The sequence below is a fragment of the Staphylococcus sp. FW104-15G4D genome (assembly GCF_058790135.1).
The window spans coordinates 773935-889277 of sequence record NZ_JBYTCH010000001.1; the positions used below are offsets into that span (position 1 = coordinate 773935).

At 32.1% G+C, this 115343-nt stretch carries 104 protein-coding genes, 4 pseudogenes and 1 riboswitch (2 of these 109 only partly in view); of the genes and pseudogenes, 51 read left to right on the top strand and 57 right to left on the bottom strand.

Going from position 1 to position 115343, the window contains the following annotated elements; genetic code table 11:
* Positions 1 to 59, bottom strand: partial view of a hypothetical protein gene (locus tag AC3WQX_RS03900; RefSeq protein WP_002433981.1) — the beginning only. It extends 256 nt beyond the left edge of the window; only the first 59 of its 315 coding nucleotides appear in the window; it begins with the start codon at positions 57 to 59; the stop codon falls past the left edge of the window.
* Positions 60 to 232: 173 nt separating this feature from the next.
* Positions 233 to 1681: an amino acid permease gene (locus AC3WQX_RS03905; protein WP_023350335.1), complete on the bottom strand. Its 1449-nt coding sequence runs from the start codon at positions 1679 to 1681 to the stop codon at positions 233 to 235.
* Between the two features lie 218 nt (positions 1682 to 1899).
* Between AC3WQX_RS03905 and AC3WQX_RS03910 the strand changes: the two genes are divergently transcribed.
* The 5 genes from AC3WQX_RS03910 (at position 1900) to AC3WQX_RS03930 (ending at position 6293) form a co-directional block, all read left to right on the top strand.
* Positions 1900 to 3411 (top strand): catalase, encoded by a 1512-nt coding sequence (locus AC3WQX_RS03910; protein ID WP_023350334.1) that lies wholly within the window; start codon positions 1900 to 1902, stop codon positions 3409 to 3411.
* Positions 3412 to 3508: 97 nt separating this feature from the next.
* Positions 3509 to 3658, top strand: coding sequence for a 50S ribosomal protein L33 (rpmG, locus tag AC3WQX_RS03915; RefSeq protein WP_001831295.1), 150 nt, complete (start codon positions 3509 to 3511; stop codon positions 3656 to 3658).
* 187 nt (positions 3659 to 3845) lie between these two features.
* Positions 3846 to 4115, top strand: a complete 270-nt coding sequence (gene rpsN / locus AC3WQX_RS03920) for a 30S ribosomal protein S14 (RefSeq protein ID WP_002433763.1) — start codon at positions 3846 to 3848, stop codon at positions 4113 to 4115.
* A 161-nt stretch (positions 4116 to 4276) separates the two neighbouring features.
* Positions 4277 to 5254 carry a GMP reductase gene (guaC, locus tag AC3WQX_RS03925; RefSeq protein WP_023350332.1) on the top strand — a complete coding sequence of 326 codons (978 nt, stop codon included), beginning with the start codon at positions 4277 to 4279 and terminating at the stop codon, positions 5252 to 5254.
* Between the two features lie 22 nt (positions 5255 to 5276).
* Positions 5277 to 6293, top strand: a complete 1017-nt coding sequence (locus AC3WQX_RS03930; RefSeq protein ID WP_171817091.1) for a CAP domain-containing protein — start codon at positions 5277 to 5279, stop codon at positions 6291 to 6293.
* 232 nt (positions 6294 to 6525) lie between these two features.
* On the opposite strand, the gene lexA is transcribed toward AC3WQX_RS03930, so the two are convergent.
* Entirely contained in the window at positions 6526 to 7146 is a 621-nt protein-coding gene (gene lexA / locus AC3WQX_RS03935; protein WP_002433936.1) for a transcriptional repressor LexA, read from the bottom strand.
* A 142-nt stretch (positions 7147 to 7288) separates the two neighbouring features.
* On the opposite strand from lexA, the gene sosA reads away from it, so the two are divergent.
* From sosA to sbcC, 7 genes are all read left to right on the top strand, one after another.
* Entirely contained in the window at positions 7289 to 7522 is a 234-nt protein-coding gene (sosA, locus tag AC3WQX_RS03940; RefSeq protein WP_023350330.1) for a DNA damage-induced cell division inhibitor SosA, read from the top strand.
* Between the two features lie 163 nt (positions 7523 to 7685).
* Positions 7686 to 7922, top strand: a complete 237-nt coding sequence (locus tag AC3WQX_RS03945) for a DUF896 domain-containing protein (protein WP_002433819.1) — start codon at positions 7686 to 7688, stop codon at positions 7920 to 7922.
* Positions 7923 to 8053: 131 nt separating this feature from the next.
* Positions 8054 to 10042, top strand: a complete 1989-nt coding sequence (tkt, locus tag AC3WQX_RS03950) for a transketolase (RefSeq protein ID WP_023350328.1) — start codon at positions 8054 to 8056, stop codon at positions 10040 to 10042.
* Positions 10043 to 10252: 210 nt separating this feature from the next.
* Positions 10253 to 10489 carry a YneF family protein gene (locus AC3WQX_RS03955; protein ID WP_016898133.1) on the top strand — a complete coding sequence of 79 codons (237 nt, stop codon included), beginning with the start codon at positions 10253 to 10255 and terminating at the stop codon, positions 10487 to 10489.
* A 570-nt stretch (positions 10490 to 11059) separates the two neighbouring features.
* Complete coding sequence (locus AC3WQX_RS03960; protein ID WP_002433613.1) at positions 11060 to 11527, top strand: CcdC family protein; 468 nt, start codon at positions 11060 to 11062, stop codon at positions 11525 to 11527.
* Positions 11528 to 11638: 111 nt separating this feature from the next.
* Entirely contained in the window at positions 11639 to 12763 is a 1125-nt protein-coding gene (sbcD, locus tag AC3WQX_RS03965; RefSeq protein ID WP_023350327.1) for an exonuclease subunit SbcD, read from the top strand.
* 3 nt (positions 12764 to 12766) lie between these two features.
* Positions 12767 to 15796: an exonuclease subunit SbcC gene (sbcC, locus tag AC3WQX_RS03970; RefSeq protein WP_037548949.1), complete on the top strand. Its 3030-nt coding sequence runs from the start codon at positions 12767 to 12769 to the stop codon at positions 15794 to 15796.
* 55 nt (positions 15797 to 15851) lie between these two features.
* Here sbcC and mscL read toward each other — a convergent pair whose 3' ends face one another.
* Positions 15852 to 16208 (bottom strand): large conductance mechanosensitive channel protein MscL, encoded by a 357-nt coding sequence (gene mscL, locus AC3WQX_RS03975; RefSeq protein ID WP_002433596.1) that lies wholly within the window; start codon positions 16206 to 16208, stop codon positions 15852 to 15854.
* 213 nt (positions 16209 to 16421) lie between these two features.
* Here mscL and AC3WQX_RS03980 point away from each other — a divergent pair, with 213 nt between their 5' ends.
* The 3 genes from AC3WQX_RS03980 to menI all read left to right on the top strand — a co-directional run bounded on the left by AC3WQX_RS03980 (position 16422) and on the right by menI (position 21648).
* Positions 16422 to 18062: a BCCT family transporter gene (locus AC3WQX_RS03980; protein WP_002433960.1), complete on the top strand. Its 1641-nt coding sequence runs from the start codon at positions 16422 to 16424 to the stop codon at positions 18060 to 18062.
* Between the two features lie 277 nt (positions 18063 to 18339).
* Positions 18340 to 21045, top strand: coding sequence for an aconitate hydratase AcnA (acnA, locus tag AC3WQX_RS03985; RefSeq protein ID WP_023350325.1), 2706 nt, complete (start codon positions 18340 to 18342; stop codon positions 21043 to 21045).
* Positions 21046 to 21180: 135 nt separating this feature from the next.
* Positions 21181 to 21648 carry a 1,4-dihydroxy-2-naphthoyl-CoA hydrolase MenI gene (gene menI / locus AC3WQX_RS03990; protein ID WP_023350324.1) on the top strand — a complete coding sequence of 156 codons (468 nt, stop codon included), beginning with the start codon at positions 21181 to 21183 and terminating at the stop codon, positions 21646 to 21648.
* A 46-nt stretch (positions 21649 to 21694) separates the two neighbouring features.
* On the opposite strand, the gene AC3WQX_RS03995 is transcribed toward menI, so the two are convergent.
* Together AC3WQX_RS03995 and plsY are read right to left on the bottom strand one after the other, a co-directional pair.
* A complete protein-coding gene (locus AC3WQX_RS03995; protein ID WP_002433639.1) occupies positions 21695 to 21991 on the bottom strand; it encodes a HesB/YadR/YfhF family protein in 297 nt (98 codons plus the stop codon).
* A gap of 179 nt (positions 21992 to 22170) precedes the next feature.
* Positions 22171 to 22779 (bottom strand): glycerol-3-phosphate 1-O-acyltransferase PlsY, encoded by a 609-nt coding sequence (gene plsY, locus AC3WQX_RS04000; protein WP_002433567.1) that lies wholly within the window; start codon positions 22777 to 22779, stop codon positions 22171 to 22173.
* A 209-nt stretch (positions 22780 to 22988) separates the two neighbouring features.
* On the opposite strand from plsY, the gene parE reads away from it, so the two are divergent.
* The 6 genes from parE (at position 22989) to mprF (ending at position 34233) form a co-directional block, all read left to right on the top strand.
* Positions 22989 to 24983, top strand: coding sequence for a DNA topoisomerase IV subunit B (gene parE / locus AC3WQX_RS04005; RefSeq protein ID WP_161799207.1), 1995 nt, complete (start codon positions 22989 to 22991; stop codon positions 24981 to 24983).
* Positions 24980 to 27382 carry a DNA topoisomerase IV subunit A gene (parC, locus tag AC3WQX_RS04010; RefSeq protein WP_023350322.1) on the top strand — a complete coding sequence of 801 codons (2403 nt, stop codon included), beginning with the start codon at positions 24980 to 24982 and terminating at the stop codon, positions 27380 to 27382. Before parE ends, parC begins: the two co-directional genes overlap by 4 nt.
* 214 nt (positions 27383 to 27596) lie before the next feature.
* Positions 27597 to 29060 carry a glutamine transporter AlsT gene (gene alsT / locus AC3WQX_RS04015; RefSeq protein ID WP_023350321.1) on the top strand — a complete coding sequence of 488 codons (1464 nt, stop codon included), beginning with the start codon at positions 27597 to 27599 and terminating at the stop codon, positions 29058 to 29060.
* Positions 29061 to 29231: 171 nt separating this feature from the next.
* Positions 29232 to 30080, top strand: coding sequence for a glucose PTS transporter transcription antiterminator GlcT (gene glcT / locus AC3WQX_RS04020; protein WP_002433564.1), 849 nt, complete (start codon positions 29232 to 29234; stop codon positions 30078 to 30080).
* A gap of 161 nt (positions 30081 to 30241) precedes the next feature.
* Positions 30242 to 31456: an AI-2E family transporter gene (locus tag AC3WQX_RS04025; RefSeq protein ID WP_002433701.1), complete on the top strand. Its 1215-nt coding sequence runs from the start codon at positions 30242 to 30244 to the stop codon at positions 31454 to 31456.
* Positions 31457 to 31710: 254 nt separating this feature from the next.
* Complete coding sequence (mprF, locus tag AC3WQX_RS04030; RefSeq protein WP_492739835.1) at positions 31711 to 34233, top strand: bifunctional lysylphosphatidylglycerol flippase/synthetase MprF; 2523 nt, start codon at positions 31711 to 31713, stop codon at positions 34231 to 34233.
* A 57-nt stretch (positions 34234 to 34290) separates the two neighbouring features.
* Here the strand turns inward: mprF and msrA (AC3WQX_RS04035) are convergent, their stop codons facing one another.
* Positions 34291 to 34794: a peptide-methionine (S)-S-oxide reductase MsrA gene (msrA, locus tag AC3WQX_RS04035; protein ID WP_023350318.1), complete on the bottom strand. Its 504-nt coding sequence runs from the start codon at positions 34792 to 34794 to the stop codon at positions 34291 to 34293.
* Positions 34795 to 34930: 136 nt separating this feature from the next.
* Here msrA (AC3WQX_RS04035) and AC3WQX_RS04040 point away from each other — a divergent pair, with 136 nt between their 5' ends.
* Positions 34931 to 35917: an LCP family protein gene (locus tag AC3WQX_RS04040; protein WP_023350317.1), complete on the top strand. Its 987-nt coding sequence runs from the start codon at positions 34931 to 34933 to the stop codon at positions 35915 to 35917.
* Positions 35918 to 36013: 96 nt separating this feature from the next.
* Here AC3WQX_RS04040 and thmT read toward each other — a convergent pair whose 3' ends face one another.
* The gene (gene thmT / locus AC3WQX_RS04045) at positions 36014 to 36199 is read right to left on the bottom strand and encodes a 2-hydroxymuconate tautomerase (RefSeq protein ID WP_023350316.1); all 186 of its coding nucleotides are present in this window, start codon (positions 36197 to 36199) and stop codon (positions 36014 to 36016) included.
* A gap of 153 nt (positions 36200 to 36352) precedes the next feature.
* Between thmT and AC3WQX_RS04050 the strand changes: the two genes are divergently transcribed.
* Positions 36353 to 37615: a Y-family DNA polymerase gene (locus AC3WQX_RS04050; RefSeq protein WP_023350315.1), complete on the top strand. Its 1263-nt coding sequence runs from the start codon at positions 36353 to 36355 to the stop codon at positions 37613 to 37615.
* Between the two features lie 80 nt (positions 37616 to 37695).
* Here the strand turns inward: AC3WQX_RS04050 and AC3WQX_RS04055 are convergent, their stop codons facing one another.
* Positions 37696 to 38787 (bottom strand): prephenate dehydrogenase, encoded by a 1092-nt coding sequence (locus tag AC3WQX_RS04055; protein WP_492739837.1) that lies wholly within the window; start codon positions 38785 to 38787, stop codon positions 37696 to 37698.
* Between the two features lie 154 nt (positions 38788 to 38941).
* On the opposite strand from AC3WQX_RS04055, the gene AC3WQX_RS04060 reads away from it, so the two are divergent.
* The 12 genes and pseudogenes from AC3WQX_RS04060 to AC3WQX_RS04115 all read left to right on the top strand — a co-directional run bounded on the left by AC3WQX_RS04060 (position 38942) and on the right by AC3WQX_RS04115 (position 52268).
* Positions 38942 to 39976, top strand: a complete 1035-nt coding sequence (locus AC3WQX_RS04060; protein ID WP_492739838.1) for a M42 family metallopeptidase — start codon at positions 38942 to 38944, stop codon at positions 39974 to 39976.
* 486 nt (positions 39977 to 40462) lie between these two features.
* A complete protein-coding gene (locus tag AC3WQX_RS04065; RefSeq protein ID WP_023350312.1) occupies positions 40463 to 41869 on the top strand; it encodes an anthranilate synthase component I in 1407 nt (468 codons plus the stop codon).
* Positions 41866 to 42432 (top strand): anthranilate synthase component II, encoded by a 567-nt coding sequence (locus AC3WQX_RS04070; protein WP_030062722.1) that lies wholly within the window; start codon positions 41866 to 41868, stop codon positions 42430 to 42432. The genes AC3WQX_RS04065 and AC3WQX_RS04070 overlap by 4 nt, the downstream gene beginning before the upstream one ends.
* Before the next feature lie 3 nt (positions 42433 to 42435).
* The gene (gene trpD / locus AC3WQX_RS04075) at positions 42436 to 43431 is read left to right on the top strand and encodes an anthranilate phosphoribosyltransferase (RefSeq protein WP_492739840.1); all 996 of its coding nucleotides are present in this window, start codon (positions 42436 to 42438) and stop codon (positions 43429 to 43431) included.
* A gap of 2 nt (positions 43432 to 43433) precedes the next feature.
* Complete coding sequence (gene trpC, locus AC3WQX_RS04080) at positions 43434 to 44216, top strand: indole-3-glycerol phosphate synthase TrpC (protein WP_492739841.1); 783 nt, start codon at positions 43434 to 43436, stop codon at positions 44214 to 44216.
* On the top strand, positions 44213 to 44860 hold the full coding sequence (locus AC3WQX_RS04085; RefSeq protein ID WP_023350308.1) for a phosphoribosylanthranilate isomerase: 648 nt from the start codon (positions 44213 to 44215) through the stop codon (positions 44858 to 44860). Before trpC ends, AC3WQX_RS04085 begins: the two co-directional genes overlap by 4 nt.
* A pseudogene (trpB, locus tag AC3WQX_RS04090) lies at positions 44838 to 46042 on the top strand (tryptophan synthase subunit beta). Before AC3WQX_RS04085 ends, trpB begins: the two are co-directional and overlap by 23 nt.
* Complete coding sequence (gene trpA, locus AC3WQX_RS04095) at positions 46035 to 46766, top strand: tryptophan synthase subunit alpha (protein WP_023350307.1); 732 nt, start codon at positions 46035 to 46037, stop codon at positions 46764 to 46766. The pseudogene trpB and the gene trpA overlap by 8 nt, the downstream one beginning before the upstream one ends.
* Positions 46767 to 46909: 143 nt before the next feature.
* Entirely contained in the window at positions 46910 to 47569 is a 660-nt protein-coding gene (locus AC3WQX_RS04100) for a type 1 glutamine amidotransferase domain-containing protein (RefSeq protein ID WP_002433580.1), read from the top strand.
* A 273-nt stretch (positions 47570 to 47842) separates the two neighbouring features.
* Positions 47843 to 49096, top strand: coding sequence for an aminoacyltransferase (locus tag AC3WQX_RS04105; RefSeq protein WP_023350306.1), 1254 nt, complete (start codon positions 47843 to 47845; stop codon positions 49094 to 49096).
* Positions 49097 to 49123: 27 nt separating this feature from the next.
* A complete protein-coding gene (locus AC3WQX_RS04110; protein ID WP_023350305.1) occupies positions 49124 to 50377 on the top strand; it encodes an aminoacyltransferase in 1254 nt (417 codons plus the stop codon).
* A gap of 1126 nt (positions 50378 to 51503) precedes the next feature.
* Positions 51504 to 52268, top strand: a complete 765-nt coding sequence (locus AC3WQX_RS04115) for an HAD-IIB family hydrolase (RefSeq protein WP_023350304.1) — start codon at positions 51504 to 51506, stop codon at positions 52266 to 52268.
* Positions 52269 to 52348: 80 nt separating this feature from the next.
* Here the strand turns inward: AC3WQX_RS04115 and AC3WQX_RS04120 are convergent, their stop codons facing one another.
* The 5 genes from AC3WQX_RS04120 to AC3WQX_RS04140 form a co-directional block, all read right to left on the bottom strand.
* Positions 52349 to 53044: an ATP-binding cassette domain-containing protein gene (locus AC3WQX_RS04120; RefSeq protein ID WP_002433571.1), complete on the bottom strand. Its 696-nt coding sequence runs from the start codon at positions 53042 to 53044 to the stop codon at positions 52349 to 52351.
* Positions 53044 to 53823 carry an ATP-binding cassette domain-containing protein gene (locus AC3WQX_RS04125; RefSeq protein WP_030062719.1) on the bottom strand — a complete coding sequence of 260 codons (780 nt, stop codon included), beginning with the start codon at positions 53821 to 53823 and terminating at the stop codon, positions 53044 to 53046. Before AC3WQX_RS04125 ends, AC3WQX_RS04120 begins: the two co-directional genes overlap by 1 nt.
* Positions 53804 to 54640 (bottom strand): nickel transporter permease, encoded by an 837-nt coding sequence (nikC, locus tag AC3WQX_RS04130; RefSeq protein ID WP_002433971.1) that lies wholly within the window; start codon positions 54638 to 54640, stop codon positions 53804 to 53806. Before nikC ends, AC3WQX_RS04125 begins: the two co-directional genes overlap by 20 nt.
* Positions 54630 to 55634 carry a nickel ABC transporter permease gene (gene nikB, locus AC3WQX_RS04135; protein WP_030062718.1) on the bottom strand — a complete coding sequence of 335 codons (1005 nt, stop codon included), beginning with the start codon at positions 55632 to 55634 and terminating at the stop codon, positions 54630 to 54632. The genes nikC and nikB overlap by 11 nt, the downstream gene beginning before the upstream one ends.
* Before the next feature lie 184 nt (positions 55635 to 55818).
* The gene (locus AC3WQX_RS04140; RefSeq protein WP_002433873.1) at positions 55819 to 56169 is read right to left on the bottom strand and encodes a membrane protein; all 351 of its coding nucleotides are present in this window, start codon (positions 56167 to 56169) and stop codon (positions 55819 to 55821) included.
* 249 nt (positions 56170 to 56418) lie between these two features.
* On the opposite strand from AC3WQX_RS04140, the gene pepF reads away from it, so the two are divergent.
* On the top strand, positions 56419 to 58227 hold the full coding sequence (pepF, locus tag AC3WQX_RS04145) for an oligoendopeptidase F (protein ID WP_023350301.1): 1809 nt from the start codon (positions 56419 to 56421) through the stop codon (positions 58225 to 58227).
* A gap of 66 nt (positions 58228 to 58293) precedes the next feature.
* Here the strand turns inward: pepF and phoU are convergent, their stop codons facing one another.
* The 6 genes from phoU to cvfB all read right to left on the bottom strand — a co-directional run bounded on the left by phoU (position 58294) and on the right by cvfB (position 64311).
* The gene (gene phoU, locus AC3WQX_RS04150; protein ID WP_002453208.1) at positions 58294 to 58941 is read right to left on the bottom strand and encodes a phosphate signaling complex protein PhoU; all 648 of its coding nucleotides are present in this window, start codon (positions 58939 to 58941) and stop codon (positions 58294 to 58296) included.
* Positions 58942 to 58947: 6 nt separating this feature from the next.
* Positions 58948 to 59826 (bottom strand): phosphate ABC transporter ATP-binding protein PstB, encoded by an 879-nt coding sequence (gene pstB / locus AC3WQX_RS04155; RefSeq protein ID WP_002433584.1) that lies wholly within the window; start codon positions 59824 to 59826, stop codon positions 58948 to 58950.
* An 84-nt stretch (positions 59827 to 59910) separates the two neighbouring features.
* Positions 59911 to 60816 carry a phosphate ABC transporter permease PstA gene (pstA, locus tag AC3WQX_RS04160; RefSeq protein ID WP_002433680.1) on the bottom strand — a complete coding sequence of 302 codons (906 nt, stop codon included), beginning with the start codon at positions 60814 to 60816 and terminating at the stop codon, positions 59911 to 59913.
* Position 60817: 1 nt separating this feature from the next.
* The gene (gene pstC / locus AC3WQX_RS04165) at positions 60818 to 61744 is read right to left on the bottom strand and encodes a phosphate ABC transporter permease subunit PstC (RefSeq protein ID WP_002433906.1); all 927 of its coding nucleotides are present in this window, start codon (positions 61742 to 61744) and stop codon (positions 60818 to 60820) included.
* Between the two features lie 204 nt (positions 61745 to 61948).
* The gene (locus AC3WQX_RS04170; protein ID WP_002470038.1) at positions 61949 to 62941 is read right to left on the bottom strand and encodes a PstS family phosphate ABC transporter substrate-binding protein; all 993 of its coding nucleotides are present in this window, start codon (positions 62939 to 62941) and stop codon (positions 61949 to 61951) included.
* A gap of 473 nt (positions 62942 to 63414) precedes the next feature.
* A complete protein-coding gene (gene cvfB, locus AC3WQX_RS04175; RefSeq protein ID WP_002433676.1) occupies positions 63415 to 64311 on the bottom strand; it encodes an RNA-binding virulence regulatory protein CvfB in 897 nt (298 codons plus the stop codon).
* Between the two features lie 218 nt (positions 64312 to 64529).
* On the opposite strand from cvfB, the gene AC3WQX_RS04180 reads away from it, so the two are divergent.
* The 9 genes from AC3WQX_RS04180 to lysA all read left to right on the top strand — a co-directional run bounded on the left by AC3WQX_RS04180 (position 64530) and on the right by lysA (position 74908).
* Positions 64530 to 66137 carry an ABC-F family ATP-binding cassette domain-containing protein gene (locus AC3WQX_RS04180; RefSeq protein ID WP_023350300.1) on the top strand — a complete coding sequence of 536 codons (1608 nt, stop codon included), beginning with the start codon at positions 64530 to 64532 and terminating at the stop codon, positions 66135 to 66137.
* Between the two features lie 212 nt (positions 66138 to 66349).
* Positions 66350 to 66526: riboswitch (Lysine riboswitch) on the top strand.
* A gap of 85 nt (positions 66527 to 66611) precedes the next feature.
* The gene (locus AC3WQX_RS04185) at positions 66612 to 67814 is read left to right on the top strand and encodes an aspartate kinase (RefSeq protein ID WP_030062717.1); all 1203 of its coding nucleotides are present in this window, start codon (positions 66612 to 66614) and stop codon (positions 67812 to 67814) included.
* Positions 67815 to 67882: 68 nt separating this feature from the next.
* The gene (locus AC3WQX_RS04190) at positions 67883 to 68872 is read left to right on the top strand and encodes an aspartate-semialdehyde dehydrogenase (RefSeq protein WP_023350298.1); all 990 of its coding nucleotides are present in this window, start codon (positions 67883 to 67885) and stop codon (positions 68870 to 68872) included.
* A 1-nt stretch (position 68873) separates the two neighbouring features.
* On the top strand, positions 68874 to 69758 hold the full coding sequence (gene dapA, locus AC3WQX_RS04195) for a 4-hydroxy-tetrahydrodipicolinate synthase (RefSeq protein ID WP_023350297.1): 885 nt from the start codon (positions 68874 to 68876) through the stop codon (positions 69756 to 69758).
* Positions 69758 to 70483, top strand: coding sequence for a 4-hydroxy-tetrahydrodipicolinate reductase (gene dapB, locus AC3WQX_RS04200; RefSeq protein ID WP_023350296.1), 726 nt, complete (start codon positions 69758 to 69760; stop codon positions 70481 to 70483). Before dapA ends, dapB begins: the two co-directional genes overlap by 1 nt.
* A 26-nt stretch (positions 70484 to 70509) precedes the next feature.
* Positions 70510 to 71229 (top strand): 2,3,4,5-tetrahydropyridine-2,6-dicarboxylate N-acetyltransferase, encoded by a 720-nt coding sequence (dapD, locus tag AC3WQX_RS04205; protein ID WP_023350295.1) that lies wholly within the window; start codon positions 70510 to 70512, stop codon positions 71227 to 71229.
* Positions 71230 to 71408: 179 nt separating this feature from the next.
* Positions 71409 to 72560, top strand: a complete 1152-nt coding sequence (locus AC3WQX_RS04210) for an amidohydrolase (RefSeq protein WP_023350294.1) — start codon at positions 71409 to 71411, stop codon at positions 72558 to 72560.
* Between the two features lie 5 nt (positions 72561 to 72565).
* Positions 72566 to 73642 carry an alanine racemase gene (locus tag AC3WQX_RS04215; RefSeq protein ID WP_023350293.1) on the top strand — a complete coding sequence of 359 codons (1077 nt, stop codon included), beginning with the start codon at positions 72566 to 72568 and terminating at the stop codon, positions 73640 to 73642.
* Complete coding sequence (gene lysA, locus AC3WQX_RS04220; protein WP_023350292.1) at positions 73643 to 74908, top strand: diaminopimelate decarboxylase; 1266 nt, start codon at positions 73643 to 73645, stop codon at positions 74906 to 74908.
* A 583-nt stretch (positions 74909 to 75491) separates the two neighbouring features.
* Here lysA and cspA read toward each other — a convergent pair.
* Together cspA and msaA are read right to left on the bottom strand one after the other, a co-directional pair.
* Positions 75492 to 75692 (bottom strand): annotated as a pseudogene (gene cspA / locus AC3WQX_RS04225) (cold shock protein CspA).
* Positions 75693 to 75874: 182 nt separating this feature from the next.
* Positions 75875 to 76183 carry a regulatory protein MsaA gene (msaA, locus tag AC3WQX_RS04230; RefSeq protein WP_023350291.1) on the bottom strand — a complete coding sequence of 103 codons (309 nt, stop codon included), beginning with the start codon at positions 76181 to 76183 and terminating at the stop codon, positions 75875 to 75877.
* A 159-nt stretch (positions 76184 to 76342) separates the two neighbouring features.
* Between msaA and AC3WQX_RS04235 the strand changes: the two genes are divergently transcribed.
* Genes AC3WQX_RS04235 through AC3WQX_RS04245 form a run of 3 tightly spaced genes read left to right on the top strand, consistent with a single transcriptional unit; the run spans position 76343 to position 78420 of the window.
* Positions 76343 to 76612 carry an acylphosphatase gene (locus AC3WQX_RS04235; RefSeq protein ID WP_002433775.1) on the top strand — a complete coding sequence of 90 codons (270 nt, stop codon included), beginning with the start codon at positions 76343 to 76345 and terminating at the stop codon, positions 76610 to 76612.
* A 25-nt stretch (positions 76613 to 76637) separates the two neighbouring features.
* A complete protein-coding gene (locus tag AC3WQX_RS04240) occupies positions 76638 to 77264 on the top strand; it encodes a 5-bromo-4-chloroindolyl phosphate hydrolysis family protein (RefSeq protein ID WP_023350290.1) in 627 nt (208 codons plus the stop codon).
* Positions 77265 to 77286: 22 nt separating this feature from the next.
* A complete protein-coding gene (locus AC3WQX_RS04245) occupies positions 77287 to 78420 on the top strand; it encodes a toxic anion resistance protein (RefSeq protein WP_030062716.1) in 1134 nt (377 codons plus the stop codon).
* Between the two features lie 79 nt (positions 78421 to 78499).
* Here the strand turns inward: AC3WQX_RS04245 and brnQ3 are convergent, their stop codons facing one another.
* From brnQ3 to AC3WQX_RS04270, 5 genes are all read right to left on the bottom strand, one after another.
* The gene (gene brnQ3, locus AC3WQX_RS04250) at positions 78500 to 79855 is read right to left on the bottom strand and encodes a branched-chain amino acid-like transporter carrier protein BrnQ3 (protein ID WP_023350288.1); all 1356 of its coding nucleotides are present in this window, start codon (positions 79853 to 79855) and stop codon (positions 78500 to 78502) included.
* Positions 79856 to 80049: 194 nt separating this feature from the next.
* The gene (locus AC3WQX_RS04255; RefSeq protein ID WP_023350287.1) at positions 80050 to 81939 is read right to left on the bottom strand and encodes a vWA domain-containing protein; all 1890 of its coding nucleotides are present in this window, start codon (positions 81937 to 81939) and stop codon (positions 80050 to 80052) included.
* Positions 81940 to 81951: 12 nt separating this feature from the next.
* Positions 81952 to 82743, bottom strand: coding sequence for an ATP-binding protein (locus AC3WQX_RS04260; RefSeq protein ID WP_023350286.1), 792 nt, complete (start codon positions 82741 to 82743; stop codon positions 81952 to 81954).
* 111 nt (positions 82744 to 82854) lie between these two features.
* Positions 82855 to 83058, bottom strand: coding sequence for a DUF6501 family protein (locus tag AC3WQX_RS04265; protein ID WP_002453229.1), 204 nt, complete (start codon positions 83056 to 83058; stop codon positions 82855 to 82857).
* A gap of 28 nt (positions 83059 to 83086) precedes the next feature.
* Positions 83087 to 83896 (bottom strand): VOC family protein, encoded by an 810-nt coding sequence (locus AC3WQX_RS04270; RefSeq protein WP_023350285.1) that lies wholly within the window; start codon positions 83894 to 83896, stop codon positions 83087 to 83089.
* A 199-nt stretch (positions 83897 to 84095) separates the two neighbouring features.
* Here AC3WQX_RS04270 and AC3WQX_RS04275 point away from each other — a divergent pair, with 199 nt between their 5' ends.
* Positions 84096 to 84269: a hypothetical protein gene (locus AC3WQX_RS04275; RefSeq protein WP_002433919.1), complete on the top strand. Its 174-nt coding sequence runs from the start codon at positions 84096 to 84098 to the stop codon at positions 84267 to 84269.
* A gap of 734 nt (positions 84270 to 85003) precedes the next feature.
* On the opposite strand, the gene AC3WQX_RS04280 is transcribed toward AC3WQX_RS04275, so the two are convergent.
* From AC3WQX_RS04280 to AC3WQX_RS04420, 29 genes and pseudogenes are all read right to left on the bottom strand, one after another.
* Positions 85004 to 85834, bottom strand: coding sequence for an ATP-binding cassette domain-containing protein (locus tag AC3WQX_RS04280; RefSeq protein ID WP_492739845.1), 831 nt, complete (start codon positions 85832 to 85834; stop codon positions 85004 to 85006).
* A gap of 435 nt (positions 85835 to 86269) precedes the next feature.
* On the bottom strand, positions 86270 to 86650 hold the full coding sequence (locus AC3WQX_RS04285) for a hypothetical protein (RefSeq protein WP_023350281.1): 381 nt from the start codon (positions 86648 to 86650) through the stop codon (positions 86270 to 86272).
* 195 nt (positions 86651 to 86845) lie between these two features.
* Complete coding sequence (sucB, locus tag AC3WQX_RS04290) at positions 86846 to 88120, bottom strand: dihydrolipoyllysine-residue succinyltransferase (protein ID WP_002433629.1); 1275 nt, start codon at positions 88118 to 88120, stop codon at positions 86846 to 86848.
* Positions 88121 to 88137: 17 nt separating this feature from the next.
* Positions 88138 to 90942, bottom strand: coding sequence for a 2-oxoglutarate dehydrogenase E1 component (locus AC3WQX_RS04295; RefSeq protein WP_023350280.1), 2805 nt, complete (start codon positions 90940 to 90942; stop codon positions 88138 to 88140).
* 234 nt (positions 90943 to 91176) lie between these two features.
* Positions 91177 to 92541, bottom strand: coding sequence for a HAMP domain-containing sensor histidine kinase (locus tag AC3WQX_RS04300; RefSeq protein WP_002433583.1), 1365 nt, complete (start codon positions 92539 to 92541; stop codon positions 91177 to 91179).
* A complete protein-coding gene (locus tag AC3WQX_RS04305) occupies positions 92538 to 93197 on the bottom strand; it encodes a response regulator transcription factor (protein WP_002433827.1) in 660 nt (219 codons plus the stop codon). Before AC3WQX_RS04305 ends, AC3WQX_RS04300 begins: the two co-directional genes overlap by 4 nt.
* A gap of 232 nt (positions 93198 to 93429) precedes the next feature.
* Positions 93430 to 93539, bottom strand: a pseudogene (locus AC3WQX_RS04310) (hypothetical protein); the annotation flags it as partial.
* A gap of 338 nt (positions 93540 to 93877) precedes the next feature.
* Complete coding sequence (locus AC3WQX_RS04315) at positions 93878 to 94645, bottom strand: DeoR/GlpR family DNA-binding transcription regulator (RefSeq protein ID WP_002433585.1); 768 nt, start codon at positions 94643 to 94645, stop codon at positions 93878 to 93880.
* Positions 94646 to 94651: 6 nt separating this feature from the next.
* Positions 94652 to 95977, bottom strand: coding sequence for an MATE family efflux transporter (locus AC3WQX_RS04320; protein ID WP_023350278.1), 1326 nt, complete (start codon positions 95975 to 95977; stop codon positions 94652 to 94654).
* A complete protein-coding gene (locus tag AC3WQX_RS04325) occupies positions 95964 to 96818 on the bottom strand; it encodes a metallophosphoesterase family protein (RefSeq protein WP_023350277.1) in 855 nt (284 codons plus the stop codon). Before AC3WQX_RS04325 ends, AC3WQX_RS04320 begins: the two co-directional genes overlap by 14 nt.
* 14 nt (positions 96819 to 96832) lie before the next feature.
* A complete protein-coding gene (locus tag AC3WQX_RS04330) occupies positions 96833 to 97729 on the bottom strand; it encodes a carbohydrate ABC transporter permease (RefSeq protein WP_002433538.1) in 897 nt (298 codons plus the stop codon).
* A 15-nt stretch (positions 97730 to 97744) separates the two neighbouring features.
* A complete protein-coding gene (locus AC3WQX_RS04335) occupies positions 97745 to 99433 on the bottom strand; it encodes an extracellular solute-binding protein (RefSeq protein WP_492739849.1) in 1689 nt (562 codons plus the stop codon).
* A gap of 11 nt (positions 99434 to 99444) precedes the next feature.
* The gene (locus AC3WQX_RS04340) at positions 99445 to 100341 is read right to left on the bottom strand and encodes an ABC transporter permease (RefSeq protein ID WP_211181649.1); all 897 of its coding nucleotides are present in this window, start codon (positions 100339 to 100341) and stop codon (positions 99445 to 99447) included.
* Between the two features lie 56 nt (positions 100342 to 100397).
* Complete coding sequence (locus AC3WQX_RS04345; RefSeq protein WP_023350274.1) at positions 100398 to 101489, bottom strand: ABC transporter ATP-binding protein; 1092 nt, start codon at positions 101487 to 101489, stop codon at positions 100398 to 100400.
* A gap of 327 nt (positions 101490 to 101816) precedes the next feature.
* Positions 101817 to 102431 carry a phosphatase PAP2 family protein gene (locus tag AC3WQX_RS04350; protein ID WP_002433679.1) on the bottom strand — a complete coding sequence of 205 codons (615 nt, stop codon included), beginning with the start codon at positions 102429 to 102431 and terminating at the stop codon, positions 101817 to 101819.
* Between the two features lie 12 nt (positions 102432 to 102443).
* Complete coding sequence (gene murG / locus AC3WQX_RS04355) at positions 102444 to 103517, bottom strand: undecaprenyldiphospho-muramoylpentapeptide beta-N-acetylglucosaminyltransferase (RefSeq protein ID WP_002433989.1); 1074 nt, start codon at positions 103515 to 103517, stop codon at positions 102444 to 102446.
* A gap of 17 nt (positions 103518 to 103534) precedes the next feature.
* A complete protein-coding gene (locus AC3WQX_RS04360; protein ID WP_023350273.1) occupies positions 103535 to 104038 on the bottom strand; it encodes a GNAT family N-acetyltransferase in 504 nt (167 codons plus the stop codon).
* A gap of 217 nt (positions 104039 to 104255) precedes the next feature.
* Entirely contained in the window at positions 104256 to 105734 is a 1479-nt protein-coding gene (locus tag AC3WQX_RS04365) for a S41 family peptidase (RefSeq protein ID WP_023350272.1), read from the bottom strand.
* 358 nt (positions 105735 to 106092) lie between these two features.
* Positions 106093 to 106317 carry a YozE family protein gene (locus AC3WQX_RS04370; RefSeq protein WP_002433965.1) on the bottom strand — a complete coding sequence of 75 codons (225 nt, stop codon included), beginning with the start codon at positions 106315 to 106317 and terminating at the stop codon, positions 106093 to 106095.
* Entirely contained in the window at positions 106317 to 106817 is a 501-nt protein-coding gene (locus AC3WQX_RS04375) for a PTS sugar transporter subunit IIA (protein ID WP_492739851.1), read from the bottom strand. Before AC3WQX_RS04375 ends, AC3WQX_RS04370 begins: the two co-directional genes overlap by 1 nt.
* Positions 106818 to 106829: 12 nt before the next feature.
* Positions 106830 to 107258 carry a peptide-methionine (R)-S-oxide reductase MsrB gene (gene msrB, locus AC3WQX_RS04380; protein ID WP_002433862.1) on the bottom strand — a complete coding sequence of 143 codons (429 nt, stop codon included), beginning with the start codon at positions 107256 to 107258 and terminating at the stop codon, positions 106830 to 106832.
* Positions 107251 to 107778 (bottom strand): peptide-methionine (S)-S-oxide reductase MsrA, encoded by a 528-nt coding sequence (gene msrA / locus AC3WQX_RS04385; protein ID WP_023350271.1) that lies wholly within the window; start codon positions 107776 to 107778, stop codon positions 107251 to 107253. Before msrA (AC3WQX_RS04385) ends, msrB begins: the two co-directional genes overlap by 8 nt.
* Before the next feature lie 105 nt (positions 107779 to 107883).
* Positions 107884 to 108723 carry a fatty acid kinase binding subunit FakB2 gene (gene fakB2 / locus AC3WQX_RS04390; protein ID WP_023350270.1) on the bottom strand — a complete coding sequence of 280 codons (840 nt, stop codon included), beginning with the start codon at positions 108721 to 108723 and terminating at the stop codon, positions 107884 to 107886.
* A gap of 10 nt (positions 108724 to 108733) precedes the next feature.
* Entirely contained in the window at positions 108734 to 109219 is a 486-nt protein-coding gene (locus tag AC3WQX_RS04395; protein WP_023350269.1) for a dihydrofolate reductase, read from the bottom strand.
* 67 nt (positions 109220 to 109286) lie between these two features.
* Positions 109287 to 110243 (bottom strand): thymidylate synthase, encoded by a 957-nt coding sequence (locus AC3WQX_RS04400; protein ID WP_002433615.1) that lies wholly within the window; start codon positions 110241 to 110243, stop codon positions 109287 to 109289.
* Positions 110244 to 110431: 188 nt separating this feature from the next.
* Positions 110432 to 110869 carry a bacilliredoxin BrxA gene (brxA, locus tag AC3WQX_RS04405; protein WP_023350268.1) on the bottom strand — a complete coding sequence of 146 codons (438 nt, stop codon included), beginning with the start codon at positions 110867 to 110869 and terminating at the stop codon, positions 110432 to 110434.
* Positions 110870 to 110921: 52 nt separating this feature from the next.
* Positions 110922 to 112034 carry a conserved virulence factor C family protein gene (locus AC3WQX_RS04410; protein ID WP_023350267.1) on the bottom strand — a complete coding sequence of 371 codons (1113 nt, stop codon included), beginning with the start codon at positions 112032 to 112034 and terminating at the stop codon, positions 110922 to 110924.
* 32 nt (positions 112035 to 112066) lie between these two features.
* Complete coding sequence (locus AC3WQX_RS04415; RefSeq protein WP_002433917.1) at positions 112067 to 112321, bottom strand: NifU N-terminal domain-containing protein; 255 nt, start codon at positions 112319 to 112321, stop codon at positions 112067 to 112069.
* A gap of 12 nt (positions 112322 to 112333) precedes the next feature.
* A complete protein-coding gene (locus tag AC3WQX_RS04420) occupies positions 112334 to 112528 on the bottom strand; it encodes a zinc-finger domain-containing protein (protein ID WP_023350266.1) in 195 nt (64 codons plus the stop codon).
* Between the two features lie 273 nt (positions 112529 to 112801).
* On the opposite strand from AC3WQX_RS04420, the gene AC3WQX_RS04425 reads away from it, so the two are divergent.
* The gene (locus AC3WQX_RS04425; protein ID WP_002433951.1) at positions 112802 to 113506 is read left to right on the top strand and encodes a queuosine precursor transporter; all 705 of its coding nucleotides are present in this window, start codon (positions 112802 to 112804) and stop codon (positions 113504 to 113506) included.
* Between the two features lie 236 nt (positions 113507 to 113742).
* Positions 113743 to 114135 (top strand): ribonuclease HI family protein, encoded by a 393-nt coding sequence (locus AC3WQX_RS04430; RefSeq protein ID WP_023350264.1) that lies wholly within the window; start codon positions 113743 to 113745, stop codon positions 114133 to 114135.
* Between the two features lie 63 nt (positions 114136 to 114198).
* On the opposite strand, the pseudogene ebh reads toward AC3WQX_RS04430, so the two are convergent.
* A pseudogene (gene ebh, locus AC3WQX_RS04435) lies at positions 114199 to 115343 on the bottom strand (hyperosmolarity resistance protein Ebh) (it continues 28193 nt past the right edge of the window).

A 115343-nucleotide genomic window follows, 5' to 3' on the forward strand; every position in this document is an offset into this window, starting at 1 on the left:
ATGACAAAACGTTCATCTTGTTTTATAACATCATCGAATAAGTTAGTTTGTCCAACCATGTTATCCACCTCTAAACCTTTTTATTACTTATATTATACATGATTACTTTTCAACATAAAATATTCAAAGCTGTCGTAAAAGAAGTTTATTTTTAAAAAAAGAATAAAGTAAATTAATGAAAGTAATAAAATAAAAAGACGACAATTCTTATTAGGAATCATCGTCTTTGTAATTAATTTTTATAATTATGTGGAGTTAAATCCATTTCTTCTAATTTAACAAAATGAGTGCGTTTAATTAATTTATGCACGAAATAAATAATTGAAAGGATAATGATAGGTGCAAAGTTTCTTAAAACGCTTAATAAATCTCCAGTAATAATACTACTGTAAGAATTACCTAATAATAAAAACAATAACGTAATAATTACAATTATTGGACCTACTGGATAAAATGGTGCTTTATAAGGGAGTAATTCATCAGGATTTTTACCTTGTCTTTTAATTGCCCTACGCAATCTAATCTGAGACCATATACTAGATCCCCATACTACAATAACCATTGAACCAATGATGTTTAATAGATTAAACACAGCATTTGCATTGAAATTTGCATATATTATAACAAGTGTAATAAGGATGTAAGTTGTAACTAAAGCACGCATAGGTAATTTAGTTTGTTTGTTTAATTTGCCGAAAAATTTAGGAGCCTGACCATCGGCACTTAGAGAAAATAGCATTCTACTCGTTGTATAAATACCTGAATTTGCTGCTGATAACAATGAAGTCAAAATAACTGCATTAATAACTGATGCAGCAAATGCGATTCCAATTCTATCGAATACAATAGTAAATGGACTTTGTGAGACCGATTTATGCTCATTTAATAATAATGGATCAGTATAAGGTATAATTGCAGCTATAACTGCGATAGATAACACATAGAATAATAAAATTCTCCAGAATACTTGTTTTATAGCTTTTGGCATTGATTTTTGAGGATTATTTGATTCACCTGCAGTAACAGCGACGACTTCAGTACCGCCTACAGAGAAACCAGCTACAAGTAATACGCTTAATAATCCTGATATACCCCCAACAAATGGTGCTTGACCTTTAGTATAATTATCAAAGCCGTAAGAATGACCACCTAATATACCAAATATCATTAATATGCCAACAATGATGAAAACAATGATTGTTATTACCTTGATGAGTGATAACCAAAATTCAGTTTCTCCAAAAGCTTTTACTGAAAATATATTAATCAAGAAAATAAAAGTTAAAAATATTAAACTCCATGCTAGGGGACTAAGTACTTTAAATATATCCCAAAATTGGAGGACATTCGATGCCACAATAATGTCTACACTTGTTACAAGTGACCACATTCCCCAATATAACCATCCCATCGTGAAACCTAGAGATGGATCTACAAAGCGAGTTGAATAAGAACTGAATGATCCTGATACTGGGTAAAAAGTTGCTAGTTCTCCAATAGATGACATTAAAAAGTAAAGCATAATTCCTATTAGAATATAAGCTAATATAGCGCCACCGGGACCTGCTTGCGAAATCACACTAGCAGTTGCAACGAATAAACCTGTTCCGATAGCGCCACCAATTGCAATCATGGATATGTGTCTCGATTTGAGTCCACGTTTCATATTGTTATCTTCCATAAGGTGTCTCCCATCTATTTAAATATATCCACCATTTTAATCTTTTTAGGTATAGTATTCAATAACTTTTTAGCACTTTAAAGCGGAAATATTTAAAAATTTTCTGAAATTTAAATTTAATTAGGAATTGGGTTTAATTACTACTTAAAACGGGTTTATTTAAAATATATATTAGATTATAATTATTACAAATTAGAATTTGTGAGGGGGAGCTAGCCATGTCTAAACAAGATGGTAGATTAACTGGTCTATTTGGTGCACCAGTATCAGATAGAGAAAATAGTATGACAGCAGGGCCACGAGGTCCATTATTAATGCAAGATGTTTATTATTTAGAACAAATGTCACATTTTGACAGAGAAGTAATTCCAGAGCGACGTATGCACGCTAAAGGTTCTGGCGCATTTGGTACTTTTACTGTCACAAATGACATTACTCAATACACAAATGCTAAAATTTTCTCTGAAGTTGGTAAACAAACAGAAATGTTTGCACGTTTCTCAACAGTTTCAGGTGAACGTGGTGCGGCTGACTTAGAAAGAGATATACGTGGATTTGCGTTGAAATTTTATACTGAGGACGGTAACTGGGATTTAGTTGGTAATAATACACCAGTGTTCTTCTTCAGAGATCCTAAATTATTTATTAGTTTAAATCGCGCTGTTAAAAGAGATCCACGTACTAACATGAGAAGTCCTCAAAACAACTGGGATTTTTGGACTGGCATTCCAGAATCTTTACATCAAGTAACAATTTTAATGTCAGATCGTGGTATGCCTAAAGGTTTCCGTAATATGCACGGTTTCGGCTCACATACTTATTCAATGTATAATGACGCAGGTGAACGTGTATGGGTGAAATATCATTTTAGAACGCAACAAGGTATCGAAAATTATACTGATGAAGAAGCTGCTGAAATCGTAGGTGGAGATAGAGATTCATCTCAAAGGGATTTATACAATGCCATCGAACGAGGGGATTATCCTAAATGGAAAATGTATATCCAAGTGATGACAGAAGAACAAGCAAAAAATCATCCACATAATCCATTTGATTTAACTAAAGTATGGTATAAAGATGATTATCCATTAATTGAAGTAGGCGAATTTGAATTAAATCGCAATCCTGAAAACTATTTCTTAGATGTAGAACAGGCTGCATTTGCACCAACTAATATAGTACCAGGGTTAGATTTTTCTCCGGATAAAGTGCTACAAGGGAGATTATTCTCTTATGGAGATGCTCAGAGATATCGTTTAGGTGTCAATCATTGGCAAATCCCTGTCAATCAACCTAAAGGTGTTGGCGTTGAAAACTTATGTCCATTTAGTCGCGATGGGCAAATGCGTTTCTTAGATAACAACCAAGGTGGCGGTCCGCACTATTATCCAAATAACCAAGGTGTATATGATTCACAACCTGAGTTTAAAAAACCATCATTCCCTGTAGATGGTGATGGATATGAATATAACTTCCGTCAAGATGATGATAATTACTTCGAACAACCTGGTAAGTTATTCAGACTACAATCAGATGATGCTAAAGAACGTATCTTTACTAACACAGCTAATGCAATGGACGGGGTGACTGAAGACGTCAAAGTACGCCACATTCGTCATTGTTATAAAGCTGATCCTGATTATGGTAAAGGAGTAGCAAAAGCTTTAGGTATCGATATTAATCAAATTGATTTAGAAACTGAAGAAGATGAAACATACGAAAACTTTTAATAATATAAGTGTAAAAGATGAGATTGCACGTTGACATCAATTATGATAAAATTTTAAATCGTAAGAATTCCTAACAACATTAGAAAGGGTGTTTAACGTGCGCGTAAATATTACTTTAGCTTGCACAGAATGTGGCGATCGTAACTATATTACAACTAAAAATAAACGTAACAATCCAGAACGTATTGAAATGAAAAAATATTGTCCTAGATTAAACAAATATACGTTACATCGTGAAACTAAATAATTTCTTATCTTTCAAATACGACAATTTGAAATTTATAGTCTCTCCTATAATGAAATAGGAGAGACTTTTTTTATTGAAAAGATATAAATCAGGTTTAGTAGCTTTAAAATTTTTCCTTGTATAAATTAAAATTTATGTTATTCTATAAAACGTAATAATTACGATTTATGAAAAGAGGTTAAATTAAATGGCAAAAAAATCTAAAGTAGTTAAAGAACAAAAAAGAGAAGAACTTGTAAATAAATATTATGAATTACGTAAAGAACTAAAAGCAAAAGGTGATTATGAAGCGCTTAGAAAACTCCCTAGAGATTCTTCACCTACGAGATTAACTAGAAGATGTAAAGTAACAGGACGTCCAAGAGGCGTTTTACGTAAATTTGAAATGTCTCGAATTGCTTTCCGAGAACATGCACATAAAGGTCAAATTCCTGGTGTGAAAAAATCAAGTTGGTAAAAATGAATTTATGTCTTTTGTCCATTTACATTAGTAAAAAAACAATGTACAGTTAATAAGGATAAAGAATAACTGAATAATATGTGTAAATTTAATATAATTATTCGGTTTTAAAGCGTTATCCGATTAAAATTTTTAATTGTAAGGGGCAAATTACAAAAATGAAGATTTTTGACTATGAAGATATACAATTAATACCTAATAAATGCATTGTTAACAGCCGTTCTGAATGTGATACTTCAATTAAATTTGGACCACGCACATTCAAATTACCAGTAGTTCCGGCTAACATGCAGACAGTAATGAATGAAGAGCTTGCACAATGGTTCGCACAAAATGATTATTTTTATATTATGCATCGCTTTGATGAAGAAGCTAGAATTCCATTTATTAAAAAGATGCAAGATGAGGGGCTATTCGCTTCTATTTCTGTTGGAGTAAAAGAAAATGAATTTAAATTCATTGAAGAACTTGCTTCAAAATCTTTAGTTCCAGAATATATCACAATTGATATTGCGCATGGCCATTCAGACTCAGTCATCAATATGATTAAACATATTAAAAACCACATACCTAAAAGTTTTGTTATTGCAGGAAATGTTGGAACACCTGAAGGCGTTAGAGAGCTTGAAAATGCTGGTGCTGATGCAACAAAAGTTGGTATTGGTCCAGGTCGTGTATGTATAACTAAAATTAAAACAGGATTTGGTACTGGAGGTTGGCAATTAGCTGCACTTAACATTTGTAGTAAAGCAGCTCGAAAACCTATTATTGCTGATGGTGGTTTAAGAACTCATGGTGATATAGCTAAATCAATTCGTTTTGGTGCATCAATGGTAATGATTGGTTCGTTATTCGCTGCACATGAAGAGTCACCAGGAGAAACTGTTGAACTTGAAGGTAAAAAATATAAAGAATATTTTGGAAGTGCCTCAGAATTTCAAAAAGGTGAACATAAAAATGTTGAGGGTAAAAAAATGTTTGTTGAACATAAAGGTTCACTGAAAGATACTTTAATTGAAATGCAACAAGATTTACAAAGTTCAATATCTTATGCCGGTGGAAAAGATCTAAAATCACTAAGAACTGTAGACTATGTTATCGTGAGAAACTCAATTTTCAATGGTGATAGAGACTAAGTTTAAATAGTAGGTGTAAAAAATTAAAAGATTTCTATTATTCTTTGTAGTTTTATTATGTATCATTATTTTCACACCCATTAAAGAAGCTAAGCCATTAGTAGATTTTCAAAAAGAAGTTCGACAACAAGTTGATACATGGATTAACCACGATTCAAATGTAAACGATAAATCATTATCTGTTCCTAAAAAACAAGAATTTGCACTTAGTAATATCCAAATGAATATGTCTAAGCAAGCTGTTGAAAGTAAATTAGGTCATCCGAAACGTATGACTTCTAATGAATATGGAACTAAGTGGTACACATATTATAATAAATATTATGATAACTTTATTATGATTAGTTATATTAAAAACCACGTCAATGCCATGTACTCAAATCAAAATATTATATCTTCAAAATCTAAAATTAAGTACGCTACTCCTAAACATACTGTAAGAGAACGGTTAGGTAATCCTATAGAATATATTAGTAAAGGGCGATATCGTTTTGAGGTAAAAAATAATGAATATGATGTTTTCCATAAAGATCACATTTATACAACAGTTTTTTACGATAAACATGAAAAAAATGGAGTGACTGCATTATTACAAGTAAGTGAAAATATGGAAAATCGCTTGCGTCAACAATATGGCGTGCCATCTAGAGAATTAGAAAAAAGCTTTGAATTACAAAATTATGATTTAGTTAACTCGGAAAGAAAGCAACATGGCTTAAATACACTAAATTATTCAAGTAAAATTTCTAATACTGCTAGAAAGCATAGTAAAAATATGTCTGAAAATAACTTTTTCGATCATACAGATAATAAAGGGGATTCTCCTTTTGATAGATTGAAAAAAGATCGTATTGATTTCAATGCGGCAGGAGAAAATCTTGCTTATGGTCAAATCAATAGTATTTATGCTCATGAAGGATTAATGAATTCACTAGGTCATAGGAAGAACATACTAAATACGCATTATCGAAATTTAGGCGTAGGTGTAGATTTTAATAAAGAGAAGCAACCATTTTGGACTGAGAATTATACAGAATAAGAGTTTATCTTAAGTAGATAAGGGTAAATTAAATTCGTAAGGATGTAGATAAACATGAAAACGAATAAAGATAAACAACCCGATATACTTGATAAAATAAAAGATGTATTAAACAAAGATTCTAAACAGAAGACAAGGTAGTTCAATAAGAACTACCTTGTCTTTTAGTATTTATATGAGATTTTTATAGAGGTCTTGATATAGGAGGGCTTAAATAGAGAGAAATTGATAGTTACATTTCTCTGTATAACCCTATGACTTTACCAACAACAATAACATTATCTAAATAAATAGGATCCATAGTACTATTTTCAGGTTGTAATCGGTAACGGTTTTTCTCCTTATAGAAGCGTTTAACAGTAGCTTCTTCGTCTTCAGTCATTGCTACTATAATGTCGCCGTTTTCAGCTATCGTTTGGCTTCTAACAATCACTTTGTCACCGTCTAGAATACCAGCTTCAATCATACTTTCTCCTACTACATTTAATATGAAAATGTCACTATTATGTGTTGAAGTTAAATGTTCAGGTAGTGGGAAATACTCTTCAATGTTCTCAACAGCTGTAATAGGAACACCGGCAGTAACTTTACCTATTACTGGTACGTGAATCGTTTCTTCAACATTAACTTCCTCTAGTTGTTCACTAACAATTTCAATAGCTCTAGGTTTAGTAGGGTCTCTTCGAATATAACCTTTTTCTTCTAATCTTGATAAATGTCCATGTACGGTTGAACTAGATGCTAAGCCCACTGCTTCGCCAATTTCTCTAACACTAGGTGGATAACCCTTAGTTTGTACAATGTGTTTAATGTAATCATAAATCTCACTTTGACGTTTAGTTAATTCTCTCATATATAGGCACTCCCTAATTTTATTTAAGTACATTATAGCATTAATTATCTTCGAAAACAAACGTTTGTTCGTTTTAGTGTTGACACAGAACATTCGTTCTGATAAATTAAATATACAAACAAACGTTCTAGGAGTGAGATTAATGTTAATTAAGACAAAACAAAAGTTTTTAATATATATAGCTGTAGTACTCATCTCTTGCATGGTTTTCCTAACATTCTTTTTAAGTGTAAATCAAAGTGCGCATTCAGAACAAACGTACGAAATGACAGATCATGAAATTCATCAACAGGATAATAATAAATCAAACTATAAAGTTGAAGACAAACAAAATAGCGAACAAAATGACACTTCAGTGTTCGCTTTAGTTAATTAGTAATTTATTAAAAATATGATGAGTAAGTATTGTTAATGAGCGTAACTATTTGGTTACGTTCATTTTTTTGATATATTCTACACAAGAATTTAAAGTAGGAAATCATATATATTTTAAGAGTCTTACACATTTTGTTTTAAAATTAACAAGGAGCGTGACGATAATGTCTAAGGAAGATTTAAATATAGATAGAATCAATGAGCTAGCTAAAAAGAAAAAAGAAAAAGGTTTAACAGAAGAGGAAGCTAAGGAACAATCTAAATTAAGAAAGCAATATTTAGATTCATTTAGAAAAGGGTTCAAGCAACAGCTTGAAAATACTAAAGTAATAGATCCTGAAGGAAATGATGTTACACCTGAAAAGCTTAAAAAAATTCAATCTGAGAAAAACAATAAATAATGGAAGTAGGTTGTTCAAGGTAGTTCTTGAACAATTTGTATGAGCTGATTTATCAGATTTTTCTTTATCATTTTAATTTAAAATAAGTTATAATTATATTTAGATATTATTTAAGAAGGGAAGACACAACGATGTTTAACGAAAAAGACCAATTGGCTATCGATACAATACGTGCACTAAGTATTGATGCTATCGAAAAAGCAAATTCTGGACACCCTGGTTTACCAATGGGAGCTGCCCCTATGGCGTATACATTATGGACACGTCATCTTAATTTTAACCCCCAATCTAAAGATTATTTTAATAGAGATAGATTCATTCTTTCAGCAGGACATGGCTCTGCTTTACTATATAGTTTATTACATGTATCAGGTAGTTTAGAATTAGAAGAACTAAAACAATTTAGACAGTGGGGTTCTAAAACTCCAGGTCATCCAGAGTTTAGACATACAGATGGAGTAGAAGTAACAACTGGGCCACTAGGTCAAGGATTCGCAATGTCAGTGGGAATGGCACTTGCTGAAGATCACTTAGCTGGTAAATTTAATAAAGATAATTTTAATATGGTTGATCATTACACATACGTTTTAGCTTCAGATGGAGATTTAATGGAAGGTATTTCACATGAAGCTGCTTCATTTGCGGGCCATAATCAATTAGATAAGTTAATCGTTTTATACGACTCTAATGATATTTCACTTGACGGTGATTTAAATAAATCATTCTCAGAAAATACACAATCTAGATTTGAAGCATATGGTTGGAATTATATTTTAGTTAAAGATGGCAATGATTTAGAAGAAATTGATAATGCTATTAATAAAGCTAAATCACAACAAGGCCCAACTATTATTGAAGTTAAAACTGTTATCGGTTTTGGTTCTCCAAATAAAGCTGGTTCAAATGGAGTACATGGCGCTCCGCTAGGTGAAGATGAAAGAAAACTTACTTTTGAAGCTTATGGACTTGATCCTGAACAACGATTCAATGTACCTGAAGAGGTTTATGAAATCTTCCAAACTTCTATGTTAAAACGTGCTAACGAAAATGAAGATGCTTGGAAAGCTAAATTAGAAGATTATAGCAAAGAATATCCTGAATTAGCAGAAGAATTTAAGTTAGCAATTAGTGGTAAATTACCTCAAAACTATGAAAAAGAGTTACCTAAATATGATTTAGATCATAAAGGAGCATCTAGAGCAGATTCTGGAGAAATTATTCAAAAACTTAGTCAAACAGTACCATCATTCTTTGGGGGTTCTGCTGATTTAGCAGGGTCTAATAAATCTAATGTCAAAGAAGCTAAAGATTATGATAAAGAAACACCAGAAGGTAAAAATGTATGGTTTGGTGTACGTGAATTTGCGATGGGTGCAGCAGTGAACGGAATGGCTGCTCATGGTGGATTACATCCTTATGCAGCGACATTCTTCGTATTTAGTGATTACTTAAAACCTGCATTACGTTTATCAGCTATCATGGGTCTTAACTCAACATTTATCTTTACACATGATTCAATAGCTGTAGGTGAAGATGGTCCAACACACGAACCAATAGAACAATTAGCGGGCTTACGTGCTATTCCGAATATGAATGTTATTCGACCTGCAGATGGTAATGAAACACGTGTAGCATGGGAAGTAGCATTAGAATCAGAACAAACACCAACTTCTCTAGTTTTAACACGTCAAAACTTACCAACATTAGATATTGCTGAAGAAACTGTAGAAGCGGGAGTTCGTAAAGGAGCTTACGTAGTATTTGAATCAGAGAAAAATCCTGAATACTTATTATTAGCATCTGGTTCAGAAGTTAGTTTAGCAGTAGAAGCTGCCAAAGATTTAGACAAACAAGGTAAAGGTGTTAGAGTTGTATCAATGCCAAACTGGTTTGCATTTGATAAACAATCAGATGATTATAAAGAATCAGTATTACCATCCTCAATTACAAAGCGTGTAGCAATTGAAATGGCATCTCCATTAGGTTGGCATAAATATGTTGGAACAGAAGGCAAAGTTATTGGTATTGATGGCTTTGGCGCAAGCGCACCTGGTGATTTAGTAGTTGAAAAATATGGATTTACTAAAGAAAATATATTAAATCAAATTCGCACATTCTAATAAATTTAATAATTAGAGAAGGGTTACTAGCTCAAGTTTATTAGCTAGTAGCCTTTTATTTTTACATAAATTTAATTGTCAATTTGTTAAGAAAAACAAATATTTGTTATCATTGCTAATGGTAGGTATCAGTTATCACTTTAAAGTGCCTCTTGAAATAACAAAGTGAATTTAGTAAAATTCAGTAGGATAAAGAAAGTGGGTGAAACAATGGCAACTTGGTTAGCAATAATTTTAATCATTTTAGCACTTATCGTAGGATTAATCGGTGGTTTCTTTTTAGCAAGAAAATATATGATGGATTACCTCAAAAAAAACCCACCTATCAATGAAGAAATGCTACGTATGATGATGATGCAAATGGGCCAAAAACCATCTCAAAAGAAAATCAATCAAATGATGACAATGATGAACAAAAATATGGACCAAAACATGAAAGGCAAATAAAGCCTATAAGTTCAGGCGTCTCAGTGTTTACAATAACCACTGTGACGCTTTTTTATTACTTATTAAGATATGATGATTAATTTTATTTATGAATTAGTAATTTTTAAAGGCAAGTTTTTTAATGATTGATTAAAATATATTGTAAATCGTAACTTAAAAACAAAAGAGTATTAAAAAAGTTAAAATTATTAAGTTACACAGCAATAAGTTTGGTTTACTATTTAATTGGGGGCGATAAATAATGACAAGTCGTAATAAGGAATTACTCAAATTAGGTTTTAATATAGTAAACTTAACTATCTATATCGTTTTAATCTATTTATTAATTAAATTATAGACGGGTTACTTATATATTAGTGATCAAACCTTCAATAACACATGCCTTAGCAAAAAATAATTTGCTAAGGTATTTTTAAAACTGTATGGGAACTTAAATTAGTTATTGATAAAACTGGTTTTTAAATCTTTAGAATTTTAGAAAGTTTAAAGTAGTCATTGATATAAGGATAGTGATATACTATCATATGATGAATTAAGAGTATTAAGTTTATGTCATAAGAAGGTGTCAAATTGGCTTATTTAATTTTTTCTATTGTCGTTGCTTTTTTAATGGGCGCAGTAGTAATTGTAATAAGAATGAAAGCACAAAAGTTTCCAGTTAATGAGAAAAAAATCATTTTACCTCCATTCTTTATGGCTACTGGGGCTTTAATGTATATTATTCCATATTTCAGATTAACAGGTATGGAAATGTTAGAATCACTAATTTTAGGTGTACTATTCTCAACTGTTTTAATTTTCACATCAAGATTTGAAGTCAAAGGCAGTGAAATTTACATGAAGCGTTCTAAGGCATTTCCAGTAATTTTAATTTCGTTATTAGTTATTAGAACTATTATTAAAATCTTTATTAGCAATGAAATTAACCCAGGTGAAATAGCTGGTATGTTTTTCTTACTAGCGTTTTGTATGATTGTACCTTGGAGATTAGCAATGTTTTATAAATATAAAAAGTTAAAAAAATCACTAGTTAAGTAGTGTATTGGCCACTTGTCATATTATTTGATGAGTGGCATTTTTTACTTGAAAGTTGATATTAAGAATATTAAAATATAAATACGAACAAATGTTCTTCTTAGGAGGATGATTATGAAAATTATACATACTGCTGATTGGCATCTTGGTAGAATCTTGAATGGTAAACAGTTATTAGATGATCAAAAATATGTATTAACTAAATTTATTAATCATATGGAAAAAGAAAAACCTGATGTCATAGTTATAGCAGGTGACTTATATGACACCTCTTATCCGAGTAAAGAAACTATGAGTTTACTTGAAAATACAATTGCAGAGTTAAATATAAGACTTCAAATACCTGTAATTATGATTAGTGGGAATCATGATGGAAAAGAAAGATTGAATTATGGGTCATCATGGTTTGAACATAATCATTTGTTTATAAGAACCAAACTTAAGGATATACATAAACCTATAGAAATAAACGGGGTGCAATTTTTTGCTTTACCTTTTGCGACAATAAGTGAAGTACAACACTTTTTCGAAGATAAAGAAATCAACACTCATCAACAGGCTTTAAATCGCTGCATAGAATATATGTCTCAAAATATAGATGAAAATAAAGTGAGTATTTTAATTGGTCATTTAACTATTAAAGGTGGTAAAACATCTGATTCAGAGCGACCTTTAACTATAGGAACTGTAGAGTCAGTTGAAAGACAGTCATTTGATCAATTTGAGTATGTTATGTTAGGGCATCTACATCATCCTTTTAGTGTAAATGAAAAAAACATTAAATATAGCGGCTCATTACTACAATATTCATTCTCTGAAGTGAATCAAGCAAAAGGTTATCGCATAGTTAATATCGATGAAGTTAATCATGTAGAAGATACATTTAAATCTATTGAACCTTTAAGAGAATTAGAGGTTATAGATGGGGATTATGATGATGTTATTGAAGAACGAGTTTCTGTGAAAAATAAAGATAATTATTTTCATTTTAAACTCACTAATATGTCACATATTAATGATCCAATGATGAAACTTAAACAAATTTATCCTAATACATTAGCATTAACTAATCATACATTCGAACATATTGAAGAGTTTAATAATGTAGAGATAAAGAAACAAGATGATCAATCTATAATTAAGTCGTTTTATGAATCAATGACTAAAGAGGAAATTAGCGAAACTCAATCTAATAAGATAGCTGAAATTTTAAATAATATTATGAGAAAGGAAGTCTAATAAATGAAACCATTAAATTTGAAGTTAAACAATTTTGGACCCTTTCTTAATGAGACAATAAATTTTAGTCAAATTGAAAATAATGAACTCTTTCTAATAAGTGGTAAAACCGGGTCTGGTAAGACAATGATTTTTGATGCTATTGTGTATTCATTATTTGGAGAAGCTTCAACTAAAAATAGAAAAGAGGGTGACTTAAGAAGTCATTTTGCTAGTGGTAAAGAACCTATGAGTGTGACATATGAATTTAAACTAAATAATCAAATATTTAAAATTCACAGGGAAGCTCCTTTTATTAAAGAAGGTAATACTACTAAAACTCAAGCAAAACTTGATATTTATGAGTTAATTGATGATGTTTATGAACTAAGAGAAAGTAGAGTCAATGCAGGTAACCAATTTATCACTCAAATTATGGGCGTGAACGCTGAACAATTTAGACAATTATTCATTTTGCCTCAAGGTGAATTTAAAAAGTTCCTACAATCAAATAGTAAAGAAAAACAATCTATTTTAAGAACGTTATTTAATAGTGAAAGATTTGAAGAAATACAAAAGTATTTAGTAGAAAGCGTTAAAAATGAAAAATTACAAATAGAAAATAGATATAATGAAATAGATTACTTATGGAATGAACTTGCTACGTTTGAAGATGATTATTTACTTAAAATAAAAAATATAGAGAGCTCGCAAACCGAGAAAATTTTAGAACGTTTACCAAAATTTATAAATCACGGTAAAAAAATATTATCTAACTATAAAAAGCGAAAAGATATGTTGGACCACGAAGTTGAAAAAGTTACAAATGAATATACATTTAGTAAAGAGTTGAACCAAAATATAAACTCTCTAGAAGAGAAAAAGAAATCATTCGAACTCCTCAAACAAAATCAAGATAGTATTGATCATCTTAAGGTTGAACTAAAGAAAATAAGAGAATCTAATGTTTTGATTAATTATTTCAAAAGGCAAAAAGTTGTTAATAAAGAGATTGAGGAATTAGAGACTGAAATCACTAAATCAAAATCTAAAGAAGAAGAATACGAAACTCAAATTAATAATGTAGAAAAGACTCTTAAATCTTTAGAATCAGAAGCACCAGAAGTTAACAAAGCTAACAAATATCTTGAACAAACTTATAATTTTTACAATAATCTTGATGATTATATTAAAGTCTTTGAGCAAAAGCCTATTTATCATGAGGAATTAAATAAGTTAGAAAAAAAGTATTCCGATTCAAAAGAGCAAAAAGAAAATCTTCTGAATCAAGCTAAAGGAAAATCAAGAAATTATGAAATAGTTGATCAATATATAGATGAGATAAATAAAATCAAAACTTTAATCGATGATACTGAAAGGTATTTGAAAAGTGAAGAACAAGTTCGGAAAATTAAACAAGAACAATCTGAAAATGTAAGACAAATTAAAGATTTAAAAGACAAATATGCAAACTTAGAGCATATCATTTCACAGGTTGATGCAACTAATATTGATTTAAACAATAAGGAGACATTTGTTAAAGAAATTCAAACGGCTCTTTCAATTGGAGATACATGTCCAGTTTGTGGTAACGAGATTCATTCACTTGGAGAACATATTAATTTTGATTTGATTGCTCAAAATAAAAAGCATTTAAAAGAGCTTGAGGATAGTAAAATCTCCATCAATGAGAATATCATTAGGTTAGAAAGTAAAAATGAAGAATTGACTAAACGAAAAGAGGACATCAATTTTAAAGATCAAGAAATTCAAGATTTAGATGAACTTAAATCGAAGTTAGAAGAGATAGAGAATGCTAAAAGGCTTCAACAAAAAGAAAATAAATTTTTAGAGTCAATTAATGAAGAAGAGAAGAATTTAAATCAAAATCTTCATACATTTGAGCTAGACCTAAATAATAAAAAAGCGCAACTTGAACAATTAGATATTAAATTAAATGATTTTAAGAGAAATACACAGTTTGAATCGTGTACATCATTTAAGCAGTACTACGAGAATAAAAAGCAAGAGACTCAAACTTTTAATGAGCGTAAAGAAACTATAAAAGACCAACTAAATGAACTTAAGAATAACTTAAATATAGAGTCAACTAATGTTAGGCATTACAATCAAAATTTAGAAGCTAGAGTTGAAGAAGAAAATCAGCTTACTATTAACATTAAAGATGAGATGAATCGAAATGGTTTCGAAACTTATGAAGAAATTGAAGAAGCAATAAGTTTAAGTGAAAATAAAAGTAATATTGAAGAAAAAATTAATGACTATAACAAACAGTATCAAACCTATGAGATTGAGATTAGCCAATTGGAAAAACTTGTTGACGGTAGAGAACTTACTAATTTAGAAGATATTGAAACGCATCTAAAAACAAAAAAACAAGCATTAGAGCAAATTAATTCAGAAGTTGCAACAATAGCATATAAGCAAGAAGCAAATATAAAAAATATTGATAAAATTGAAGACTTAATCAATACATTAAATGAAGAATTAAAAGAGCAAAAAGAGATATTTTTACTAACGGAAATTCTCTCAGGCAAAAATAGTCATAAACTAACACTAGAAAATTATGTGCTCATTTATTACTTAGAAAAAATTATCTTTCAAGCTAATCAACGTCTATTAACAATGAGTGGAAATAGGTATCAATTGATAAGAAGAGAAGCTATTTCTCAGGGCTTCAGTGGTCTTGAAATAGATGTATTTGATTTTCATTCTAATAAGTCTAGACATATTAGTTCTCTTTCTGGAGGGGAAACATTCCAAGCTTCTCTTGCATTAGCATTAGGTTTAAGTGAGATTGTTCAACAAGAATCTGGTGGCATTAATTTAGAATCAATGTTTGTTGATGAGGGATTTGGTACTTTGGATCAAGAAACATTAGAAACTGCCCTTGATACTCTAATTAACTTGAAATCTTCCGGTAGAATGGTGGGAATTATTTCACATGTAAGTGAACTAAAACAGAGAATACCACTTATTTTAGAGGTATCTACTAACCAGTATCAAAGCCAAACTAGATTTAAAAGAAATTAGTAATATACAAAACAGCCGTTATGAGATAATCATAACGACTGTTTTTATAATATTATTAATTTTTCTCTCTAAGTAAATCTCTAATTTCAGTTAATAAAACTGTATTTTCTTCAACTTCTTCCTCTTCTTCTTCTTTTTTCATAATAGTGTTAGCTATTTTTACGAAAATGAAAAGGGCAAAAGCAACAATTATAAAATCAATAATAGATTGTATGAAAAGACCATACTTTATTCCCCAGAAAGACCAATCTTTAGCGAAATCTACTGAACCGAAAATTTTGCCAATTAATGGCATAATGATGAATTGAACTAATGATGTAACGATTTTATTAAAAGCCGCACCCATTACTACAGCGATAGCTAAATCTAATACATTTCCTTTAAGGGCAAAGTCTTTAAATTCTTTTAACATATACTTAATTCCTTTCTAATTAAAATATAAAATCAATTATACAACATATAAATATTTTAGCAAATACTATATTTAAGTAAATTTGATTATGAAAAAGACGTTTGTTATGCTAAAGAGGTGCATTAGTAAAATTAAATTTTTTAAGATAAAAAAAGAATTTTTTAATTTTACTACTTTGAAAATTTAATATTCGGATGAAGGGAGTAATTAATTATGAATTCTTCTTCTCAAGAGAAGAGAAACAAGAAGTTTTCATCAGTGTTTATCTATAGTTCAATCATTGTTGCAATTGTAGTAATCATTGGTGCCATTTGGCCTGATAAGTTCGACTACATTACTAACAATGCTAAAATGTGGATTACTGATAAACTTGGATGGTATTACTTAATTTTAACTACTATTATTGTTTTCTTCTGTATCTTCCTAATTTTCAGTCCAATTGGGAAACTCAAACTAGGTAAACCTAATGACAAACCAGAATTTAATACTATTTCTTGGTTTGCAATGTTATTTAGTGCAGGTATGGGTATTGGATTAGTGTTCTATGGTGCAGCAGAGCCAATGGCTGACTTTGCCGCTCCACCTACAGCAGATCCTAAAACTACAGAAGCTTATACAGAAGCTCTGAGATCAACATTCTTCCACTGGGGATTCCATGCTTGGGCTATCTATGGTGTAGTAGCATTAGCTCTTGCTTATGCGCAATTCCGTAAAGGTGAGCCAGGTTTAATTTCAAGAACATTAAGACCTATTTTAGGTAATAAAGTTGAGGGACCTATAGGAACTTTAATTGATGTTCTTTCAGTATTTGCTACATTAGTAGGTGTAGCAGTTTCACTAGGTATGGGAGCCTTACAAATTAATGGTGGTTTAAACTATTTATTTAATGTTCCTAACAACACATTTGTACAAGGGATTATTATCGTAATTGTTACAATCTTGTTCATTGCAAGTGCATGGTCAGGTTTAAGTAAAGGTATTCAATATTTAAGTAACTTAAACATTAGCTTAGGTGCTATTTTAATGATTATCACTTTAATCATTGGCCCTACAGTTCTAATTTTAAACATGATGACTAGTTCAACAGGTAGTCTATTAAATACTTTCTTATTTAATAGCTTTGATACAGCAGCGCTTAATGGACAAAAACGAGATTGGATGTCAACTTGGACACTATACTATTGGGGCTGGTGGTTAAGTTGGAGTCCATTCGTAGGTGTATTCATTGCCCGTGTTTCAAAAGGGCGTTCAATTCGTGAATTCATTTCAGGTGTTTTACTTGTACCAGCACTTGTAAGTTTCGTTTGGTTCAGTGTATTTGGTGTGCTTGGTATTGAAACAGGAAAAAAACATCCTGAACTATTCAAAATGTCACCTGAAACACAATTATTCGGTGTATTCAATCACATACCTATGGGTATAGTATTATCAATTATTGCATTATTACTAATCGCATCATTCTTTATTACATCTGCAGACTCAGCAACTTTCGTATTAGGTATGCAAACAACATTTGGTTCACTTAACCCAAGTAGTATGGTTAAAGTGACATGGGGAGTTGCTCAAGCACTTATTGCATTTGTTCTATTATTAGCAGGTGGCGGTGATGGTTCTAAAGCCTTAAACGCTATTCAAAGTGCTGCAATTATTAGTGCCTTCCCATTCTCGTTTGTCGTCATAATGATGATGATTAGTTTCTATAAAGATGCAAACCAAGAACGTAAATTCTTAGGATTAACATTAACTCCTAACAAACATCGTTTACAAGACTATGTGAGATATCAACAAGAAGATTATGAATCAGATATTCTTGAAAAAAGAGAATCTAGAAGAAATAAAGAAAAAGAAGAATAATTCGTAATTAACTTTAAAGCCTATAAGTGTGAATTGACTTTCATACTTATAGGCTTTTTTATTAATAAATTTAAATGGGATTGATAACCATTCTCAATTAATAATATTTACTTATTGCACCATAAGCTAATGATAACTTTTTCTTATATAACCTGATTAAAAATGCGAAATGAAAATAAAGCGTTTTCTAATGGTACACAGTTGTTTTGATAAACATATAATAATACAATTTAATTAACGGCATATAAATATATAGAAATATCAAGGGGGATAACAAATGGCTTCTAATATTAAAGAACAAGCAAAGAAACAATTCCAATTAAATGGCCAATCATACACTTACTATGATCTGAAGACATTAGAAGAACAAGGTTTAACTAAAATTTCTAAATTACCTTACTCAATTCGTGTTTTACTAGAGTCTGTATTACGACAAGAAGATGATTTTGTAATTACTGATGATCACATTAAAGCGTTAAGTGAATTTGGTAAAGATGGTAATGAAGGTGAAGTACCATTCAAACCGTCACGAGTTATTTTACAAGACTTCACAGGTGTACCTGCAGTCGTAGACTTAGCATCATTACGTAAAGCAATGAATGATGTAGGCGGAGACATCAATAAAATCAACCCTGAAGTGCCAGTTGATTTAGTCATTGACCACTCAGTTCAAGTAGATAGCTATGCGAATCCTGATGCATTAGAACGAAATATGAAATTAGAATTTGAACGTAACTATGAACGTTACCAATTCTTAAACTGGGCTACTAAAGCTTTTGACAACTATAACGCTGTACCTCCAGCAACTGGTATCGTACACCAAGTTAACTTAGAGTACTTAGCAAATGTTGTACATGTACGCGACGTTGATGGTGAACAAACTGCTTTCCCAGACACTTTAGTAGGTACCGACTCTCACACTACAATGATTAATGGTATTGGTGTATTAGGTTGGGGTGTAGGTGGTATCGAAGCTGAAGCTGGAATGTTAGGTCAACCATCTTATTTCCCAATTCCAGAAGTTATCGGTGTTCGTTTAACTAACTCATTACCTCAAGGTTCAACAGCAACTGACCTCGCTTTACGTGTAACTGAAGAATTACGTAAAAAAGGTGTTGTTGGTAAATTCGTAGAATTCTTTGGTCCAGGTGTTCAACACTTACCTTTAGCTGACCGTGCTACAATCGCGAATATGGCTCCAGAATATGGTGCAACTTGTGGTTTCTTCCCTGTTGATGAAGAATCACTTAAATACATGAAATTAACTGGACGTAAAGATGATCATATTGCACTTGTAAAAGAATACTTACAACAAAACAATATGTTCTTCGACGTTGAAAAAGAAGATCCAGAATATACTGATGTTATTGACTTAGATTTATCTACAGTTGAAGCTTCATTATCTGGTCCAAAACGTCCTCAAGACTTAATTTTCTTAAGTGATATGAAAACTGAATTTGAAAAATCAGTTACAGCACCAGCTGGTAACCAAGGCCACGGTCTTGATAAGAGCGAATTTGATAAAAAAGCTGAAATTAAGTTTAATGATGGCTCTACATCAACTATGAAAACTGGTGACATTGCTATCGCTGCGATTACATCTTGTACTAACACATCTAACCCTTACGTTATGTTAGGTGCAGGTTTAGTTGCTAAGAAAGCGGTTGAAAAAGGACTTAAAGTTCCTGAGTTTGTTAAAACTTCATTAGCTCCGGGTTCTAAAGTTGTAACAGGTTATTTAAGAGACTCTGGATTGCAAGAATACTTAGATGACTTAGGATTTAACTTAGTAGGTTACGGTTGTACAACTTGTATCGGTAACTCTGGTCCATTATTACCTGAAATTGAAAAAGCAGTTGCTGATGAAGATTTATTAGTTACTTCAGTTCTATCTGGTAACCGTAACTTTGAAGGTCGTATTCATCCATTAGTTAAAGCTAACTACTTAGCTTCACCACAATTAGTTGTTGCTTATGCATTAGCTGGTACTGTAGATATTGATTTACAAAATGAACCAATCGGAAAAGGTAAAGATGGTGAAGATGTATACCTACAAGATATTTGGCCTTCAATTAAAGAAGTTTCAGATACTGTTGATAGTGTTGTTACACCAGAATTATTCTTAGAAGAATATAAAAATGTTTACAACAATAATGAAATGTGGAATGAAATCGATGTTACTGATGAACCTTTATATGATTTCGATCCAAACTCAACATATATTCAAAACCCAACATTCTTCCAAGGTTTATCTAAAGAGCCTGGAACTATTGAACCACTTAAAGATTTACGCGTAATGGGTAAATTCGGTGATTCAGTAACAACTGACCATATCTCTCCAGCAGGTGCTATTGGTAAAGATACACCAGCAGGTAAATATTTATTAGATCATAATGTTCCAATCCGTGACTTTAACTCTTATGGATCTCGTCGTGGTAACCATGAAGTAATGGTACGTGGTACATTTGCTAATATTCGTATTAAAAACCAATTAGCTCCAGGAACTGAAGGTGGCTTCACTACTTATTGGCCAACTGAAGAAATCATGCCAATTTATGATGCTGCTATGAAATATAAAGAAGATGGCACAGGATTAGCTGTTTTAGCTGGTAATGACTATGGTATGGGATCATCTCGTGACTGGGCAGCAAAAGGTACAAACTTATTAGGAGTTAAAACTGTTATCGCTCAAAGTTATGAACGTATTCACCGCTCTAACTTAGTAATGATGGGTGTACTACCATTACAATTCCAACAAGGTGATTCTGCAGAGTCATTAGGTTTAGATGGTAAAGAAGAAATCTCAGTTGAAATTTCTGAAGATGTTCAACCACATGATTTAGTTAAAGTTAAAGCTAAAAAAGAAAATGGCGAAGTAGTAGAATTTGAAGTAATTGTACGTTTCGACTCATTAGTTGAATTAGATTACTATCGTCATGGTGGTATCTTACAAATGGTATTAAGAAATAAATTAGCTCAATAATCATTTAATGCTAACTAGCGTTAAAGTTAAATTAAGTTAAACAATTGCCGTGCTAACATTTGTGTTGGCACGGCTTCTTTGTGTTATCCTTAAGTTAAAAACAGAAATGATGAGTTGAAAGAAGGACTAAAGTTTATGATTTATAGTTTGACAGAAATAGAAGCAAGATATCAGGAAACAGATAAAATGGGAGTTATATATCATGGGAATTATGCCACATGGTTTGAAGTCGCGCGTACTGATTACATAAGAAAACTTGGTTTTAGTTATGCTGATATGGAGAAGACAGGTATTATATCACCAGTTACTGATTTAAATATTAAATATAAGAAGTCAATTTTTTATCCTGAAAAAGTAACTATCAAAACTTGGGTTGAGAAATACTCAAGATTGCGTTCTTTATATTGTTATGAGGTTTATAACGAAAAAGGAGAATTAGCTACAACTGGTTCAACAGAATTAATATGTATGAAAGCTGATAACTTTCGACCTATACGTTTAGATCGTTACTTCCCTGATTGGCATGCTACTTATAGCAGAGTTGCTGAACTGAATAAAGAAGGAAAAGAAGCTGAAGTAACAAACGGCATTAACAACCTATAAATGACTTAAAATAACCCGCTTCTGACTTAGTCAAAAGCGGGTTATTTTATTTTTTAGTATATGAGATTTCATCTTCATGATCGACGACATCTACTAGTATTACATCATCTTTGAAGTACCATAAATCCTTTTCCGCTACGACAATATTTAAACCATCATAGCTTTGTTCAAAGCCTATTTCTACATCATCTCTTCTATCTACACTGAAAGCGGGGCTAAAGCCTTGTTTAAGTTGAAATTCGCCACCATATCTTACATAAAATTGAAGTACTTTATTTTCTTCAGGTAAATCAAGTTCATCTTTGAACCATTCAACTGCCTCTTTAGTTAGTTCGATATCCATTTTTATACCTCCAATTTTAATTAGCATTTAAAGTTTATTGCTATGTTAAAGGTATACGCATTATAGCACAATTAATATAACCGCTACATTTATACTGATTCACTTTAATCAGAGTTGATAAATTGATTATAAAAAAACACTAGAAGTCATTAACTTCTAGCGTAAAAATTAATTTTAAGTTACATCCATTTAATTTTAGGCTCTTCACCTTTGAAAATTCTAACAATGTTAGTTCTATGACGAATGATTAGTATGATTGATACTAGTGCACTCATTCCCAATAATATATAGTCATGAATAATGACCGAGCCTATGACGCAACAAATTGCAGCAATAATACTTGATAAAGAAACATATTTAAATATCTTTAATATTCCAAAGAATATAATTGCTAAAACGAGTAGTAGTAAAGGATTTACACCTAATACGACACCTGCACTTGTAGCAACTGCCTTCCCACCATTAAATTTAAGATAAATAGGATATACATGTCCCAAAATTGCAAATAATCCTACTATCAATCCATTCGTAAAGAATGTACTGATTATGCCATCAGCATGAACAGGGAACCACAACGGGAAAAAGACCGTTATAAATCCTTTAAAGATATCTAAAAATGTAACTACGAAACCAGCTGGCCTCCCTAAAACACGAAAGCTATTTGTTGCTCCAGTATTGCCACTGCCATACTGTCTAATATCTTTTTTAAAAAATAATTTACCAATGACTAATCCACTTGGAAATGCGCCAATAAGATAACTTAAAACTAACATGACGACAATCATCATAAAAACTTACACATCCTTTAGTGACTTAGCTTCATTCTACCATATTCATATTCGATTAGAACATTCATAATTCAAATTATTGGAATAAAGCAATCAAAACAATTTGATTGTATAAATGATACTTGCAATTTAAGTCAATTTATATAAGAATAACTATTGTATAGTTTTAAAAACGAACGTACGTTTGTAGGAGGGCGAAATCATTGGCAGTGAATAAACAAAATACTTATTCAGATGATTCTATTCAGGTACTTGAAGGCCTTGAAGCTGTTAGAAAAAGACCTGGGATGTACATAGGGTCAACTGATAAACGCGGATTACATCATCTCGTATATGAAGTTGTCGATAACTCCGTCGATGAAGTTTTAAACGGTTATGGTGATGAAATCACTGTAACAATTAATCAAGATGACAGTATTTCAATTGAAGATAACGGTCGAGGTATGCCAACGGGTATCCATGCGTCTGGTAAACCAACTGTTGAAGTAATTTTCACAGTATTACATGCCGGTGGGAAATTTGGTCAAGGTGGTTATAAAACTTCTGGAGGACTTCATGGTGTTGGTGCATCTGTAGTTAATGCATTAAGTGAATGGTTAGAAGTTGAGATACATAGAGATGGTAATATTTACACTCAAAGTTTTAAAGACGGTGGTATACCAGCAACAGGACTTAATAAAAAAGGGAAAACTAAAAAGACAGGTACTAAAGTTACATTTAAACCTGACCCTGAAATTTTTAAGGCCACAACGTCCTTTAACTTTGATGTTTTAAGTGAACGCTTACAAGAATCGGCTTTCTTATTGAAGAATTTAAAAATTACGCTTAATGATTTGCGTAGTGGTAAAGAGCGTGAAGAAGTTTACCATTATGAAGAAGGTATTAAAGAATTTGTAAGCTATGTTAACGAAGGTAAGGAAGTACTTCATGATGTTACTACATTTTCAGGGTTAGCGAATAATATCGAAGTTGAAGTGGCTTTCCAATATAATGATCAATATTCTGAAAGTATTTTAAGTTTTGTAAATAACGTTCGTACTAAAGATGGCGGTACACACGAAGTAGGTTTTAAAACTGCTATGACTCGTGTGTTTAACGATTATGCGCGTAGAATTAATGAATTAAAAGATAAAGACAAAAATTTAGATGGTAATGATATTAGAGAAGGACTCACTGCAATTATTTCTGTTCGTATCCCAGAGGAGTTACTTCAATTTGAAGGGCAAACTAAATCTAAACTAGGTACTTCTGAAGCGAGAAGTGCTGTTGATTCAGTAGTTTCTGAAAAGTTGCCTTTCTATTTAGAAGAAAAAGGCCAATTATCTAAATCTTTAGTTAAAAAAGCAATTAAAGCACAACAAGCTCGTGAAGCAGCACGCAAAGCTCGTGAAGATGCGCGCTCTGGTAAAAAGAATAAACGTAAAGATACTTTGTTATCAGGTAAATTAACTCCTGCACAAAGTAAAAATACAGATAAAAATGAACTATATCTTGTGGAGGGTGACTCAGCAGGTGGATCTGCCAAACTAGGTCGTGATCGTAAATTCCAAGCAATCTTACCACTTCGAGGTAAAGTTATTAATACTGAAAAAGCACGTCTAGAAGATATCTTCAAAAATGAGGAAATCAACACAATTATTCATACTATTGGAGCAGGTGTTGGTAACGACTTCAAAATAGAAGATAGTAACTATAATCGCGTGATTATAATGACCGATGCCGATACTGATGGTGCGCACATTCAAGTATTATTATTAACGTTCTTCTTTAAATATATGAAACCATTAGTACAAGCTGGTCGTGTCTTTATCGCATTACCTCCCCTCTATAAATTAGAAAAAGGCAAAGGTAAAACTAAGAAAGTTGAATATGCATGGACAGATGATGAATTAGAAAAATTACAAAAGCAACTTGGTAAAGGATTTACGTTGCAACGTTATAAAGGTTTAGGTGAAATGAATCCTGAGCAATTATGGGAGACAACGATGAATCCTGAGACTCGTACATTAATTCGTGTTCAAGTTGAAGATGAAGTACGTTCTTCTAAACGTGTAACTACACTAATGGGTGATAAAGTTGCACCACGTCGTGAATGGATCGAAAGCCATGTTGAATTTGGTATGCAAGAAGATCAAAGCATTTTAGATAATAAAGAAGTTCAAGTTCTTGAAAACGAAGAATATATTGAGGAGGAAACGAATTGAGTGAGATAATTCAAGACCTATCCCTTGAAGATGTTATCGGTGACCGCTTCGGACGTTATAGTAAGTACATCATTCAAGAACGTGCATTACCAGATGTACGTGATGGATTAAAACCAGTACAACGAAGAATTTTATTCGCTATGTATTCAAGCGGAAATACATTTGAAAAGAACTTCCGTAAAAGTGCTAAAACAGTCGGTGACGTTATTGGACAATATCATCCTCATGGTGATTCTTCCGTATATGATGCTATGGTGCGTCTAAGTCAAGATTGGAAACTTCGACACGTACTTATCGAGATGCACGGTAATAATGGTAGTATTGATAATGATCCACCAGCTGCTATGCGTTATACAGAGGCTAAGTTAAGTCAATTGTCTGAAGAGTTATTAAGAGATATAAATAAGGAAACAGTAGCCTTCATACCAAACTATGATGACACTACTTTAGAGCCAATGGTTTTACCGTCAAGATTCCCTAATCTTTTAGTAAATGGTTCTACAGGTATATCTTCAGGGTATGCGACTGATATTCCACCACATAACTTAGCAGAAGTTATTCAAGCTACTTTAAAATACATCGATAACCCTGATATTACTGTAAATCAGTTAATGAAACATATTAAAGGACCTGATTTTCCTACTGGGGGAATTATTCAAGGTATCGATGGTATAAAGAAAGCTTACGAAACTGGTAAAGGTAAAATAGTCGTACGTTCAAGAGTGGATGAAGAAGAATTAAGAAGTGGTCGTAAGCAACTTATCATTACAGAAATTCCATATGAAGTGAATAAAAGTAGTTTAGTTAAACGTATTGATGAATTACGAGCTGACAAAAAAGTTGATGGCATCGTGGAAGTACGTGATGAGACAGATAGAACTGGCTTACGTATCGCAATTGAATTAAAGAAAGATGTTAATAGTGAATCAATTAAGAATTATTTATACAAAAATTCTGATCTTCAAATTTCTTATAATTTTAACATGGTTGCTATTAGCGATGGTCGACCTAAATTAATGGGATTACGTGAAATTATTGAAAGCTATTTAAACCACCAAATTGAAGTCGTAACTAATAGAACACGTTATGATTTAGATCATGCGGAAAAACGTATGCATATTGTTGAAGGTTTAATGAAAGCACTATCTATCTTAGATGAAGTCATAACTTTAATCCGTAATTCAAAAAATAAAAAAGATGCAAAAGATAACTTAGTTGCTGAATTTGATTTCACTGAAGCACAAGCTGAAGCTATTGTAATGTTACAACTGTATAGATTAACAAATACTGATATTGTAGCATTAGAAGAAGAACACGCTGAATTAGAAGCTTTAATTAAAAAATTAAGAAATATTTTAGATGATCATGATGCACTATTAAGTGTGATTAAAGACGAACTTAATGAAATTAAGAAAAAATTTAAAGTGGATCGTTTATCAACAATTGAAGCTGAAATTTCTGAAATAAAAATTGATAAAGAAGTCATGGTTCCTAGTGAGGAAGTGATTTTAAGTGTTTCACATCATGGCTATATCAAACGCACATCTACGCGTAGTTTCAATGCAAGCGGTGTTACTGAAATTGGCTTAAAAGATGGAGATCGTTTATTAAAATATCAAGAAGTGAATACTCAAGATACTGTCTTAGTGTTTACTAATAAAGGGCGCTACCTGTTTATTCCAGTACATAAGTTAGCAGATATACGTTGGAAGGAACTCGGTCAACACGTTTCACAGATTGTTCCTATAGATGAGGATGAACAAGTGGTTGATGTTTATAATGAAAAAGACTTTAACCATGATGCATTCTATGTCATGGCAACTAAAAACGGTATGATTAAGAAAAGTAGTGTTAGTCAATTTAAAACTACAAGATTCAATAAGCCACTTGTAGGTATGAAAGTGAAGGACCATGATGAAATTGTCAACGTGATACGATTAGAATCTGATCAATTAATAACAGTACTTACACATAAAGGTATGTCGCTTACTTACTCAACTAGTGAGTTATCTGATACAGGTTTAAGAGCTGCAGGAGTTAAATCAATTAACCTTAAAGATGAAGATTATGTTGTAATGACAGAGAGCGTTTCTGACTCAGATTCTATCTTAATGATAACGCAACGTGGTGCTATTAAACGTATTAGTTATAAAGTTTTACAAGTCGCTAAACGTGCACAACGTGGTATTACCTTATTGAAAGAACTTAAGAAAAACCCACATCGTATTGTTGATGCTGCAGTGGTTAAAGAAGGACAAAAAACTTATACGGTTTTCTCTAACAATCACGAAGAATCTGGTAATATTAATGAAGTGCATCTCTCAGAACAATACACAAATGGTTCATTTATTATAGATGTCGATGATTTTGGTCAAGTAGTAAGCATGACCTTAGAGTAAATTAAGTATATGCAACCATAGCATTAAATGATAAAATAAAGTTTAATAATATTAACTAAAGTAAGCGCAAGGGATTTATGTCTATTTAAAAGAATCAAAATAGGACTTAATGATTTAAATTAGTATATTTATTAAGTTTTTAGATTCTAAATGGGAACATAAATCTCTTGATGCGTTAAAGAGAATAAATTTATTAAGATGAGAGGGATTCAATTTGCAAGATTTCGATAATTTGATTCCTGGCTGGTTTAAATCTTTTGTTCAGGTCGGGAATGATTTGATTTGGTCGCAATATCTAATTGGACTTTTATTAACTGCAGGCTTTTTCTTTACTATAAGTTCTAAATTTGTTCAATTAAGAATGTTACCTGAAATGTTTAGAGCGCTCACTGAGAAACCTGAAACGCTAAGTAGTGGTAAAAAAGGTATTTCGCCTTTCCAAGCATTTGCTATTAGTGCTGGATCTCGTGTAGGTACTGGTAATATTGCCGGAGTAGCTACAGCTATTGTATTAGGTGGACCTGGTGCAGTATTTTGGATGTGGATTATAGCTTTTATTGGTGCGGCTAGTGCATTTATGGAAGCAACATTAGCTCAAGTATATAAAGTGCATGATAAAGAAGGTGGTTTCCGTGGGGGGCCAGCATACTATATTACTAAGGGTCTCAACCAGAAATGGTTAGGTATCGTATTCGCAACATTAATCACCATCACATTTGCATTTGTATTTAATACTGTTCAATCTAATACAATTGCAGAGTCATTAAACACACAATATCATGTTAGCCCAGTTATCACTGGTATTATATTAGCTGTAATTACTGCAATTATTATTTTTGGTGGCGTAAGAAGCATCGCAACATTATCCTCACTTATAGTACCTATTATGGCAATCATTTACATAGGAATGGTTTTAGTTATCTTGTTATTAAATATAGATCAAATAGTTCCAATGATTGGTACTATCATTAAAAGTGCTTTCGGTTTACAACAAGTGACTGGTGGTGCTGTTGGTGCAGCGATACTTCAAGGTATTAAACGTGGATTATTCTCAAATGAAGCAGGAATGGGTTCAGCACCTAATGCTGCAGCCACTGCTGCTGTCCCACACCCTGTTAAACAAGGTTTAATACAGTCACTAGGAGTATTCTTTGATACTATGTTAGTTTGTACAGCAACAGCTATCATGATTCTTCTATACTCTGGATTAAAATTTGGTGAAAGTGCACCTCAAGGTGTAGCTGTAACTCAATCAGCTTTAAATGAACATTTAGGTTCAGCAGGTGGTATTTTCTTAACAGTGGCTATAACTTTATTTGCTTTTTCATCAGTTGTAGGTAACTATTATTACGGACAATCAAATATTGAGTTCTTATCTAAAAACAAAGCCATTTTGTTTGTATTTAGATGTTTAGTAGTTGTGTTAGTATTCATTGGAGCAGTTGCAAAAACTGAAACAGTTTGGAGTACTGCAGACTTATTTATGGGTCTAATGGCCATAGTTAATATTATATCTATTATAGGATTGTCCAATATCGCTTTCGCTGTAATGAAAGATTATCAACAGCAACGTAAAGAAGGTAAGAAACCTGTATTTAAACCTGAAAATCTAGAAATTAATTTATTTGGTATTGAATCTTGGGGATCTCAAGCTAAAATACCACGTAATGATAAATAATATAGTTAGAGTAACGACTTGACGCAAGAATGCCTCTCAAGTCGTCTTTTTTTAAATTACATGATTTATATTCGTTAGTATGAATGTAAATATCAACACTTTAGTAACTCGCTTTTCATTTTTAAAAAATAGAATTATAATCTTACTAATGATAAGAGAAAGGTGATTATAATGGGGAATTACGAAATAACGAAAACACTAAATAACAACGTCCTCATATGTAAAAGTAATAATCATGAAGTTGTGTTAATTGGCAAGGGTATTGGTTTTAATAAAAAAGTGGGAATGATGCTTGATGAGAATGCTTCAATTGAGAAAGTATATAAATTAGAACAGCAACAGCAGAAAGAACATTATAAAACGTTGGTCGAGATGGGGGAAGACCATGTTGTCCAAGCTGTTATCGAATCGGTCAATATGATTTCTGAGACCTCGATTCGAACTGATGATAAAAGCTTAGTTGTTGCTCTTACAGATCATATTATCTTTGCATATAAAAGACTTAAGCAGAATCAAGTTATTTCTAACCCATTTGCAATAGAGACGCAACATCTATACAGTGATGCATATCAAATTGCTAAGCGTGTCATTGATAAATTGAATCAGACGTTAGATGTTCGATTCCCTGAAGATGAAATTGGTTTTATAGCTTTACATATTGCTTCTAATTCTGAAGATTTATCAATACATGATATATCAGTTATCAATAAATTAATTAATAAAAGTATGACGATTATTGAAACAGATCTTGATCATGAAATTGATAAAACGACAACGCAATACCAACGTTTTATTAGACATATACAGTTTTTAATTTATAGGTTAACTAAAGGGGAAAATGTGGATGCGCAAGACAATTTTATTTTAATGGTTAAAAATCTTTATCCACAATGTTTTAATACGGCTTATAAAATTTTAAAAATGATACAACGTCAGTTTGATGTGATTATCAATGAGTCCGAAATTGTATATCTTGCGATACATATACACCATTTTGAAGCTCAAATTAAAATCGAATAATATGTAACGTTTATTATTCGATTGTGTTTGGGTAAAAATGATTAACTTTATTCATTTTGTGTTATCATAAATATTGTATTTTTAAATATTTTGTTTATGAGTCTAAATTATTTTAAATCATAATTTTATTTGATTTATAAATGTGAGGTATGGTGATCTTGATGTCAAACGAAAATAAATCTAGTGAAAAGAAAAAACATATATTTAGTTTTTCTGAAACAAGATTTATGAGATTTTTAGGTGGCAATGATCTTATATATGGTTTAGTTGCACTTGTTTTATTAGGTATTGTAATCTTTATTTTCGATAAAGTTTCCTATGTATTTGAACCATTTATTATTATATTTAATACAATTGCTGCACCTATTATTGTTTCATTAATCTTATTCTATCTATTTAATCCATTAGTTAACTTAATGGAGCGTTATCGAATTCCTAGACTGTTAGGTATTACAATTATTTATGTAGCAGTTGTGGGAATCATTACATTAATTGTTAATTTACTTATTCCTATCATTGGTTCACAAATTGAAGGATTAATTAAAAACTCTCCGCATTATTTAAATAAAATTACTCAATCAATTGAGAAGATAACTACTAACTCTTTCCTATCTAGTTATATGAGTCAAGTTAATGACTGGTTAGAATCAGCTCAGAAAAAAATTCCTTCAATGTTATCAGAGTACTTTGATGGATTTGGGCCTAAGCTTGCATCTTTCGCTGAAGCCGTTTCAAATGTTGGTGTTGTCATAGTAACGACGCCATTCATATTATTCTTTATGCTAAAAGATGGTCATCGTTTTAAAGATTATACAACAAAAATTATGCCACCTAAATTTAGAAAGGATTTTCATGATTTACTTGAAAAAATGAGTGTTCAAGTAGGTTCTTACATTCAAGGTCAAATCATCGTTTCTTTCTGTATAGGTGTATTACTATTAATTGGATATTCAATTATCGGTCTTAAATATCCTTTAGTATTAGCGAGTATTGCAGCAGTCACAAGTGTTGTTCCATACTTAGGACCAACGATTGCAATTTCACCAGCTATTGTAATTGCGATTATCACATCACCTTGGATGTTACTTAAATTAGTTATCGTTTGGACACTTGTTCAGTTCTTTGAAGGGCACTTTATTTCTCCAAACGTTATGGGTAAAACACTCAAAATACATCCATTAACAATTATCTTCATTTTGCTATGTGCTGGTAATTTAATGAATGTCGTGGGTGTAATTATTGGTATTCCATTATATGCGGTCCTTAAAGTACTAGTATCTCATATATTCTTACTATTTAAACGAAGATATAATCGTTACTATGGTGAAGATGCTGGAGATTATAGTATTAAACAAGAAGAAGAAATTACAGATTAATATTTATAGAATCCCCTTAAATAGGGGATTTTTTTATGAATATTTTTTATTTTAAGTTAATATTCAATAAATAGCTCTCATTTATGCTTACATTTCCCATAAATGAGAGCTAAAATTATGTGTCTAAGTCAGAGAAATAATTTTAGCATTACAATAATGTTAGGTACTTATCTATCAATATATATTCTATAAAACCTTTCTTTATGATATATTTTTGTCATGTAATAGATTTAAATTAGAATTGAAGTGAAAAAATGACGCAAGAAGTGAAAAGTAAATTATTATCTATTTTGAAATTTATCTTTGCCACAGCGTTATTTATTTTTGTCATTTTCACATTGTATCGTGAATTAGCTCATATTAATTTTAAAGACACTTTGATGCAATTTGGCAAAATAAATAGATTGTGGCTTGTTTTATTATTTGCAGGTGGGGGAGCATCGCTCATTCTTTTGTCACTATATGACATTATTTTAGTGAAATCGTTAAAGCTTAACATGTCAGTGACTAAAGTATTAAGAGTTAGTTATATTATCAATGCTCTCAATGCTATCGTAGGTTTTGGTGGCTTTATCGGTGCAGGAGTCAGAGCCTTCGTTTATAAAAACTATACAGATGATATTAAGAAACTCGTACATTATATTTCGATTATCTTGATTTCAATGCTCACTGGACTTAGTCTCTTGTCCATATTAGTTGTTCTACACGTTTTTAACGCTTCTCATATGATGGATAAAATTACATGGGTACGCTGGATTTTATATGTTGTAGCACTATTTTTACCTGTATTTATCATTTATACTATCGCTAAACCAGCGGATAAATCTAATCGTTATATGGGTGTGTATTGTACACTTGTATCTTGTATCGAGTGGATGGCAGCAGCTACTGTTCTTTACTTTGCAGCACTTATCGTAGGTATTCATGTATCATTTATGACATTTATCGGCATCTTCGTGATCGCGGCGTTATCAGGATTAGTTAGTTTTATTCCTGGTGGTTTTGGTGCCTTCGATTTAGTTGTTTTACTAGGACTCAAATCTTTAGATGTTTCAGAAGAAAAAATATTATTAGCATTACTTCTATATCGATTTGCATATTACTTTGTTCCAGTCATTATTGCACTCATACTATCTACATTTGAGTTTGGAACAACTGCTAAAAAATATCTTGAAGATTCGAAATATTATGTTCCTGCTAAGGACTTTACGTCATTCTTGATGTCCTATCAAAAAGACATTTTAGCTAAAATACCTTCATTTTCACTCGCAATATTAATATTTTTAACTAGCATCATTTTCTTCATTAATAATTTAACGATTGTTTATGATGGACTATATGATGGAAATCACTTTGCTTATTATTTAACTTTATCTATCCATACTAGTGCTTGTTTATTATTAATTTTGAATGTGAGAGGTATTTTTAAACAGAGTCGTCGTGCGATTATTTATGCGATGATTTCTATTATTTTAATTGCGGGAGCTACAATTTATACTTACGCATCTTTCTTATTATTAACTTGGCTTGTAGTCATGTTTATTTTATTAGTTTTAGCTTATCGTCGTGCTCAAGTGCTTAAGCGTCCGTTCCGTTTTAGAAAATTAGTTCTCATGCTTATACTCAGCGTGATTGTTTTATATCTAAATCATATTTTAATTGCGGAAACATTATACGCATTAGATATTTATCACATTGAAGTAGATACATCATTATTAAGATATTACTTCTGGGTTACTATTTTAATTGTGATTATTCTGGTTGGTCTCATTGCATGGTTATTTGATTACAAATTTGACCGTCCTCATCAAATTACAGATTTATCAATATGTGAAGCTATTATTCATGAATATGGTGGTAATTACTTGAGCCATCTTGTTTATAGTGGTGATAAAGATTGTTTTATCCATGAAAATGAAAAATCATTCCTCATGTATCGTTATAAATCTAATGCCTTAGTTGTATTAGGAGATCCTATAGGCGATGCAAATACGTTTGAATCATTGTTAGAATCATTTTATCAATATGCAGAATATAGAGGTTACGACATTATTTTCTATCAAGTTAGTGATAATTATATGCCTTTATATCATCATTTCGGGAATCAATTTTTCAAACTAGGTGAGGAAGCTATTATTGATTTAACATCATTCACTACCTCAGGTAAAAAGCGTCGTGGCTTTAGAGCTACACTCAATAAATTTAATGATTTAAATATTTCTTTTGAAATTATTGAACCACCATTTTCACAAGATTTCTTTAACGAACTCAAATATGTTAGTGATAGATGGTTAGATGGTAGAAATGAAATGCACTTCTCTGTAGGTCAATTTACACAACCATATCTTTCTAAAGCGCCTATAGGTGTAATGAGAGATGAACATGGTAAGATGATTGCATTCTGTAGTTTAATGCCTACGCACTTTAATGATGCAATTTCTGTCGATTTAATTCGATGGTTACCAGAGCTCGATCTACCTTTAATGGATGGACTGTATTTACACATGTTGTTATGGGGTCAGGAAAAAGAATATAAAGCCTTTAACATGGGAATGGCCACCCTCTCTAATGTTGGTACTTTACATTACTCTTATTTAAGAGAACGTTTAGCAGGGCGAGTCTTTGAACATTTTAATGGATTATATCGTTTCCAAGGTTTAAGACGTTATAAAGAAAAGTATAGTCCTAACTGGGAACCAAGATTTTTAGTTTATCGTAAAGATAGCTCTCTATGGGAAAGTATGTTGAAAGTGATGAGAGTCATTCGACATAAATAAAAATAATAGCGATAGTACTGAATTGTAACATTCAGCACTATCGCTATTTTTTGTCCATTATTTATAATAATTCGCTCTATCTTGTTGTTCTTTAGCGTAACGTTCGGGATTCTTTTTATAGAAATCTTGATGGTATTCTTCAGCTTCAAAGAAAGTTGAAGCGGGTAAGACTTTTGTAGCTATTGCTTTGTCTGCATTTAAAGTATCTTGAAGTGCTTCGATATATGATTCGGCAGATTTCTTTTGATCTTCATTAGAGTAAAAAATGGCTGTTTGATATTGGGAACCTCTATCTTGAAACTGTCCATCTTCATCTAGTGGGTCGATTACTGAAAAAAATATTTCCAATAGTTTATGATATGAAAAAAGTGCTACATCATATTCAATTTTTACTGTTTCATAATGACCAGTGTTACCACTTTTAACATCTTCATACGTTGGATTCTCTGTATGTCCACCCATGTAACCAGAAGTTACTTTTTCGATACCGTCAAATGTATCAAAAGGTTTGGTCATACACCAAAAACAACCACCGGCAAAGTATGCCGTATTAATATTCATTCATGACATCCTTTCATTGGACCTTAGTACCATTTATTAAAAAAACTCTTGCAATTTGAATACTTTTTATATAACGTTAATACATATTAATTATAGTATATAGATATGTAATTTTGAAGATATAAGGTAGGTAAATATGACAGAACAGAAGGAACATAGAGAAACAGAGTATCGACGTCACACTGGCACAACATCGACACCTTCTAGGCGACGAAATAAAAAAAGACTACGCAAATTACCTTTTATCATTTTAATCATTCTCATCATTCTTATTTCAATAATTGTCTATATCACTCATCAATATAATAGTGGTATGAAGTATGCGAAAGAGCATGCTAAAGATGTAAAGATGCATCAATTTAATGGAGCCGTTAAAAATGATGGCAAAATATCTGTATTAGTACTTGGAGCAGATAAAGCTCAAAGCGGTAAATCTCGTACAGACTCAATTATGGTTGTACAATACGACTATATTAATAAAAAAATGAAAATGATGTCTGTAATGAGAGATATTTACGCAGATATCCCTGGTTATGATAAATACAAAATTAATGCAGCTTATTCACTTGGTGGACCTGAGTTACTAAGAAAGACACTTAATAAAAATTTAGGTATCAATCCTGAATATTATGCGGTAGTAGATTTCACTGGATTTGAGAAAATGGTTGATGAACTTGAACCTAATGGTGTACCTATAGACGTAGAGAAGGACATGTCTGAAAATATAGGTGTTTCATTGAAAAAAGGTCATCATAGATTAAATGGTAAAGAGCTATTAGGTTATGCGAGATTCCGTCACGATGCTGAAGGAGATTTCGGGCGTGTTCGCCGTCAACAACAAGTTATGCAAACTTTAAAACAAGAGTTAGTAAATTTTAATACCGTTGCAAAACTTCCGAAAGTTGCAGGTATTTTAAGAGGATACGTTAATACTGATATGCCTAATTCAGCTATTTTCCAAACTGGATTAAGCTTTGGTATTCGTGGTGATAAAGATGTTAAATCACTAACTGTACCTGTTAAAAACACGTATCAAGATATTAATACTAATAATGATGGTAGTGCGCTTCAAATTGATAAAGAAAAAAATAAAAAAACAATTCAAGACTTTTTCGATGATTAAAACTAAGATGATTAGAAAAAATAAGTGATAAAATAATTGAATCCCTGAGATGATAGCTTCTATGGTAAATAGCTTTCATTTCAGGGATTTTGCGTTTTATTGATCTGATTTTCTTACTCCACCAACGGCGTAATGGCTCTTTTTCATTTCTTCGATTACGACGTGGATGGCCTCTTTGTTTGCTCCAGTAGTTTTTTCTACTGCATCTGTAACCTCATTCACTAAATCTTTTAATTGATCATCTGTACGTCCTTCTAATAACTTTACATTTACGATTGGCATATCATGCATCCTCCTTAATTAATTAGAAATGTCTTCTTTAGTATATCACGAAATTAACGATAGAGATTTAAATTAAATAGAACATTCGTTCTTGTTTGCATTGAATAAGAACACGTGTTCGTATATAATAGATTTCGTAAGGGAGGCATAGTTATGTATGACTATAATCTATTAGAGGATAGAGATGTATTATGCATTGATCAGAAGAGCTTTTTTGCGAGTGTGTCATGTATGGAGAAGGGCTTGGATCCTTTAGAAACCAAGTTAGCAGTAGTAGCTGATACGAAAAGGCAGGGGTCAGTAGTGTTGGCTGCTACACCGAAATTGAAAGAAATAGGTATAAAAACGGGATCTAGATTGTTTGAAATACCACATCGAAATGATATTTATATCATTAACCCAAGTATGAGAAAGTATTTAAATGTTTCTGTTGCTATTTCAAAAATTGCACTACGTTATGTACCACCTGAAGACTTACATCAATATAGTATTGATGAATTTTTTATGGATGTCACAGATAGTTATCATAGGTTTAGTTCTACAGTTTATGCGTTTTGCGAACGATTAAAAAAAGAGATACTGGAAGAGACAGGTATCCATTGCACTGTTGGTATAGGTTCTAATATGTTATTAAGCAAAATAGCAATGGATATAGAAGCAAAGCATACAGAAGATGGAATTGCAGAATGGCGTTATCAAGATATACCTGATAAGTTATGGCCTATTCAACCGTTAAGAGATTTCTGGGGTATTAATAAACGTACTGAAGCGAAATTAAATAAGAGAGGGATATTTACAATTGGCGATTTAGCACAATATCCTTATCGCTATTTAAAGAGAGATTTTGGTATTTTAGGCGTAGATATGCATTTACATGCTAACGGTATTGATCAAAGTAAAGTAAGAGAAAAATACAAAGTAACAAATCCTTCAATATGTAAAAGTCAAATTTTGATGAGAGATTATCGATTTGAGGAATCAAAAGTAGTCATGCAAGAACTCATTGAAGATGTAGCAAGTAGATTAAGAGCACAGAAAAAATTAGCGCGTACGATACATTTTTCATTTGGTTATGCCGATGATGGAGGTGTACACAAGCAGTATACTTTAGAAGATCCTACAAATTTAGAAAGAGATATTTTTAAAGTGATTAATTATTTTGCGAATCGATTATGTGATAAAAATGCTTTGTATAGGACGCTAAGTGTATCTTTAACACAGTTTGTAGATGAACAAGATCGACAGTTAAATTTATTTATTGATGAGTATGAGCGTAAACGAGATGAAAAACTAGCTAAAACAATTGACCATTTACACCTAAAATATGGTAGAGGTATCGTTTCTAAAGCGACATCTTATACTGAAGCAGGGACTAAGCATGGTCGATTAGGACTTATGGCTGGCCACAAAATGTAGGTGATTAACGTTAAAAATTTAGAAATAATCCCCTAAAGCGATGATTGATATGTTATTCATCACACTTTAGGGGACTTATATTATTCAATATAGGTATCGAAATTTTTTAAAGCTTTGATACCACGTTCTCGATCTTCAGGATTTTTAAAGCTTATTTGCAATGCGCCATAGATATCTTCACGGACTTCTAAAATTTTAAGGTTGCTTATAGAAATGTTATGTAAACTTAAGATATGTGTAACTTTGCTTATCATACCCGGTTTATCCGGAATGTCTACATATAGATCATACGCCACAGATAGGGCACCTCGTTGTTTAGCGGGTAGGCGATCACGATAATTTTTAGCTTTAGCAAAGAACTCGTAAATGTTTTCATCATTGTTAGAATTTATCATCTTTTCAAATGCTGTAATTTGATTTTTTAGTTCATTTAACAAAGACAAAATATGCGTTTGGTTATTTAAAGTGATATCTTTCCACATTTGAGCATTACTACTGGCAATTCGCGTAATATCTCTAAAACCTCCAGCAGCTAATTTTTCTACTAATTCATGGTGATTTATATGATTGGCACTCAAGTGTACTAAGCTAGATGCGATAATATGAGGGACATGACTAACTACACCAGTTACAAAATCATGTTCATCAGCATTCGTTGTAATAAACTTAGCTAAAGTATGCTTGAATAAATTTTGTAAATATTTAGCTGCTTCTTGATTTTCTTTTTCATTAAATACAAGAATGTAATAGGCGTTTTCAAATAAATGCTTTTTAGAGTTTAATACTCCAGATTTATGACTTCCTGCCATAGGATGACCACCGACTAAATGAATATTGTTATCTAGTAGTTGTTGTTCAAAAGTTTGAATAGTAGATTTAGTGCTTCCGGTATTGGTCACTATCAAATGAGGCTTGGTTTTATAATTGGGAAGTTCTGATAAATACTTAATTGTTTGTTCTACAGGCGTTGCATAAACAATGACATCAGCTTTTTCAACTGCGGTTTTGTAATCAGTTATTTTTTTATCAATAATACCAATGGACAATGCTTTATCTAACTGTGTTTCATTAGCGTCAAAAGCCATAATTTGTACGTCGGAATTATAATATTTTAAATTACTAGCTAAACTACCACCAATAAGACCAAGGCCAACAAATAATATGTGTTGCATAAACAATCACCTTATTTCGAAATTTTCAGAATAGTATTATTGTAAATGAGAGAAGAAAAGTAAGCAATACTCTAAAATAGTAATCTATAATTGTTAGAGTATAAAGGTGGTTTAGTTTAAAATAAAAAGTGATTTAAGAAAAAAGGGGGATAATATGAGCGGAATTTTAGAAACTATAAAAACATTAACTGAAATCAATAGCCCATCTGGTAATGCTGACGAAGCGATTAATTATGTCAAAAACTATGTTGAAGATCTAGGTTATCATACAAAAGTTACTAATAAAGGCGGACTCCTTATTACTGTTGATGGTACAAATGAAAATAAACAGCGGTGTATAACAGCACATGTTGATACATTAGGGGCAATGGTTAAAGAGATTAAAGAAAATGGCAGATTAACTTTAGACTTAATAGGTGGATTTCACTTTAATGCTATAGAAGGTGAGTATTGTGAAATTCAAACCCAAAACGGTCAAACATTTTCAGGAACAATTTGTCTACATGAAACGAGCGTACATGTTTACAAAGATAACCACAATATTCCAAGAGATAAAGAGCATATGGAAGTAAGAATTGATGAAATAACTCATAATGCTCAAGAAACAAAAGATTTAGGCATAGAAGTAGGTGATTTCATATCATTTGATCCTAGAACAGTTATCACTCAATCAGGATTTATTAAGTCTAGACATCTAGATGATAAAGCGAGTGTCGGAATGATTCTAGAACTTTTGAAAAAGCTCAAAAACGAAGGTACAAAATTACCACATACAACACAATTTTATATTTCTAACAATGAAGAAATAGGGTATGGTGCAAATTCAAGCATTTCAGAAGATATTGTCGAATTTATAGCTTTAGATATGGGAGCGCTAGGAGATGGTCAATCTTCAAATGAATATACTGTTTCAATTTGCGCAAAAGATGGATCTGGTCCATACCATAAAGCACTAAAAAATCATCTAATTAACCTTTGTAAAATTAATGACATACCATACAAAGTAGATATTTATCCATATTATAGTTCAGATGCTTCAGCAGCTCTAAAAGCAGGATCTGATATTCGTCATGGTTTATTCGGAGCAGGTATTGAATCCTCACATGCAATGGAGAGAACACACTTAGATTCGATTAATGCCACTCAAGAATTACTTTATGCTTATTGTTTGTCGCCAATCAATGAATAAAAAAAACAAGTTTATATTGACAAAGTTAACATTAATATGTATGATACTGAATAATTAGAAAAATCAGACAATTTGAATGAATAAGTAGTTACTGCATGTTGTAGCACTAAGAAAGCTAATGGTTGATGTAAATTAGCACAATGCAATAAACGAATTGGGCTTTCAAATTACAATTAAATAATTTAAAAGTGAACAAATAAAATTGTTAACTAAGGTGGCACCACGGTAACGCGTCCTTATTGCGAGATAAGCGTTATTGTGGTGTTTTTTAAGCAAAATGTAGTATTTAAAGAATAGGTAGCAACAGAAAGTTAGTGGTTGATGTAAACTAACACCTACTTTGAAGAAATTGGGTTTTGTGAAATAAAAAATAAATACAAAGAGTGAGTTTTGAATATTACGAATATTCGGCTAATTAAGGTGGTACCACGCGTCAGCGTCCTTTTTCATAAGGAGGCTGATTTTTTAATGGAAAGGAGAAGAAATATGGATGTAGTTTATAAAAAGTTAAATGCGCTAATGACGCCAGAAGCTTTAGCACAATTAGGAGAAGCAAAAATTATATTTGAAAGTACAAATCAAGATAAATTAAAAGGAAGATACTCCATCGTTGTCTTAGAAGACTATGGTTCAGTTACTCTTGATAATAATCAATTAATTATTAATACAAGAGAAAAAATAAAAGTGGTGAATGAACATCCGTATGATTATTTAAAAAGTTTAGTCAATCAGTACTACGCGAATATTGCAGATGATCAATTGAAGCATTTACCTTTTATTTCAGGTTTTATAGGGACGTGTAGTTTTGATCTTGTAAGGAATGAGTTTCCTAAACTTCAAGAAATTGAATTAGATGATCATCGGGATCATGACGTTAAATTTTATCTGGTAGAAGATACTTATGTTTTTGATCACTATAAAGATGAGTTGTATGTGATTTCAACAAATTTATTCTCAAATACTTCTAAATCTCAGTTGGAAGCAAAAGTTAAACAAAGAATTGATGATTTAAAAAACATCAATTTAGCTCATGAAAGAATAAAGTTGAAACAACCTGAACGACAAATTGAGACAAATATAGGAGAACAAGAATTTTTAAAAATAATAACAGAATTAAAAAAGAAAATCGCAGAAGGGGATATGTTCCAAGTTGTGCCTTCAAGAATTTATTATTACAAGCATAACTTTGTAACTCATTTGCATCAATTAAGTTTTCAACTTTATCAAAAATTAAAGAGACAAAATCCTAGTCCATATATGTATTATATGAATAAAGATATTCCTATAGTCGTAGGCAGTTCACCTGAAAGTTTCGTTAGAGTTAAAGATGGATTGGTTTATACCAATCCAATAGCTGGAACTACTAAACGAGGTGCTAATAAAGATGAAGATAAGAAAAATAGTCACGCTTTACTTAAGGACGAAAAAGAGATAAGTGAACATAGTATGCTTGTAGATTTAGGTAGAAATGATATTCATAGAATTAGTAAAGTAGGAACTTCTAAAATCACAAAGTTAATGGAAATTGAGAAATATGAACATGTCATGCACATAGTGAGTGAAGTCGTAGGTGAATTAAAGGAGAATTTATCTCCAATGAGTGTCATTGCAAGTTTATTACCCACAGGTACAGTATCGGGGGCACCAAAATTAAGGGCCATTCAAAGGATTTATGAAGCTTATCCGTTTAAACGAGGGATTTATAGTGGGGGAGTTGGCTACATCAATTGTAATCATAATTTAGATTTCGCGCTTGCTATACGTACTATGCTCATAGACGACAAACAAGTAAACATTGAAGCAGGTTGTGGTGTAGTTTATGATTCCATACCTGAGAAAGAACTCGAAGAAACTAAACTGAAAGCAAAGAGTTTACTGGAGGTGACTCCATGATTTTAATTATAGATAACTATGATTCTTTTACCTATAATCTCGTAGATATAGTATCAAAACAAGCAGATGTGATTGTTAAATTTCCCGATGACAGTGAAATTTATGAACTTAAAAATATCTCAGCAGTTATTATTTCTCCAGGTCCAGGGCATCCATTAGATAATAATTTATTGATTAAATTAATTGAATATTTCGAAAACAAACCGATATTAGGTGTCTGCCTAGGATCACAAGCATTGACTTGTTATTACGGTGGAGAAGTTATTCAAGGACTAAAAATTATGCATGGTAAAGTGGATGATTTAGAAATAGTGAAATCAACACCTTTGTACCAAGGTTTACCTAATCATTTTAAAATAATGCGATATCACTCATTAATAAGTAATCCTAAAACATTTCCATCCGCTTTAGAAATTACTGGTCAAACGATAGATTGCATACAGTCATTTCAACATAAATACAAAAAACATTATGGAATCCAATATCATCCTGAATCCTTTGCAACAGAACATGGAGAAAAAATAATTAACAACTTTGTAAGACTAGCAATGAAAGGTAGTTAAAAAATGAAATTATTAAAAGATATTGAAGATAATAGACAGTTAACGGAAGAACATATGAAGGAATTTATCGATACTCTTCTTAATCCAAATGTGAAGGAAGACAATAAACTTAAGTTATTAAAGTCTTACACTAAAAAGGAAATGCAACAAATTGAACTAACCTATTTAGTTAAACATCTTATAAGCACAATGTATCCAGTTCAACCCTATTATGAAGGAGCGATGTGCGTTTGTGGTACTGGAGGAGATGGTTCAAACAGTTTCAATATATCAACAACATTAGCATTCATAGTAGCAAGTGCCGGCGTACCGGTAGTTAAACATGGCAATAAAAGTATCACATCGTATTCAGGTAGTACTGATGTTCTTCAAGCAATGGGGATTCAAACAAGTGAAGTAGCTAGTGTGATAAAACAATTAGATACAAAAGGTCTCTCTTTCATTAGTGCCACTGATTCTTATCCAATTATGAAATACATCCAACCCATTAGGAAGCAGATAAAGTCTCCTACAATATTTAATTTAGTAGGGCCTCTTATCAACCCATTCAAACTTACTTATCAAGTGATGGGTGTCTATGATGTTACACAACTAGGTAAGATTGCTCAAACTATCAAAGATTTAGGTAGGAAGAGAGCTATTGTCGTTCATGGTGCAAATGGTATGGATGAGGCAACGCTATCGGGAGACAATATCATTTATGAAATTAACCAAAATAAGCCAATCAAACAATATATAATTAATGCTAAAGATTATGATTTAGCTGTTGCTGACAATGATGTGCTCAAAGGGGGAACACCTGAAGAAAATAAAAATATAGCCATAAATATATTAAATGGAAACGATCAATCGAGTAAAAGAGATGTCGTTATACTCAATGCAGCAATTGCTTTATACGTGGCTGAAAAAGCAAAAGATATTCACTCAGGTATTAAACTAGTACGTCATCTTATAGACAGTGGTCAGGCTATGAAACAGTATTTAAAGATGGGGGTGTAGTGATGACGATACTTAATGAAATAGTTAATTATAAAAAGTCACTACTTAAAGAAGGATATTATCAACAAAAATTAGAAGAATTAGAATATGTTGATGTTTCTAATAAGAAGAAATTAATAAATGCATTGAAAAATGAAAAAAAGTTATCGGTTATTGCAGAAATAAAGTCTAAAAGTCCAACGCTAAAACAATTACCTCATAGAAACTTAATAGATCAAGTAAAAGAATATGAATTATATGGTGCAAATGCAATTTCAATCTTAACAGATGAAAAATACTTTGGTGGTAGTTTCGAAAGATTGAGTGAACTCACCGTCGAAACATCTTTACCAGTACTGTGTAAAGATTTTATAGTAGATAAAATTCAAATTGACGTAGCTAAAAAAGCAGGTGCTTCTATTGTTTTGCTTATTGTTAACATTCTCACAGACAAAGAGTTAAAAACTTTATATGATTATGCAACAGAACTTAACTTAGAAGTTTTAGTTGAGGTTCATGATAGAAATGAATTAAATAGAGCACATCAATTATCGCCAAAAATAATTGGAGTTAATAATCGAGATTTGAAACGGTTTGTTACTAACGTGGAACATACGAACCAAATTTTAAAATTTAAAAAGAAAAGATTTCATTATATTTCAGAAAGCGGTATTCATAGTACTCATGATGTTGAGCACATTTTACAGTCAGGTATAGATGGCCTACTAGTGGGTGAATCATTAATGAAATGCAACGACTTAAGTCAATTTTTACCAAGCTTAAAAATGGAGAAGATTCATCAATGATTTTAAAATTTTGCGGGTTTAAAAGTGAAGAAGATATCGAAAAGGTTAAAAATCTAAATGTTGATGCAATAGGGTTTATCCATTTTCCTAGAAGTAAACGACACGTGAGTATGAATCAATTAAAATTACTGTCCAAACGAGTTCCAGACCATATTTATCGCGTGGTAGTCTTGGTAAATCCAACATTAGACTTAGTTAAGCAAGTCTTCAATGAAACTAATATCAACGTAATACAACTTCATGGAAGTGAGTCTATTCAATTAATAAAAGCAATTAGAAAGTTAAGTCCTACGATTAAAATTTTTAAAGCAATTCCTGCTGATAAATATTTAAATAGAAATATTGAAAAATATGAGAAAACCGTTGATTTATTTATTATTGATACGCCATCTCAAAATTATGGTGGAACAGGTAATACATATGATTGGAATGTGCTTAGTAATATTCGAAAATCACGTTTTTTAATAGCTGGCGGGTTAGATATAAATCATATTAGTAAACTAAAATACCTTAAATTAGGTCAGAGCGGTTACGATATTGCTAGTGGGATTGAGACAGATAATATTAAAGATTTAGCAAAAATGACGCAAATTATAAAAATAATTAAAGGAGATGAAAGAAATGAACATACAAACAGAAGCTGACGAGCTAGGGTTTTTCGGTGAATATGGTGGCCAGTATGTCCCTGAAACACTGATGCCTGCAATCATAGAACTCAAAAAAGCTTATCAACAGGCTAAACAAGATGAATCATTCCAAGAGGAGCTCGCAAATTATTTAAAAGACTATGTCGGAAGAGAAACACCACTTACTTACGCTAAATCATTTACCGAAGATTTAGGAGGAGCCAAAATATATTTAAAACGTGAAGACTTAAATCATACTGGGGCACATAAAATTAATAACGCTTTAGGTCAAGCATTGTTGGCGAAGCGTATGGGAAAAACAAAATTAGTTGCTGAAACAGGTGCTGGGCAACATGGTGTGGCGAGTGCCACAGTAGCTGCTTTATTCGATATGGAGCTCATCGTTTTTATGGGAAAAGAAGATGTTAAAAGACAACAATTGAATGTATTTAGAATGGAACTTCTAGGCGCAAAAGTTGTTTCAGTAGAAGAAGGACAAGGAACATTGTCTGATGCTGTCAATAGAGCTTTAAAATATTGGGTAAGCCATGTAGAGGACACACATTATTTATTAGGTTCAGCCTTAGGACCTGATCCTTTTCCTACAATGGTTAGAGATTTCCAAAGTGTGATTGGAAACGAAATAAAAAGACAAATTAATCAAAAAGAAGGGCGTTTACCAGAGGCTATAGTTGCATGTGTAGGTGGGGGTTCTAATGCGATAGGGACCTTCCATCCATTTATTAATGATGACGTAAAACTTTACGGGGTTGAAGCTGCAGGTAAAGGAGTTAACTCAAATAAACATGCATTAGCTATAGGAAAGGGAAAACCTGGTGTTCTACATGGATCTTGTATCTTATTCAAGATGAGGATGGACAGATAGAGTTAGCCCATTCAATATCTGCAGGACTAGATTACCCAGGAATAGGTCCGGAACATTCATATTATAATGATATAGGTAGAGTGAAATATGTAAATGCCTCTGATGAAGAAGCCATGGAAGCTCTAATAAGATTCTCTAGAGCTGAAGGTATTATTCCTGCAATTGAAAGTGCTCATGCGATTAGTTATGTTGAAAAGTTAGCTCCAAAAATGAGAAAAGATGAAATTATTGTTATTACTGTCTCTGGTAGAGGGGATAAAGATATGGAAACAATTAGAAATTATACTGAAAGTCGTGGTGATATAGATGAGTAAGTTATTTATTCCTTATATAATGGGAAATTTAAAGTTTATTGAGAACTTAAAGATACTAAGTGAAGCAGGTGCTGATATTATAGAAATTGGTGTTCCTTTTTCAGATCCAGTAGCGGACGGTTCAACAATCATGAACGCTGGAGCAAAAGCCGTTGAAGAAGGCGTGAATATTAATTTTATATTTGAACAGCTAATTAAAAATAAAGAGACTATAACTTCTAAATATGTTTTAATGACCTATTATAATATTATCTCATCATTTGGGGAGAATGAATTTTTAAATAAATGTGAGGAAGCAGGTGTATATGGTTTAATCATTCCAGATTTGCCGTTTGAACTAACCCAAAAGTTTAAAAAAGATTTCCCTAATGAGAAAGTTAAATTAATCTCACTTATAGCAATGACTACTTCTGAGGAAAGAATTAAAAATATTGCTAAAAAGGCAGAAGGTTTTATTTACACGGTTACGATGAATGCTACTACTGGAGAAAATGGTCAGTTTCACCCTGAATTAAAAAGAAAAATCGAATTAATTAAAGGTGTCACAGATGTACCTGTGGTTGCTGGATTCGGTATTAGAAATCAAGAACATGTGAAAGATATTGGACGTATAGCAGATGGCGTTGTCATCGGCAGTGAAATTGTAAAAAGATTCGCTGAGAGTGATCCTAGTGAGATGTTTCAATTTTTAAGAAGCATAAGAAAGACACTCGATCAAATTTAAAATGGCAGTTAATAGGTTGGGATAAATGGGTGTTCCAACCTTTTTTTAATTTTGAGGGGATAGCTATATTAAATTTATATTTGAATATTTCATAGCTAATCAGGGTAAATTAATTTTATAACAAGTTAAAGAGGTGAAAGTGAATGAGTAAAAAAGTATTATTTGTTCTAACTAGTACGAGTCAGTATCCTGATGGTACGGAAACTGGTTTATGGTTAGAAGAAGCCGGAGAACCTTATGATATTCTTAGAAACGAAGGGATTGATGTTGATATAGCGTCAATCAAAGGTGGTAAGGTTAACTTAGACCCTAACTCCACTTCAGATGAGTTATTAAACAAATATACTTCATTTACTTCGCAGTTAAATCATACACCAAGTATTGAAGACATTGATGTTGATGAGTATGAAGCAATTTATTTACCAGGTGGTCATGGCACAGTTTTTGATTTTGCTAATAATGAAAAATTGGCAAATATTTTAGTACATTTTAGAGACCATGATAAAATTATTTCATCAGTTTGTCACGGACCAAGTGCATTTGTTGGTGTTAAAACAAGTAATGGTAAATATCTTGTTGATGGTATACGCTTAACCGCTTTTACTGATAGTGAAGAAAAAGCAATGGGACTGGAAGATAAAGTACCATTTTTAACGCAATCTAAATTAGAAGAACAAGGTGCTCATTTCATTACAAGTGATGATTTTACTTCACATTTAGAAGAGGATCGTAAGTTTATTACTGGTCAAAATCCTCAATCAAGCGAAGTCATTGGTAAAGCACTTGTAAATGCATTAAAATAAAACTGGTTACAAAATAATATGGGCTCAAACCTTTGTTTAGTCCATATTATTTTTTACATAATTATTCAAATCTAAAGTTGATTACCAATTTAGTGCAATTTTTAAATTAGTTAATATTTTAGTTTTGGGTTTAACTATTGTATACTTGTTAAGATTAGAAGTATAGATAACATATATAATCATAAAGTTACATATAATGTATATTTAACAACAATCTATCATACTTAATGTTAAATAAAGAGAGTTATAAAGAGATTAATAGGAGTTATGATAATGAAGTTTACGAATTTAACAGCCAAAGAATTTAGTGACTTTACTGATCAAATGCCTTATAGCCATTTTACTCAGATGGAAGGTAATTATGAACTTAAAGTTGCTGAAGGAACGGATTCACATCTTGTAGGAATTAAAAATAATGACAATCAAGTGATTGCTGCATGTTTATTAACTGCTGTACCTGTAATGAAAATTTTTAAATATTTTTATTCAAATCGCGGGCCAGTAATTGATTATGATAATAAAGAACTTGTTCACTTTTTCTTTAATGAACTAAGTAAATACGTAAAAAAGTATAACTGTCTTTATCTAAGAGTTGACCCTTATCTTCCATACCAATACTTAAATCATGATGGTGAAATTATTGGAAATGCTGGCCATGATTGGTTTTTCAATAAAATGGAAGAATTAGGATTTGAACATGAAGGCTTTCATAAAGGCTTCCATCCTATATTACAAGTAAGATACCATTCTGTTTTAGATTTAAAAGATAAAACATCTAAAGATATTCTTAAAGGAATGGATAGTTTAAGAAAGCGAAATACTAAGAAAGTACAAAAAAATGGTGTTAAAGTTCGTTTCCTATCCGAAGATGAATTACCTATTTTCAGATCATTTATGGAAGATACTACTGAAACGAAAGAATTCGCTGATAGAGATGATAGTTTCTATTATAATAGATTCAAACATTTCAAAGACAGAGTGTTAGTACCATTAGCATATATTGATTTCGATGAATATATCGAGGAACTTAATAATGAAAGAGATGTTCTCAATAAGGATTTAAATAAAGCGCTTAAAGATATTGAGAAGAGACCTGACAATAAGAAAGCTTATAACAAAAAGGATAATCTTCAACAACAATTAGATGCAAATCAACAAAAAATTGATGAAGCTAAAAATTTACAACAAGAACATGGTAATGAATTACCTATTTCAGCAGGATACTTTTTCATTAATCCTTTTGAGGTTGTATATTACGCCGGTGGTACTTCAAATCGTTATCGTCATTATGCTGGTAGTTATGCAATTCAATGGAAAATGATAAACTATGCTTTAGAACATGGTATTGATCGTTATAATTTTTATGGAGTTAGTGGGGACTTCAGTGAAGACGCTGAAGATGTAGGAGTAATTAAGTTCAAAAAAGGCTATAACGCTGATGTTATTGAATATGTAGGTGATTTTATAAAACCAATCAATAAACCTATGTATGCAATCTATAACGCACTTAAAAAGTTAAAGAAATAGATTTTTTAGGAAGGGAATTATCTAATTATGAAATTTACAGAGTTAACAGTTAAAGAATTCGAAAACTTTGTACAAAATCCATCATTAGAAAGCCATTATTTTCAGGTGAAGGAAAATATTGCTACGCGTGAAGCAGATGGATTCCAAGTTGTATTATTAGGTGTTAAAGATGATGACAATAGAGTAATTGCAGCAAGTCTTTTCTCTAAAATTCCTACAATGGGAAGTTATGTATATTATTCAAATCGTGGTCCAGTTATGGATTATTCAGATTTAGGTTTAGTTGATTTTTATTTAAGAGAATTGGAAAATTATCTACACCAACATCAATGTTTATACGTAAAATTAGATCCTTATTGGATATATCAAGTTCATGATAAAGATATCAATCCTTTAACTGAGAAGAACGATGCTTTAGTTAACCTCTTTAAATCACATGGTTATGACCACCATGGTTTCACAACTGAATATGATACTTCTAGCCAAGTAAGATGGATGGGCGTTTTAGATTTAGAAGGTAAGACACCTTCTTCACTGAAAAAGGAATTTGATAGTCAACGTAAAAGAAATATTAATAAAGCGATAAACTATGGAATTAAAGTAAGATTTCTTGAGAGAGATGAATTTGATAAATTCTTAGATTTATATCGCGAAACTGAAGCTAGAACAGGCTTTGTATCTAAAACAGATCAATATTTCTATAACTTCATTGATCACTATGGCGATAAAGTTCTTTTACCATTGGCCTATATAGACTTAGATGAATACATAGAAAAAGTTCAACATTCTTTAAATGATAAAGAGAATCGTCGTGATGATATGATGGCTAAAGAAAATAAAAATGATAAGCAATTAAGAAAAATTGCCGAATTAGATAAACAAATTGAGCATGACAAAAAAGAATTACTAAATGCTAGTGAGATTCGTCAAACTGAAGGATCCATTCTAAACTTAGCAGCAGGTGTATACTTCGCTAATGCATATGAAGTCAATTATTTCTCAGGAGGTTCTTCAGAAAAGTTCAACCAATATATGGGACCTTATGCAATGCATTGGCATATGATAAATTATTGCTTCGATAATGGTTACGCAAGATATAACTTTTATGGTTTATCTGGTGACTTTACTAAAGATAGTGAAGATTATGGTGTTTATCGCTTTAAGAGAGGATTTAATGTTCAAATTGAAGAATTAATTGGCGATTTTTATAAACCAATTAATAAAGTGAAATATTGGTTATTCACGACATTAGATCGTATACGTAGTAAGGTTAAAAAATAAATATCTATATTTGAGAGCATATTGGGGTAGAGCCAATATGCTCTTTTACCATATTAGAGAAGGGTTGGAAAACTCTAACTGGTTAGTGTAGGTAGAATATAAATCTTAGTTGTCGAAATCATGTTGTTCCCTACACATTTAATAATAGCATATTATTTTTATTGCACAATAATGCTCTTAGATTAATTTTAAATAAAGTTTTTATATCTATAAGAGTTGCTATTATTATAATCGTTTAAATAAAGAGAGAATAACAAATTTGAATGATGAAGTTTTTATAAAAAGCTAAAAATGAAGTTTATACAACTGATCTTTTCTAAATTTTTTTGGAAGTTTGTTAATTTAATCGACAGTATACTAAATATTTTTAAAGCGAAGTATAGTATATAGGTGATTATAAAAGCATTATGTAAACTAAGGGGATTTCATCTAATCTAAAGCACCTTATAACAAGTGATTGAGAGGCAATTTGGGGCATACATCAATTAAAAAAGTGATATTAAAGTTTGTTTTAATTAAATACAGCAAATTTATGGTGATTATTATCCAACAATGGCTTGTAATTTAGCAAATTAAGTATATAAACAAACGCTTATGGCAGATATTTACGCCTTAACTCTATAGCGATAAGTTATAATAAGCTCGTACGATTGCATAGCGCATAATAATCTTGGAGATTTAGTGGCTGTGTTAGAAGAAATAATTCAAATTAATTCAGCACACATTTAAAATACTAATAATAACCATAATTATAATAATCAGTTGTATATATGCGCGCTGGGATGTTTTTAATCTTTTAGTTTACATAATATATATTATAGGAAGTTATGTATATTTGTTCAGGGGACCTTACCTGTTGTCTATAAAATATCACTTACTTGCGTTATTTGTTGTTTAACTATTTGTTTTATTTCTCTATTGTCTTACATTATTAATAAGCTAGATTACAATCATTACTCAACACATATGTTTCTAAAATCTCATCCTTTATGATATTAGTTAATAAAAATTGCAACTATATATTTATTCACACTTTTAAATCTAATGAGTAGCTATAGTTAATCATTTTGATGTATTTTGTATGCTATACTGAATTCATTATTACTAAATTTGGAGTGACTCGATAATGAATTTTATTTTTGATATAGATGGTACGATTTGTTTTGATGGTCATCATGTTGACCAATCTATTAAACATCGGCTTGTAAAACTCAAAAATGCTCACAATAATGTAATATTCGCATCTGCACGTCCTATAAGAGATTTGCTACCAGTAATTCCTGAATTTGCGGATTATACTTTAATTGGTGGAAATGGAGCTATTATTTCTCAAAACGGACAAATCGAAATCATTTCGGAAATAGACGTTCATGATATCACGCTTATCAAACAAATCATTAAGCAATACAATTTAACGTATATCATTGATGATAAATTCAATTACTCGACAAATCTAAATGCTGATACTGAATTATATCAGCGTATAGACCCTAATCGTACGGCACAATCTTTACATATGGATGCTATAAAGGATCCGATTAAGGCTATACTTTTAAATATTAAATCTGAAGAATTTGATACTATTGCTAATACTTTAGAAACTGAATCCATTGGAGTTGAGCTTATACAGCATTACAATGAGTCATATATTGACGTTACTGCTCAAGGTATAGATAAACATACGACGATTCAGTACATATTAGGTGCTGATGCGGATTATATCGCATTCGGCAATGATCATAATGATATACATATGTTAAATAATGCTTCTCATGGTTATTTCGTCTCAAATGCTAATGTAGAGTATCAATCTTTTTTAAAGAACCCTAATATAGAAGTTATAAATAATACTAATGAAGCAATTTGTAATGTATTAGACAAATATCTTTAAGAGGTATTAATCGTAGAACATAAAAATCAATATAAAACTCCCCACTCAATATCAAGCATGTATTATGTGGGGAGTTTCTATTATTCAAATGTTTCAATTAATAATTTAGTGTACTCATTACGTTCAGAATCAAATAATTCATTTGTTTTGAAATCATCAACAATTAATCCATCTTTTAAAACGATAATTCGATTTGTTAAACGTTGCAACACTGATAAATCGTGTGATATAACAATCATCGTTTGAGGTATGTCAATTTCGGATTTCAATAAGAAATCAATTACCTTTTGTTCTGCGATAACATCAAGATTTGATGTTATTTCATCGCATATCAAGATGTCTGGTTGAGCTAGTAAAGTTCTTATAATATTTAATCTCTGCAATTGACCGCCGCTTACCTCATTAGGATACTTTTGCAACAATTGATGAGATAAGTGAAAAGCATCTAAATGATTTAAAATTTGTTCTTTTATAAATGAAGCTTTAACTTTTTTGTAATAAATAAGGGGCTCCTCTAATGATTGTTGAATTGTATAGTGTCTATCAAAACTTTCAAATGCATGTTGATATATAGGCAATACACGTTTGGAATCTACAGTAACTTTACCTCTTATAGATTTGAATTCATTTAATATTAGTTTAACTAGGGTAGTTTTACCTGCCCCGCTCTCACCTAGAATACCTATCTTTTCATTTTCTTTAATGTCTAAATTAATACCATTAAGTACTGGATGATTTTTACTATATTCATAATAGACGTTTTGTAATCTTATCATTATTCATTTATCTCCCTTTGACTCAAGGTATTTCTGTTTTCTAATAATTGTTTTGTATAGGAATGAGATACTCTATTTTCTAAGAGGTTGCCAACTTTACCAGTCTCTACCACTTCCCCACGTTTCATAACAGTAAAATAATCTCCATAACGAAGGACATGATTCATATTATGTGTAATAAGGAGTACCGTATTACGATGATCTTTAACAATGTGTTGAAGCAGTTGCATTATTTTATGACCATTAACCACATCTAATGAAGCTACAGGTTCATCTGCGATAATAAGTTTAGGATCTAGCATTAGTACACTAGCAATATATACGCGTTCTAGCTGACCACCTGAAAGTTCAAAGCTATATTTTTTTATAATATTAGAATCATCTAAATTCACCCATTTTAATGCATTCTTTATCTTTTCTAATGCTTCAGAACGACTTGCATCATAGTGAGTACGGTATATTGCGATGAGTTGTTTTTCTAAACGTATATGTTCGTTAAAGCTTTGAGCGTAATTTTGAGAAATATAACCAATGTCCTTACCTAAAAATTTTTTTATGTCACGAGCCTCATTATTCTCAAATTGATATTCCGTAAAACTCATATCAAGACCTTTAGGTAAATAATTTAACAGTGCTCTAGCTGTGAGACTTTTACCTGCCCCACTTTCTCCAATAATTACATTTAAGATTCCTTTGCGGACATCTAAGTTTAGGTTTTTAATTAAACTTGTACCATTTAGATCGCTAATGTTAAGATTTTTAATTTTTAAAAGAGTCAAACTCGGCACCTCTCTTCTCTAATAAGCGGTCTCGAATTGCATCACCAGTAAGATTGAATAACAATATTGTGATTGAAATAAGTGTGGCTGGTGCAATAATCATAATAGGATGAGACGTGATGAAATTTCGTCCTGCTTGAAGCATAGCTCCCCATTCAGGAGAAGGCGGTTGTGCCCCTAATCCTAAGAATGATAGCGAACTAATGTATAAAATAATTTTACCGAAATCAACTACCATAATGACCAAAATAGATGGTATGACCTTTGGTAATAAATGTTTAAATAGAATATTAAAAGTTGAAACATTGAATAGTTTAGCCATTTTGATATAGGAATAATTCATTTCAGAATTAACAATCCCTCTCGTTACACTTGTATAATTCATCCATTTAATAAGTGTAATCGCAATGACTAAATTCCATATACTTGGATGAAAAAAGCTTGCTAAAGCAATCATTATGACAAACTCTGGAATACTTAAACCGATATCGATAACCCTCATAATGATTGAATCAATAATCCCTTTTTTATAGCCTGCCAAAAGACCCAATGGCACACCTATTAAAATAGTAAAAAGTAACGTAAGTAAGGTAATGAATAAAGTTGTACGAGCGCCTATGATAAGACGGCTAAACAAATCGCGACCATAATCGTCAGTACCTAATAAATGTTTGAAGCTTATAGGTTTAAACGTCTCTGATAAATGAACATTGAAAGCTGCGTCTGGACTTACAAATAATTGTAAGGCAATGATTATAAAGATATAAATACCAAACACATAAAAAATATAATTACGGTTGGCTAGTTTACGCTTCATGACGATCACCTTCTTGTCTATGCTGGCTTTGGCGAGAGGATTTGAAAATATTTATTCCGTCTTTAGTGTTATAACGTTGTTTAGGATCCATCATCAAACTTAAAATATCTGCAATCGTATTGATAATCACTACGAAACAGCCTATAAATAAAACGCAACCTTGTATTAAAGGATAGTCTCTTGATTTGATGCTATCTACTAAAATGTAACCTAAACCTGGAATATCGAATAAGTTTTCAATGACTACAGTGCCCCCTATTAAACTACCTACTGATAAACCTAATAATGGGATAATGGGAAGTAATGAAGGTTTAAAGATGTCGTTAAATAAAATATAACGTTCTGACATGCCTCGTAACCTAGAAGCTTCCACAATTGGACTTTGGTATTGTTCTAATAAATTAGATCGAATGAGTCGAATATAATATGCACACATTCCAATGCTCATTGTAAGTATAGGTAATACATATATGGCTATAGACCCCTCCTCCGATGTTGGTAAGAGATTGAGTTTTTGATTAAAAATAAATAATAAAATTAATCCAATAAAAAATGAAGGTAAGCTTACCGAAAGAGAAGTAAAAACACGTATCAAATGATCTAAAGTTTTGTGATAGTTTAATGCCGCAAAAATACCTAATGGTATAGAAATAATCATAGAAACAATTAGAGTGCCAAAGGTAATAATCAATGTTGGGCCAATATAACTTGCGATTTCTTGTGTTACTGGTTCATTAGTTTGAAAACTTGTACCTAAATTGAAGTGTAATAAATGACTCATCCAGTGCCACCATTGAACAAATATAGAGTCATTTAAACCTAATTTCTGTTCTGTTGCTTGAATTTGGGATTGAGAAACCTGAGTTGTATTAAGATGAAGGATTTTATTAACAGGATTACCTGGTGATAATTTCATCAGAATGAATGTGAGCGTTGTGATTACAAACAGAACAATCATCATTTGCAATATTTTGGAAATGATTGTTTTAAACATCATAGAAGCATCCTTCCACTTTAAATGAATTAAATATTTATATAATAAAATTTAACATTAAATTGTTTTTGTTATCATCTTTCTATTATTATAGTAGTGATTTTAAAAAAATAATAGTAAGAGCGTTAAATAAAAAAGACTCAACACTTTCGAATTACCAAATGTGCGGAGTCTTTAAAAAATTTTATTTACGAAAACGATGTCTCGACTTTTTAAAATCGTCATCATCTTCATATTTACGAATTTCTTTCTCAAGTTTATTTTTCTTACGCTCACGTCGCCATTTACGAGTAAAGAACCACAATAAGAAACTTATGATTAAACTCATTATAGCTAAAAAGGCAGCATAACCTAATAAAGGTTGATAAGAAATATCATGGAAATTTGGAATAAAGAATGCTAATAATGCTAAAACTACAAACGTAATGATTGCGGCCGAAAACCATTTATGTAAAACAAGAGTACAGAATACTGTTAACAAAATCATTGCTAAGATAGTAATCCATAAATAATTAGGCATATCAAAAATTGTCATTATACTATCTCCTCATTCTCTAATTAATAATAATTTTATTATACTATTGATGTGCATTAAACTACTCAGGCTCAAGTAGGAAAGTTTTATAAATCACGCTTAATTCTAACCTATTCATGATACAAGATTAAATATTTAATTCCCTGCTTATATATTAGATAAACAAACAATTAGATAACCACATGAAATGTTATTCTGAATTGAGTTTTGTATAATATAAGTAATTCTAATTTAAGGAGTGTGTGACTGATGACACAAGGTCTACCTTTAAGAAAAGATGTTCCAAAGCAAGAAACATGGGACCTCAAAGATCTTTTTATTAATGATGAAGCATTTTATGAAACTTTAAATCAAGTACTTAAGTCTTCTAAAGAGTTTAATTCTAAATATAAAAATCAACTTACTAACATTGAGAATGTCGAACGAGCGTTGAAAGATTATGAGGACATTTTAGTGCAATTAGATCGCCTATATAATTATCCTGAATTAAGAGTTAGTGTTGATACTTCTAATGAAGAAGCACAAAAAGTAAATGCTAAACTCAATACGATGTCTGGAAAAATTGCTGGTTTATTATCATTTGTAGATTCAGAAATCTTGGCATTGTCCGAGGAAACGTTAAATGAATTACAAGAAAATACTAATTATCCTCACTTTATTAAGAGATTACATGATAGAAAGCCGTATCAATTATCAACTGAAGTAGAACAAGTACTTGCCACATTAACACCTACCTTAAGAAGTCCGTTTGAATTATATGGCACTACTAAAAGTTTGGATATAGACTTCGAGTCATTTGAACATAATGGTGTTACCTATCCATTGGATTACGCAACTTTTGAAAATGAATACGAAGATCATCCAGATGTTGAATTTAGAAGAAAGAGTTTTAAAACATTTAGTGATGCTATACGTAAATATCAAAATACAACGGCAGCTACATATAACATGCAAGTGCAACAAGAGAAAATTGAAGCGGATTTACGTGGGTATGACTCCGTAATAGATTATTTACTTCAAGAACAAGAAGTTACGCGTGATATGTTTGACCGTCAAATTGATGTCATTATGAGTGATTTAGCTCCTGTAATGCAGAAATATGCTAAACTCATTCAACGTGTACATGGTCTTGATAAAATGCGCTTTGAAGATTTGAAAATATCTATTGACCCAAGTTATGAACCTGATATATCTATTGAAACTTCAAAAGAATATATTTATGGAGCGCTTAACGTTTTAGGTGATGATTATTTAAATATGTTAGAAACTGCTTACAACAATCGTTGGATTGATTTCGCACAAAATAAAGGTAAAGAGACAGGCGCTTATTGTGCGAGCCCTTACTTTACGCACTCTTATGTGTTTATCTCTTGGACAGGCAAAATGGCTGAAACTTTCGTTCTTGCTCATGAGTTAGGTCATGCAGGACATTTTAAATTAGCACAAGACCATCAAAATTTACTGGAATCTGAGGCATCAATGTACTTTGTTGAAGCGCCTTCTACAATGAATGAAATGTTAATGGCTAACTACCTATTTAACAGTAGTAATGATCCTAAATTCAAACGTTGGGTGATTGGTTCAATTCTATCAAGAACTTATTACCACAATATGGTAACGCATTTATTAGAAGCTGCATATCAACGTAAAGTATATCAATTAGTAGATGAAGGAGAATCACTCACAGCTCCGATCCTAAATAAAATTATGCTAGATGTGTACGAAACATTCTTCGGTAATGTGGTTGAAATGACTGATGGCGTCGAACTAACATGGATGCGTCAGCCACATTATTATATGGGTTTATATTCATACACGTACTCTGCTGGTTTAACTATTGGTACAGTTGTATCTCAAAAAATTAAAAATGAAGGTCAACCAGCTGTAGATAACTGGTTAAATACATTAAAAGCTGGCGGTAGTATGTCTCCAGTTGAATTAGCTCAAACTGCCGGTGTTGATATCACTACTGAAGCTCCATTAAAAGCTACAATAAAGTATATCTCAGAGTTGGTGGATGAATTAGAGAGATTAACAGATGAAATTGAAGCTGAATAAAGAATAATTGAATATGAAAAATCGCCCCTACAGGATATAATTTATCCAATAAGGGCGATTTTTTTATTAGTCAAATGTATCGTAATGCTCTCCGGTTAAATAATAATAGACACTTTCGGCAATATTACTAATGTGATCTCCAATGCGTTCTAAGTGTCGAGCGGCTAAATGTGCTTGACCAGCAACGAATGGATCATTATCAATTAAGTATGTTGTGTTAACGATATTAATATATAAATCATCAATGTCTTTATCTCTTTCAATAATTTCCTTAATTAATGTTAAATCCTCGGTTTTAACTGCTGTATTTAAGTCTTCTAGCATAAGCATTGCTAACTTACCCATCGTCTTTAAACGTGTAAACACATAATCATCGTTAATCTTCACTCTTAAACGTATATGTGCGATGCTTGCAGCATTGTCCCCCATTCTTTCAAAGTCAGTAGAAATTTTTAATGCTGCCATCATCATGCGTAAATCAGTAGCAATTGGTTGCTGTTTAGTGATTAACATAATGACTTTTTCATTAATCTCATAATCTAATTGATTAATTTCCTTATCTTTCTCAATGGTTTCTCTAGCAAACGTTCTTTTTTCTTCACTTAACGACACTAATGCATTTTTGATATTAAAATAAACACGAAGGCCAAGACGACGTAAATCTTTGATTAACTCATCTAGCTGACCTTCGTATTTATGTCTAATGATTGCCATATATAATTATCCGAAACGTCCTGAAATATAATCTTCTGTTTGTTTATCAGAAGGATTAGAGAAGATTTTATCAGTGTCGTCGTATTCGTTTACATAACCATTAAGGAAGAATGCTGTTTTATCAGATACACGTGCAGCTTGTTGCATGTTATGTGTAACCATAATAATTGAATAATTTTGTTTTAAGTCTTGGACTAATTCTTCAACTCTTAAAGTTGAAATTGGGTCTAATGCTGATGTTGGCTCATCCATTAAAATTACATCCGGTTCAATTGCTAGGCATCTAGCGATACAAACACGTTGTTGTTGCCCCCCTGATAAGCCATAAGCATTAGTGTGTAATCTATCTTTCAATTCATCCCATATTGCAGCGCCACGTAATGATTTCTCTACAATTTCGTCTAAAACTTTTTTATTTTTAATACCATGTGTTTTAGGACCGTAAGTAATATTATCGTAAATTGATTTAGGGAATGGGTTCGGTTGTTGGAAGACCATTCCTACATTAGTTCTTAGTTTCTCTTTAGAATATTTAGCATCAAAGATGTTTTGATCGCGATATAAGATTTTACCAGCTGTTTTAACAGAAGGTACAAGCTCAACCATACGATTTAAAGTTTTGATGTAAGTTGATTTACCACAACCTGATGGTCCGATAATTGCTGTTACATTATTTTCTAAAATATCTAAGTTAATGTTTTGTAACGCATGATTTTCACCGTACCACAAATCTAAATTTTGAGTAGAATATACGATGTTTTTTTGACTATCAGGTGTCTTGTCTTTTTTATCATTTTCAGTAGTAATAATCGTAGACACAGAGCCATTATTTTTCTCTGTTTGCTCATTTAATTTATTTTTTTCTGCGACTTGTGAATTAGCCATAATTAAAAACTCCTTCTATATATAGTCGAGGCTTTATACGTATCACCCTCGACTATTTGAATAACTATTTCCCTATAAGTTTAATTAATATTTTTTACTGAATTTATTACGTAAAAGAATTGCTACTGCATTCATTGCTAATAAAATAATTAGTAAGACGATAATTCCTGCTGATGCAACATTCTGGAATTCAGCTTGAGGCATTTTAGCCCAAGTGTAAATTTGAGTTGGAAGTGCAGAGAATTGATCTAATAAGCCAGAAGGTGTAGCTAAAAGAATAGTTGGGATACCAATAACAACTAATGGTGCAGTTTCACCTAATGCACGAGATAACGATAAGATAAACCCAGTTAAGATACCAGGTAATGCTGCAGGTAATACGACTCTTCTAATCGTTTGCCATTTATTAGCACCTAATCCAAATGACGCTTCTCTCACCGAACCAGGTACAGCTCTAATAGCCTCTTGACTTGAAACGATGATAACTGGAAGAATCAATAATGACATTGCCAATGCAGCTGCTAAGACACTATTACCCATACCTGCTGCTCCAACGAAAAGTGTGTAACCTAATAAACCGAATACGATTGAAGGTACACCAGCTAAGTTTGAAATACTTATTTTTACAATACTTGTAAAAATATTGTCCTTTGCATATTCTTCAAGATAAATCGCTGTACCAATTCCAAGAATGATAGTAATTGGAATAATAGTAACAATTAACCAAATGGATCCAACCAATGCACCTTTAATACCGGCATCTGCAGGTGTTGAAGATGAGAAATTCGTAAAGAATTCAGGTGTTAAATGTCCTGCCCCTTTAATAATTGTTTGTGCTAGTAAAGCAACTAATACTACGAGACCGATGACTGTGCATAGAAAAAATAATCCTTTAAATATTTTATTCTTAGTACCACGAGTAGAAATGTTTTTATCTACCTTATTTTTATCTATTAACGCTTTATTAGTAGGATTTGTTGTTGAACTCATATTAATACTCCTCTCTGAATCGTTTTGAAATCCATTGTGAAAGTAGATTCATTATTATAGTGAAGATAAATAGAGTAAATCCTACCGCATAAATACTGTAGTAGATATCTGAGCCAAATGGCGCGTCACCAGTTGCAACTTCAACAATATAACCAGTCATTGTTTGAATGGAACTAGTTAGACTTAATGAAGATGTAGGTGTACTACCAGCTGCTAATGAAACAATCATAGTTTCACCAATCGCTCTTGAAACACCCAATACTATTGATGCGACAACACCTGAAGTGGCTGCAGGTAAGACAACTTTAGTAGCAACTTCAAATTTAGTTGCACCAAGACCATAAGCGCCTTCACGTATTTTATTAGGTACAGAAGACATTGCATCTTCACTCAAACTTGTAATAATAGGCACGATCATAATACCAACAACTATACCGGGACTTATAGAGTTGAACTCGCCTAAACCAGGAATAATACTTCTTAAAATTGGTGTTACAAAAGTTAAGGCAAAGAAACCGAATACTATCGTAGGTATACCTGCTAATATTTCTAGGATTGGTTTGATGATACGACGTGTTCTATCACTTGCATATTCATTAAGATAAATTGCAGCGCCTAGTCCAATTGGAACTGATACGATAGTTGCAATGAAAGTAATTTTTAATGTACCTATAATCAATGCCCAAATGCCATATTCAGGATTTGAACCCGTAGGATTCCACGTTCCTGTTAAAAAGAATTTAGAAAATGGTACACGTGTAAAGAAAGTGATTGTCTCAGTGAGTAAAGTAAATAAAATAGCAATAGTGGTTAAGATTGATATAGCTGAAATAATACCCAAAATGATAGGAACGATTTTATCACTTGCCCCACCCTTTTTAGCATTATTCTTGGCTATCATTTCTCTAACATTTGTTTGTGAAGCCATGTAAATCCCTCTTTCTAATTTCTCCCAAAATAATTTAAAAAAGATTGGGAATTACTTTAGGGAATGATGAGTTCAAATGAATCAATTGTTTATAAAAACTCAATAATCTTCCCTGAAGAAAAAAGTACAGACAAAGTGGTTGTTCTCCACTTTGTCTTATACTTTTGCAAATTCCCAACCCTTTTATATTAAGTACACTAATTTTTATTTTTTGTCGTCTGATTTTTTATCTGATTTCTTGTCTGATTTTTTATCAGATTTTTGATGTTTATCTAAAAACTTATTTAACTCTTTTAATTGAGATTTATAAGTTTTCTTAGGAGCAGCTACTTCATCTTTAGCTTCAGCAGATTTACCTTCATCTTTAAGAACGAATTTCATGAATTCAGACATTACTTTGTTATCTTTTAATGATTTATCTTTAACGTAGATGAATAATGGTCTACTTAAAGCATATGAACCATTTTTGATTGTTTTCTTAGTTGGTTCAGTTAATTTGCCGTTATCATCTTTGATCTTAACTTCTTTTAATTTGTCTTTATTTTGTTCGTAGAACGCATAACCGAAGTAACCAATACCTTCTTTGTTTTTAGTTACAGAGCTAACTAATTGGTTAGTATCAGCATTTTTCTCAGCCTTGATATCTTGTTTGTTCATTACTTCCTCTTCGAAGAAGTCGTATGTACCATGACTTGAGTTAGGTGATACAGCATTGATTTTTTTATTTGGCCATTTAGAATTTACATCTTTCCAAGTTTTAGCTTTTCCAGAATAAATATCTTTTAATTGAGATTTAGTTAATGATTTTACGAATTTATTATCTTTATTTACTGCGATAGTAACAGCATCTTGTGCAATTTTAAATTCGTGGTATTTAATACCTTTATCTTCTAATTTTTTCTTTTCTTCGTCTTTAATAGGTCTTGAAGCGTCTGAGAAATCAGTTTCGCCAGCAATGAATTTTTGGAATCCAGCACCTGTACCAGCTTGTCCAGAAGAAATTTTAGCGTCTTTGTGATTTTTCGCCCATTTTTCATTTAATTTTTCGACGATAGGAGCTACAGTAGATGAACCTTCACCTTTTGCAGAACCTTTAAGATCACTTCCGCTACCAGAACCTCCATTATTACCACCGCAAGCGCCAAGTAAGAATGAAGCACCTAATACAGTAGTACCGACTAATTGCCACTTTTTCATTGAAACATCCTCCTAGTATAAATAACCCTAATGTTATATGTATTTCTTACAGCTTTTATAATACATACCTTTTGTTAATTAAAAATAGAGTAATTGTAAATCTTTTGTTAAGAGTGTTTAAAGGTTGGTATAACGCGCTTTATAGAGGTATAGATGAAGTTTATATTTTTGAAAATTACTTTAACTCATAAATACAATAGTTGTTATATAGAAAACATACAGGTGTGAGTGTGTATAGTGGCAATATCACAAATTAAAAATTGTACTTAGATAGTCAGACAGATCACAAGCCCCCGCTTATTAAAGATGTTTTATACTTAATTCTCTATTTAAAATAATTCGATAAAAAAAGCTTATTCCTAGAATTTTAGGAATAAGCCTTTGCATTAGATTTGAATTTTTCTAATTCTATTCTTAAATTAACTACATTAAAGTATGTTGTACATCAATCATTACTTACTAATATATACTTCTTATTCTTCTACTCTACTCCAACCTTTTTTAGTAAGCGTGATTTTACCAGTTTCAATATTAATTATTTTCTTCTTATATAAATGACCAATAGCACGTTTGAATGAGCCTTTACTCATATTGAACACTTCTTTAATGGCTTCAGGACTGGATTTATCCCAAAATGGTAATTCGCCATCATATTCTACGAGTAGATCGAAAATAACTTGTCCATCATCGTCTAAACGTTCATGAGCTAGCGGTAAGAATGAACCATTGAGTTCACCTTTATCATTATGTCCGATGATACGCACTTCAACTTTCTCTCCTAAACGAGGTTCTTGCTTACGTTCAGATTCATGGACGAAAATTTTGTAGCCATCTTCACTCAATAAGAAACTTCCTACTCTTAATAAGCGATATGCTCGAGCTTCAATCATTTCATTTTGTTTACTATCATCCATTACTGGTGTGAACATACCTTCAACAATTGTTTCACTAGCGAGGCGTCCAAACATTTGATTGTTACTATCAATTCTTAGAGTAACAAGGAGATAATCTCCAGCTTGAGGCCATAATTCTTTGATTTTTGGTAGGTCTTCCCATGGAACTAACACTTCACGAGGAAGCCCTACATCAATACGTGCGCCGTCACGGTCAGTTTTTAAAACTTTTGCAAAATCATATTTATCTTTGGTGATATCAGGCATATTTTGAGTTGCAAATAGTTCACCTGAACGGTTTGGATAAACAAAGAAACTATACTCTTCCCCTATTTCAAATTCGTCTTCATCGGCTACCTCTGATTGATTAAGTTTAACTTGTTCCCCATTGGGTCCCTTTAATAGATAAGTTGAGCCTTGTAAGCCCTCAACTTCTAAAAATTCTATTGAACCTACGATATCTTTATCTAATGCCATTATTTTCTCCTTATGCTAATGTAATTTCTAAATTTTATTATTGTTTCTTCTATATAAATAGTTATTTTCAAAATTAAAATAAATGATTCACTACGATAAAATTCCTTTTAATTATAACATGAGTCACTTATTCTATCATTACTATGTCAACGTGGTCGAAACTCCTACTATTATATGATATAATTTCTCCGTTAGAATAACGATAAAGGAGCAAATGCATGTTACAAGTAACTGATGTAAGTTTACGTTTCGGAGATCGTAAACTATTTGAAGATGTAAATATAAAATTTACTGAAGGTAATTGTTATGGCTTAATTGGTGCTAATGGTGCTGGTAAATCAACATTTCTTAAAATTTTATCTGGCGAAATTGATTCGCAAACAGGTCATGTTTCATTAGGAAAAGATGAACGTCTAGCAGTATTAAAGCAAGATCACTTCGCATATGAAGATGAACGCGTATTAGATGTCGTAATTAAAGGACATGAGCGTTTATATGAAGTTATGAAAGAAAAAGATGAGATTTATATGAAGCCAGATTTTAGTGACGAAGATGGTATTCGTGCTGCAGAACTTGAAGGTGAATTTGCAGAAATGAATGGCTGGAACGCAGAAGCCGATGCTGCTAACCTACTTTCTGGTTTAGGTATTCAAGCAGATTTACATGACAGAAAAATGTCTGAACTTGAAAACAATCAAAAAGTAAAAGTATTATTAGCGCAAAGTTTATTTGGCGATCCCGATGTACTTCTACTAGACGAGCCTACTAACGGTTTAGATATCCCTGCAATTAGCTGGTTAGAAGATTTCTTAATTAACTTTGAAAATACAGTTATCGTTGTATCCCACGACCGTCACTTCTTAAATAACGTATGTACGCACATTGCTGACTTAGACTACGGTAAGATTAAACTATATGTAGGTAATTATGATTTCTGGTATCAATCAAGTCAGTTAGCCCAAAAAATGGCTCAAGAACAAAATAAGAAAAAAGAAGAAAAAATTAAGGAATTACAAGATTTCATTGCACGATTCTCTGCGAATGCTTCTAAATCAAAACAAGCTACAAGTCGTAAGAAACAATTAGAAAAAATTGAATTAGATGATATTCAACCATCTTCAAGAAGATATCCATATGTTAAATTTACTCCTGAACGTGAAATTGGAAATGATTTATTAACTGTTGAAAATCTATCTAAAACAATTGACGGCGAAAAAGTATTAGATAATGTTTCATTCACAATGAATCCTAACGATAAAGCTATTTTAATTGGTGATAGTGAGATTGCCAAAACAACATTGCTTAAAATTTTAGCTGGTGAAATGGAACCAGATGAAGGAACATATAAATGGGGTGTCACTACTTCCCTTAGCTACTTCCCTAAAGATAATTCAGAGTTCTTTGATGGTGTCGACATGAACTTAGTTGATTGGTTAAGACAATATGCGCCTGAAGATGAACAAACTGAAACATTTTTACGTGGTTTCTTAGGTCGTATGCTATTTAGCGGAGAAGAAGTTAAGAAGAAGGCAAGTGTTCTATCCGGTGGCGAAAAAGTTCGTTGTATGTTAAGTAAAATGATGTTATCAAGTGCTAACGTTTTATTACTAGACGAACCTACAAACCATTTAGACTTAGAAAGTATCACTGCAGTTAATGATGGATTGAAATCATTTAAAGGTTCTATCATCTTCACTTCATATGACTTCGAGTTCATCAATACAATTGCAAACCGCGTTATTGATTTAAATCAACCAGGTGGTTTATCTAAAGAAGTTCCTTATGAAGAATATCTTCAAGAAATTGGTGTTTTACAAAATAGTTAATAAATTTTCTTTAACTCTAGAGCATCTTCATGATTCTCTAGAGTTTTTCTTTTGGAAATTGATATTTAAGCAATCAATAATAAAGTTTTATTTATAATAAATCACAAATTGTGTTATCTTACTCTTAAATTTTCAGTATATTTTTAAAAATCTAACATATTGGTTTACAGAGATATACACTCTATGTATAATAAACTCATATCAATTGAATAAGATTTTGATGAGGAGCATCAATCATGAGTAAATTTTAGTATTTTGTCTGCTAACAACTAATTTTGAAAGGGTGCGATGCCGAAACAATTCATAATAGCAGTTATGAGTCGTTGGACTTTTTGGTTAAGAGCTGAAAGTTTGTCATTATTACTAAATAATGGAGTGCATCACTTGTACATAAATGTAGAGCAAGTTCGCGCATTCCGAACTTGTTCTTTTTTTATATCGTGTGAGCCTCCCCTAATTTTAGGAGGACTGAAATTGAACAGAAGTGTTTTGAAATTTGGCGGGTCTTCCGTCAGTGATTTTACAAAGATAAAAAATATTGCTGAAATGCTTAAAACACGAGTTGAACAGGGAGAAGAATTAATCGTTGTAGTTAGTGCAATGGGTAAAACAACTGATCAATTAATGGAAAATGTGTCAACGTTAACTTCTACACCTAAAGATCAAGAACTTGCCCTACTACTTACTACGGGTGAACAACAGACAGTCTCCTATCTTTCAATGGTACTTAATGATATTGGTGTAAAGGCCAAAGCAATGACTGGATACCAAGCAGGTATTAAAACGATTGGTCATCATTTGAAAAGTAAAATTGCAGAGATTAATCCAGATACATTTAATCAAGCATTTGAAAATAACGATGTACTGGTAGTAGCTGGTTTCCAAGGTATAAATGATGAGTTTGAGCTTACTACTTTAGGCCGTGGAGGTTCTGATACTACTGCTGTGGCTCTAGCAGCAAGTAACCAAATCCCTTGTGAGATTTATACTGACGTTGATGGAGTTTATGCAACAGATCCAAGAATATTAAGCCATGCTAAGCGTTTAGAATACGTGTCATATGAAGAAATGATGGAAATGAGTGCGCTTGGTGCTGGAGTACTTGAAACTAGAAGTGTTGAACTTGCTAAAAACTATGAAATCCCCCTTTATTTAGGGAGAACTTTATCAAATGTGAAAGGAACGTGGATTATGTCTAGATCAGATTTATTAGAGAAAAAAGCTGTTACAGGAGTAGCTTTAGATACGCATATGATGCACGTCACAATTAGTTATCCCCTACCTGACAATCGCTTATTAACTCAGTTATTTACTGAATTAGAGGAAGGTTCTGTCAATGTCGATATGATTTCGCAAATCGTTAATCTCGAAGGATTACAGCTATCATTTTCGATTAAAGATAGTGACGTTAATCAAATTTCATCTATATTGGAAAATCTATCCACTCACTTTGAAGCCTTAGATTATAAAATCAATGAAGAATACGTCAAAATTTCGTTAATTGGATCAGGTATGAGAGATATGTCTGGAGTAGCATCTAAAGCATTTATCACTTTAATCAATTCTGAAATTCCATTCTATCAAACAACGACTTCAGAAATTAGTATTTCATATGTTATTGATGCAGAAAATGGTCAAAGAGCGGTAGAAGAATTATATAACGCATTCGATATCTAAAATTGATATGATATATTTATAAAGAATTTTCTTAAAATTAACAATATTACAAATGGAGTGACTTTATTATGACAAGATTAGCAGTAGCCGGAGCAACAGGATTAGTAGGAACAAAAATGTTAGAAACATTGGATCGTAAGAATATTCCTTTCGATGAATTAGTACTCTTTTCATCAGCGCGTTCAGCGGGTAAGGAAGTAGAATTCCAAGGACAAACATATACTGTTCAAGAGTTAACAGATGAAGCAGCAAGTGAACACTTCGACTACGTGTTAATGAGTGCTGGTGGAGGTACGAGTGAACATTTCGCCCCACTATTTGAACAAGCAGGTGCTATCGTCATTGATAACTCTAGTCAATGGAGAATGACCGAAGATGTAGATTTAATTGTTCCCGAAGTGAATGAACCTAAACTAACTCGTGGCATTATTGCTAATCCTAACTGTTCAACAATTCAATCCGTAGTGCCACTTAAAATTTTACAAGATGCATATGGCTTAAAACGTGTTGCTTATACAACATATCAAGCGGTTTCAGGCTCAGGTATCAAGGGTAAAAGAGATTTATCTGAGGGGCCTAATGGAAAAGCTCCTGAAGCGTACCCTCACCCTATTTATAATAATGTGTTACCACATATTGATGTTTTTCTTGAAAATGGCTACACCAAAGAAGAGCAAAAAATGATTGATGAAACAAGAAAAATTTTAAACGATAAAGATCTGAAAGTTACAGCTACTTGTGTACGTGTACCAGTGCAAGACAGTCACAGCATTGAAATTGACGTTACTTTAGATAGAGAAGCTAACGTTAAAGATATCCAAAACCTTTTCGACCAAGATAGCAGAGTTGTACTTGTAGATAATCCTGAAAACAATGAATACCCATTAGCAATTCACTCTACAGGTAAAGACGAAGTCTTTGTAGGCCGTATTCGTAGAGATGATTCATTAGATAACACTTTCCATGTATGGTGTACATCAGACAACTTACTTAAAGGTGCGGCATTAAACGCAGTTCAAGTATTAGAGCAAGTTTTAACTATGAAAGGAGAACGATAATATGACACACATGTTTGAAGGCGTTGGCGTAGCTCTAGCTACACCATTTACTAATAATGAAATTGATTTTGACGCATTAGAAAGACATGTAAAATTTTTATTAGAAAATAACACACAAGCGATTATAGTTAATGGAACAACAGCTGAAAGCCCTACTTTAACAGATCAAGAAAAAGAACAAGTACTTGAAACTGTAATTAAATTAGTTGATAAACGTGTACCTATCATTGCTGGAACTGGTACGAATAATACTCAGAAATCAATTGAAGCCTCTAAAAGAGCTAAAGAAATTGGTGCTGATGCAGTGATGCTTATTACGCCCTATTATAATAAAACAAACCAACGAGGATTAATTAAACACTTTGAGACTATCGCAAATGAAGTAAAATTACCGGTTGTACTTTATAACGTACCATCACGGACGAATATGACGATTGAAGCAGAAACTGTTGAAACATTAAGTCACAACCCTTACATTGTTGCACTTAAAGATGCGACGAATGACTTTGATTATATGGAAGAAGTTAAAAAACGCATTAATGAAGATGAATTTGCATTATATAGTGGCAATGATGACAATGTTGTTGAATTCTATCAACGTGGAGGTAAAGGTGTTATCTCAGTTATTGCAAATGTTATCCCTCAAGAATTTCAAGATTTATACGATGCTAAACAAAGTGGAGAAAATATTTCAAGTCAATTTGAACCTATTGGGCAATTATTAGACTCATTATCTGTGGATGTTAACCCTATTCCTATTAAGGCACTAACGGCACATTTAGGTTTTGGTAATTATGAATTAAGATTACCACTTATCCCATTAGATGACGCAGAGCGTAATGTATTAGAGCAAGCTTATTATCAGTTTAAAGCAGGTGAACATTAATGAAGATTTTACTTATAGGCTATGGAGCGATGAATCAACGAGTTGCTAGACTAGCTGAAGAAAAAAATCATGAGATTGTAGGAGTCATAGATAGAACTCCTAAAGATTCAACACCATACAAGCATTACAATAGTATAGTTGAAGCTCAAGACGTTGCTGATGTAGTGATTGACTTTTCAAACCCTGAATTATTAATACCATTACTAGATGAGTCATTCAATTTACCGTTAGTTATTGCTACAACTGGTGAGAAAGATACGCTCATTCAAAAGCTACAAATATTAGGTCAACATATGCCTGTATTCTTTAGTGCAAATATGAGTTATGGTATACACGCCCTTACTAAGATTTTAGAAACTGCCGTACCCCTACTACAAGATTTTGACATTGAATTAACTGAGGCTCATCACAATAAGAAAGTAGATGCTCCTAGTGGTACATTAGTTAAATTGTATGATGTGATCAAAGAACTTAGAGACCAAGTAACGCCAGTATATGATCGTCATGAGAATACTGAGAAACGTACGAAAGATGAAATTGGTATTCATGCTGTGCGTGGAGGAACAATCGTTGGTGAACATGATATTTTATTCGCTGGCACAGATGAGACAATCACTATTTCTCATAAGGCACAATCTAAAGACATTTTCGCAAATGGTGCCATTGGTGCCGCTGAAAAGTTAATTCATAAAGAAAATGGATATTATACTTTTGATAATTTATAAAAGTAAACAAAGGAGAGGTTTAAACTATGGTACAACATTTATCAGCTCAAGAGATTATTCAATATATCAGTGATGCAAAAAAATCTACACCTTTAAAAGTTTATGCGAATGGTAATTTTGAAGGCGTAACTTTCCCAGAAAGTTTTAAAGTATTTGGATCAGAACATTCTAAAGTTATCTTTTGTGAAGCGGATGATTGGAAACCCTTCTATGAAGAAAATCAAACAAAAATTGAAGATTTAGAAATTGAAATGGATCGACGTAATTCAGCGATTCCGCTTAAAGACTTAACAAATACAAACGCACGTATTGAACCAGGTGCATTCATTCGTGAACAAGCGATTATTGAAGATGGTGCTGTAGTTATGATGGGCGCAACAATAAATATTGGTGCGGTAGTTGGTGAAGGTACAATGGTTGATATGAACGCAACACTTGGTGGTCGTGCGACAACTGGTAAGAATGTACATGTTGGTGCAGGTGCTGTATTAGCTGGAGTAATTGAGCCCCCTAGCGCGTCTCCAGTGGTAATCGAAGATAATGTCTTAATTGGTGCTAATGCAGTTATTCTGGAAGGCGTTCGCGTTGGCGAAGGTGCAATTGTTGCTGCGGGTGCTATTGTAACTCAAGATGTTCCAGCTGGTGCTGTTGTAGCTGGTACCCCTGCTAAAGTAATTAAACAAACATCTGAAGTTGAAGACTCTAAACGTGAAATTGTCTCAGCGTTAAGAAAGTTAAATGATTAATAGCTTGTATGTTTTAATCATTTTCATATAAATGAATGTTAAAGGTTGAAGCAAATGATGATGTTGAACACTCGTATATGTAGGTTCGCACGTTTGTTTCACCTTTTTATTATAAATAAGTAAAAAAGCGTCATCATTACATAATGAATTAAAACAATTTCATATAAGGGATGATTAATATGAGTGAATTAGAATTTGTAACAAAACATAGAAGACATTTACATCAATATCCAGAATTAAGTTTACATGAGTTCGAAACAACGAAGTATATTAAAGAATTTCTTGATAATTTAGGCGTTGAATATGATTGCCCTCTTGAAACCGGAGCAATAGCGTATTTAGAAGGTCAAAGTAATCATACGATAGCATTTCGTGCTGATATCGATGCTTTACCAATATTTGAGGAAAATGATATCGACTATCGAAGTAAAACGGACAATGTGATGCATGCATGTGGTCATGATGGTCATACAACAGCATTAATGTTATTTGTAAAACGTTGCAAAGCGATGGCGGATAAAGGTGAACTTCCCCACAATGTTGTGTTTATCTTTCAGCCTGCTGAAGAAACTGGTGGTGGTGCTAATCGCTTAATTAAAGCAGGCGCCTTTGAAAAGTACCCTATCGAAGCAGTATTTGGTATTCATGTGAACCCGTTCGCTGAAGAAGGTAAAGTAGTGATTCGTGATGAAGAAATCACTGCAAGTGCGACTGAGTATCGCTTTTATTTAAATGGTTTATCAAGTCATGTGGCTGATAAAGAGCAAGGTCATTCATGTGGTGAAGCGTTACAACATGTCTTAGCACAAGTAGGACAAATACAACAGTACCATCTTAATGGCTTAAAACGTAATATAGTTCATATGGGACATTTTGAAGCTGGTGAAGCTATAAATACAGTACCGAGTCATGGTTATCTTGAAGGTACAATACGCACGTATGATGTAGATGACTTAACTGTGGTTAAACAACAAATGTATAAAATAGCAGAAAGTGTCCAATTACTATTTAATGTAGATTGCCAAGTAAAATTTGAAGAAGGTTATCCTCCTACTATGAATAGTCCTGAACTTCGGGAAAGTGTAGAACAAGCCTTAAATAAGGCTAATCTAGAAGTCATTGATAAACCTACCCCATTCTTATTTGGAGAAGATTTTAGTTTTTATGGACAACAATTAGCTCCTGCATATTTTGTATTTGTAGGCACTCAGAATAAAGCTAAAGGTTATATTACAGGTTTGCATACCTCTCATTTAAATTTTGATGAAAAGATTTTAATTGATGTAGCGAATTATTATGAACAATTATTAAGAAATTACAAAGAGGTGTAAGTCAATTGACAGCAATTTGGTCAGTAGATACAGAAGTGTTTTATCAGAATGCTGTAAAAGTTAGAAATGAACAATCAATAATGGCAGTAGTAAAAAATAATGCTTATCATTATGGATTAGAATTTTCAGTTAAAGAGTTTTTAAAAGCAGGCATTCAAACATTTAGTACAACATCATTAAAAGAAGCTATCCGTGTGAGAGAAATCGCACCTCATGCAACTATATTTCTAATGAATGCTGTGTATGAATTTGATACAGTAAGAGAGTATGAAATTCATATGACACTACCCTCTTTAACTTATTATTATGAACACAAAGAGGATTTAAGAAATATACATGTGCATTTAGAATTTGAAAATCTTTTACATCGCTCAGGTTTCAAAGATTTAGAAGAGTTGCATGAAGTTTTAGAAGATCATGCTCAAAATAAAAGTGATAACAAAATGATTATTTCTGGTATATGGACTCACTTTGGATATGCTGATGAGTTCGATGTTCCAGAGTATGATATTGAGAGACAGGCATGGTTAAATGTTCTAAATACTTTGTTGGATGAAGGTTACTCATTTGATATGATACATGCACAAAATAGTGCAAGTTTTTATCGTGAAGGTCAAGTAGTCCTACCTCACCATACCCATGCACGTGTAGGTATTGCACTTTATGGTTCTAGACCTTATAGCAAATTAAAAGAATCTGAAATTCAACAATCCTTGACAGTTAAAGGTAATGTGATTCAAGTTCGTGAAGTTAATGCTGGAGATTATTGCGGATATAGTTTCGCTTATGAGGCTACTAAGAATCAAACACAATTGGCAGTGGTTGATATTGGGTATGGGGATGGCATCCTTAAATCTAGAGCTCAGCATGAGGCAATGATTAATGGTAAACGTTATCCAATTAGAGCTCTAATGATGAGTCATATGTTTGTTGAAGTGGATAATGAAGTTCATGCACAAGATGAAGTAGTATTATATAATAACGATATACGCATCGATGAATTTACTTTTAAAGGTGTGGGCGCAAACTCTGAACAATTAAGCGCTATGAATCATGATTCTCTAATAAAGGAGTACATATAAATGGTAGTCAAATATAATGAGTATGGCGAATTAACAATGGGAGGTACAAGTTTAAAGACTGTAGCTCAAAGCTTTGGTACCCCTACTATCGTATATGATGAAGATCAAATTCGTAATCAAATGCGCAGATATCATAGTGCATTTGAGAAAAGTGGTTTAAAATATAATATTTCTTATGCTTCTAAAGCATTTACTTGTATTCAAATGGTTAAATTAGTGCAAGAAGAAAATTTACAATTAGATGTGGTGTCTGAAGGAGAACTTTATACTGCTCTAGAATCTGGTTTTGATGCAAATCGTATTCACTTTCACGGTAATAATAAAACTAAGCGAGAAATTCAATACGCATTAGAAAATAATATCGGGTACTTTGTTATAGATGCATTAGAAGAAATTGATTTAATTGATAAATATGCAAGTGATAAAGTGAATATCGTATTACGTGTCAATCCTGGCGTGGAAGCACATACACACGAATTTATACAAACTGGTCAAGAAGATAGTAAGTTTGGTCTATCAATTAAACATGGATTAGCTTTAGAAGCGATTAATAAAGTAAAAGCTTCTAAACACTTACAATTAAAAGGAGTTCACTTCCATGTAGGGTCTCAGATTGAAGGTACCGAAGCTATGATAGAAACTGCTAAGCTTGTGCTTCATTGGTTATCTGAAAATGAAATCAAAGTAGAATTACTTAATTTAGGTGGCGGTTTCGGTATCAAATATGTTGAAGGTGATGAAAGTTTCCCTATTGAAGAAGGTATTGCAGAAATTACTGATGCAATTAAAGAAACTGCTCATTCACTTAATTATGAAGTGCCTGAAATTGGTATAGAGCCTGGTCGTTCAATTGTTGGTGAAGCAGGAATTACTTTATATGAGGTCGGTACTATAAAGGAAATACCTGAAGTGAATAAATATGTTTCAGTTGATGGAGGTATGAGCGATCATATCCGTACAGCCTTATATGATGCTAAATATCAAGCTTTATTAGTTAATCGTAATGAGGAAGCAGATGATACTGTGACGATTGCAGGTAAACTATGTGAATCCGGTGATATTATCATTAAAAAAGCTAAGTTACCCTCCTCTATTAAGCGTGGAGACTATTTAGCAATTTTATCAACTGGTGCATATCATTATTCAATGGCATCAAATTATAATCAAATGCAGAAGCCATCAGTATTCTTCTTAAAAGATGGAAAAGCACGTGAAGTGATAAAGCGTCAGTCACTAAGACAATTAATAATTAATGATACGAAATGATAGTAAAAATGAGCAAGCGAAACTCACCTACTATAATATAATTTTAATTTAATGAAAGATGAATTTTAAAACGCCTTGGATAGATGTTGTCTCAACATTTCCAAGGCGTTTTAAGTTCTATTGAAATGAACAAGATTTAAAATTGAATTTTCCTGAATATCGTAATTGCTAAAACATAAAAAATAATTATATAAACAACAGTAATAGTGCTCATTGCTAATAAGCTGAAAATGAAATCTTTATCGGTATTTAAATTTGTAAAATAAGATTTACCATTAAATGAAACGACCACGGTAACCAAAATAAAAACGACCAATTGAAACTTGTAATAATTTAAAAGGATTTGGCATAATATTGTTTCCTTTCTCCTACTTATCACTTAAATTATAAAAAAATTGATTAATAAATCAATAAAAATTATATTGCAGACTATATTATTGTAAAGATGTTTTGTTTCTTTTTGTGCATAAAAAAAGAAAGAAATTAACATCAATTTCTTTCTGAGCTACTGTATGTATTGATATAAAAAACACCCTACATCTTGGTAAGGTGTTAGTTAAAGTCAATAATTATAATCTATTTATTATAGTTTAACAACGTTTGCAGCTTGAGGACCGCGATCGCCTTCAACTACTTCAAATTCAACTGATTGACCTTCTTCTAATGATTTGTAACCATCTTGGTTGATTGCTTAGAAATGTACGAATACGTCGTTTTCTCCTTCAACTTCGATGAAGCCGAAACCTTTTTCAGCGTTAAACCATTTAACTGTACCTTGTTTCATATTTCTGAAACCTCCAAGACTAAATTCTTTCAATATGCGTTATTCGCATATTACAAAAAATACGTGTGCTTATATGTATGATAAATCCAAATATTCTTTGCAATATGGAATAAAACAATTGCTTAATAATCATTATAGTTTAGTCATAGCTAAATTGCAATACAATTATAGAAAATTATCATTTAATCAATTTTTGGAAGATTAAAATAAACCTCATTATTTTTTAAAATAATAAAACTATAAAATATTTGTAAATCTTCATCGCAATCTTCGCAAAAATTTAAGTCACAGTTGTTATAGAAAGCATAAATGTTATGTTTACCTACTACATAATTATCGAAACAATCCTTACAGTCTTGAAGAAGTTTTGTGTATTTTTCAAGCATTTCTTCGTATGTGTTGAAGTTTAGTGTTTCGATAACTTTTTCAGGCCAATCACTAAATAGCCACCAACCTTCGTAGTCAGCTCTCATTTTTGCAACTGTCCACATGTTTAAAATCCCCTTCCACGGTTAAACCTTTAAACTTAATTGTAACTTTTCAGAATTCAAAATCAAGTTTCAAGACTCATACTTTTGGCCGATAAATCATATAGCAAATATTAGTTTTTTACAACTAAAGTACGTATAATGAAGTTATGAGGTGATATTATGGAACGTAAACATATTCAAGTTTTTGGAACTGTTCAAGGTGTGGGCTTCAGATATTATACTGAACGCATTGCTAACCAATATCACATTAAAGGTACAGTCCAAAATGTTGACGATTATGTAGAAATATATGCTCAAGGTGAAGATAAAGAATTAGAACAATTTATTCAATCTGTAATTAAAGGTGCTTCACCTGCGTCATCAGTAACCGATTATAATATTAAAAATCTAGATATTGATGACTCATTAACAGAATTTAAAACTATATAGACTTTAATATAAAGGAAGATGACATTTGAGATATAACATTTCACGTTTATTTGGAGTGTTAGTAGGCATACCAGTAGCATTTATTGTTTGGATGGTTACTGTTTTCGCATGGGATTTATCATTCCTGATTGATGCTATCGTTGGTGCAGGTGGTTTTCTATTATCGTACTTCCCTACTCAAAGGCTTACTTCACGCAAATATCTTAATGAAATCGGATTGTCACGTAGAGATTATAGATATGTTAGAACTCAGCTTAATCAAGCCCAATTAAAAATTAGAACTATTTTAAAATCATTTATGAACATCAGATCTATAAAAGATTTTAGACAAGTCAATGATATTTACCGTATATCACGTTCTATATATACAAGTATCAAACAACGTCCGGGTATGTTTTTCAAAGTAGAGGGTTTCTTCTATTCTCATCTAGATAATGCTCTGAATCTAGTAGATTCTTATACTCGCCTTTCAAGGATGCCACGTAAATCAAAAGAAGAAAAACAAAAGCTTGAACAGACGCGTATTACTCTAGATGAAGTTAAACGTACACTAATTGCTGATTTAAAAAGATTAAATGAAGAAGATTATGAACGATTAGATGTTGAAATGGAATTAAACAAATTAGAACAAGAACGTCGCAAAGATGTATAAGAGAAATGGAGAGATGAATGAGATGACGCATGAAATTAATAGCAATCAATCACATCCACTCGATCAATATATTGAAGATAATACAAATACTAATCCTACAGTAGCTCAAGACTTCAACCCTCAATTTAGTGATGAGGACAAGAAAAAAATAGAAACAATTAGTCAACAAATAAAGCCTTTAGACCATGATGGCTTATTACAGTTTGGTACTAACTTACAACAAAGTATGTCTCAATTTTCACATCAAATGCTAGATGAAGTTCAATCTAAAGATATGGGGCCTGTTGGAGATTCATTAAGTCAATTAATGGGCAAATTAAAGTCAGTTAATCCTAATGATTTAGATCCAAATAAACAATCTAAACTTAAACGTATATTTAGAAGAACAAAAGCTTCAATTAATGAAGTCTTTTCAAGAATGCAATCAGTAAGCTCTCAAATTGATCGTATTACGATTCAACTAGACAAACATAAAGGGAATCTAACTAAAGATGTTGAATTATTAGACGGTTTATATGATCAAAATAAAAAATACTTTGACGATGTAACTTTATATATTGCTGCTGCACAACGTAAGAAACAACAGATTCAATCTGAAACAATACCTGAACTACAAGAGAAAGCTCATAACTCAGGAAATCAAATGGATATTCAAGCTGTGGCGGATATGGAACAATTTGTAGATCGTTTAGATAAACGTATTTATGACTTACAATTGTCTAGACAAATTGCTATTCAAACAGCTCCTCAAATTCGTATGATTCAAAACGTGAATCAAGCATTAGCTGAAAAAATTCAAAGTTCAATTCTCACAAGTATTCCTTTATGGAAAAATCAAATGGCAATTGCCTTAACCTTAATGAGACAACGTAATGCAGTTTCAGCTCAGCGTGCCGTAACAGATACTACAAATGATTTACTCACTCAAAATGCTTCAATGTTAAAGCAAAACGCTATTGAAACTGCCACTGAAAATGAGCGTGGCATCGTTGATATTGAGACTCTGAAAACAACTCAAAATGACATTATAGAAACAATTGAACAGACATTACAAATCCAACAAGATGGTCGTCAAAAGCGACAAGCAGCTGAAAAAGAGCTTAATGGCTTAGAAAACGACTTGAAGCAACATCTATTATCAATGAGAAAAGAATAATAATTGAAAAAGGCACTCGTATTCTTTAGTGATGGTTAAAATCACTTATGGTACGAGTGCCTTTATATATATTTAAGTTTTAGTTGTTATTATCTTCTTTTTGATAAACTATAAAATCTTGTTTAACGAAATATGAAATAATATAACCCAAGATAGTTGCAATTACCGCGATTGGAAACCATTCAAGTGAATGTTGTTTAAGTGGTAAATGGTCTATAAATGAAATTTTAAACCATCCTTGAGTAGTAATAAGACTAAATATAGATTCTATTGCAACAATAAGTAATGGTATTTGTTGCGCAATTGGTTTCGTCGGTATAAATCGAGCCACTAATATTAGTAAAACAACTGTTATAGCTATTGGATATACAATACTTAATACAGGTACTGACATAGATATAACTGAATTTAATCCTTGATTGGCTATGATAAAGCTTATTAATGTAAATAATATTACATAAACTTTATAAGAAATTTTAGGGAAAACTCTGTGGAAATATTGACTCACTGAAACAATAAGACCACAAGCTGTAGTGATACAAGCTAATGCAACGATAATTCCTAATAGATATTTACCGAAGGTACCAAATCCCTTCGCAGCCATAGTAGTTAGTAAATATGTACCAATATTTTGATCATTAGCAGTGAGTTCTTTCATCTTTCCTGAAGTAATATGCATATGATTTCCAATAAATCCTAATGAAATATATATAAAGATTAAAGCTGTAGCAGCAATAAGTCCTGCTATCACTGTTTGCTTAAATATTTTATCAGAATGTTTAATTCCGGTAGCTTTAATAGCGTTAACAACAATCATTGAAAATGCAATTGCAGCGATTGCATCCATTGTTAAATAACCTTGAGTAAACCCTTGTGAAAAACCGGAAAAACTTGAATGGAATAATTTTGTATTACCTTCTCCGGGAGCATTACTTCCAAAGTCTATAAATCCTTTTATAATCATAGCTAATATAGTTATTAACAACAATGGAGTTAACAATGAACCAATGCGATCTATCATTTTATTAGGATTAAGACATAAATAAAGCACAATTAAGAAGTAAATAATAGTGAAAATTAATAATGCTATATTCCCATTAGTGTTAGCGATTGGCGTGACAGTCATTTCAAATGAAGTCGAAGCTGTACGCGGAATCGCGAACAAAGGTCCTATTGTTAAATAGATAACAATTAAAAAGATTAAAGAGAATTTTGGTGAAATTTTATTAAAAGCACCGATATATCCTTGATGATCTAGTGCCCCAACAACGACACCTAGTAATGGTAACCCAATACCAGTTAGTGCGAATGCGAGTATAGCTGGCCAAAGGAAATGTCCACTATCAAGGCCTAGATTCGTTGGAAAAATAAGGTTCCCTGCGCCAAAAAACATAGCGAACAAAGTAAAACCTATAATCCAAGTGTTTTTATTCATAATGCTGCTCCTTTTTATCTAATAATGCAACATTAAACATTCTATCATAATCAGGAATTATAAGTCTATATAATTTCAGAAAATTTAAAAACTTATACAAATTTAATTTGTGATTATTTAAAAGATAAGGTTGAATGTCATTTATCAACTATTAAATACATACAATTAATTTTGATGTTTAATTAGTGTGATTATTAAAATGATTTAAGTAAAAGTTTCTTCAATAATGGAGATAAAAGGCTTGGTAAGTGCTCAACGCCTTCTACAAATATTGAGAATTGTCCATAAATATTATGAATCGTTTGTTCAATATCTTCAGTAATAGCTTCTTGACTCAGAAATACATTAAAGACTTCAATACCAAATTTACGAGCAGTTTCTACGGCTTCATACGTATCTATAATGCCATCTTGGCTATAGTTAAATGCAGATGGTTCTCCATCCGAAAATACAATTAAAAAACGTTGTTGATGACTACGTTGTAGTAGTCTTTCACTAGCTATCCGAATAGCTACACCATCACGATTATCATCTTGAGGTTCTAAAGACATGATACGTGGGCCTTCTTTTTCAAAAATTGAATAATTATAATTGATAATTTCATCTATAATATTTGGTTGTTCACGATCATCTGCTTCAAATGCATCCTCATTAAAAGCTAAAATTTCGTGTTTAATGTTTAACGATTTCAAAGTTTCATGGAATAGGACAACGCCCTTAATGGTCTCATCCATTTTATCGTGCATGCTTGCAGACGCATCAACTAACAATGTGAACGTTGCATCAAATGTTTTACTTAAATCCTGCTTTTTATAAAATAATTTATATTGATCATCGATAAACCAATTGATTAAATCTTTTTGAAGACGCCCTTTAGTTAGATTATGACGTTCATCTTGATGCTCTCTATCGATTGTCTTTTTAATAATTTGAATAAGATCCTTGATTTCAAATTGAACATCATTTTTAGAATGTTGATAGTCTAAAATATGTTGCGGTTGGATGTTTGGAACCTTCCATTCAACTTTTACATTTTTATTAATTCCTTCTAGTGCAAATGCTTGATTCTGACCTATGAAACCACCTTCATCATGGTCTAAAGTATTTTGAGAGCCCTTGCCTTTCTTAGTCATCATATCTGTCATATCGTCTGTGGAATCCCCTTCACGAGCAGTATCATTATCTGCTATCACTTCGCTGTTTTCTCCTTCGTGAAGTTCCATCTCTAAGTAAGCGCCACCTTTAGTTTCGCTATCCGCTGCTTTAGTTTCTGCTTCAGCTGTTTCAACATCTTCTTCAGATTGATGTTTATCGTTACCATCTGTATTACTCGCGTCAGTTCTTTTCAAGTCATCAAAGGTGGTTGCTTGAATGTCTTCATATAGTTTTTGAGGTAAATAATAATATTCATTTAACATATCTTCTTTAAGTAAATCATCTATCTGATACATTATACGTTCAGCCAGATACATGTTATCTTCTGAGGTTTTGTTTTGGAAAATATTTGGCAAATACTGATACATATTCACTAGTACATCATCAAATGTCGGATGAATTGATGGTACATCATAGAAGTTTTGACTAAGAAAAGCACGTTCTAAATTGAGAAATAGCAAATCTGTGAATACAGTTTTAGTTTTATAAACATTGATTTGTGAATCAGTAAAAGCTAACCGAGTATCCAAGCGTAGATCTATATACTTAGCAGTGCTAGGACGTTCTTTTCGAATAAGTTCAAGAATACGTACATCTTCAAGTAACTTAAATAATTGATGGAAAAATTTAGTATGATGAAAATCATCATTATGTAAAACATGATTAACAATGTCTATATCCATATGTTGATATCCATATGCAGCGAGTAAAACATCAGTTTTTAAGCCGGCTTGCTCAATATGATGCGGACGGTGTGACCAAAACCAACTTGTGATTAGGGTATTGCTGAAAGGATTGTAAAAAGGAAACTTTTGTATTTTCACTTGTGTTTGTTCATTTTTTAATAATAGACGAGCTAAGTCTTGTAACATCATTACCTGCTTAGCATCTAACTGTTCATCGTTGAATTTTATAAAACGATCACTCATAAGTATCCCTCTTTAAAAATTTAACTCAATCGCATTAATAATTGCTTGTTGTTCACGCTCATCTTCTAATTTATCGATAATTGTTCTTTTAATTGCACGTTCGATTGGAATCACTGTAGCTAAATCACTTAAATCTATGAGGGCACGAATACTAGCAGCTTCCTCAGAAATTTGTCCTTGTTTAGTCATTGTTCTTAAGTCCTCATTAAATTTAATGATTTGTTCAATTACTTTGTCATCCTGTAATCGACTTTGTTCTTTTATAACAGTCTTTAAAATATCTCCATCTATATAATCTACTTCTATAACGATAAAACGGTTTTTAAGTGCCTCATTCATTGGTAATGTGCCTACGTAACCTTCATTAATTGCTGCTATCACATTGAAGCCAGGTGCAGCTTTAATGACCTCACCTGTATATGGATTAGTAATTTGACGGCGATAGTCTAAGACACCATTAAGAATCGGAAGCGTTTCTGGTTTAGCCATATTAATTTCATCGATATATAAAATGTGTCCTTGTTTCATAGCTTTAATTACAGGCCCATCAATGAAGACAATTTCTTGTTGCCCCTCTTCGTTAGTTTGAATTGTCTTAAATCCAAGCAAACTTTCGGTATCTAAATCGACAGAACAGTTAACCTGATGCATTGGACGTCTAACTTCATCGCTTAACGTTTCAGCAAGTTTTGTTTTTCCTGAACCTGTAGGTCCCTTAAGTAAAATATTCTTATTTAATTCAAATAGAACTTTCGCATCTTTAAATACTGATTCATCAGAATTTTTATAAATTGATTTAGTCATAATTTCCCGTCCTTTATGTATAAAAAGAGACTAAGACAATTAAGTCATTATTGACCTGTCTTAGTCTTATTAATAATTAAATACACGTACTGTTACTTTACGTAATAAAACTTAAACTTCTTTGAAGTAATCTTTATAATAGCCACCTACTAAACCAGAATTATCAACGATTTGATAATACTCTTCGGTTTCATTAACAACATCATATTGTTTACCTACAGTCAACATATCAGCAACTGTAAATTTCTTCGCATCTGTATTCGTAACTTCTACCTTTTTAATAGGTGTACGTTCTTTCCAAGTTTCATGTAACATTGTATAACCTTCCTCTATTTAAAATGGTTTACTTTTCAAGGGTGAAAATAAATGAAATACCACTACTTTCGGTGATTCTTAACGATTCAGATTCCTCTTGTTCCAAAGTTTGATATGGTATTCCTATTTCATCTAATTGTTCTTTGGCTTGAACAAATTCATTTCGGTGATGTGTAGAAAATTCAACTTGTTCAACTGGTCCATACTCTGAAAGTTGTATTTCCTCATGTGCTTGGTATAGGTGTAATTCTCCGCCTAAGCCACCTTCTCCAATTTTGAAAACTTGGATATTTTCATTAGCATCTTCACTTGGTAGATATTCAGCAAATAAATCTAATCCAAATACTCTCGTTAAAATTGATGTAGTGATTGATAATTCATTGACTTTAAGAATAACTGGTCCTAAACCTTGAATTTGGTGAAGAGGATTTACAGAACTATCAAAAGATGGCATACCTAGCCCGACTCCAGTATTGTGTTCATTAGAGTAGATATCATAAGCTTGATGATTATCATCTTCAAAACTAAAATGTTTATTGCCATTGAGTTCAGTAAATGAGCTATAATTAATATTATGATTTGAAAGTATGTTTTGATATTCATCTAGCCCTAAATCAGATGGTGTACGTAGTCCTATGCTATCAATATGTTGATTGCTATAGTCCTTATTAGGAATTTCAACAAAGTGAATGCGAGTACCTGGACTTAAGTTAGCATCTCCAAATCTTAAAGCATTTTCATTTTTATCGGAATATTGTAATCCTAGAATATTTCCAAAAAGTTCTTTCGTTTTAGACAGGTCACTTGTTCCTATAGTGACACTTCTAAGTCCGCTCATAAACTGACACCCCTAGTTTTTGTCTTTACAATCCTTATTATAACGTATTTTAATGTGAATGAATATGATGAACCCTCATTCTATTTGAGTTAATTTATGATTCAGTGTTGTCATTAATTTGAAAGTTATCATTTCGCATTGGATAAAATATTTGTATATATTAAAATATAATAAAAGACATGTATAAGGAGGCGTACATATGTCTAATTTGTGGATAATATTTGCGATTACAGTTTTAATAGCTGTTTATTCAGGTATACAGGTATTTACTAATTTAAATAATAAGCAGAAGTCTAGTTTTAAATATTTCACAATTGCATTTATTGTTTGTGTCATTCTTGCAATTATTGAAATCATATTCCTAGCTCGATAATTAATAATAGCGTCCTAACCTATTTGGTTAGGACGTTTGTTTTTGATCTAATTTAGAAAAGATGATGAGATTGAGTATGAATAAAATGATAATGTATATTAACGTCCATAAAGTTAGTAATAAAAGCACATCATAATTGGGGTTGTCAGAATGATACAACTTTATTAAATCACCTATTGGTGGTATGAGCCATAAAATATATTTAATAAATGGATAAGATTGTATTAAAATCGGACGTAATATACTTACCACTCCAATTAGACTAATAAGCAACCACATGTATTTTTTAGAAATCACATTAAGATTTTTAATTAAAGTGGAAATTAAAATACATATCATACATACAATAAGATGTAAAAGTATGGCTAATACCCCTTGTTTAAAAGAAATTTGATTTTTGAAACTACCTAATAGTAATGGATATATTATTGAAAATACAATTAATACACAATTAATTAAAAATATAAATAACCATTTAGCTATGAGATACTTGAGTTTAGATTCTAGTTGTATAAATAATAAGTATTTTTCATTTAATGACTCTAAATTTAATATATTTAAGGTTAACCAACATGTAATAATAAATAATCCTAAACAGCTAGATGCATAGCTAGATAATATAGGTTGTTCATTATATAAATATTGAAGAAAAATCCAAATTACAAAAATCATCATTGGAGGTATAAATTGGTATGAGCGCAAGTAATTTTTAAACTGATATTGTATATAAGCAATCAAAAGTGGTTCACATCCTTAATTTCAATGATCTCGCACTGATGAGTAATTAATTGCATTAGCAATTCATTTAAATGTTGCTGATGCGTTTTTATATACACCTTATTGTTTTCAGTATAGATGTTTGTGATATTTTTATAATTAGTTAAGCGTTTAGTAATATTTGAGTCATAGTTAATGACTATAACTTTAGCAGCAGTATTAGAAAGATTATTTTCTACTTTGAGATTACGAAATTTACCGGTCTCAATATTCAACGTATGAGTGATGATATGGTTGTGATGATGAAATTCATGAGAAGTCATGATAACAGTAGCAGATAATTTTAACTCAGCTAAATATTTTAATAGAAAATCTGTTGTCTCTTGATCTAATCCAGAAAATGGTTCATCTAATATATATATGTCTGCACTTTTAGTGAGGCATTGTATAATATTTACTTTCTGCTTAGTACCTTTAGAACAGTCTTTTAATTTACGATTTAAAAATGGAGTAAGATTTAAATGTTCGATAAAATAATGAACTTGATTTCTTGACTGTTTATATGAGTTAAATTTTGATAAGAATCTCAAATATTCCCTGATAGTTAAATTTAAGTTTCCAGGAAAAACATCTATTGCATAACTGACACTTCCCGAAATGAATAATGATCCTTCATAATGATTAATTAATCCAGTAATTATTTTTAACGTGATACTTTTTCCAGAACCATTATGTCCCTCGATTAAAGTTATTGAATTCTTAGGAATATTGAAATTAATATTATGGATAATCATATGATTATTTATCTTCTTAGTTATATGATGCCCTTCTATTATGTTATAAGACATATTAAACTCCCAATAATTGTGACTTATCTTTATTTCTATTTATCTTAGCATTAATCATAATAAACTTAATCATACTTAAGTTATATTCAAGTAAAAAATACAACGACGCTTAACGACGTTGTACAACCAAAACAAAGTATGCAATTTAATTAGAAATATGCCTCAATGGCTTTATACATTACAGGACGTTCCCCTATTTTTTCAACAATATTTACAAAAATTAAATCATTTAATAAGTTTCTTGTTGTTTGACTCGTAGTATTTAAATATTTTGAAAGCTCTTGTACAGTTATATAATCTTCTGAAGAAAAATATTGAATTTGAGCAAGAATGAACATTATAATTTTATGTTTTTCAGATAAAGTTGTTAGTTTAGAGTCTCCATTAATTTTTTTGTTAGCGTAGTCTAATTGAGTTTTTTTAATTTCTAAATCTTCAATTAAATTTTCTTGCCCCTTTAGGATTTGCCTTAAATTCTCTCATACTTCGCACAATTTCTTGTTTATTACTTTTAATACCTTCTATTTGATTAGTGGAATACAATTCATTAACGATGATATCTCGATGTAGTGACTCAGTAGCTACATTCGGTAAAGTGTTAAGTAAATTAGTGAAATTCGAGTTATTCTTTTCAATCGAAGAAACTAAATTTATTATTTCTGATGTAGGAACATAATATAAATTAAAGTATTCATTATGTTTATAGGGCTTAATTTTAAGATCTAAAACTTCCACATTAGGTGATTCTAATCTTTTCTGATATTCGTTCTCATGATCTTTAGAAAACTTATAAAAATTTTTATACATTAACTCCAAAATGATCACCTCATAAGTTATAGTTTCATAAAATTCTATCGCTTAAATTAGTCTGATACTATAATTATATTTTGAAATGCTAAACTTTTATTCTATGTTGAAGTAAAACGCGAAATGAAATATAAAATAGCTAAAAAAATACAACGGTGTCAAACACCGTTGTATGAGTATTAATAGATTGTATTAAGTTCAGAATTATGATTCTAGTAGTAAATCTTCTGGATTTTCAATTAATTCTTTGATTGTTTTTAAGAATCCAACTGCTTCTTTACCATCAATGATTCTGTGGTCATAGCTTAACGCTAAGTACATCATTGGACGATTTTCGATAGTATCTTTGTCAATTGCAATTGGTCGAGTAATGATTGAGTGCATACCTAAGATAGCAGCTTGGCTACCGTTGATAATTGGTGTACTCATCATTGAACCGAAGATTCCACCATTAGTGATAGTAAATGAACCATTAACCATATCGTCTAGGCCTAATTTTTTATCACGTGCTTTAACTGCTAAGTTCGCAATTTCTTGTTCAATTTCAGCAAAGTTTTTCTTATCACAATCTCTAACGAATGGTACTAATAAACCATCATCAGTAGATACGGCAATACCGATATCATAGAATTGTTTTGTAATCATATCTTCGCCGTCAATTTCAGCGTTAACTTCTGGATATTTCTTAAGCGCTGCGACTGCTGCTTTAGTGAAGAATGACATGAAACCAAGTTTAGTACCGTCATGATCCTTCATAAATTGTTCTTTTTTACGTTTACGTAATTCCATAACATTAGTCATGTCAACTTCATTGAATGTAGTTAACATTGCTGTTTGGTTTGACACTTCTAATAATTTTTTAGCAGCAGTTTTCTTACGACGAGACATTTTCTCACGTATTACTGGCTTAGACGGATTATCGTTAGATTTTTTAGAGCCACTATCTTGTGATTTGCTTTCGCTTTGAGATGGTTGGCTAGCTTGTTTTTGACTGTTATCAACGTCGTCTTTTCTTAAAACGTCATTTCCTTTACCAGAAACTTCGCTTAAATTAACACCGTTTTCGCGTGCATGACGACGAGCAGAAGGTGTAGCATTTACACGTTGATTACTGCTATCTTGATCGTCTTGTTTATTATCTGAAGATGATTGTGATTGTTGTGATTTATCTTGAGATTCACTAGCATCTTTAGATTCTTCTTTTTGTGGAGTTTCATTTGAAGAACCACTTGATGCGTTACCACTGCCTTCACCAACTACGGCTACAGCTTGACCTACTTCAACTGTATCTCCTTCTTCAGCTAATTGTTCAGATAGTACGCCTGCTTCCTCTGAAACTACTTCAACGTTAACTTTATCTGTTTCTAATTCTAAGATAGCTTCACCTTTATCGACGCTATCTCCAACGTTTTTTAACCATTCTGCAATGGTACCTTCTGTGATTGATTCAGCTAATTCTGGAACTTTTACCTCTGGCATACTTTATTTCCCCCTAGTTAATTATTAATGCTACTTTCAATAATTCTGTTTTGAACAAGTTTATGAATTTCTCCATCACCTTCAGCAGGTGCTGCCCTCTGTATTCTACCATGATAGCTAAGGTCATATCTATCAGCAACAAGTGCTCTAAGATAAGGATAAACGAATAACCATGCACCTTGGTTTTTAGGCTCTTCTTGAACCCATGATACTTCTTCAAGATTTGGTAATGATTCAAGTACTTCTTGAATTTCTTCTTCAGGGAATGGATATAATCTCTCAACTGCAACAATTAAAGTAGATTCGTCAGGATTTTTCTCTAAATGTTCTTTTAAGTCTATAAACATTTTACCTGAAGCTAAAATCACTTTCTTAACTTTTTCTGCATCATGTTCTTCGGTGATAATAGGTTTAAAACCACCAGAAGTAAATTCATCGATAGGTTTAGCAACAGTTTTATTACGTAATAAACTTTTCGGTGACATGACGATTAATGGTCTCATTTCTTGAGAATCAAGACTTGCTGCTTGAGCACGTAATAAGTGGAAGTAGTTACTTGAGCTAGATAAGTTCACTACTGTGCTATTATTTTCAGCGGCAAGTTGTAAGAATCTCTCTAAACGAGCTGAAGAGTGTTCAGCACCTTGACCTTCATATGAATGAGGTAAGAATAATGTTAAGCCTGAACGTTCTCCCCATTTGGCACGAGAACTAGATAAGAAGTTATCAAAAATCATTTGTGCCATGTTAGAGAAGTCGCCGTATTGTGCTTCCCAAATGTTAAAGCTATTTTTATTTTCAACATTATAGCCATATTCGAACCCAACAACTGCTGCTTCTGAAAGCGGTGAGTTGTGAATATCAAACGTCGCTTGCTGATTTGGGACATGATGTAATGGAGTGTATGTGTCGCCATTCTCTTCATCATGCAAAACAGCGTGTCTATGACTGAAAGTACCACGTTCACTATCTTGACCAGTTAAACGAATTGAAGTGCCATCTTGTAAAATAGTTGCAAAGGCAAGTTGTTCTGCTTGAGCCCAATCAACTAAGCCGCCTTCTTTTTCAAATGGTTCTCTACGTTTTTCAAGTACTTTGTTCAATTTTTTAAGAACGTGGAAATCTTCAGGATAAGTTAGCATAGCGTCATTAATTTCTTTTAAGTGATCAAATGAGAAGTCTTTGTCATCACTTTGCAATGGCAATTGAAGTGACTCAGGTTTTTCCATGTCTGGATTATCCATCTTATCAGACTTATCAATTTTATCATGCGCTGCACGCATTTCTTTTTGAACACTATCAATAACGTCATTCATTTCGTCTTCAGAAATGATGCCGTCTTCAACTAACTTTTTACCATAAAGTAATTCAACTGATTCATGTTTACGAATATTATGGTAAGGAACTGGGTTTGTAATTGAAGGCTCATCCATTTCATTATGACCATAACGACGATAACCAACTAAATCGATAACAACATCTTTATGGAACTCTTTACGGAATTCCATTGCGATATCTATCGCTTCGATTGTTGCTTCAACATCATCAGCATTAACGTGCAAGATTGGAACATCGTACCCTTTTGCAACGTCAGTAGAATATGTTGTTGAACGGCCATCAGTAGGTTCAGTTGTGAAGCCAATTCTATTATTAGTAATAATGTGTAATGAACCACCAGTAGTATACCCTTTTAAGCTACCTAAGTTCATTGTTTCAAAGTTAATACCTTGTCCTGGGTAAGCAGCATCACCATGAATGATAATTGGCATGGCTTTATGGAAATCAGTTGAAGGAGAACCTGCTTGATGCGTCTCATCTTGTGCAGCACGTGTTCTACCTTCAACAACTGGAGCAACAATTTCCAAGTGACTTGGGTTGTTAGCTAAAGAAATACGTTGTTCAGTGCCATAAGAATCTGTTGTCTTCACGCCACCTAAGTGATATTTTACGTCTCCAGTCCAACCTGAAGTAAGTTCTAAGCTACCGTCTTCTGGTAAGAATTTCATCGGATCTGTATGCATGAATTCTGAAATCATCATTTCGTATGGTTTCTCAAGTACGTGAGTTAATACGTTTAAACGACCACGGTGAGCCATACCGATTTGTATATTTTTAATTCCCTCGTTACCCGCTAAAGTAATTGTATGCTGAAGCATTGGTACTAACGTGTCTACCCCTTCAATTGAGAAACGTTTTGCACCTACAAAGTTTTTGTGTAAGTATTTTTCAAATCCTTCAACATGTGCTAATTTTTTGAAAAGTTCTTTTTTCTGATTATTGTTTAAATTCGCTTTATAAGGCGTTTCGATACGTCTTTTCAACCAAACTCGCTCTTTGTTGTTATTAATGTGAGTGTACTCAAAAGCAATTGGCCCTTTATAGCGTTTTTCCATACGAACTATCGCTTCATAGGCATTGTCATAAATATCTTCAAAGTGTTCTGATACAATACCAGCTGATATTTGTTCCAAAGTTTGTTGATCTAAATCAAAATCTTCAATTCCTAATTTAGGGACATGTTTACGCTCTGGAGGATTAACTGGATATATGCCTGCTTTTAAATGTCCGTATTGTCGAATGTTATCAATTAAGCGCATTACACGTTTAATAGTGCTATCTCCCGCTTGTGAACCACTTCCTCCAGTGGCCGGTTTAGCCTCGACATGAGCTTCACCTGTTTTAATTGTACTAAATAAGACTTGTAAATCTTCTGGAACTGATGATGGATCTTGTAGGTAATCATCATACAAATCTAGCATTAAACCGAGATTTGCACCGAAGTTTACAGGTGCCTCTGTAACTTCTTTTTTGTCCTTAGTCATTTTTACACCCTCCACAAAAATGTTGAAACGCTTACAAGATAATAATAGCATTATTTCAAATTTTGTTAAAGTGCATTTACCTATTAATATACAAAAAGCAGAACCAAATATAGATCGGTTCTGCGTTATTTTGAAAATTGCATTGAGTTGCGTATTTGAAGTTGTATTTTATACCAATTTTTAGCAATCTAAATTCTCTAATTTCTTTTGAATTCAAACGGTTCTAACCTTACTTTATAAAGGGAAATTAATCTTAAATGTCGTAAATTTTTGAACTTCACTTTCTACCTGGATCGAACCACCATTTAATTGCACAATTTTCTCGGCGATTGATAAACCTAAACCATTTCCACCCTGACTACGGGCACGAGATTTATCAACTCTGTAAAATCTATCGAAAATGAAATCTAAATCTTGTTTAGGAATACCCATGCCGTGGTCTGTAATTTCGATACTGATGACTTTGTTCTTTAGAGAGGTATTGATCATTATATATTTATTATCAGTATCATACTTCATTGCATTATCTAGGAAAATAAGTAGTAATTGTTCAAATTGATGTCTATTCATTTTCATTTGTATTGGCTTATTGGACAAGTGCGTTTCAAATTGGTAATCAGGATGTAAATGTCTTAATGACTTCACGCGTGATTGAATCTCATTGTTAATGTCTACATTTTCAGCTTCAAGAACATGACTATTCACACTATCTTTAGTCAATAAGAGTAATTCTTCGACAAGTTTAGTGATTCGATTGACTTCCTCTATAGAAATATCTAGAGATTCTTCAAGAATTTCTGGGTCTTTCTTCCCCCACCTCTGAATTAAGTTGAGATGACCTTGAATGATTTGTAAAGGTGTTCTTAATTCGTGAGAAGCGTCTTCAACAAATTGTCGTTGCTGATTAAATGATTCTTCAATTTGGTACATCATGTCGTTAAATGTAACGATAAGATTATCTGTCTCTTCGTAATTAGTTGTTAATTCTAGTTTCTTTTGGAAACCATCGCGCCTAATTTGATTCATCTTGTTCGACATAGTCACAATGGGTTTTGTGATTTGAGATGAAAAGATATAACTAATTCCAGCAGTTATCACAGTAGCGATTAAACCGAATGCTAAAGCTACTATATATAGTGAACGTACAAGATTATCATAATTTTGTAGAGAATGTACTAGTACACTGTATCCATTAAAATCTTTCGAATGAATGGGTTCAGTGATTACTAAGTAATTAATGCCATGACTATTATAGATGTTTATACGTTCTGGATGGTTCATATCAAATTTCTTATTGTAATTAACGATATTGTCATTTGATGTTTGAATTAACTTCTTCCCTTTTTCATCATATATAATGACTTCTTGAAAGTTTTCTAATGAAGCATTTAAATCAAGTGCTGATATTTGAGCCAAAGATTTAGAATGAAATAAATTCGCAATATCAGTAGAACTTCTTTCAGCTTCATCAAGTTCGCTATTTCTAAGAGTATCTTTTAAGAAAAAGATAATAATTAAGCAAAATAGTAATATAGTGGTAAACGTAATGAGTGTCGTTATGATCATCCATTTATATTTTAATTTACGACGTTTGATCATCTAATCACGTATCCTACGCCACGTACAGTTTCGATAGATTTCTCCTTATTAAAAGGCTTTAATTTATTGCGTAAATATCGAATATAAACATCAACAACATTTGTTTCTACTTCGCTGTTAAATCCCCATACGTGGTCTAAAATTTGTTCACGCTGCATCACGTGATTTCTATTTTCAGCTAAAACATATAACAAATCGTACTCCGTCTTCGTCAGTTCTAGTTGAGTACCATCTACAGTCACCTTGAAGGCATCTTTATCAATAATAATGCCGTTAATATCGATAACATTTTTCTGCGGTTGTCTACGTAAAATAGCTCTTATACGAGCGAGCAACTCTTCAATATCGAATGGTTTGACGATGTAATCATCTGCACCATAATCTAATCCGGCTACTTTATCATATGTTTCACCTTTAGCAGTAATAATGATGATAGGTGTTGATTGTTCTTGGCGAATTTGTCTACAAATTTCTAAGCCATTAATATTAGGTAACATTAAATCCAATATAATAAGATCATATGATTTATTAAGTGCTTTATCTAAACCCGTACGTCCGTCATATTCTATATCAACGTTGTAATCTTCATGTTTAAGTTCAAGTTCAATAAATCGAGCAAGATTCTGCTCATCTTCTACGATTAAAATATTTGTCATATTTGCACCTCATGCTACATCTTAACTAATCAAGTATGAATGAAAAAGATGTAATCCCTAATTGTTATGAATTGTTAATAATTAATCTATATTTACTTGATTCATTTTACCACATATCAATTGTAATTGATGAAACATTATAATGAGGTTATTGCTGAAAATGATAGCTTTTCAACATTGTTATGACAATGGTTTTATACATTTATAGGGAATTTATAGAAAAAGTTTATATTTCTAATTGACAATGATTCTCAATCGTGTATAATACTAGTTGAAAATGATTATCAATACCGGATAGAACATTCCCCCCCACATATATTTCGTTCTTATTGGATTGGTCATTTTCAATTATCCCCTTTTATATGCCCGTAAAAGACTAACGTTGAGAAACAACGTTTCAATAAAGCAGTAAACCTTTGACACTTGAGGTTTACTGCTTTTTAGTTGCTCTTTCGCTTTAGCGATTAGAGCAACTTATACTTGAGCGAAGCCTCAAGTGTATCCAATGTAACTGGATGCTAGTGGCACTTATACTTGAGTAAAGCCTCAAGTGTTACAAAAAATAATATCGCTTTAGCGATTAGAGCAACTTATCTGGTTGCTAGTGGCACTTATACTTGAGCAAAGCCTCAAGTGTTACAAAAAATAATATCGCTTTAGCGATTAGCTTAACTAATATTTTAAATTTGTAACCATGATTTATGATTAAAATGCTCCATATCCTGTGGCTTAGCGTAATCAGAAATCATATAATCAATCTCACTAAATTCACTAATACGATACGATGCACGAGCATCTCGTTTACTACTATCTGCTAATAAATAACTTAATTGACTTTGTTGAATCATAATTTGACTGACGTGTGCTTCCTCTAAATCAAATTCATAACAATCGTTCTTATCAAATGAACCACATGAAATAAAGGCTTTATCAAATTTGAAACGTTGTAATAATTCGTTTGTTAAATGCCCCTTTACTACATCTTGCTCAGTATTTGTCTTACCTGCGAGCATAATTATTTCTCCTTGAATACGTTGTTCCTCTATTGCACGATTCAACTCATTTGCAATCTTTAGGGAATTAGTGATTATAGTAGTTTGTATAATATCATTTAAATACTGAGGAATTCGACCTGTTGTCGTCCCACCATCTATAACCACGATTTCTCCAGATTGAATTTGTGAAGCTGCTTTTTTAGCTATTCTTTCTTTCACATTTGATTGTTTCTGCCATTTATTCGCGTATGATTTCTCCTTGTTAATATGATTATATTTAACCGCCCCACCGTGCGTGCGAGTAATAAGTTTGTCATATTCTAATGTTTCTAAGTCTTTTCTCACGGTTTCAGGTGTAACTTGTAAAAATAATGCTAAATCTTTAACAGCAACCTCACCGTACTGATCAACACGTTTACGTATAAGGTTTAATCGTTCTTTTCTCTTGTACATTGTTATCTATACTCCTATCTGCTTCATGCGTGCGCGCCATTTATCATTTCGCCATCTGAAATACATGATGATAAATCGCAGCGCTTCATCTGCAATACTCACTAGAATAATACCGGTGTAACCAAACCCCAAATGAATGCCTAATAGAAAGCTTCCAGGCAACAGTAACAACCAAGTAGTTATGATATTGACTGTAACAGGAAAACGCACATCCCCAGCTACATTTAATAAATCTACGATTAAATTATTAATTGCACGAATCGGTTCCAATCCTATAAGAATAACTAGATAGTAGATAATTAAATGGTATGTTTGAACATCATGTGTAAGCCATCTACCGACAGCGACGAAACCTACTAAAACGCATACCATGATAATTAAGGATTGAATCACATTAAACCATATACTTCTTAACACAGTTTTCTTTAGTACACTATAGCGATGTCTAGCTATAAAATGGCCTAAATAAATTTGGCATGCAGCGCTAAATGCCATCGCACAACTGAAAGATAAACCACTTAACACAGTTGCAACAGATTTAGCTGCAATAACTTGTGTTCCTAACATTGCTATAAATGCTGTCGTAAATGTTTGTGCAAAGTTATATGAAATTTGCTCGCCAGCACTAGGTATACCTAATGTTGAAACTTGATAAAGTATTTTAAAATTAATTTTAAAGTAATGCAGTTTCGGTCTGTAAATTTTTAAAAGTGCTATGAATGCTAAGAGACATCCAAGCAGACGGCTAATGGCTGTAGCATAAGCAATTGCTAATACAGGATTACCTACCAAATCTGGAATTATAAAAAGTACGAAAGCATTTAGAATGATATTAGTCAAATTACTAATTACTGTGATGCGTGTAGCAATCGCAGCATAATTCATAACACGAAGTACGGTTCCTATATACATTTGAGTTGAGGTCAAAGTTAAGACACTCAATATAACTAAACCAAATTGATAAGTTAGATTAAATATGTCCTTAGGTACTTGAAAAAGATGTAATAACGGTGAAAACACCATACCTACAACTAATGTAAATACAATCGAAACGATGATATTGAAAAGAAGATTGTGATAAATTTCTTTTGGAATCATTGATGTTTGGTGTGCTTTTAAATGAACAATACGAATATTAGTTCCCACGTGAATGATTGTAATAAGAAACGTAATGAGCATTAATATTTGACTCGTCATTCCGGATGCTGCAACTGCATTCGTACTATAACTGTTGAGCATTAATGTGTCAGCTTGCCCCATGAGAAGTATGAACAGTTGTTCAATAAGTATAGGTACATATAAGGATCTAAATGCGCCTTTAGTAACGATCATCAAATTCTAATACTTTCGATTTAAATATTTCATGAGGTTGTAATTCTATTAATCGTGCACCACGTTGTAAGTCACCATAAGTGTTATAGCCACCGACGCGACCAAAACTTAGACGAATTCCATATAAGTTAATAGTGAAATCATTATCATGATCGTGACCACAGAACATCCCTTCAATATCTCCATTTAATAGCATTTGACTAAATAATCCAGAATTAATTTTTGAGCAAGCAATAGGTTCATTAAATATGCCATGGAATTCTTTGATATTCTCTACTTCTCGATATTCCTGTAGAGGAATGTGTGTAAATAGTAAATTATGTTGAAAGCTACGTTTGTATTGTGACTTATACGCTTCATAAGTCTCTTTAAGCCAGTTAACGTGCTCAGGTCTGATAAAGTCGTAATCACCTATGCCAAATGGGTTATAATCCCCCCCGTCAATCACATAAAGAACGTGTGTAAGTGTATCTTGAGAGCTTACTTCAATAGTATAAGCTTCTTTATCATCAATAATTAAACTATGATGTTTTTGAACATAATTTTTAGAATATTGTTCTTCAATGGCGCGTAAATCACCCCGTTTAAGATGTCCTTCAGTGTCATGATTACCAAATGTTGTTGCAATTTGAGTATCAAATTGATTTAAATATTCGATAAGTTCTTTATAAACTCGACCAGAATCAATGACTCCTTCAGACCATATTTGATCACCAGTTAATACAGTGATATCGGGACGATAATGTGTCATCATATGTTGAATCAAATCATATGTTTTTTGATCTTTGGCGTCATTATGTGGGCCAATGTGTAAATCACTTAATTGTAGGATTTTCGTCATTTTTTAAATCTCCTTTACTCCTTAGTTGAACCTATATTGATTCCTTTTACAAAATGTTTTTGAACAAATGGGAACAAGAATAATACTGGAATTGTTAACAACACTATCATTGCCATTTGCATAGAATCACCAGTAATTGTTACTTTATCCAACATTGCATAAGAACCTGATTTCTGTTTAAGTGCTTCAGCTATTGCGGCTTGCTTAGTGAGCATATCCTGTAATACTGTTGCTAAAGGTTTTAAATTTGGGTTGCGTACGAAGAATGCGCCTGTAAACCAGTCGTTCCATTGACTCACAGCATTAAATAAAGTAATTGATGCGACTACCGGTTTACTCATTGGAAGGACTATTTTCCAAAAGATTTGAAAGTCATTACAACCATCTACCCTCGCAGCTTCGATAACACTTGTTGGTAACTGATTAAAAAATGTACGCATGATTAGAATGTTATAAACACTATAGAGTGAAGGTAAAATATAGACCCAGAAAGTGTCTGTTAAATGTAATTGATTTAATAAAATGTATAGTGGAACCACTCCAGCACTAAATAACATTGTAAATACTAAGAAGAATGAAATGATTCTTCGGAATGGCAGTGTTTTTATTGTTAAGACATACGCTGCCATGGCGGTTAATATCACGCTTAAGATTGTTCCTATGACAGTTTTAGCTACACTAATAAACAATGCATTCAATAATGTTCCTTGTTTAAATATTTCTTTAAAATTATCTAGCGAAAACTTACGAGGAAAGAATGTGATACCACCTTTTTGCGCATCGACACCGGAATTAAATGCTAAGGCAAAGATATTGATTAGTGGCAATATAATAGTAATAACTAAACCTATTATGATAATTAATGAAATGATGCGAATGACAATAGCACTTTTATCTTGGGATATTTTCATTGTCTAATACACCTCTTAGTAAATAATTTGCGTTCCTTTTTTATCTCTTTGATTTTCTACATAACGTTCAAACTGATTTAAACCAGCTTCGTTCAAGCGTTGTTTCGCACTATCGATTATTTGCTTGGCTTCTTTGTCAGTTCTTGAATAATAAGCGCGTTTAATTGCGTCGCTATAATCATCAAGTGCTACCTCTAAATCTTCACCATACTCATATTTAGATAAGAAAGATTTTACTGTTAGACCATTAACAATTTTTGCGTGCTTTTGGCGTTCGTCATAATGCCACATATCAGCAATCTTTTCAGGTGTGGTTTTGCTTGTTTTAGTATTATCGCCGTATTCGATTTCACCAAAGTCAGCTTTATTATCTATATCTGTATAACCAAGATGATCAGCCCAGTATGAACCCGCGCCTCTGAAACCACGTTTTTTCGCTTTGTCAGGGTCGTGTTTGACTTCTTTTAATACTTCTGGTTTGACGTGTGGGTTGCCTTTTTTATCTAATGTGTAATCACGACCTTTAATGCCATATTGTCCTAATAATTTACCTTCACGACTAGCTAAGAAATCAGCAAGTTTAACTACGTCCTCTGGATGTTCAGTCGTACTTGGGACAGCCCATCCGTTTGCACCAGATTTATAAGGTTTCTCAACTCTAAATTTACCTTTGACTGTATTGAGTGGGCCAAGAGGTACATATTTCATGTTTTGATTTTCAGTGACATAATTATGTAAATCTGAAACTATGCCCCATGAATCATTAACAAGTCCTTCTTTCGCTTTGTTCTCTTCCATTGTGTAAAATTCTTTCGTCATGAGTCCTTTTTGCATTAATTCTTTGACATATCTCACTCTTTTGAGTGGATAATCAGTTTGAGATTCGTGAACAATCTTTTTCCCTTTGTTTAAAAATTTCTCATCTGACTGTCCAGTCCATACGAGGTCGTTGTAGAATTTAGTGCGATCGTCGCCTCCCCAAGCTGTAGGACCAATTGGTGTAATTTCTTTACCATTATCATCTTTAAAGTGATGATCCTTCATTTTTTGTGCTAGCTTTTCTACATCTTTGGAAGTTTTAATTGATGAAGGCTTTATATGAAGTTTATCCATTATATCTTTACGAACATAGGGACCTCCTACTGTGCGACGTTCTTCTTGACCTGGATGACGATTGATACCCATGTGTACAAGGTAAGTGCCGTCCATTTCTTTATTGAACATAATATTATCTTTCGTATCTTTAGGAAGGTAGCCTTTCTTAAAATATTTACTATAGATTTTTGTGTTTTTAAGCATCTTTGTAAGATCTGTGAGTCGACCTTGTTTAGCCGCTTTATTTAGAACTTTCATTTCAGGGCGTCCACTATCGTCTAAGTAATAAACGATGAAGTCAGGTAAATCACCAGATGCGAGACCTGATGTTAGTGCTTCAGTCGAATCTTCATTTGAAACTGTCTGTAATTCTAAAGTGATTCCGGTTTTTTTCTTTAGTTCTTTAGCAACCTCTTTATTCATCTTCGGAGAGGCATCATTATCACTTTGGAAGACTAAACCTTTTAATTTTCTATCAGCAATCCATGTATCTGGCTTCCCTTTGGCATCTGCTTTTCTCTTTGCTTCATCTTGTGATTTATCTTTGCCACACGCCGATGTGAGTATCATTACCGCAATAAGTAAGATGAGTATTGATTTTCTAAACATGTACATTCTCCTTAATATAATGAAGTATCCAGTTTTTTATCGGCAAATCTATTGATAATGACGACCGCGATTAGACCAATAACACCTTGTAAAAGTCCTATAGCTATGGCGTAACTGAAGTCTCCCTGTTCGATTCCCGTGCGTATTACAAAGGTGTCTAATATTTCTGATACACTCGCATTTCCAGGTGTCTTGAGTAAATAGATTTGATCAAAGCCAGCTTTTAAAATATCTCCTAATGAAATAATAAATAGAATAACTATTGTAGGCGTGAGCATTGGTAAAGTAATATGTATAATTTGTTTGAAGCGGTTCGCTCCGTCTATTGCTGCTGATTCGTATATTTCAGGGTTGATGCTCATGATTGCAGCAAAATAAATGATGGAGTCCCAGCCGACATTTTTCCAAATATAACTAGAAAACATGATGGTATGGAAATATTCAGGGTTCATCATAAAATAAGTTGAGCCATCACCACCGAATTTGTGAATAAGTTGATTCATTAAACCGTCATCTGGTGCGAGTAACTTCTTGAATATACCTATCACAACGACCCACGATAAAAAATGAGGTATATATAATATTCCTTGGAATAGTCCTCTGATTTTACCTAATTTAGAATCTTTAATTTCATTAAACATAATGGCTAAAATGATTGGAAAAGGAAGAGCTAGAATGAGCTTCATTCCACTGATAACAAGTGTATTTATAATGATTTGTACACATCTTGAATCAGTGAAGAATCTTTGGAAGTAGTGTAGCCCTTTCCAATCACCACCAATAATACCCGTATCAAAACGGAAATCTTTAAACGCTAAAATTAGACTTGTCATAGGTATATAATTGAAAATAAGGAAAAAAAGTAAGCAAGGTAAAATCATAAGATATAAAACTTTATGTTCCCACATTCTTTTGAGCAAAGATTTTTGATGAGTGGATTGAATTCCATGTTGCTTGATTTTACTCACGATACAACCTCCTCTTTCATTCGTTCACCTGACTCAGAATGGAAATAATGTGCATCTTTCGAATGAATGCCGAAAGATACGTTTTGTCCTAATTCAAAATTAAGGTTACTATCTACAGCGGCTACAATTTTATGATTGTCATGATGACAATGGAGTAATTTGTAAGAGCCCGTCAATTCGACTAAATCTATTTTTAAATTTGTGAGTTGAATAGGATATGCACGCGAATCATCGTTAGTAATGAGATGCAAATCTTCAGGACGAATACCAAGTCTACATTGTGAATGTGACGAAAGTTGTACTACAGATTGATCAGCAACTTTTTGAGCGTCGAAATACCATGCGTCCATATGATAAGTTAACGGGATAATATTCATCGAAGGGCTACCTATAAATGTTGCAACAAATTCATTCACTGGATGACGGTAGATTTCTTCTGGCGTGCCAATTTGTTGAATTTCTCCTTGATTTAGTATCACAATGCGTGAGGCCATCGTCATTGCTTCCGTTTGATCATGTGTGACATAGATTGTTGTTGCATTCATTTCTTTATGTATTTTAATGATTTCACTTCTCATGTTACTTCTTAATTTGGCATCTAAATTTGAAAGTGGCTCATCCATTAAAAAAATTTGTGCGTCTCTCACTATTGCTCGTCCTAACGCTACACGTTGACGTTGGCCTCCGGATAATGCTTTGGGTTTACGTTGAAGAAGATTTTCTATTTCTAATATTTTGGCAGCGTCTTGAATCTTCTTATCATAAATTTTCTTTTTAATACCACGCATTTTTAATCCAAATGCTAAGTTTTTATAAACAGTCATATGAGGATAAAGTGCATAATTTTGAAACACCATAGCTATATTACGATCTTTAGGCTGTAAATCATTAATCACTTTATCGTCGATGCTAATTGTTCCCTTACTAATATCTTCTAGACCTGCTATCATACGTAAGGTCGTAGACTTCCCACATCCCGATGGTCCAACAAATACAACAAATTCGTTGTCATGAATATCTAGATTAAAATCTTTAACTGCGTGACTACCATTTTCATAAACTTTGTTTAAATCCTTGATTTGTATCATGTCTTTGCTCCTTTGAAGATGTAATCGCAAATTCAGTATAAGAGTTTTCTATTAAAGGAAACTTTTTTCAAAATTAAGTTTTCGTAAATCAAAAACTTTTGTTTATTATTTTTCAAAAACAAAAAGACTATAAACACTTATATAAAAGCATTTATAGTCTATATTTATTCAAAAATAAAACAAAGATATTTATATTAGATAAATATTATTTACATTAAAATTACATTCAAGAAGGCATAAATAAATTCTCATTAAAACAAAAAAACCACTGAAATCTTCTTTTTAAGAATCATTTCAGTGGTTAGGTTATTATTTGTCGTGCAAGGTTTATATGGCGAGTTGTTTCTTTAGGATAAGTGTCGATAGTACAATACAAAAGGCGCCACCAATAATACCTGCAATAATATCAGTAGGATAATGAACGCCTAAATAGACTCTTGATGTTGAAATTAATAATATGAATAATGCACTTAATCCTATTAACACACCTTTAGAAATACCTGAATCATGGCGATTTAAAATGTAAATGATGCTTCCAAAGTATGAGGTTGCGCCCATTGCGTGTCCACTAGGAAAGCTAAATCCAGAAATATCAATTAAACGTAGGAGTGTTGGACGTTCTCTGTCGAAAATATTTTTAAGGACAGGATTAAGTATGCTTGAAAGACCCATTGCTATAGCAAAGAATAATGTTTCAATTTGATAACGTTTTAACATTAAATATGCTACAAGTGTGAGTGATAGACATAACATGGCCCAAACTTCACCAATTTTAGTCGCACCTAGCATAATTGATGTAGTGATAAAACTCTCTGATGCATAAATAAAATCATAAACCTCATTATCAATCCACTTTCCTAGACGAGATTCATGGAAAAATGCGATTATCCCAAAAACGAGTGTGAAAACAATGAGTAATGAAATGCGCGTCCAACGGTTCATGCTTGGTGCCCCCTACTTATTTAATGCATCATGTACAATTTTATCAAATAAATCTTCTTTAGTGTAACTTTCTTTATATGTTTTCATTTGTTTAATGATATCTTCACGATTTGTTTCAATATCATTTAACTCTTGTAATAAACCTACTTGAGTTAGTTCATCTTCAAGTGTATATCGGCCATAGCCTTTCGATGAAAAGTTTTTAGCGTTATCAATTTGGTCTCCACGAGATTGATCTAAACCTAATGGGATTAATAACATAGGTATTCTTAATGTTAAGAATTCATAAATCGCATTTGCACCGGCACGACTTACTACTGTATCTGTTATAGCTAATAAATCAGTTAAATCATCTTTAACAAACTCATATTGAACATAACCTTTTTTATCAATAGTGTTATCAACTAGTCCTTTACCAGTTAAATGGATAATTTGATAATCATGTAATAAGGCCTCTAGATTTTCACGAATTGTTTCATTGAGTTTCTTACTACCAAGACTACCACCCATGACGAGTAAGACCTTTTTATCTGTGTTAAAACCGGTTAATTGATAACCACGTTCTTTATTACCTTGTTTCAAATCCTCACGAACGGTTGCGCCAACAAAGTCAGCTTTGTCTTTAGGAAGATATTGAAGTGTATCTTCAAATGTCGTATAAATTTTTTTAGCGAATTTAAGTGCGATTTTATTCGCAAGCCCTGGTGTTAAATCAGATTCGTGGATGATTGTAGGTATTTTTAGTGAGCGGGCTGCAATGACCACAGGAACGCTTACGAATCCGCCCTTTGAAAATAATAAATCAGGTTTATGTTTTTTTAGAATTTTACGTGCATCTAACACGCCTTTTAATACTTTAAAAACGTCTTTAGCATTTTCAAATGATAAATAACGACGTAATTTACCACTAGAAATAGGATAGTATTTTATATCTGGTAGTTGAGATTCAATCATCTCTCTTTCAATTCCTTGTTTAGAACCGATATAAAACGCTTCATGACCTTTTTCCACAGCAGTAGGAATAAGACTCAAGTTAACAGATACGTGTCCTACTGTTCCTCCACCGGTAAATGCAATTTTCGACATAGTTACAACCTCTATTCCTATATTTTTTTATAATAAGCGTAAAATGGTGCGCCTCTATCGAAAGGATGATAATCCATTTCTGCTTCTCCAGCTTTAGTAAATCCAAATTTCTCAAAAAGATTTTGCGCGGGTTTATTTAGCGCAAACGTGTCAGTAAGAATAACATGTATGCCATGTTCCTCTGTTAAATCTACCGCAAATTGGAAAAGTTCAGTTGCTGCACCTTTATAATCTTTTGATCCAGCTAATCTATGGATAACATAAGCACCTTCACGATTAACTGGCCATTCAATGTCATCATACCACTCTGATTGTGTTTGGTCGATAACAATAAAACCGTAAATTTTACTATCTACATCCAATACATAAAGTGTTTCGGTTTCGATGTCTTTCTCAAAATGTTCGGTTACAGGGTATTTATCGTCCCATTGATTATTATTAAATTCTTTCATTTTTTCTTTTGCTTCATCAACGAGTTTTTCAATTACAGGTAAATCATTTTTTGTTGCTGTTCTAATCATCTTGCCAAAACACCTCTTTTTTATAGTATTAAAAAAATGATACGCCCCATTTCTTATATAATTTAACAAATGAGGCGTATTTTAAACTTATATAACTAAAGTCGCTAACTATTATATAGATTGTATTAAATAAATGAGCGATACATTCTCTCTAATAGTACTTTAAGTCATATAAATAAGATTTAATCAAACCTATATTTACTTTTCAAACAATATCTTACTTAAGTTTTTTAAGTAATTTGTCTAATACAGTATCATGTTTATTTGACTTTTCAACTAATTCTTGAGTGAATTTATCATTTGTCTTTTTATCAAATTTTCCGGTTACTTCCAAATGATTGTCTTTCTGGAAGGATTTAATTGCAGATTCTAATTCTGAATCAAATTGGTTAGACTCATTATTCACTTTATAACCTAAGGCTGTGAGTCCAATTTTCATCGTTTTAACATTCTTATTCTCGTCACCTAAATGATAAGTTTTATTATTAGGTATAACGTTAAGAGATTGATATTTAGGTGTAGCTATTTTACTGTCCGGTTGAATACCTTTACCATGAATATAATGACCATCAGGTGTTAACCATTTCATTTCAGTATATTTTAGTAATGAACCATCACCGAATTCACGTGTAGTTTGTACAATTCCTTTACCAAATGTTTTAGAGCCATAAACCTTAGCTTTATGATAATCTTTCATAGCACCTGTAAAGACTTCTGATGCACTTGCTGAACCATCATTTACTAAGATAGAAACATCCATATCTTTTGCTTGTTTCAACGAATCATTTGATGTTTTCAATTGCTCCTTATCATCGCCTTTTTCTAATTGAACAACTGTTTTTCCTTTATCGATAAAGATGTTCGCCATTTTAACAGCTTCGTCTAGAAGACCACCAGGATTGTTACGTAAATCTAATACTATTTTACGTACACCTTGTTTGTGTGCCTTGATAATTGCAGATTTTAATTCTCCAGATGTATTACTTTGGAATTTATTAATAGTAAAGACACCAACGTTGCCTTTTTTCTCGTATTCGACACTCTTAACATGAATCGTATCACGTTTAATCTTAATGTCTTTTTCTTGAGAACCTCGTTTGATAGTTAAAGTTACTTTAGTACCTTTTTTACCTCTGACTAGTTTTACGACTTGGTCTAATGGTTTGCCTTCAACAGATTTACCATTAACTTTCGTTACGACATCTTTCGGTTGTATTCCTGCTTTTTCAGCTGGTGAGTCTTTCATTGGACTGGTAATACTAATTTGATCATTTTTCTTCTGCATTTCTGCGCCAATACCAACGAAATCTCCTGACACACCTTCATTGAATTGTTTAGTTTCCTCAGAAGTCATATATTCTGAATATGGATCCTTTAATTCTTTAACCATTCCATCAATTGCTGATTGTGTTAATTTATCTGAATCTTGCTTTTTATAATAATCTTTATTTAGCGTCTTATATACATATTCTATCTTTTTTAAATCTGCACGTTGATCTTTATTGAGTCCGCTCATCTTATGACTAATCAATATCGTCGCGGCCACAGTGATTCCTGCTGTTATTAAAATAACTCCAAGAAGAATCAACAGAAACTGCCAAATTTTAAATCTTACTTGTTTGTTTTTATTTTGAGAATTTGATTGACTTTCGTCGTCTTGTTGTTGTGCATCATTACGTTCTGAATCATTACTCACTTTATCACATCCCTTGTACTTGCTAAATTTATATTAATCATTATGTATATGCTCTTAGTTCTCCCTTTTTTATGAAAATGAAGTTAGAAAATATATAAAATAGACAACTTCTCCAACTGTGAAGCAAATTAAGCGAGGACTACTCTTCATTATTATATAACTATGTTTCATATACATGAGTCGTAAGATGTATCTTAAATTAATTTGAAAAATTGAGAATCATGCTAACATATGTAAATGATGGCTTTAATTTATATACAAAATCAAACAAAAATGTGGGAGTGAAATAGTATTCAACTTTAATCGTTTGAACACAAAGTTCACTCCCTTTTTTTATTAGTAAAAACTTTGTTTAATTTTAAAATTTTAACCATTCAGTATACTCTTCGTATAAATCATCAAAGACATACATGGGTACAGTAAACTCACTTTGAGTTTCAATGTACTCTGAAAGGACGTTGAAGTCATCTTCATGTTTAGGAAATGCAAGGTCATCAAAGATTTGCTCAGCTAATTCCCCTTTATCGTCTTTACGACCACGAACAGTCATAACAAATTGATAGAATGAGTAATTTTTAACCATTAGCTTACAGTCACATCAATAACTTGAGTCTCGCCTTTAACAACTGCTTCTACATCTTCTAAATGAATAGACTCAGTTTGGTCAGAATTTGTGATAATAATTGGTGAAATGACTGATTTAGCATTATTTTTAATATATTCTAAATCAAAACGAATAAGTGGGTCGCCTACCTTCACAGTGTCACCACTTTCGACTAATGCTTCAAAGCCTTCACCATCAAGTTGAACAGTATCTAGACCAATGTGTACGAGTAGTTCTAATCCATTGTCTGCTTTAAGTCCTACAGCATGCTTTGTTGGGAAGACATTGTCGACCTTGCCTTCAATTGGTGCAACGACTTCACCTTCTGTAGGATTTATACCAAAACCCTCACCCATCATTTTTTGTGCAAATACAGGGTCAGGAATATCTTCAATTTTCACATATTCACCTGTTAACGGTGCGTATATTTTAATATCTTTATTGATTTCTTTGCCTTTTCCGAATAATTTTTTAAACATTGTTGTTCACTCCTATTTTTCAAAGTGTGGAATTAAATCACCATATCCAAGTTCTTCTAACTTTTCATATGGAATAAATTGAATAGCTGCTGAATTAATACAATAGCGTAGACCACCGGTTTCCTTCGGACCGTCATTGAATACATGTCCTAAATGACTATTAGCATCTTCAGAACGTACTTCAGTTCTTATCATACCAAAAGATTTATCAACGAGTTCAATGATTTCATCATCATTTAATGCTTTGGAGAAACTTGGCCAACCACAGTTAGATTCAAATTTTTCTTCTGATGTGAATAAAGGTTTACCAGATAATTTATCAACATAAATACCCTTATCAAAATGATTCCAATATTCATTTTGGAATGGTGGTTCTGTGCCATTTTCTTGAGTGACAAGATATTCCATTTCATTCAATTCATCTTTATTTTTCTTAATCATTTTGAGACCCCCAATGTGATTCTATAAATGCTTTTCTGCCAGATCCACGTTGGTATTGCTCATAATGCAATGGATTTTTCTCATAATAGTCTTGGTGATAATCTTCAGCAGGGTAGAAGTTTTTATAAGGTTTGATTGGTGTGATGACAGGTTTATTAAATATACCTTGCTCTTCAATTTGTTGTTTTTTCAATTCAGCTGCCTTTTTCTGATTATCATCATGATAAAAGATTACTGGCTGATAACTTTCACCTCTATCGAAGAACTGACCACCATCATCTGTGGGGTCGAATGTTTTAAAGTAAACATCTAATATATTTTCGAAGGAAGTAATTTCAGGATCGTATTCAATTTGTACAGCTTCAACGTGACCAGTTTGATTCGTACAGACTTGTTCATAAGTGGGATTCTCAACGTGACCACCACTATATCCTGAAACGACAGATTTTATTCCTGGGTAAGAAGTAAATGGTTTTACCATACACCAGAAACAACCTCCTGCAAGCGTTGCATATGCCATAGTAGTACCTCCTTAAGTTGTCTCTTTTTTAATAATTTACGCTAAACACCATGTAATTTAAAGTATTTTACTCAACATTAAATAGCTAGAGTTTATCCTAAAGAATTAATCTCTAAGTACAACTAGACCAATAGCACCTTGACCTGTGTGAGTTGAAATAACTGGAGTTGTGACGTTGACATCAAATTGATCAAAATGAAAAGCATCGCTAAATGACTTTTTGAGTTTATCAACAAATTCAATCACATTCGCATGAGCAACACCTATTGATTTAACATTATGATTTTCAATAAATTCAGTTATTTCTTTCTTTAAATATTGAATGCTAGATTTTTGAGTTCTAGCATTATGAACAAGTTCTAATTTTCCCTCATTTAATGTACCTATGGGTTTAATCTTCATAATATTCCCTATTAAACCTTTAGTTTTACTAATACGTCCGCCCTTAATAAGTTGATTCAATTGCCCTATGACTACGAAAAGTTGAATATTATCGCGTAGTTTGTCGACACTTTCAACAATGTCAGTTGTAGGTGTTCCCTTTTCAACTAAATCAACGATGTGCTCAATTTGATAACCTAAGCCATATGAAATTGATTTAGAATCGATAACAGTAATTTTACCGCCTACCATTTGACTAGCTTGAACGGCAGTATTATAAGTACCACTCAGACCTGAAGATAGATGTATGCTAATAATCTCTACATCTTCTTTAATTAACTCTTCATATTTTTCTATAAATTTACCGATGGGCGGTTGACTCGTTTTGACGTCTGCATCTGCCTCGATATATTCAATATATTCTTTAGAAGAAATGTCTTCTTGATCAGTATAAGAATTACCATCAATAGTGATACTTAAAGGAATAACGTGAATATCATGTTTCTTTAAGTATTCATGTGATAAATCAGAGGTGGAATCCGTGACGATAACTTGTTTAGTCATAAATAGCCTCCTATTGGTCATTTCTGCGCACTAAATGTAAAAATGTATGCGGAATAGTATTTTTTTCATCTAATTGTCCTTCAACAGAACTCTCAACTTCCCAATCTTCAAATGTATAAGGAGGGAAGAATGTATCTCCTTGGAACTTACCGTCGACAACAGTGATATACATGTCATCAACTTTATCTATCATTTCTTCGAAAAGTGTTTGTCCACCAAAAATAAATACTTGTCCAGGAATATTATTAATTTCTTCAATAGAATGAATGACATCGACACCTTCGTGTTTAAATGAAGGATTATTTGTTAATACAACATTTCGTCTATTAGGTAAAGGTTTCCCAATAGATTCGAAAGTTTTTCTACCCATTACCAATGTGTGACCAGTTGATAATTGTTTAACGTGTTTTAAATCATTTGGAAGGTGCCAAGGTAATTGATTTTGATATCCGATAACTCTTTGTTTATCATGTGCGACGAGGATGGATAAAGTCATCGTCTTCCCCCTTTCTTATGGTAAATATGATTAGATTTCTATATTTTTATTTATAAAGTAAGTCAATCTATACCGCTATAGGTGCTTTGATAGCAGGGTGTGATTCATAATCCACAATTTCTAAATCTTCATAGTTGATATCGAAAATGGATTTGTCTGAATTTATCTGTAATGTCGGTGCTTTGTAACTCTCACGAGAAAGTTGAGTTTCAATAGCTGACATATGGTTTGAATAAATATGTGCATCTCCGAAGGTATGAACAAATTCACCTACTTCAAGTTCACATTCTTTTGCGATGAGATGAGTAAGTAAGGCGTAGCTCGCAATATTGAAAGGTACACCTAAGAAAATGTCAGCACTACGTTGATAAAGTTGGCAACTTAACTTACCATCTTGAACGTAAAATTGGAACATAGTGTGACATGGTGGTAGCGCCATGGTCTCAATCTCTGTAGGATTCCACGCAGACACAATATGACGTCGAGAATTAGGATTTGTTTTAATTTGCTCAATTACTGTTTTTAGCTGATCGAAGTGATTACCATCTTTATCTTCCCAGTCTCTCCACTGTTTACCGTAAACATTACCTAAATCACCATATTGACGAGCAAATTCATCATCATTTAGAATACGTTCTTTAAATTTTTTCATCTCTTCTTTATATTGCTCATTAAATTCTGGATCTTCTTGAGAACGATGTCCAAAGTTAGTCATGTCAGGTCCTTGATAGTCTTCAGAATTAACGTAATTTTCGAAGGCCCACTCGTTCCATATATTATTATTATATTTAAGTAAATATTGTATGTTTGTATCACCTTTAATAAACCACAACAATTCTGTAGCTACTAATTTAAATGAAACTTTTTTAGTTGTTAATAAAGGGAACCCCTTTGATAAATCAAATCTTAATTGATGACCAAACTTAGAAATTGTACCAGTATGAGTACGATCATCACGTTGATTACCTATTTCTAATACCTCTTCGCATAAGCTATGATACGCTTTGTCGAATGGATTATACATATGTACAGCTCCTTTAAGTAAATCACTTTATTTTAGTTATTATTAATAAATTATATTACTGAATATTATACTAGAAATCATTAACTGTTGATAGGGAGAGCTATTTAAGATGACAAATTTCTTTTTTTGGATAAAAAAACCGAGTTACATTGTGAAATGCTGTAACTCGGGGTAGTACAATTAAAAAATTATTGGCAATGGTCATCAAAAGCGTCTTTTAAATCCATTGCGATATCGTTAATATCTCTGCCTTCAATATGTTCACGTGGAATAAAGTGAACTAAGTTTTGCCCTTTAAACAAGGCATATGAAGGACTAGAAGGCACTTGTTGGATGTATTCACGCATTGTTTGTGTTGCTTCTTTATCCTGACCTGCAAAAACAGTTACTTTATTTGTGGGTTTCACTTCGTTTTGTTCAGCAACCGCTACAGCAGCTGGTCTAGCTAATCCTGCTGCACAACCACATGTTGAATTAATAACAACGAATGTTGTTTCATCATCTTTTAAGTCATTCATGTAACCCTTCACATCGTCACTAGTTTCTAAACTTTTGAAACCATTTTCAGTAAGTTCAGAACGCATTTGTTGCGCTAATTCTCTCATATAAGACTCATAGCCGTTCATATTAACACTCCTTGATACTTCTTTTGTCATTTATTATTAAACATTAAATAAGTTATCTTTTCCGATTAGCAATTTGTTTCCAAACTGAACCTAAAGCCTCATCTCCATTTTCTATTCTGGAGATAGCCATTTCTATTTGAAGTTTGACTTCATACGCTGAATCGTCTGCATGTGCTTTTAGTGATGCCAATTGTTCCTCATTACCCTCATCAAAAATAAACATCGCTGCACGCCATCTTACGATTTTTTGAGGGTCATCAAGTGCTTTTTCCATTTCTGGTAAAGCTTCTTTGAAACCTAAGTCACTAAGGCAATCGCCAGCAGTTCTTCTTACAGCTGGACTTTTATCGTGAAGACCTTGATAAATATAAGGTAAAATTTTAGGATCTTCAATCATCCCTAGTAGCACAACAGCTTCACGTCTTAAAGGGATTTTCTCTTCATTAAGTGCTGTTTCTAACAACGGGATATCATCAAATGTAGGTGTTGGAAATGCCTTAAGCATTCTGAGACGTGCTTTCCAATCTTGTGCTGACTCATACTCATCCAATGTGACATGTTGATAATGTTGTTCTGGAACTATAATATCAGTTTCAAGTGCTTCTTTAACTAGCGAATCAAGGCGTTCTTCGGGATAAAGTGCGATAACTTCTTCATAAACGCTCTCCATTACTTCTTCCACATTACCATATCGAATGCCGAAATCTTCCCATTTTCTCAAGAATACTACATTATCATTTTCTTTTTGGGCTTCTAGCATTTTATCGATATAAATTTCTGGTAATTGTTTACGTTGTTCATCTTTATTTGTTGTAATCTTAAGTTGATAAGGTATCCCTTTAAACATTAGAACTTCCGCACGAACTTCACCATAATGTTCGTCAGGTTGAGGTTCTTGATTATAGCTTGATTCATTATTAAGTGTTGAAGTGATTTGAGGTAAGACGTCTTCCCAATTGGCCTTTGGTTGTTTGTCTATTGCTAGGAAATCCATCACATAAAAGATGGATTTTACGCCTTCAAGTTTGAGAAGATCGTTAATAAATTGTGGTTGATTTTCTCTTACTTCAGTATAAGTATTGGATTGATTATCTTCTCTTTTTTCAGATAATACAATTTTCATTGTATTAGGACTAGGAGTAGGTTCTACACGAACAATCTCCATTTTTTAGCCCCCCTTTAAATAAAACGTTTATATTAATGATTAAAAGCTGCTTGAATTTGTGGTAATAAATCATCCCAGTTTGCGTCATCTTCTTTGTCAACTGAGATGAAGTCCATCACATAAAAAATAGATTTGACGCCATCGATATCGAATAATCGATTAATAAATTCTGGTTGCCCTTCTTTAGCAGAAGTATAAGTTGTTGAAGAATTATCTTGACGTGGTTCACTTAAAGAAATTTTCATAGTGTTGTGATTTGGTGTTTCTGAAATTGCTACGATTTCCATATTGGTGTCCTCCTATTGTAGCTCGTTCCCTATTTGTTTGATTTGTTTACCTACTGAACACTCATTAATGCAAAAATGATGCGCTTGTGTTTTACCTTGCGTTTTTCTGTTGTGCGCTTTTAGTGGGCATTGGTAACAATAAGTGTTCATGAGCTCGTCGATTTTATTAATCGCTTTTTGTTCTGAATAAGTGAGTATAGCCTCCACTTCCTTTAGCTATATACTTTATTAATGTTACATCTCTTATTTCACATGTTTGTATTATAGCATTGTTAGGGATGTATTTTGAAATAATCAATTTATATTTAATTATTGGAAGTTTGTTGCAAAAGGTACTGAGAAAGAATGCTGATTGAGTTGTATGTATTATGTAAATTTTAGTAACGCTATTGCATATTTTTGTTTTTTAAAGTAAACTAATTAGGTTATTTTTTCGCGGTTTCTAAACACCCGCTTTAACAAAATTTAGGAGGATGTAAGATGTTTAATGAGATTTTTGGTGTAGCTTCGTTTATAGTTACATTTATTTTAATGGTTCTCATGTATCGCTTTTTTGGTAAGCATGGTTTAATTGCATGGGTAGCAATGGGAACAATTATAGCTAATATTCAAGTCATAAAGACAGTTCATATATTTGGTATTTCGGCGACATTAGGGAATGTTATGTTCGCTTCTATCTATCTTGCAACAGACATATTGAATGATATTTACGGCAGAAAAGTAGCAAAACGTGCCGTTTGGTTAGGTTTTTCTTCAACATTAGTAATGATTATTGTAATGCAAATGTCTTTACACTTTATACCTGCACCTGAAGATACTGCTCAAGGTGCGCTTAAAACAATCTTTGATTTAGTGCCTAGAATTGCTTTAGGTTCAATCGTTGCATATATTATCGGGCAACATGTAGATGTGTTTATCTTTTCAATGATTAAAAAGATTTTCAGCTCAGATAAAACGTTTATTATACGTGCTTATGGTAGTACGATTTTAAGTTCAATTATAGATACAGCATTATTTGTTATCATTGCATTTGCCGGTACTTTACCTAATATGGCTGTGTTCGAAATATTTATAACAACTTACCTACTAAAACTTATTTCAACTATATTCAATGTGCCTTTCGGTTACATTGCTAAATCTTTCTATCGCAAAGGTAAGATTCAAAAACTTGATGAAGGCTATTAATTCTTAGTCGACCTATTAAAGGACTAAGTTAATTGAGACTGTCGATAAAGTCTAAGGACTTTGTTGACAGTTTTTTATGTGCGCGTTTTTTCAGGATCTTGTCTCAATATACAGGTATAAAACAAGTCTTTAAAGGTAATCATTTTCAAGAAAAAGTCAGGAAAGAAATGATTTGACCTGTCTATTTATAAATTTGCTACAATATAGTCAAACTTACAAACGAAGGTGTATATGAGATGGCAAAAATATACTTTGATGCTGCAACTAAAGGTAATCCGGGTAGAAGTGCATGTGCAGTTGTAATTAAAGAAGAATCTGAACGTCACGTGTTTACTCATGATTTAGGAGAGTTAGATAATCATAGTGCGGAATGGGCAGCAATGATTTATGCGTTAGAACATGCAAGAGAGCTCAATGTTAGAAACGCCCTACTTCATACTGATTCAAAATTAATTGAAGATAGTGTTAATAGTGGTCGTGTAAAAAATGCTAAATTTAAACCTTATTATGATAATATGGAAATTCTCGAACAAAGTTTTGATTTAATGTTTGTTAAATGGGTTCCTAGAGATAAAAATATAGAAGCAAACCAGCATGCACAACAAGCTTTATATAAATTGATTAAATAAAAAAAGAACAGGCTATAGGATTTCCTATAACCTGTTCTTACTTTAGAAGCGGTTATTTATTTTTTACTTTTTTGAACGCTTTTTGTTTTTAGTAGTACCTTTTTTTGACTTAGTGTTTGAAGAAGGACGTTGAGTTTTATTTGTTTTTGCTTTTTTCGAAGAACATGTCTCTCTTCTCATCTGTTTGTTCTCCTCTTTTTCTCTTTTATTTTTCACTACAGGAATTGCTTTTTTATTGTCTTCTTCAATAACAGTTTCTTCTTCTTTATCTTTTTTTCGTTTAGCTATAATCAATGGTTCTACTTTTTTAGAATCGGAAATATGAAGATCCTTCTTATCATTCAGTTTTTCTTCTTCCTCTTCTTTTTTACGTCTTTTAGCAAGCGCTAGCCAGAATCCTGAAAGTAAACCAGTTAGTGTGATGAAGCCTACTGCTTTGCCAAAGTCATCGATATCTCGATTGATGAAATTATTATCATGATGTTTAACATGTTTAGGATCATCTTCTTTGTGTTTATTCTTACCTGATTTAATACCTGAGTGACTTAATACTTCTTTGTAAGATTCTGTTTGACCTATATGACTTTTTACATCATTTTCTCTTAGACGGACGTCTTGTTTATAAGCGTTGTTAGCAGCGCGTTGTTGATTGGAAATTGAATCAAATGAACCTTCTAAACCTACTTCCATGATTTTACGAATACCATTCAATAACGCGTCTTGGACTTCTTTGATTGATTTAGCACGATGAATTGCATTCATAGTATCTAATTCTATTTGTCTAATACGATTGATTGCCAATTGTCTTTGGTATTGACTTGCTGACATATCATTAATAATTTGTTGAGTTCTATTATTAACAACGTTATTGAGTCTACGTTCAGCTTTATGTTTTTCACCGAGTAAATGAGCTTGTGCAATGATGTGATCGCGTTGCGCTTTGAAATCTTTGAGAATGCGTTTGAGTTCGTCTAGATTTTTTGCATTTTTAATCATGTTATAAACTTTAGATTCAAGATCTTTTAGTTGATGATTGAATTGAGCTTGTTCTTCAGGTGATAAATCAGAAATATGTTTAATTTCTTGTACACCTTCTTGTGTAAGTTTATTAACTTCAGCTTTATTAGCTTCTTTAGCTTTGTCCAATGTAAATTGTCTAGGATCAAAATGATTAATATCATTTAAATCTTTATTTTGATTATTTTCAA

What these genes read in the sequence shown, in the direction of transcription:
- AC3WQX_RS04025 (WP_002433701.1), top strand. Translation starts at nt 30,242, where the DNA reads ATGTCAAACGAAAATAAATCTAGTGAAAAGAAAAAACATATATTTAGT.
- AC3WQX_RS04055 (WP_492739837.1), bottom strand. Translation starts at nt 38,787, where the DNA reads ATGCAACACATATTATTTGTTGGCCTTGGTCTTATTGGTGGTAGTTTA.
- dapD (WP_023350295.1), top strand. Translation starts at nt 70,510, where the DNA reads ATGGTACAACATTTATCAGCTCAAGAGATTATTCAATATATCAGTGAT.
- nikB (WP_030062718.1), bottom strand. Translation starts at nt 55,634, where the DNA reads ATGTTTAAAACAATCATTTCCAAAATATTGCAAATGATGATTGTTCTG.
- AC3WQX_RS04180 (WP_023350300.1), top strand. Translation starts at nt 64,530, where the DNA reads ATGTTACAAGTAACTGATGTAAGTTTACGTTTCGGAGATCGTAAACTA.
- trpA (WP_023350307.1), top strand. Translation starts at nt 46,035, where the DNA reads ATGAGTAAGTTATTTATTCCTTATATAATGGGAAATTTAAAGTTTATT.
- tkt (WP_023350328.1), top strand. Translation starts at nt 8,054, where the DNA reads ATGTTTAACGAAAAAGACCAATTGGCTATCGATACAATACGTGCACTA.
- AC3WQX_RS04410 (WP_023350267.1), bottom strand. Translation starts at nt 112,034, where the DNA reads ATGGAGATTGTTCGTGTAGAACCTACTCCTAGTCCTAATACAATGAAA.
- AC3WQX_RS03905 (WP_023350335.1), bottom strand. Translation starts at nt 1,681, where the DNA reads ATGGAAGATAACAATATGAAACGTGGACTCAAATCGAGACACATATCC.
- fakB2 (WP_023350270.1), bottom strand. Translation starts at nt 108,723, where the DNA reads ATGACTAAACAAGTTATCGTCACGGATTCCACCTCTGATTTATCACAT.
- AC3WQX_RS03995 (WP_002433639.1), bottom strand. Translation starts at nt 21,991, where the DNA reads ATGGATATCGAACTAACTAAAGAGGCAGTTGAATGGTTCAAAGATGAA.
- pstB (WP_002433584.1), bottom strand. Translation starts at nt 59,826, where the DNA reads ATGGCTAATTCACAAGTCGCAGAAAAAAATAAATTAAATGAGCAAACA.
- msrA (WP_023350271.1), bottom strand. Translation starts at nt 107,778, where the DNA reads ATGGCATATGCAACGCTTGCAGGAGGTTGTTTCTGGTGTATGGTAAAA.
- pstC (WP_002433906.1), bottom strand. Translation starts at nt 61,744, where the DNA reads ATGGCTTCACAAACAAATGTTAGAGAAATGATAGCCAAGAATAATGCT.
- AC3WQX_RS04295 (WP_023350280.1), bottom strand. Translation starts at nt 90,942, where the DNA reads ATGACTAAGGACAAAAAAGAAGTTACAGAGGCACCTGTAAACTTCGGT.
- AC3WQX_RS04275 (WP_002433919.1), top strand. Translation starts at nt 84,096, where the DNA reads ATGTCTAATTTGTGGATAATATTTGCGATTACAGTTTTAATAGCTGTT.
- cvfB (WP_002433676.1), bottom strand. Translation starts at nt 64,311, where the DNA reads ATGGCATTAGATAAAGATATCGTAGGTTCAATAGAATTTTTAGAAGTT.
- AC3WQX_RS04335 (WP_492739849.1), bottom strand. Translation starts at nt 99,433, where the DNA reads ATGTTTAGAAAATCAATACTCATCTTACTTATTGCGGTAATGATACTC.
- AC3WQX_RS03955 (WP_016898133.1), top strand. Translation starts at nt 10,253, where the DNA reads ATGGCAACTTGGTTAGCAATAATTTTAATCATTTTAGCACTTATCGTA.
- AC3WQX_RS04260 (WP_023350286.1), bottom strand. Translation starts at nt 82,743, where the DNA reads ATGACTAAATCAATTTATAAAAATTCTGATGAATCAGTATTTAAAGAT.
- AC3WQX_RS03945 (WP_002433819.1), top strand. Translation starts at nt 7,686, where the DNA reads ATGTCTAAGGAAGATTTAAATATAGATAGAATCAATGAGCTAGCTAAA.
- AC3WQX_RS04320 (WP_023350278.1), bottom strand. Translation starts at nt 95,977, where the DNA reads ATGATCGTTACTAAAGGCGCATTTAGATCCTTATATGTACCTATACTT.
- murG (WP_002433989.1), bottom strand. Translation starts at nt 103,517, where the DNA reads ATGTCGAAAATTGCATTTACCGGTGGAGGAACAGTAGGACACGTATCT.
- AC3WQX_RS04370 (WP_002433965.1), bottom strand. Translation starts at nt 106,317, where the DNA reads ATGGTTAAAAATTACTCATTCTATCAATTTGTTATGACTGTTCGTGGT.
- AC3WQX_RS04425 (WP_002433951.1), top strand. Translation starts at nt 112,802, where the DNA reads ATGTTTAATGAGATTTTTGGTGTAGCTTCGTTTATAGTTACATTTATT.
- mprF (WP_492739835.1), top strand. Translation starts at nt 31,711, where the DNA reads ATGACGCAAGAAGTGAAAAGTAAATTATTATCTATTTTGAAATTTATC.
- AC3WQX_RS04170 (WP_002470038.1), bottom strand. Translation starts at nt 62,941, where the DNA reads ATGAAAAAGTGGCAATTAGTCGGTACTACTGTATTAGGTGCTTCATTC.
- AC3WQX_RS04085 (WP_023350308.1), top strand. Translation starts at nt 44,213, where the DNA reads ATGATTTTAAAATTTTGCGGGTTTAAAAGTGAAGAAGATATCGAAAAG.
- AC3WQX_RS04265 (WP_002453229.1), bottom strand. Translation starts at nt 83,058, where the DNA reads ATGTTACATGAAACTTGGAAAGAACGTACACCTATTAAAAAGGTAGAA.
- glcT (WP_002433564.1), top strand. Translation starts at nt 29,232, where the DNA reads ATGGGGAATTACGAAATAACGAAAACACTAAATAACAACGTCCTCATA.
- AC3WQX_RS04340 (WP_211181649.1), bottom strand. Translation starts at nt 100,341, where the DNA reads ATGTGGGAACATAAAGTTTTATATCTTATGATTTTACCTTGCTTACTT.
- AC3WQX_RS04115 (WP_023350304.1), top strand. Translation starts at nt 51,504, where the DNA reads ATGAATTTTATTTTTGATATAGATGGTACGATTTGTTTTGATGGTCAT.
- AC3WQX_RS04255 (WP_023350287.1), bottom strand. Translation starts at nt 81,939, where the DNA reads ATGAGTGATCGTTTTATAAAATTCAACGATGAACAGTTAGATGCTAAG.
- AC3WQX_RS04325 (WP_023350277.1), bottom strand. Translation starts at nt 96,818, where the DNA reads ATGACGAAAATCCTACAATTAAGTGATTTACACATTGGCCCACATAAT.
- thmT (WP_023350316.1), bottom strand. Translation starts at nt 36,199, where the DNA reads ATGCCAATCGTAAATGTAAAGTTATTAGAAGGACGTACAGATGATCAA.
- trpD (WP_492739840.1), top strand. Translation starts at nt 42,436, where the DNA reads ATGAAATTATTAAAAGATATTGAAGATAATAGACAGTTAACGGAAGAA.
- acnA (WP_023350325.1), top strand. Translation starts at nt 18,340, where the DNA reads ATGGCTTCTAATATTAAAGAACAAGCAAAGAAACAATTCCAATTAAAT.
- phoU (WP_002453208.1), bottom strand. Translation starts at nt 58,941, where the DNA reads ATGGCAATCATTAGACATAAATACGAAGGTCAGCTAGATGAGTTAATC.
- sbcD (WP_023350327.1), top strand. Translation starts at nt 11,639, where the DNA reads ATGAAAATTATACATACTGCTGATTGGCATCTTGGTAGAATCTTGAAT.
- AC3WQX_RS04315 (WP_002433585.1), bottom strand. Translation starts at nt 94,645, where the DNA reads ATGTACAAGAGAAAAGAACGATTAAACCTTATACGTAAACGTGTTGAT.
- AC3WQX_RS04305 (WP_002433827.1), bottom strand. Translation starts at nt 93,197, where the DNA reads ATGACAAATATTTTAATCGTAGAAGATGAGCAGAATCTTGCTCGATTT.
- AC3WQX_RS04050 (WP_023350315.1), top strand. Translation starts at nt 36,353, where the DNA reads ATGTATGACTATAATCTATTAGAGGATAGAGATGTATTATGCATTGAT.
- msrB (WP_002433862.1), bottom strand. Translation starts at nt 107,258, where the DNA reads ATGATTAAGAAAAATAAAGATGAATTGAATGAAATGGAATATCTTGTC.
- AC3WQX_RS04235 (WP_002433775.1), top strand. Translation starts at nt 76,343, where the DNA reads ATGGAACGTAAACATATTCAAGTTTTTGGAACTGTTCAAGGTGTGGGC.
- AC3WQX_RS04280 (WP_492739845.1), bottom strand. Translation starts at nt 85,834, where the DNA reads ATGTCTTATAACATAATAGAAGGGCATCATATAACTAAGAAGATAAAT.
- AC3WQX_RS04100 (WP_002433580.1), top strand. Translation starts at nt 46,910, where the DNA reads ATGAGTAAAAAAGTATTATTTGTTCTAACTAGTACGAGTCAGTATCCT.
- sosA (WP_023350330.1), top strand. Translation starts at nt 7,289, where the DNA reads ATGTTAATTAAGACAAAACAAAAGTTTTTAATATATATAGCTGTAGTA.
- sucB (WP_002433629.1), bottom strand. Translation starts at nt 88,120, where the DNA reads ATGCCAGAGGTAAAAGTTCCAGAATTAGCTGAATCAATCACAGAAGGT.
- AC3WQX_RS04350 (WP_002433679.1), bottom strand. Translation starts at nt 102,431, where the DNA reads ATGAACCGTTGGACGCGCATTTCATTACTCATTGTTTTCACACTCGTT.
- AC3WQX_RS04395 (WP_023350269.1), bottom strand. Translation starts at nt 109,219, where the DNA reads ATGACTTTATCCATCCTCGTCGCACATGATAAACAAAGAGTTATCGGA.
- AC3WQX_RS04375 (WP_492739851.1), bottom strand. Translation starts at nt 106,817, where the DNA reads ATGTTTAAAAAATTATTCGGAAAAGGCAAAGAAATCAATAAAGATATT.
- AC3WQX_RS04245 (WP_030062716.1), top strand. Translation starts at nt 77,287, where the DNA reads ATGACGCATGAAATTAATAGCAATCAATCACATCCACTCGATCAATAT.
- AC3WQX_RS03980 (WP_002433960.1), top strand. Translation starts at nt 16,422, where the DNA reads ATGAATTCTTCTTCTCAAGAGAAGAGAAACAAGAAGTTTTCATCAGTG.
- AC3WQX_RS04270 (WP_023350285.1), bottom strand. Translation starts at nt 83,896, where the DNA reads ATGAGCGGACTTAGAAGTGTCACTATAGGAACAAGTGACCTGTCTAAA.
- AC3WQX_RS04065 (WP_023350312.1), top strand. Translation starts at nt 40,463, where the DNA reads ATGGATGTAGTTTATAAAAAGTTAAATGCGCTAATGACGCCAGAAGCT.
- brnQ3 (WP_023350288.1), bottom strand. Translation starts at nt 79,855, where the DNA reads ATGAATAAAAACACTTGGATTATAGGTTTTACTTTGTTCGCTATGTTT.
- msaA (WP_023350291.1), bottom strand. Translation starts at nt 76,183, where the DNA reads ATGTGGACAGTTGCAAAAATGAGAGCTGACTACGAAGGTTGGTGGCTA.
- AC3WQX_RS03910 (WP_023350334.1), top strand. Translation starts at nt 1,900, where the DNA reads ATGTCTAAACAAGATGGTAGATTAACTGGTCTATTTGGTGCACCAGTA.
- AC3WQX_RS04345 (WP_023350274.1), bottom strand. Translation starts at nt 101,489, where the DNA reads ATGATACAAATCAAGGATTTAAACAAAGTTTATGAAAATGGTAGTCAC.
- AC3WQX_RS04400 (WP_002433615.1), bottom strand. Translation starts at nt 110,243, where the DNA reads ATGTATAATCCATTCGACAAAGCGTATCATAGCTTATGCGAAGAGGTA.
- AC3WQX_RS04120 (WP_002433571.1), bottom strand. Translation starts at nt 53,044, where the DNA reads ATGATAAGATTACAAAACGTCTATTATGAATATAGTAAAAATCATCCA.
- AC3WQX_RS04040 (WP_023350317.1), top strand. Translation starts at nt 34,931, where the DNA reads ATGACAGAACAGAAGGAACATAGAGAAACAGAGTATCGACGTCACACT.
- trpC (WP_492739841.1), top strand. Translation starts at nt 43,434, where the DNA reads ATGACGATACTTAATGAAATAGTTAATTATAAAAAGTCACTACTTAAA.
- rpsN (WP_002433763.1), top strand. Translation starts at nt 3,846, where the DNA reads ATGGCAAAAAAATCTAAAGTAGTTAAAGAACAAAAAAGAGAAGAACTT.
- AC3WQX_RS04060 (WP_492739838.1), top strand. Translation starts at nt 38,942, where the DNA reads ATGAGCGGAATTTTAGAAACTATAAAAACATTAACTGAAATCAATAGC.
- dapA (WP_023350297.1), top strand. Translation starts at nt 68,874, where the DNA reads ATGACACACATGTTTGAAGGCGTTGGCGTAGCTCTAGCTACACCATTT.
- AC3WQX_RS04300 (WP_002433583.1), bottom strand. Translation starts at nt 92,541, where the DNA reads ATGATCAAACGTCGTAAATTAAAATATAAATGGATGATCATAACGACA.
- AC3WQX_RS04190 (WP_023350298.1), top strand. Translation starts at nt 67,883, where the DNA reads ATGACAAGATTAGCAGTAGCCGGAGCAACAGGATTAGTAGGAACAAAA.
- brxA (WP_023350268.1), bottom strand. Translation starts at nt 110,869, where the DNA reads ATGAACGGCTATGAGTCTTATATGAGAGAATTAGCGCAACAAATGCGT.
- pepF (WP_023350301.1), top strand. Translation starts at nt 56,419, where the DNA reads ATGACACAAGGTCTACCTTTAAGAAAAGATGTTCCAAAGCAAGAAACA.
- AC3WQX_RS04360 (WP_023350273.1), bottom strand. Translation starts at nt 104,038, where the DNA reads ATGATTAGAACAGCAACAAAAAATGATTTACCTGTAATTGAAAAACTC.
- AC3WQX_RS04110 (WP_023350305.1), top strand. Translation starts at nt 49,124, where the DNA reads ATGAAATTTACAGAGTTAACAGTTAAAGAATTCGAAAACTTTGTACAA.
- guaC (WP_023350332.1), top strand. Translation starts at nt 4,277, where the DNA reads ATGAAGATTTTTGACTATGAAGATATACAATTAATACCTAATAAATGC.
- msrA (WP_023350318.1), bottom strand. Translation starts at nt 34,794, where the DNA reads ATGAATATTAATACGGCATACTTTGCCGGTGGTTGTTTTTGGTGTATG.
- AC3WQX_RS04070 (WP_030062722.1), top strand. Translation starts at nt 41,866, where the DNA reads ATGATTTTAATTATAGATAACTATGATTCTTTTACCTATAATCTCGTA.
- AC3WQX_RS04415 (WP_002433917.1), bottom strand. Translation starts at nt 112,321, where the DNA reads ATGGAAATCGTAGCAATTTCAGAAACACCAAATCACAACACTATGAAA.
- pstA (WP_002433680.1), bottom strand. Translation starts at nt 60,816, where the DNA reads ATGAGTTCAACAACAAATCCTACTAATAAAGCGTTAATAGATAAAAAT.
- AC3WQX_RS04430 (WP_023350264.1), top strand. Translation starts at nt 113,743, where the DNA reads ATGGCAAAAATATACTTTGATGCTGCAACTAAAGGTAATCCGGGTAGA.
- menI (WP_023350324.1), top strand. Translation starts at nt 21,181, where the DNA reads ATGATTTATAGTTTGACAGAAATAGAAGCAAGATATCAGGAAACAGAT.
- AC3WQX_RS04330 (WP_002433538.1), bottom strand. Translation starts at nt 97,729, where the DNA reads ATGAAAATATCCCAAGATAAAAGTGCTATTGTCATTCGCATCATTTCA.
- AC3WQX_RS04210 (WP_023350294.1), top strand. Translation starts at nt 71,409, where the DNA reads ATGAGTGAATTAGAATTTGTAACAAAACATAGAAGACATTTACATCAA.
- plsY (WP_002433567.1), bottom strand. Translation starts at nt 22,779, where the DNA reads ATGATGATTGTCGTCATGTTAGTTTTAAGTTATCTTATTGGCGCATTT.
- AC3WQX_RS04105 (WP_023350306.1), top strand. Translation starts at nt 47,843, where the DNA reads ATGAAGTTTACGAATTTAACAGCCAAAGAATTTAGTGACTTTACTGAT.
- lysA (WP_023350292.1), top strand. Translation starts at nt 73,643, where the DNA reads ATGGTAGTCAAATATAATGAGTATGGCGAATTAACAATGGGAGGTACA.
- nikC (WP_002433971.1), bottom strand. Translation starts at nt 54,640, where the DNA reads ATGAAGCGTAAACTAGCCAACCGTAATTATATTTTTTATGTGTTTGGT.
- lexA (WP_002433936.1), bottom strand. Translation starts at nt 7,146, where the DNA reads ATGAGAGAATTAACTAAACGTCAAAGTGAGATTTATGATTACATTAAA.
- mscL (WP_002433596.1), bottom strand. Translation starts at nt 16,208, where the DNA reads ATGTTAAAAGAATTTAAAGACTTTGCCCTTAAAGGAAATGTATTAGAT.
- dapB (WP_023350296.1), top strand. Translation starts at nt 69,758, where the DNA reads ATGAAGATTTTACTTATAGGCTATGGAGCGATGAATCAACGAGTTGCT.
- AC3WQX_RS04140 (WP_002433873.1), bottom strand. Translation starts at nt 56,169, where the DNA reads ATGACAATTTTTGATATGCCTAATTATTTATGGATTACTATCTTAGCA.
- sbcC (WP_037548949.1), top strand. Translation starts at nt 12,767, where the DNA reads ATGAAACCATTAAATTTGAAGTTAAACAATTTTGGACCCTTTCTTAAT.